We start from the raw sequence: 115,343 nt of genomic DNA on the forward strand, positions 1-115,343 counted from the left end.
TGGGAGCGCGACAGCGAGCTCAAGTACGTGGTGCAGGGCGGGACGTTCAAGGATGTGAGTTTGCGCTTGCGTAATGCAACGTACCGGACCAATTACGAGAAGTTTGCCTGGGATGTGGATGAGACTCGGTTGATTGTGAGTTACAACTTTTCGGTGTTGTGACGGGTAGGTCTTTGTAGGAGCTGCCGCAGGCTGCGATCTTTTGATTTTGGCTGTTAAAAGCAGGATCAAAAGATCGCAGCCTGCGGCAGCTCCTACGAGGGGCGTGTCCAGCTAGCGGCTGCTGATGCGGTAATGCTGCGGCGGTGTAGGCTTCGTGATTAAAGTCAATGCCAGAACCGACTCCAGAACCCTCGATTCAGGTCGTTCTTGCACCCGGCGTACTGCTGCGCATACATATCGGATCGGCCCTGAACCTTACCGGCCGTGGCTACCAGCCAGGCTTTGCTGGCGTAGGTTTTCTGACGATAGCCGCCCCAGCCTTCGTGGTAGTTGAGGTACTGCCCGAAGGCGTCGTATTTGTAGACGCCGTTGATCGATGCGGTTTTGTCCATGTACCAGCCGACAAAGTCGATGGCGTCATCGAAATCCTCGCGGTCGGCCCCACTTCTGCCGGTGCTTTTTCGATAGTCGGACCAGACCTCATCCTTGGCCTGGGCGTAGCCCGATGCCGTCGACACTCGGCCCCAGGGGATTATCCAGAGCAGGTATTTGCGCGGCGTCTTGGCGTCGTGACGGTAGCCGGACTCTTGATACATGATCGCGAAGGGCACCTGGATCGGCACGCCCCAGCGTTTTTGCGTGACTTGGGCGGCGTCGTACCAGTCGCTCTTTTCCCGGAAGATATCGCAGATATCGTTTGGGGAGCGGGGTGGCGAGGTGCTGCAACCGGCCAGCAATGCCATGAGTAACAAAAGTCCAGCCGTCTGCCTTGAGTTCAAAAGCCCATCTTCCTGTCATGCGCGTAAAAAGGGCGACAGTTTACGCACTCACCGCGAATTCGGGGTTGATTATGAGTGACACTTTTTTTCAGTGGTGTGACCTGGAGCTTGGCGGTGTGAGGGAGGCCGCTTTCGCGGGCAAGCCTTGCTCCTACAGGATTGACGTCGGCCTTCCGATCAACATCCATCCTGTAGGAGCAAGGCTTGCCCGCGAAGAGGCCCTGAAACTCAGCGCAAATCCAACTGCTGCCGATATGGCAAATCCGGCCCGGTCTTGCTGCAGGTCAGCGCGGCGGCCTGCACGGCAAACCTGAGCATGGCGTCGATCTGCTCCCGGCTCAGTCGTTGCACACCGTCCACCGAATCCAGTTGCTGCTCGGTCAACCAGGTAATCAGCGCTGCCTGAAAGGTATCGCCAGCCCCAACTGTGTCGGCAATCTTCACCGAGCACGCCGGCACCGACCACGAGCCATGAGCCCGACTGAACACGGTCGCGCCTTCGCCACCACGGGTCAGGAACACCAACTGGCAACGATGCTGGAGCCAGCCTTCGATCACGCGTTGCGGATCCTGCTCGGGATACAACAGGCTCAAGTCTTCATCACTGACTTTGATCAGGTCGGCCAACTCAACCAGCTCGGCAATCCGTTTGCGCCACAGGTCGATGTTTGGCTCCGGGTTCAGCCGCACATTCGGGTCAAGACTGATCAGGCGTTTGCCGCTTTCGCGTTGGACCAACGCCAGCAGCGTATCGGCAATCGGCTGTACCACCAGCGAGAACGAACCAATGTGCAAACCGCGCACTTCAGGCCCTAGTTCCGGCAGGTGCTCCAGGCGCAATTGCCGATCCGCGCAGCCTTCACCACGGAAACTGTAGTGGGGCGAGCCATTGGCGCCGACCGCGACCATCGCCAGTGTTGTCGGTGCGGCAAAATCCACCAGGTAGTCGGGGCGTACGCCTTCATCCTGCAACACTTGTTGCAAGCGGCGGCCGAGGTAGTCGGTGGACAACCCGGCAAACAGCGCCGCGTCCACGCCCAATCGGCGCAAACCCACCGCCACGTTGAACGGCGAGCCGCCGGCAATCGCCTTGAAATTCACTTTTGAAGCCAGACCACTGGCATCGTCTTCGCTGAAGAAATCGAACAGCGCTTCGCCACACACCAGATACATAATTGTTCGCTCTTTAAAGGGTTGCGACATGCTGTTGATAGCGTTCGTAGGCCTGCTGAGCGGCCGCCACATGCTCGGCGATCGGCAGGGTTTCGCTGGCCATGTCGAGTTTCACGCAGCGCTCGCACAAATCCGCCAGCGTGCTTTCGTCGCCGTTAGACCAGGACTTGCACCACGCCGCCTGGATCGCCGCGCCCAGGGCGGCGGCTTCGCTTTGTTCAGTGCAGATGACCGGGGTGTTCATGATGTCGGCGACGATCTGCCGCCACACCGGGCTTTTCGAGCCGCCGCCGATCAAACAAATGCTGCGGCTTTGCAAGCCATTCTGGCGCAACAGGTCCAGCCCATAACGCAAACCAAAGGTCGTGCCTTCGACCACGGCCCGGCACAGGTTGGCCTGGGTCAGGTTGATCATGGTCAGGCCGTGCAGGCTGCCGGTGGCGTGGGGCAGGGCGGGAACGCGTTCGCCGTTGAGGAACGGCAGCATGCTCACACCTTCCGCGCCGATGGGCGCCAGGGCAACCAAGTCGTTGAACTGTTCGATGTCCAGCGCGAACAGGTCACGAATCACCCCGCTGGCGTTGGTCAGGTTCATGGTGCAGATCAACGGCAGCCAGCCGCCGCTGGAGGAGCAGAACGTGGCGACCGAGGCGTCCGGGCTGACTTGTGGCTGCTCGGCATAGGCGTAGACCGTGCCCGAGGAGCCGAGGCTCATGGTGATTGCCCCCGACTGGATGTTGCCGGTGCCGATGGCGCCCATCATGTTGTCGCCGCCGCCGCTGGAGACCAGTGCTTGCGGGTTGATACCCAAGTGCTCGGCGATGCTCGGCAGGATCGTGCCGAGCGCTTGATGAGCGTCGATCAGCTCTGGCAGCGCGGCTTGCAGCCGGCCGCTCGGGTCGATATCACGCAGCAACTGCAAGTCCCATTGGCGGGTGCGCACGTTGAAATAACCGGTGCCCGAGGCGTCGCCATACTCGCTGCAGCTACGGCCGGTGAGCCAGTAATTGAGGTAGTCGTGGGGCAGCAGGAGGCGGGCGATGCGGGCGAAAATCTGCGGATGCTGTTCTTTGGTCCACAGCAGTTTGGACACGGTATAGCCGGGGGCGATGACGATGCCGAGACGTTCGAGCGAGCCTTTTTCACCGCCGAGGTGCGCCAGCAGGCGATCGTTTTCGGGGGTGGATTCGGTGTCGCACCAGAGCTTGGCCGGGCGCAGGACCTGGCCCTGGTCGTCGAGCAGCACCAGCCCGTGTTGCTGGCCGGAGACGCCAATGCCGAGGATGTCCTGGCCGTCGACGTTGGCGGCGAGCAGGGCACGGCGGGTGGCGAGGGTGAAGGCTTCCAGCCATTGGTTGGTGTCTTGCTCGCGACGGCCGTTGGCGCCGCTGATCAAGGTGTGGGCGGCGGCGCCCTGGCCCAGCACCTGACCGCTGACGGCGTCGAGGATGATGGCTTTGGTGCCTTGAGTGCCGCAGTCGATGCCCAGGAATAATTGTTGGTTTGCCATGGTAGATCCTTGGTGTGTCAGGTCGATCTTGGTGAAGCCATTCGCGAGCAAGCCCGCTCCCACAGGGGATTTTTAGTGAACACAAATGTTGTGTACGACGACTGTCCAATGTGGGAGCGGGCTTGCTCGCGAAGACGGCAGTGATTTCACCGCAGCACTTACGCCAACACCCGCTCCAACGTCCGCGTCACCCCAACCTCGCGCAAGCTGTTGCAGCACCACTCAAACGCTGCGACAAACGCCGGCGAACGCGCGATTGCGGTGCCGAAGATCTCCTCCACCTCCAGCAACCGCTGCGTGATCAACGCATCATCGACCACCAATGCCTGACAGAACGCCGCCCGTGGATCCGGAATCGAATAGGTATCGCCATTCTCATCCACACCCTTCAAGTACAACGCCCAAGCCGCCACCACCAACGCCGCACGCTTGGTTTCCTGACCATCCGCGATCAAGCGATTGATCGTCGGCACCGTGAACTTCGGAAACTTCGACGAGCCATCCGAACACACCCGCTCCAGTTGATCGGCAATCGCCTGATTGGAGAAACGCGCCACCAGCGTGTTCTTGTAGTCCGTCAGGTCGATCCCCGGCACCGGCGCCAGTTGCGGGGTGACGTCCAAGTCCATATAAGCCCGCATGTAGCGCACGAACAACGGATCGTTCATGGTCTCGTGGACGAAGCGGTAACCCTTCAAAAACCCCAGGTATGTCAGGGCCAGGTGGCTGCCGTTCAGCAGTTTGATCTTCATTTCCTCATAAGGCGTGACGTCGTTGGTGAACTGCACGCCGACCTTTTCCCAGGCCGGGCGACCGTTGACGAACTTGTCTTCCAGCACCCACTGCACAAACGGTTCGCAGACCACCGGCCAGGCGTCGTCGACCGCATGCTTGTCGGCCAGTTGCAGGCGATGCTCGATGCTGGTCATCGGCGTGATGCGGTCGACCATGGCGTTGGGGAAACTGACGTTGCTGTCGATCCAGTCGCGCAGATCGGTATCGCGCAGCGCAGCAAAGGCCAGCAAGGCTTTGCGGGTGACCGCGCCGTTGTGCGGCAGGTTATCGCAGGACATCAAGGTGAACGCTGGCGTACCAGCGGCGCGACGTTTGGCCAGCGCGGCGCAGAGAAAACCAAACACGGTTTTCGGTGTATTCGGGTTCGCCAGATCATGTTGAATCTGCGGCAGGTGGGCCATGAACTCGCCGTTGCTGTCGTCGATGCAGTAGCCGCCCTCGGTGATGGTCAGCGAGACGATGCGGATCTCGGGGTTGGCGAGTTTGTCGATCAACGCTTCGGCGCCGTCTTCAGCCAGCAACATGTCGCGTATCGAGCCGATCACCCGGACTTCGGCGTCGTTGTTGTCGCCCAGTTCAAACAAGGTGAACAGGTAATCCTGTTCCTTCAAATCGTCCGGGGCCGACGGTCTTCGGCGCGCAGGCCGACACCGCAAATCGCCCAGTCCAGGCCTTCGCCCAAGTTCATCAGTGCATCGGTGTAATACGCCTGGTGCGCCCGATGGAAGCCACCAACGCCGATGTGGGCGATGCCATGGCGGGTGTCGCTCAGGGCGTAGGCAGGCAGGGCCACCTCGGGGGCGAGGCGATTGAGGTTCTGTTTATTCAGTTTCATCGCGTGGTCTCGTCAGGCTGCAGCGCGCAACGGGCGGGTCAGCGCCACGCCGTCGGCATCGAATAAATGGCAGTGTTCAGCGTCCAGGTGCAGGCTCAGCGCCTCGCCATAGCGGCTCGCCAGGTCACCGCGAACGCGCATGGTCAGGGCTTCGCCGGACGAGGTCACAACGTGGCAGAAGGTGTCGCTGCCCAGGCGTTCGCTGACGTCGGCGGTGACTTGCAAGGTGCAGTCGCCGGTTTGCGCCAGGTTCAGGTGTTCCGGGCGAATGCCCAGGGTCACCGGGCTGCCGACGCTCAGGCTGACACTGCTTAACGGCAGGGTGATGCGGGTACCGGCATCCAGCTGCACTTCGCAATTCTGGCTTTCGACTCGGGTCACTCGGCCCTTGAGGAACCCCATTTTCGGCGTGCCAAGGAACCCCGCAACAAACAGGTTGGCCGGCTGGTGATACAAGTCCAGCGGCGAGCCGACCTGTTCGATTTTGCCGCCATTGAGTACCACGACTTTGTCGGCCATGGTCATCGCCTCGACCTGGTCGTGGGTCACGTAGATCATGGTGGCTTTCAGTTCTTTGTGCAGGCGCAACAGCTCCAGGCGCATCTGCACTCGCAGGGCGGCGTCGAGGTTGGACAACGGTTCGTCGAACAGGAAGATTTTCGGGTTGCGCACAATCGCCCGGCCGATCGCCACGCGCTGACGCTGGCCGCCGGACAGCTGTTTTGGTTTGCGTTCAAGCATCGGCCCGAGTTCGAGAATACGCGCCGCTTCGCCGACTTTCTTCTCGACTTCGGCTTTCGGGACACCGGCCAGGTCGAGGGCGAACGACATGTTCTTTTTCACGGTCATGTGCGGGTACAGGGCGTAGGTCTGGAACACCATGGCCAGGTCACGCTTGGCCGGGCTGACTTCGGTGATGTCGCGGCCATCGAGTTCGATGGTGCCGCCGCTGACTTCTTCGAGGCCGGCGATCAGCCGCAGCAGGGTGGACTTGCCACAGCCCGACGGGCCGACGAAGACCACGAATTCCTTGTCGTTCACTTCCAGGTCGATGCCCTTGATGATGGAAAAGCCTTCGAAGCCTTTTTGCAGATTCTTGATTTTCAGGTTGGCCATGGTGATGGGCCTCCGCTTTTAGTTATTCAGTTGAACTGCGCTGCCTGGAGATCAAAAGATCGCAGGCTGCGCCAGCTCCTACAGGGATCGCGTTGGGTCAGCGATATCGCATGGGCCGTGGGGCTCTTTGTAGGAGCTGCCGAAGGCTGCGATCTTTTGATTCATTTCACGGCACCAAACGACAGGCCGCGGACCAGTTGTTTCTGGCTGATCCAGCCGAAGATCAGGATCGGTGCGCAGGCCAGCGTCGACACGGCCGACAACTTGGCCCAGAACAGGCCTTCGGGGCTTGAGTACGAGGCGATCAACGCGGTCAGCGGCGCGGCTTTCGATGAGGTCAGGTTCAAGGACCAGAACGCTTCGTTCCAGCACAGGATCAGCGACAGCAGCACCGTGGAAGCCAGGCCACCCTTGGCAATCGGCAGCAGCACCCGGACCATTTCCTGCCAGAGGGTGGCGCCGTCGAGGCGTGCGGCTTCGAGGATGTCTTTCGGGATGTCCTTGAAGTAGGTGTAAATCATCCAGACCACGATCGGCAGGTTGATCAGCGTGTAGATGGTGATCAAGGCAATGCGCGTATCGAGCAGGCCGAAGCTCTTGGCCAGCAGGTAGATCGGCATCAGCACGCCCACCGGCGGTAGCATTTTGGTGGAGAGCATCCACAGCAGCGTGCCTTTGGTGCGTTTGGTTTCGTAGAACGCCATCGAGTAGGCCGCCGGCACCGCGATCAGCAGGCAAAGGGCCGTGGCGCTGAAGGAAATCACCACCGAGTTCCAGGCGAAGCTGAAGTAGTCGCTGCGCTCGTTGATGTGCAGGTAGTTCTCCAGCGTCGGCGTGAAGATGAATTGCGGTGGCGTGGCGAACGCGTCGATTTCGGTTTTGAAACTGGTCAGCACCATCCAGAAGATCGGGAAGAAGATCAGGATCGCGATGGCCCAGGCCAGAGTGCCGAGCAGCAGGCTTTGCAGACGGCGGGATTGTTGGAGAGTCATGGCGCAGGCCTCAGGCTTTGTCTGTCAGGTTTTTGCCGATCATGCGCACCAGCACGATGGCCGCGACGTTGGCAATGACCACCGCGATCAAACCACCGGCGGACGCCATGCCGACATCGAACTGCACCAGCGCCTGGTTGTAGATCAGGTAGGCGAGGTTGGTCGAGGCGTAACCGGGGCCACCGTTGGTGGTGGTGAAGATTTCGGCAAATACCGAGAGCAGGAAGATGGTTTCGATCATCACCACCACCGCAATCGGCCGCGCCAGGTGCGGCAGGGTCAGGTGCCAGAAGATCGCGATCGGACCGGCACCGTCCAGGCGCGCGGCTTCTTTCTGTTCCTGGTCGAGGGACTGCATGGCGGTCATCAGGATCAGGATCGCGAAGGGCAGCCACTGCCACGACACAATGATGATGATCGACAGCAGTGGGTAGTGCGCCAGCCAGTCCACCGGTTGCGCGCCGAACAGCTTCCAGACGTAGGCGAGAATCCCCGACACCGGGTGGAAAATCAGGTTCTTCCAGATCAGCGCACCGACAGTCGGCATGATGAAGAACGGCGAGATCAGCATGACCCGCACGATGCCGCGACCGAGAAACTCACTGGCCTCAAGCAACGCACTGATCAACACGCCGAACACCACGCTGATCAGCAGCACACTGCCCACCAGCAACAAGGTGTTGGTGGCGCCGGGCAGGAAGCCCGAATCGGTCAGGAAGTAGGTGAAGTTTTCCAGCCCGACAAACTCGTTCTCGCCGGGGTTGAGCAGGTTGTAGCGGATCACTGAAAAGTAGAGGGTCATGCCCAGTGGCACGATCATCCACAGCAGCAACATGGCCACCGAAGGCGTGACGAGAAACCAGCCGGGATTGGCCAACCGGCTTTTACGCACCGGTTGGGGAACTTCCATATGAGCTTTGGCAGTTGAAATATTCATGTCGATAGAACCGATTGGGTGCATGAGCAAGGGCGCGGTGAATCCCTGTAGGAGCAAAGCTTGCTCGCGATGAACGATGACGCGGTTCATCTGACAGACCGCGGCGCGGCAATCGCGGGCAAGCCTTGCTCCTACAGGTAGTGCCGGGTTACTTGGGATAACCGGCGCGCTTCATCTCACGTTCGGTGGTTTGCTGGGCGGCGGCCAGGGCCTGGTCGACCGTGGTCTGGCCGATCAGTGCTGCCGAGAACGACTTGCCGACCTGCGTGCCGATGCCCTGGAACTCAGGGATGGTCACCAACTGGATGCCGATATACGGCACAGGCTTGAGGGTCGGTTTGCTCGGGTCCGCGGCTTTGAGCGACTCGAGAGTCACCTTGGCGAACGGCGCGGCGCTTATGTAAGCCTCGCTGTAGGTCGAGGCCCGCGTGCCTGGCGGCACGTTGGCGATGCCGTCTTTTTCCGCAACCAGCGCACCGTATTCCTTGGAAGTGGCCCAGGCACTGAAGGTCTTCGCTGCATCCTTGGCCTTGGAACTGGTCGGAATCGCCAGCGCCCAGGAATACAACCAGGCCGAGCCCTTGTCGGTGGTCTCGTGCGGCGAAAAGGTGAAGCCGACGTGGTCGCTGACCTTGCTTTGGGTCTTGTCGGTGACGAGCGAGCCGGCGACGCTGGCATCGACCCAGATTGCACACTTGCCGCTGTTGAACAGCGCCAGGTTTTCGTTGAAACCGTTGCTGGAAGCACCCGGCGGGCCCGAATCGGTCATGGTCTTGACGTAGAAATTCAGCGCGTTTTTCCACTCGGGGCCAGTGGTGAATTCCGGTTGCCACTTCTCATCGAACCAGCGCGCACCATAGGCGTTGGCCAGGGTGGTGATCAGCGCCATGTTCTCGCCCCAGCCAGCCTTGCCGCGCAGGCAGATGCCGTACTGTTCTTTATCCTTGTGGGTGAGTTTGCTGGCGAATTCGCCGATCTGGGTCCAGGTCGGGTGCTCGGGCATGGTCAGCCCGGCGTCCTTGAACAGGTCAGTCCGGTAATAAGTGATCGAGCTTTCCGCGTAGAACGGCAGGGCGTACAGCGAACCCTTGACCGACAGGCCTTCGCGCACCGATGGGAACACGTCGTCGAGGGCGTAGCTGGCCGGCAAGTCTTTCATCGGTTCCAGCCAACCCTTGGCGCCCCAGAGTGCCGCTTCGTACATGCCGATGGTCAGCACATCGAACTGCCCGCCCTGGGTCGCAATGTCGGTAGTCAGGCGTTGGCGCAGGACGTTTTCTTCGAGCACCACCCAATTGAGCTTGATGTCCGGGTGCTCGGCCTCGAAGGTTTTCGAGAGCTTTTGCATGCGGATCATGTCGCTGTTGTTGACGGTGGCGATGGTCAGGGTCTGAGCGCCGAGGCTGACGCTACTGAGGGTCATGCAGGTGAGGGCAAGCAGAGCTTTTACAGAAGGTTGCATCGTGCACTCCTTTTCTGCCCCCAGTGAGGGCAGAAGGACGGTTATTGTTTTTGTGTCTTCCTTGTGAGGGAAGAATCTGCACTGATTACAGCCTTCAATTGAGGATGTGACAAATCATCCGTAACACTTGAATCGATACTTTTTTGCACTGGGGTTTAGAGCGGGAAGTACGGGGTAGGGCTTTCTTGCGCTGATTCGCTATGGAATGCGTATAGGTTTTTAAAAACGCAAATCAAAAGATCGCAGCCTTCGGCAGCTCCTACATGGGATCGTATCTCCCTGTAGGAGCTGCCGAAGGCTGCGATCTTTTGATCTTTTAACGGCTAACCCACATTTTGTTCGGTCAACCGCTGCACCGCCAACCGCCGGTAGTGGGACGGCGTCATTCCCTTGAGCTGCTGGAACCGCCGGTTGAAATTGGAAATGTTGTTGAAGCCGGACTCGAAACACACATCGGTCACCGGTTTGTCGCCATCGGCCAGCAGTTCGCAGGACTTGCTGATCCGTAGGCGATTGACGAATTCGATAAAGCAGCGCCCGGTGGCCTGCTTGAACACCCGGCTGAAATACGTTGGCTTCATCCCCAGGTGCTCGGCGACTTCTTCCAGCGGCAGTTCCCGGGCGTAATGGGCAAAAATGTAATCCACTGCCCGGTTGGTGCGATCAACGTTATGTTCATCCGCCAGTTGCGGCGTCGAGGCACCGGACAGCAACTGATAGTCATCAGACGCCGCCAGCACCTCCAACAAAATGAAAAAGTGCCCGAGCCGGGTCACGCCTTTGGTATCGGCGATGCGCTGCATCAGTGTCATGGCCTGGCGGATGGTGCGCTTGCAGCGAAACTCGATACCGTACTGCGCACGCTCCAGCAGTGGCGACAACGTCTTGAGCTCGGCGAACACCAGATGGCCGCTGTCGAACAGTTCATCGGTGAAGTTGACCAGCATGTCGCGCTTGGGCACCACTTCGTCCTCGGCCACCTGGCTGATCCAGTTGTGCGGCAGGTTGGGACCGGTGAGGAATAGCGATTCGGGGTAGAAGTTGCCGATGTAGTCGCCGATGAAGACCTTGCCGGAGCTGGCGACGATCAGGTGCAACTCGTATTCCTTGTGGAAATGCCAGCGCACCAATGGGCAGGGAAACCCGTGCTGGCGATAGATGATGGACAACCCGTTGTGGTCGTCCATCAACTCGTAGGAAGGATCGGTGATTCTGGCTGATCGGCTCATGGCAGGCGCTTTTATTGTTATCGCGCCCTGATGATGCCTCTTTCCGGGACGCTAACGCCAGCAGCCTGTCAGTCGCCCTGCAGAGGCGCCTTGATGCTGTTGACGCCCCGGCAGTACCGACGATCTCTGCCTCGTCGAAAAAGTCGCTGCCGATGATGCGGCAGCCGCTGACCCAAACGTGAAAAAATCAACGCCTGGGCAAAGCGTAGAAGCCGGTAGCGGATTTTTATAAGGCCTGAAACATATGTATAAACATAGCCTTATACCAGTAACTTAATGCCTGATATCACCCGCGAGAATCGGCAACAGACGACTCGCCATGGCGATTTTTTGCCTCGATCCATTGGGCCATGTACTGCGTACTTTTATGCGCGTGATGACGAAGCATCGCGCCGGTGAAGTTGTCTCGACGGCGTTGCGCCAGGTCGCGACGGCAGATTTGCAGGCGCTCGATCAAAGCCGGGCCGTGTTCTGACTGGCTGTATTGGGCGGCGAGTAAGCGGTCGCCATGCCCTTGGGCCTGGGCCCAGAGCGATGGGTCCTGATAAAGCGCAACGGCAGCGGCGGCCAGTGCTGCGGCGGATTCGCCAATATCGCCCGGCCAGGGCAGGCCATCGCTCATGCCTTCGGCACCGATGGGGGTGGTGACGGTCGGCGTGCCGCACAGCATGGCGTCGACGATCTTGCCTTTGATCCCTGCGCCAAAACGCAAAGGTGCGAGACAGATTCGCGCTGCCGACATCACCTGCAGCGCGTCTTCAGCCCAGTTCATGATGTGAAAACCCTGCGCCGCATTATGCAGTGCCGTGGCCTTGGGCGGGGTGTAGGCGCCATAAAGATGCAACTGCGCACCGGGCAATTGTTGACGAATCAACGGCCAGACCGCGGTTTTCATCCAGAGGACCGCGTCCCAGTTCGGCGCATGGCGGAAGTTGCCAATGCTGAGAAAGTGCGCACGATCTTCAAAGGCCTTATGGGACGTCAGGGGCATCTTCGGCATCAAGGGGCACAAATGCAGCAAGTCCCGAGGGAGCTTGAACTGCGCCACCAGCAACTCGATTTCAACCGGCGATATCATCAGGTTCAGGTCGCAGCGATACAGCGCAGCAATTTCGCGTTTTGCCAGGTCAGTGCCGGCCATCAGCTCGAACTCTTCGCGCAAGGCCGGGGCAAACAGGTCGCTGAAATCGTTCTCATCGGCGCTGGTCTTCAAGCGGTCCTTGAGGCGCTGGTGCCGTGCGTGCCGCAGGCTTTGAAGGTCGGAAGTCTCAAGCACTCGCAGGGCGTCGGGGCAGTGCTTCTCCACGCGCCAACCGAATTGCTCCTCCATCATGAACTGATCGAACAGCACGATATCCGGGGCCAGGTCGCTGATGAACGTATCGAAACTGCTGTTATTCAGCTCGATCGGGCATTCGCGAATGCCCAGCGCTGCGAGGTCGGCCTTGTGTTCGCCGACCCCGGCCGGGCTGCTGAAGGTGACGTCCCAGCCTTCGTGCAAAAACGTCTCGAGAATCTGCATGACATGCCCGCTGGCCGCTGAAGAACGGGGTTCGGGCCAGACGTAACCAATGACCAGGACTTTGGTTGCGTGGGACGGGGTCATCGGTATTCCTTGAGGCGGCTGATCGGGCAGGGGCGCAATTAAACCACAGCAAGATTGGCTTTGAACGCAGAGCCGCGGCGTCAGGCAGCGATAATGAATGACCGGCAAGCGTTAATGAAACACGACCACCCTGCAGGGCAAAGCGTTGGGATTGTCGTGTTTTATTTATTGAGCCTGTGTACTGGCAGTGTTTGGCAAAACGCCTCATCGGCAGGTGGTGCCTGAGTCGGATACGTATTCGGGAGTACCCTGACCATGGTCGTTTCGAAACGGCCGTCCGGGAACCCGTGTCAGGCCTGGCAGGTCAGCGCCCGATCAAGCTGAAATGCTCACATTGCGCTGGTTTGTGCCACGTTTACCGCCTCAGGCCAGCATGCCCTTGACCTTGTCCCGCAACTGATCAATGGAGAACGGCTTGCCGATGACCTGCATGCCGGCCGGTACGTCGATACTTTCGGCATAGCCGCTGGCAAACAGGATCGGCAGCTCCGGGCGCAGCATCCGCGCCTGGGTGGCCAGTTCCCGACCGTCCATCACTGGCAAGCCGACGTCCGTCATCATCAGGTCGATGTACTGGTCTTCGTCATTGAGAAACTCCAGGGCCTTCTCGCTGCCATCCGCTTCCAGAACCTTGAATTCGAGTTCCTCCAGCACATCGACGATCAGCATGCGTACGATGGCATCGTCTTCGACGACAAGAATGATGGATGCTTCAGAAGACATAGTGGTAGCTCTCAAGGGTGAATTCCAGGGGCGGCGGGCGATCGAAATTACCGGTCTCTTGCTTGAGTAAATGCCGCCCCCGACAAGTTTCCGACCCGATACAAAAAACAATAGCTGTATAAGTCTGGCAAGGATAACGCGCGGCATTGACCAAGAGCAGTTAATTGAAGGAATTTGCTGGCAAACCTGTCAGAAAATTAGATCCGCGTGGCCGTTTTGGGGCAAACTCCTTGGTTTTCAACAGTTCGACAAGGCCTACCCAATGACCTCTGCGTCTTCGGTTGATGAGCAACGATTTCGTAAACTCTTGAGCCGCAACGTCAGCTTGCCGCTGGGGGTGGGCGTGATCAGCGCGGTTTTCTTTGTGGCGTTGATCACTTATCTGTTATCCGTCATCCAGTGGGTCCAGCACACCGACCGGGTGATCAATAACGCCAATGAAGCGGTGAAGCTGACCGTCGATCTGGAAACCGGCATGCGTGGCTTCCTGCTCAGTGGCGACGAGCACTTTCTGGATCCCTACGAAACGGCCAGGCCGAGAATCGCGGTGGCCCTCAATACCTTGCTCGAACTGACGGCTGATAACCCGGTGCAAACCGATCGTTTGCATAGGCTTCAGGCCTTGCAAACCGAGTGGGCCACCTACGCACAATCGATGATCGATTTGCAACGAGCCAGTGGCGATTACCGCGCCGCGGTCAAGGCCGGGCGCGGCAAGCGCCTGACTGATGAGATCCGTAATCAGTTTCAAGATGTGATCGACATGGAGCAGCAGTTGCGCACCACGCGCAACGAAGACGTGCGCCGCACCACGATCTGGAGCATCACCCTGTACCTGCTGTTCGTGGCCGGTATCAGCGGGTTGCTGGCTTATGTCGGCCGGCGTGACTTGCTCAATCTATCCGAGAGCTACGGTGCCAACCTCGCAGCGCAAAAAGCCAGTGCCGCACGTCTGGAGCAGCAAGCCTGGTTGCGCAATGGCCAGACCGAACTGGCCGAGCAGGTGTTGGGGCAACTGAGCCTTAACTTGTTGGGCCGCAATATTCTGAAGTTCTGCGCGCAGTACCTGGGTACTGCCGTGGCGGCCATTTACGTGCGTGAAGAACATGGCGGCCTCAAGCGCGTGGCTGCTTATGGCATTTCTCGCGAGCAGGAAGAGCAGGGGCAGTCGATCTACGACGGCGAAGGCATTGTTGGTCAAGCGGTGCAACAGGCACGTCTGATTCGCCTGGATGCCGTACCTGACGATTACTTCAAAGTCAGCTCTGGCCTGGGCGAAGGCTTGCCGCGCAGTGTGCTGGTGGTGCCGACCAGCGACGATGAGCGGATCAATGGGGTGATCGAACTCGGCTTCCTGCGCCCGTTGAACGATCGTGACATCGAATTGCTCGAACTGATTGCCGGCAACATCGGTACCTCGATCGAAGCCGCGCGCTATCGCCAGCGTTTGCAGGAAGTACTCGTCGAAACCCAGCAGCTTAACGAAGAGCTCCAGGTTCAGCAGGAAGAACTCAAGACCGCCAATGAGGAGCTGGAAGAGCAATCGAGGATTCTCAAGGAGTCCCAGGCGCACCTGGAAACCCAGCAGGTGGAACTGGAGCAGACCAACGAACAGCTCGCCGAGCAGGCGCAGATCCTGGCCGATCAACGCGACGCCATGGACCAGAAGAACACCGAGCTCAATCAAGCCCAGACTCAACTGCAAGATCGCGCCGAAGAACTGCAGCGCTCCAGCAAGTACAAGTCCGAATTCCTCGCCAACATGTCCCACGAACTGCGCACGCCGCTGAACAGTTCGTTGATCCTGGCCAAGTTGCTGGCGGAAAACCCTCAGGAAAACCTCAGTGCCGAACAGGTCAAGTTCGCCGAGTCGATCTATTCGGCCGGCAATGATTTGCTCAACCTGATCAATGACATCCTCGACATTTCCAAAGTCGAAGCCGGCAAGCTGGAAATGCGCCCGGAAAACACCAGCGTCACCCGTCTGGTGGATGGTTTGCGCGGGATGTTCGAGCCAATGGCCACGAACAAGAAGCTGGATTTCCAGATCGAGTTGCAGGCGGGCGCGCCGATGATGATCTTCACCGACCGCCAGCGTCTGGAGCAGGTGATCAAAAACCTGCTGTCCAACGCGGTCAAGTTCACCGAGAAAGGCAGCGTCAGCCTGACCGTTGTCAGTCAGCCGGGCGAGGGCATTGCCTTTATCGTTCGTGATTCCGGGATCGGCATCGCGGTGGATCACCAGGAAAGCATTTTCGAAGCCTTCCGCCAGGCCGATGGCACCACCAACCGGCGCTACGGCGGCACCGGGTTAGGCCTGTCGATTTCCCGGGACCTGGCGAATCTGCTGGGTGGCTCGATCAGCGTCAGCAGCGAACTGGGGCAGGGCAGTGCGTTCACCCTGGTGTTGCCACTGCAGTACGTCGAGCCGGGTGATGAGCCGGTCGAACCGATGCGGGTCACTCCGGTTGCTTATTCGCCGAGCGCCCCGGTTGCCGCGCGGGTGCCGCTGATTGCCGAAGTCGACATCCCGCGCTTCGACGATGATCGCGCCAAGGCGCCGTTCGCCACACGTTGCATTCTGGTGGTGGAAGATGAAGCGAATTTTGCGCATATCCTCTATGACCTGGCCCACGAACTCGGGTATCAGTGCCTGGTGGCCCACGGCGCTGACGAAGGCTACGACCTGGCCAAAGAGTTTATCCCCGATGCCATTTTGCTGGACATGCGCCTGCCGGATCATTCCGGGCTGACCGTGTTGCAGCGCCTGAAGGAGCACGCTGAAACCCGTCACATTCCGGTTCACGTGATCTCGGTCGAAGACCGGGTCGAAGCCGCGATGCACATGGGCGCCATCGGCTATGCCGTCAAACCGACTACCCGCGAAGAGCTCAAGGACGTGTTCGCCCGCCTGGAAGCCAAGCTGACCCAGAAGGTCAAGCGGGTGCTGCTGGTGGAAGATGATGACTTGCAGCGCGACAGCATTGCCCGCCTGATCGGCGACGAAGACATCGAGATCACCGCCGTCGGCTTCGCCCAGGAAGCGCTGGACCTGCTACGCACGACGATTTTCGATTGCATGATCATCGACCTGAAACTGCCCGACATGCTCGGCAACGATCTGCTCAAGCGTATGTCTATCGAAGACATCTGCTCGTTCCCTCCGGTGATCGTCTATACCGGGCGCAACCTGACCCGGGACGAAGAGGCCGACCTGCGCAAGTATTCGCGTTCGATCATCATCAAGGGCGCGCGCTCGCCAGAGCGGCTTTTGGATGAGGTGACCCTCTTTCTGCACAAAGTCGAATCCCAGTTGTCCCATGAGCGGCAGAAGATGCTCAAGACCGCGCGCAGTCGCGACAAGGTCTTCGAGGGGCGCAAGGTACTGCTGGTGGACGACGATGTGCGCAACATCTTCGCCCTGACCAGTGCGCTGGAGCAAAAGGGTGCAGTCGTAGTGATCGGTCGAAATGGTCGTGAGGCGATTGAAAGATTGAATGAAGTCGAGGACATCGACCTGGTGCTGATGGACGTGATGATGCCGGAAATGGACGGTTTCGAGGCCACGACCTTGATCCGCCAGGACCCGCGCTGGCGCAAGCTGCCGATCATCGCGGTGACGGCCAAGGCCATGAAGGATGATCAGGAGCGCTGCCTGGCGGCAGGTTCCAACGATTACCTGGCCAAGCCTATCGACCTGGATCGCCTGTTCTCGCTGATTCGCGTCTGGTTACCGAAGATGGAACGCATTTAGTGGAAAGCTTTTAGTGGAAAAGAATACCGAAATCGAATTGCGGCTGCTGATCGAGGCGATCTACCTCAAGTACAGCTATGACTTTCGCGACTATTCCGGCGCTTCGATCAAGCGCCGGGTTGCACATGCGCTGAGTCAGTTTGAGTGCACCACCATCTCGGCGCTGCAGGAAAAAGTCCTGCACGATCCGACCGCATTCATGCAGTTGCTGCAATTGCTGACGATCCCGGTCAGTGAGATGTTCCGTGATCCTTCGCACTTCCTGGCGATCCGCAAGGAAGTGGTGCCGCTGCTCAAGACCTATCCGTCGATCAAGATCTGGATTGCCGGCTGCAGCACCGGCGAAGAGGTTTATTCGATGGCGATCCTGCTGCGCGAAGAAGGTTTGCTCGACCGCACGATCATCTATGCCACCGACATCAACCCTCGCTCCCTGGACAAAGCCAAACAGGGAATTTTCTCCATGGAGAACGTCCGCGCCTACACTGCTAATTACCAGCAGGCCGGTGGCCAGCGCTCATTTGCCGATTACTACACGGCGGCTTACGGCTATGCGATTTTCGACAAGAGCCTGTGTGAGAACGTGACCTTTGCCGATCACAGCCTGGCGACGGACAGTGTCTTTTCAGAAACTCAATTAGTTTCATGTCGCAATGTATTGATTTATTTCAATAAAAAGCTTCAGGATCGTGCCTTTGGGTTGTTCCACGAGTCGCTGTGTCATCGTGGTTTCCTGGTGTTGGGCAGCAAGGAAACTCCGGATTTTTCGGCATTCGGCAAGCAGTTCGAGCCCTTGGTCAAACACGAACGGATCTACCGCAAATCATGAACAGTGCAACTGATTTGCCTACCGTGGAGGCTATCGTGATCGGCGCTTCGGCCGGCGGAGTAGAGGCGTTGCTGAACCTCCTCAGCCCTCTGCGCAAAGGTTTTGCGCTGCCGATCATCGTGGTGCTGCATTTGCCTGACGAACGCCGCAGCCAACTGGCCGAAGTATTTGCCCGGCGAGTTTCGATGCCAGTGGTGGAGGCCGCTGACAAGACCTTGGTCGATCCCGGAACGCTCTATTTTGCAGCGCCCGGCTATCACCTCTCGGTGGAGCAGGACCGCAGTTTCTCGTTGAGCCTGGAGGACCGCGTGCACCATTCGCGGCCGGCCATCGATTACTTGTTCGAGTCTGCCGCCGACGCCTATGGACCCGCGTTGGCCGCCGTGTTGTTGACCGGTGCCAACCGCGATGGCGCCAGCGGCCTGGCCCAGGTCAAACACCGCGGGGGCCTGACCGTGGTGCAAGACCCGGACGAAGCCCAAGTCGCAACCATGCCCAAGGCTGCGCTGGATTTGCATCAACCCGACCACATTCTTACCATCCGCGGCATCGGCCGTCTGCTTGTCGAGCTGGAACGAATAGCATGCTGAGTAATATTCAAGCCAAACTGCTGATCGTCGATGATCTGCCGGAGAACCTGTTGGCCCTCGAAGCGCTGATCAGGCGCGAAGATCGCACTGTCTACAAGGCGCTGTCGGCTGACGAAGCGCTGTCGCTGCTGCTGCAGCACGAATTCGCGATTGCCATTCTCGACGTGCAGATGCCGGGCATGAATGGCTTTGAACTGGCCGAGTTGATGCGCGGCACGGAAAAGACCAAGAACATCCCGATCGTGTTCGTCAGTGCCGCCGGCCGTGAGTTGAACTACGCGTTCAAAGGCTACGAAAGCGGCGCTGTGGACTTCCTGCACAAGCCGCTGGATATCCACGCGGTCAAGAGCAAGGTCAATGTGTTCGTTGACTTGTATCGCCAGAGCAAGGCGATGAAGCAACAGGTCGAAGCCCTGGAGCAAAGCCGCCGCGAACAGGAAGCGCTGCTCAAGCAATTACAGAACACCCAGAACGAACTGGAGCAAGCCGTGCGCATGCGCGATGACTTCATGTCCATCGTTGCCCACGAGGTGCGCACGCCGCTCAATGGCCTGATCCTCGAAACCCAGTTGCGCAAGATGCACCTGGCCCGGGACAACGCCGCGGCGTTTACCCTGGACAAGATGCACGCCATGGTTGATCGCGATGAACGGCAGATCAAAAGCCTGATCCGGCTGATTGAAGACATGCTGGACGTGTCACGCATTCGCACCGGCAAACTGTCGATCCGACCGAGCCGCTTCGACCTGAAGAAGCTGGTGGGCGATCTGCTGCAAAACTTCGCGCCGCAATTCGATGCCGCCGAGTCAGCGGTGACGTTTACTGCCGATGAGTCGGTGGACGGTCGCTGGGATGAGTTCCGTATCGAGCAGGTGATCTCCAACTTGCTGACCAACGCCTTGCGTTATGGTGGCAAAGGCCCGATTGACGTGCGGGTGTACAGTCACGAAGGTCAGGCCCGGGTCGAGGTCCAGGATCGCGGTATTGGTATCAGTGAAGAGAACCAGAAGCGTATTTTTCAACAGTTCGAACGGGTTTCAGCCAAGACCGTTGTCGCGGGGCTTGGGCTTGGGCTATTTATTTCCGAGCAAATCGTTGCCGCCCATGGCGGATCCATCGTCGTCGAGAGCAAAATCAACGAAGGCGCCTTATTTCGCGTTTGTCTGCCGCTGTAGGAAAACAGCCAGATCAACGCAACCTCTGAACGACTCCACGGTCGTATCAGCAGCTATTGACCGAACAAAGGCTTCCCATGAGTGAAGATGCGCAAGATGTAGTACTCATCGTCGAGGATGACCCCTCGATCTTGATGGTGTTGTCTGCCTATCTGTCGGGTGAGGGTTATCGCGTGCTGCAGGCTGAAAACGGCGAGCAGGCGTTCGAAATCCTCGCGAGCAAACCGCACCTGGACATGATGATTACCGACTTCCGCCTGCCTGGCGGGATTTCCGGCGTGCAGATCGCCGAGCCTGCGGTGAAGTTGCGTCCGGAGCTCAAAGTGATTTTTATCAGCGGTTATCCGCAGGAAATCCGCGAGACCGACAGCCCGATCACCCGCAAGGCGCCGATTCTGGGCAAGCCTTTCGACCTGGATGTGCTGCAGGAACTCATGCAGGAAATGCTCTCTTAAGTGCACTCTGCCCCTGTAGGAGCTGCCGAAGGCTGCGATCTTTTGATCTTGCTGTTCAAAAACAAGATCAAAAGATCGCAGCCTTCGGCAGCTCCTACGCGAATGCCGTGCTTTAGATCCGGATCATTTCCCGTACCTTTGCTGTTAACAAATCGAAGGTGAACGGCTTGGTGATCATCTGCATGCCCGGGTCGAGGAAGCCACCGCGCACGGCGGCATGCTCGGCGTACCCGGTAATGAACAGCACCTTGAGATCCGGCCGGTACTGACGGCCGATTTCTGCCAGTTGTCGGCCGTTCATCCCTGGCAGGCCGACGTCGCTGATCAACAGATCGATTCGCTGGGCGGAGTCCAGAATCGGCACTGCACTGTTGGCATCCCCGGCCTCGAAAAACGCATAACCCAACTCGCTCAGCACCGTACTGACCAATACCCGAACCGCTGGATCGTCTTCGACAATCAGTACGGTCTCGCCGTCCTGAGCGAAAGGCGCTTGCTCGATGTCGACGAGGGGATCCTGCCCCAGGTCGCCGAGGTAGCGCGGCAGGTAAAGGTTAACGGTGGTGCCGTTGTCGACTTCGCTCTGGATAGTGACGTGGCCACGGGACTGTTTGCTGAAGCCATAAATCATCGACAACCCGAGGCCGGTGCCCTGGCCGATGGGTTTGGTCGTGAAAAACGGGTCAAACGCGCGATTGATGGTGCTTTGCGCCATTCCACAGCCAGTGTCGGTAACGCTCAGCACTACGTAATCCCCGGGCTGAAGGTTGCCGTGGGATTCAGTGAAGCCCGTATCCAGATGTTGATTGAAGGTCTTCACCAGCAGCTGGCCGCCGCCAGGCATCGCATCGCGGGCATTGAGTACCAGGTTGAGCAGGGCGCTTTCCAGCTGGTTGGGATCGGCTTCGGCCACCCACAGCTGTTCGCTCAGTTGCATGTCCAGGTGAATGCTTTCATTGATGCTGCGTTGCAGCAACTCGCCCATTGACGTCACCAGGGTGTTCATTACCACCGGTTTTGAATCCAGGGATTGGCGCCTGGAAAACGCCAGCAAACGGTGAGTCAGGCCGGCCGCGCGATTGGCTGAGGTCACGCCCAGATCGATCAGGCTGTCCAGGTCTTCGGTACGTCCACGGGCCAGGCGCCGGCGCAGCAACTCCAGGCTGCCGATGATGCCGGTCAGCATGTTGTTGAAGTCGTGGGCGATGCCGCCGGTCAACTGGCCAACGGCTTCCATTTTCTGCGACTGGCGCAGGGCTTCTTCGTTGTGCCGCAACTGCGCGGTGCGTTCCGCGACTTGTTGCTCGAGGGTTTCAAGGGTGGTTTGCAGTCGCAGTTCGCTCTGGCTCAAGTCGATCAGCCGGTCTCTGGCTTCGTACTGTCGTCGTCGCCCGCGCAGCGCAGTAGTGACCAGGCTGATCAGGGTCACCGGGTGGAAAGGGCGTTCGAGAAAGGTCACGTTACCCAGTTGCGGTCCAAGCCGTGAAGCGGGGTTCTGCTCGGGGCCGCCGTGGTGGGTTAACAACACGATCGGCAAATCCGACCACGCCGGTTGTTGCTCGATCAGCCCCAGCAGGGGGGCCAGATCACCACCCATTAACGCCTCGCAAGAGATCAGCAGCAGGCCTGCGCCGTATTCCAGCTCGCTGCACAGCTGCGTCAGGTCACGGCTGATGACACCGGCATAACCCGCTTCATTGAGCATCATCAGTGCAATCTGGCTGTCGCGACCCAGTGGCGCGAGGATAATCGCGCGCTCGGATGTCGCCGCCAGAGCCGTCACTGGTTGTCTTCCTCAAGCAGCGGCTTGCTTGCGCCCAAGTAGGTCGGTACACCACGCAACACACCTTGGAACGCGTCCAACGGTTCGCCGATGGTCATGCCGGTGCCGCTGATGCGGTACTCGCGAATGGTCGATTCGTGGCGGCCAGTACGCTTCTTGATGATCGAGATCGCCCGGCGCACCTTGCCCAGGGCTTCGAAGTAGCGCAACAGAATGACCGTGTCGGCCAGATAGGTGATATCGACCGGCGCCTGCATGTCCCCGACCAGACCATGCTGGGCGACGGTCATGAACGTCGCGACGCCTCGGCGATTGAGGTACAGCAACAGCTCGTGCATGTGCAGCACCAGGGCGTTTTCTTCCGGCATCGCGGCTTGGTAGCCATTAATGCTGTCGATCACCACGGTTTTGATCTCGCGCTCATCGACGCAACGACGCACCCGATGGGAAAACTCACCGGGGGACAATTCGGCGGCGTCCACTTGCTCGATCAGCAGATTGCCTGTGGCTTGCAAGGCCTTGAGGTCGATGCCCATGTTTTTCATGCGCTCGAACAGCAGGCCCAGCTCTTCGTCGAAGATAAACAGCGCGGCTTTTTCGCCGCGGGCAACAGCCGCTGCAGCGAAGATCATCGAGATCAGCGATTTGCCGGTACCGGCCGGGCCGAGGATCAACGTGCTGGAGCCTGTTTCGATGCCGCCGCCAAGCAGTGTGTCCATCTCCTTGATGCCGCTGGTCAATTGCCGGCGAATATAGCCACCCCGGTGTTCCGCGGCCACCAGGCGCGGAAACACATGGACTCCGTCGCCCATAATGGTGAAATCGTGAAAGCCGCCACGGTACTTCTGGCCACGGTATTTCACCACGCGAATACGACGGCGTTCGGCACCGTAGTTGGGCGTCAGTTCTTCCAGGCGAATCACCCCGTGGGCGACGCTGTGCACGGTTTTGTCGAGGGAATCGGTGGTCAGGTCATCGAGCAGCAGCACGGTGGCGTCATAACGCACGAAGTAGTGCTTGATGGCCAGGATCTGCCGTCGATAGCGCAGTGAACTCTGGGCCAGCAGGCGAATTTCGGAGAGGCTGTCGAGGACCACACGGGTCGGCTTGACCCGATCAACCACTTCGAAAATCTGTTTGGTGGCTTCGCCCAACTCCAGGTCTGAGGAATACAGCAAGCTCTGCTGGTGCTCGGCATTGAGCAGGCTCTCCGGTGGTGTCAGCTCAAAGATACGGATGTTCTCATCCAGTTCCCAACCGTGGGACAACGCGCCCTGGCGCAGTTCACGTTCGGTTTCTGACAGGGTGATGTACAACGTGCGCTCGCCGGCACGGGCACCGGCAAGGAGAAAATGCAACGCAACGGTGGTTTTGCCCGTTCCGGGTTCACCCTCAAGCAAAAACACGTGGCTGCGGGACAATCCGCCGGCCAGGATGTCATCCAGACCTTCAATGCCGGTGGCGGCTTTTGCACTGAACAACGCATTAGATGTAGACAAAAAATGCCCTCTCATGACCAGGGGAAGTGAGGCAGCAGGCCTGAAGTGCCTGAATTGACTGCCTGTTTCTCTTGACCCTTGGCCTGGGCGACGGTTCAACCTTTTGTATTCGACTGTTGTTTTTGCGTAAAAAATCAAAAGATCGCAGCCTTCGGCAGCTCCTACAGGGGCGGGATTCGACCGCTATAGGTGATACGACGCGATGGGCGTAGGAGCTGGCGAAGCCTGCGATCTTTTAGCGTCTTTGGAATCGCCGAAGGTCAGGATCAAAAGATCGCAGCCTTCGGCAGCTCCTACGGAGGCAGGATTCGACCGCTATAGGTGATAAGACGCGATGGGTGTAGGAGCTGGCGAAGCCTGCGATCTTTTAGCGTCTTTGGAATCGCCGAAGGTCAGGATCAAAAGATCGCAGCCTTCGGCAGCTCCTACAGGGGCAGGATTCGACCGCTATACCGAGATAAGACGCGATGGGTGTAGGAGCTGGCGAAGCCTGCGATCTTTTAGCGTCTTTGGAATCGCCGAAGGTCAGGATCAAAAGATCGCAGCCTTTGGCAGCTCCTACGGAGGCAGGATTCGACCGCTATAGGTGATACGACGCGATGGGCGTAGGAGCTGGCGAAGCCTGCGATCTTTTAGCGTCTTTGGAATCGCCGAAGGTCAGGATCAAAAGATCGCAGCCTTCGGCAGCTCCTACAGGGGCAGGATTCGACCGCTATAGGTGATAAGACGCGATGGGTGTAGGAGCTGGCGAAGCCTGCGATCTTTTAGCGTCTTTGGAATCGCCGAAGGTCAGGATCAAAAGATCGCAGCCTTCGGCAGCTCCTACGGAGGCGGGATTCGACCGCTATACCGAGATAAGACGCGATGGGCGTAGGCGCTGGCGAAGCCTGCGATCTTTTAGCGTCTTTGGAATCGCCGAAGGTCAGGATCAAAAGATCGCAGCCTTCGGCAGCTCCTACAGGGGCAGGATTCGACCGCTATAGGTGATACGACGCGATGGGCGTAGGAGCTGGCGAAGCCTGCGATCTTTTAGCGTCTTTGGAATCGCCGAAGGTCAGAATCAAAAGATCGCAGCCTTCGGCAGCTCCTACAGGGGCGGGATTCGACCGCTATACCGAGATAAGACGCGATGGGTGTAGGAGCTGGCGAAGCCTGCGATCTTTTAGCGTCTTTGGAATCGCCGAAGGTCAGAATCAAAAGATCGCAGCCTTCGGCAGCTCCTACAGGGGCGGGATTCGACCGCTATACCGAGATAAGACGCGATGGGTGTAGGAGCTGGCGAAGCCTGCGATCTTTTAGCGTCTTTGGAATCGCCGAAGGTCAGGATCAAAAGATCGCAGCCTTCGGCAGCTCCTACAGGGGCAGGATTCGACCGCTATACCGAGATAAGACGCGATGGGTGTAGGCGCTGGCGAAGCCTGCGATCTTTTAGCGTCTTTGGAATCGCCGAAGGTCAGGATCAAAAGATCGCAGCCTTCGGCAGCTCCTACGGAGGCAGGATTCGACCGCTATAGGTGATAAGACGCGATGGGTGTAGGAGCTGGCGAAGCCTGCGATCTTTTAGCGTCTTTGGAATCGCCGAAGGTCAGGATCAAAAGATCGCAGCCTTCGGCAGCTCCTACAGGGGCAGGATTCGACGGCTGTATGTGATACGACGCGGTCTTCTAAAGACCTTGCTGGAGCGCCGGGTCATCCGGATTCATTTGCTCAAGCTGTGCAAGAAGGATCTGCACGTTCTGCAACTGCCCGCTTTCCTTCCAGTAATTAATCAATAACACCCGGGCCTTGCGGTCCGCAGGATGGCGCTGGACGATTTCCTGTAACTGTTTCTGCGACGCTTCCAGCTCCTCCTCACCGTGCAGTGTGGTGGCCAGGTCGTAGCGGTAATCCTTGTTGTCCGGCTCCAGTTCAACCGCTTTGGAGAGGCCGAGCAGGGCGAATTCACTTTGTCCGTGATGCAGCAACCAGAGCCCGAGGGCATGTTGCAAGTAAGCGGCATCCGGCTGGGTCTGCAGCTGTTTGGCCAACAACTGCCGGGCGGCATCGCTCTGGCCTTGTTTGTCCAGCACTTCGATTTGCATGACCAGTGCCGGCAGGTTTCCGGGCTCAAGCTGCAAGGTACGCTCCAGCGCCTGTTGCGCCTCTTTTAATTCAGCGTTGTGCAGGTGCAGGCGTGCCAGTTGGTAATGCGTGTCGGCGCTTTCAGGTTCGTTCTTGAGGGCCTGCTCCCAGACATCGATGGCCTGCTGCAACGGCCCGAAATACAGCCCCAGGTCATCCGGCGACAGACCCAGCAGCGCATTGACGGCGGCCAAACGTACGGTTTGATCGCTGTCATCGAGCATTGGCCCCAGCAACAGGCTGCGTTGCCCGCTGGGGACCAGGCCGACAATGCTTTCGATCGCTGCCACGCGGACATCCGCCGAGGTGTTTTGCAAGTCGCTATCGGCCAGTTTCAAGGCTTGGGGGCTGGGGTAGTTCGCCAATTCGGCCAGCAGCCAGAGGCGGCGTTTGACCGACAAGTCAGGGCGGCCCAATTGCTGATAAAGAACCCGCGCCGCCCCCGGTTGCCCGGCGCGTGCCTTGGCCAGCGCTTCGCTATAGCCATGTTTGATCGCCTCCGACACCACCGGCGTGGTACTGCGCAGGAAAAACCAGGCGAGAGCAATGGCAAGCAGGATGCAGAGACTGACAAGCAGGTAGCGGCGGGACTGAGGCATGCAGGAATCCGGGGGCTGGCGAGCTTTTGTAAAGTTGTCAGCTTCGGTCAGGCCAGGCTTTGAGTCAAACCCTGGCTCAATTCAAAACGTACTCGATGGGTTCGAGGACTGGCGGCAAATCGGTTTGCCCCAACGCCGCCAGCACTTCGCGCTCCAGGGTGCGCAAAATCGCATTGCACGGCAAATCGTTCTCGTCAAAGCCGAACGGGTCTTCCAGATCGTCGCCGATTTCGTCGAGACCAAAAAAGGTGTAACTGACGATGGCAGTGAACACCGGCGTCAGCCAACCCAGCGGTTCGGCCATGGCAAATGGCAGCAGGATGCAAAACAGGTAAATGGTGCGGTGCAGCAACAGCGTGTAAGGGAAGGGCAGTGGCGTGCTTTTGATGCGCTCACAACCGGCCTGGACCTGGCTCAGGCTGACCAGCCGAGCCTCCAGTTGGGTGTAGCGCCAGTCGCTGATCCGTCCGAGTTCGGCGAGTTCCGAGAAACGGGCGCCGATGCGTTGCAACAGCGCGTCAGGAATGTTCGGGTGGCCGGGATCGATGGAGTCGTGAATCCAGGGGGCGATGGCGCGCGGTTCACTTTCAAGACGCAGGCGAGCGATCAGGCCATGGGCGAAGCCACAGAGTTCGCGCAATAGCAGCTCGCGTTCGTCCGCGTCCATCAACCCTAGGGTCTGGCGAATCAGCGAACGCACCTCAATGATCATTTGCCCCAGTTGCTTGCGACCTTCCCACCAACGGTCATAGCAGGCGTTGTTGCGAAAGCTCATGAAGATCGACAGCGACAACCCCAGCAGCGTAAACGGCGTGGCGTTGACCTTGGAGAAGGATTCCGGATGCCAGGTCTCGATCAGCACAATCACCGACGCGAGCAGCGTCACCAAAAGGCTGCGCAAGGCAATGCGCTTGGCAATCGAGCCTTTGAGGGAAAACAGGATGCCGATCAGGTTCGGCTTGGGACGCACGATCATGGGTAAGGCTTTATCAAGAGACGCTTTCGCAGCGTTTAAAGCCTAGGGGCCGGGCGCGTTTCTGTCCAATCGCCATGGCTGACAGGCTCATCGAGCGTATCTATCGCAAATGTCTGACTCATCGTTGAAATTGCCTGCAACACCCGGCGACTCTGAAACCTGTCGAGGCGCTGAAGCAGTGACTACGCTTGCTTTAGATGACTCGATGAGCACGCCCATGCAACCGTTGCTTCACTACTTCAAGATGCTGCTCAACCCAGGCTTCGGGGCGTTGCTGCTTGCCCTGAGAACCATCATCGCCGGATTATTGACCTTGTACCTGGCGTTCCTGTTCGACCTCGACCAGCCCAAGTGGTCGATCAGGCGGTGGATGCGGCTTAAAACAGCTTGCGCGCCGGGACCACGGCTACCGTCACCGTCATGGAAACCCGCCAGTCTGAAGATCACCGCTAATCCCTTGTAGGAGCGAAGCTTGCTCGCGAAAGCGGTGTGTCAGCCGACATCAATAGTGCTTGACCCAACGCTTTCGCGAGCAAGCTTCGTTCCTACAGGGGTTGGTGTATTCATCAGGTAACAAACACGGGGGTAGTGTTTTCACCAGGCAAAAAAAGCCCCGCGACCGAATGAGGCGCGGGGCAAAGAAATTGGTCGGTTGCGGCCAACCAAAGGAGCTCTTTAAAAACTTACTTGCTGGCGACCGTCTCCGGCGCCCAGCCACCGCCGAGGGCTTTGTAGATCGCGACGATGCCGCGATACAGATCGACTTCGGCCTGGGCCTGGGTATCTTCGGCCGCCAGACGCTCACGCTGGGCATCAAGCAGGACGAGGAAGTCCACGGTACCTTCGCGGTAGCGAATCTCTGCCAGGTCGGCAGCGGCGCGGCTCGATTCGCTCTGACGAATCAGTGAAATCAGGCGTTGCTGGCGTTTGCCATAATCGCTGAAGGCGTTTTCCGATTCTTCCAGGGCCAGCAGTACCTGTTGCTCGTAGGTCGCCAAAGCGCCTTCGGCATCGGCGTCGGCGCCGCGCAAACGGGCCCGAACACTGCCCAGGTCAAACGCCGCCCAGGTGATGCTTGGGCCCAGTGCCCAGGCATTGGCCGCCGAGGAACCGATCTGCGAGCCGCGCCCGGCGGTAAAGCCGAGGAAGCCGCTGAGGCTGACCCGTGGGAACAAATCGGCCTTGGCCACGCCGATACGGGCGGTGGCGGAAGCCAGTTTGCGTTCGGCACTGAGGATGTCCGGGCGACGTTGCAGCAGCTCACCCGGATCACCGATCGGCAGGGCCTTGGCGATGGCAGGCAAATCCTTGGGACTCAGGTCGACGGTCAGCTTGTCCGGACGTTCACCCAGCAGGGTAGCGATGCGGTTTTTCTGCCGAACCTGTTCCGCCTGCAGTTGCGGCACGCTGGCTTCGACGGAAGCCAGGCGCGCATCAGCGCGGACTACATCGAGCTGATCGCCGACGCCGGCATCACGCAGGCTGACGGTGATCTTGCTCGATTCCTGCTGGTTTTTCAGGTTGGCCAGGGCGATCTTTTCGCGCAATTGCGCACCGCGCAGTTGACCGTAGGCGTCCACCAGTTCGGCGATCATGGTGACTTGCAGTTGGTACAGATCGGCTTCCGCCGCTTGCTGCTCGGCGTTGGCCGATTCCAGGTTGCGCTGGATGCGGCCGAACAGATCGATCTCCCACGCCATGTCCAGGCCCAGATCGTAGCGTTCGCTATTGACCCGTTGGGTGGTCTGGCCAGGGATTTGTCCCTTGGCCAAATCGCTGCTGGCGCGGCTGGTGATGGTCGGCATGGCGTCATTGCTGACATCATCGCGAATCGCCCGGGCGGCTTTCCAGCGAGCGAAAGCGACCCGCAAATCACGGTTGCCGTCCAGCGATTGCGTCACCAACTGGTTGAGGGTCGGGTCTTCAAACTGTTGCCACCAGATGCCTTCGAAACGCGAGCGGTCGAAGTTCTTCTGACCGCTGGCGCCATCCGTGGCGGTCGTGATGTTGGCCGCCTCCGTGGCAGGGGTTTTATAGTCCGGGCCGACAGCACAGGCGCTCAGGGCCAGTACCAGCAAGCTCGGCAGGAAGGCTTTCAGGCTCATTGTTGCGACTCCAGTTGCTTTTGAAGATTCAGCGCCTTGGCCGCTTTGCGCGCTTCACCGCGTTCCACAAAGTTACGAATCAACACGTAGAACACCGGTGTCAGCAACAGACCGAAGAAGGTCACCCCGAGCATCCCGGAGAACACCGCCACGCCCATGGCATGACGCATTTCGGCACCGGCACCGCTGGAGAAAACCAGTGGCACAACACCCATGATGAACGCGAAGGAGGTCATCAGGATCGGCCGCAGACGCAGACGGCAAGCTTCGAGCACCGCCGCCAGAGGGCCCAGGCCTTCCTGCTGTTTATCCTTGGCGAACTCGACGATCAGAATCGCGTTCTTACAGGCAAGCCCCACCAGTACGATCAAACCAATCTGGGTGAAGATGTTGTTGTCGCCGCCCGAAGCAATGACACCGGTGATGGCCGACAGCAGGGTCATCGGTACGATCAGGATCACCGCCAGTGGCAGGCTCCAGCTTTCGTATTGAGCCGCGAGCACCAGGAACGCCAGCAGTACACAGAGCGGGAACACGAACAGCGCGGTGTTGCCGGACAGGATCTGCTGGTAGGTCAGGTCGGTCCATTCGTAGGTCATGCCGTTCGGAAGTTCATCCTTGAGCAGTTTCTCGATGGCCGCTTGAGCCTGGCCGGAACTGTAGCCTGGCGCTGCCGCACCGTTGATTTCTGCGGTGATAAAACCGTTGTAGTGCATCACGCGGTCCGGACCCGAGGTGTCGCTGACCTTGATGAAGGTCGCCAGCGGGATCATCTCGCCTTTGTTGTTGCGCACTTTCAACTGACCGATCTGGTCCGGCTCGAGGCGGAACTGTTGCTCAGCCTGAACGTTGACCTGGTAGGTACGACCGAAGCGGTTGAAGTCGTTGGCATACAGCGAACCCAGGTAGATCTGCAGGGTGTCGAAGATGTCGCTGACGGCCACGCCGTGGGTCTTGGCTTTTTCCCGGTCGATAGCGGCATCGACCTGCGGCACGTTCACGGTGTAGCTGGTGAACAGGGCCGCCAGTTCCGGCACGTTGTGGCTCTTGGTAATGATGTTCATGGTTTCTTTGTACAGCTCGTCGTAGCCCAGGTTGCCCCGGTCTTCGATCTGCAGGCGGAAACCACCGATGGTGCCCAGGCCTTGTACCGGCGGCGGCGGGAAGATTGCCATGTAGGCTTCTTCGATCCCGGCGAACTTGCCGTTCAATGCCCCGGCAATTGCACCGGCGGACATGCTCGGGTCTTTACGCTCGTCGAACGGTTTCAGGGTCACGAATACGATGCCGGCGTTCGGGCTGTTGGTGAAGCCGTTGATCGACAGGCCAGGGAAGGCCACCGCACTTTCCACGCCAGGCTGTTTCAGGGCCAGGTCGGACATGCGTTTGATCACGTCTTCGGTACGGTCCAGGCTCGAGGCATCCGGCAGTTGCGCGAAGGCCACCAGGTATTGCTTGTCCTGGCCGGGTACGAAACCGGTCGGGGTGTGGGCGAAACCGAAGAAGGTCAACACCATCAGGCCGGCGTACAAGAGCAGGGCGATACCGCTGCTGCGGATAACCCGGCCGACAGTGCCGACGTAGCCATGACTGGCCTTCACAAAGAAGCGGTTGAAAGGACGGAACAACCAGCCACCGAAGATCTTGTCGAGCACCTTGGAGAAGCGGTCTTTCGGCGCGTCATGGCTCTTGAGCAGTACCGCAGCCAGTGCTGGCGACAGGGTCAGCGAGTTGAAGGCCGAGATCACCGTCGAAATCGCAATGGTCAGGGCGAACTGTTTATAGAACTGCCCGGTCAACCCGGAGATAAATGCCGCCGGGATAAACACCGCACACAGTACCAGCGCTGTCGCGATGATCGGGCCGGTCACTTCACGCATGGCCCGCTTGGTGGCTTCGACCGGGGTCAGTCCCAGTTCTATGTTTCGCTCGACGTTCTCCACCACCACGATGGCGTCGTCCACCACGATACCGATGGCCAGCACCAATCCGAACAGTGACAAGGCGTTCAGCGAGAAGCCGAACAAGTGCATCACCGCAAACGTACCGATCAGCGAAACCGGCACCGCCACCAACGGAATGATCGAGGCGCGCCAGGTTTGCAGGAACAGGATCACCACCAACACAACGAGGATCAGTGCTTCGAAGAGGGTGTGAACCACCGCCTCGATGGAACCGCGCACGAAGATCGTCGGGTCATAGACGATGCTGAAGTCCATGCCTTCCGGGAAGCTCTTCTTCAGTTCGGCCATCTTGTCGCGAACTTCGTTGGAGATCTGGATCGCGTTGGAGCCTGGACGCTGGAAGATCGGGATCGCCACCGCCGGCTGGTTGTTCAGCAGTGAACGCAGGGCGTATTGGCTGGAACCGAGTTCAACGCGAGCGATGTCTTTGAGGCGAGTGATTTCACCGTTATCGCCTGCGCGAATGATGATGTTCTCGAACTCTTCCTCGGAGACCAGGCGGCCCTGAGTGTTAACCGACAACTGGAAGCTGGTGGCATTCGGTGCAGGAGGCGCTCCGAGAGCACCGGCGGCAACCTGACGGTTCTGCTCGCGAATGGCGTTGACCACATCGGTTGCAGTCAGGTTACGCGAAGCGGTTTTATTTGGATCGAGCCACACCCGAAGGGAGTAATCGCCCATACCAAACAGTTGCACATCACCGACACCGCCTAGACGCGCCAGCTCATCCTTGATGTTGAGCAAGGCGTAGTTGGACAGGTAGAGCATGTCGTAGCGTTTGTCCGGCGAGGTCAAGTGGACCACCATGGTCAGGTCCGGGGAGGCCTTGTCTACGGTGATACCAATGCGCGTCACTTCTTCGGGAAGCTTCGGCTCGGTCCGGGTTACGCGGTTCTGCACCTGCACCTGGGCGTTGTCCAGGTCAGTGCCCAGCGCAAAGGTGATGGTCAGGGTGATCTTGCCGTCAGCGGTGGACTGCGAGGACATGTACAGCATGTTCTCGACGCCGGTGATGGCTTGCTCCAGGGGAGCGGCCACGGTTTCACCGATGACTTTAGGGTTGGCACCCGGGAAGTTGGCGCGGACCACAACGGTCGGCGGAACCACTTCCGGGTATTCGCTGATTGGCAACTGGAACAGCGAGATGGCGCCGGCGATCAGGATCAGCAGCGAAAGTACCGCTGCAAAGATCGGCCGTGAAATGAAGAATTGGGAAAAATTCATCGCAGTTGTTGCTCCCTTAACCGCGTGGAGTCGCAGCAGCCAGTTTCACAACCGTACCCGGCGCGACCTTGGCAGGTGCGACTTGGGGCAGGTTGCTGGCTTCCAGCGCTTGTCGTTGTTGAGCCAGAGCGGCGAGGGTTTCCTTGGTGGCCATCGGGATCACTTCAGGGGTGACTGGCGAACCAGGGCGAACCCGTTGCAGACCCTTGACGATGACGGTGTCGTCCTTGTTCAGGCCGTTGCGCACGATGCGCAAGCCTTCGATTTTCGGACCCAGCTCGACCGCGCGGTACGCCGTTTTGTTGTCGGCATCCATCACCAGTACGAACTTTTTACCCAGGTCGGTACCGACTGCTTCGTCATTGATCAGCACGGCAGAGTAGGTGCCGCTGCCGACCAGTTTCAGACGTGCGTAAAGGCCAGGGGTGTAGGTGCCATCGGTATTGTCGAACACGGCGCGACCGCGAATGGTGCCGGTCTTCGGGTTGACCTGGTTGTCGACGAAGTTCATCACGCCCTGGTGCGGGTTGCCGTCTTCGTTGGACAGGCCGAGGTAAACCGGGGTCGTTGCGCCGCGTTTACCCTGGCGAGCGAGTTGGGTGTATTTGAGGAATACACGCTCGTCGGCGTCAAAGTAGGCGTAGACCTTATCGGTGGACACTACGCTGGTGAGCGCGGTGGTGTCGGCAGTCACCAGGTTGCCGGCGGTGATTTCCGCACGGCTGACGCGACCGCTGATTGGCGACGTTACGCGGGTGAAGCTCAGGTTCAGTTTGGCCAGGTCCAGTTGTGCCTGGAGGGCGCCGACGGCGGCGCGGGCTTCCTGGGAAGCGCTGGTGCGCGAGTCAGCCAGTTCGGCGGAGATCGCGTTGCTGGTGCGCAGGCGTTCACCGCGCTGGGCTTCGTTTTCACTGCGGGTGGCATTAGCGCGGGACTGGGCGACCAGAGCTTCGAGGCGGCGGACCTCAGCCTGGAATGGACGCGGGTCGATCTGGAACAGCAAGTCGCCTTTCTTGACCAATGCGCCTTCAGTGAAGGTCACTTCATCGATCTGGCCGGAGACCCGCGGACGAATTTCTACGGTTTCTGGCGCTTCGAGGCGCCCGGTGAATTCGTCCCACTCGTTGACGGGTTGTTCCAGCACCTTGGCCACGCTGACTTTCGCCGCTGGCATGCTGGCGGCAGTCTGAGGAGCCTTGCCGCAAGCGCTCATTACCACCACGGCCAATAAGGCCAACGGGAAGCGCAAATGTTTGAATGACTGTTCCATGGATGCATCCGCCAATGTATTGAGAATGGGCGGATGATGCTCGGAGGGGCTGTATCGCACGAATCGAATGAGGCAAAGGTAACTATCATTCGGAATGATATAAGACCGAGGCAAGCCCTCTAGCATGCACCTTTCGTTAGGGGGCTATCAATCTTGCTGATGACAATTCTGTGTTGCGGGAAGTGCAAAGGTCAGTAATGAGATCCAGGTGCGGCCTTCGCGGCCCGACTTGCCCGCGAAGAGGCCATCAGGCCCCAATACAAAATCAGGATCAGGCCAAACTGTCCGGGTCACCGAAGAACATCTGAATCCGCGACCTCAACCAGCGCTCACCCGGATCATTATCCTGCGACCCGCGCCACGCCATATGCAGTTCAAAAGTGCGCACTGGCAACGGTGGGTCTTCAGCCCGCACACCGCCGGCCGCGGTCAATGCTTCTGCGGTGTAGTCAGGCACGGTGGCGACAATATCAGTGCCGCTGATGAGTGTGCTCAGCCCGTTGAACTGCGGCACGGCGAGTACCACATGGCGTTTGCGCCCGAGCTTCTCGAGCTCTTCATCTATAAAGCCGCTCAGGTCACCGGCGAATGACACCAGCGCGTGTGGCCGCGCGCAGAAGTCGTCCAGGCTCAGTGGCCCCGGCACGCTGTCGGCGCGCAACAGCTTCGGCATACTGCGACGCAGTACTTTGCGCTTGGCGTTGGCCGGCAGGTCGGCGGTGTAGCTGACGCCGATTGAAATTTCGCCTGAGGCCAGCAGGGCCGGCATCAGGATGTAGTTGGCCCGACGCACCACCAGCACGATGCCCGGTGATTCGGCGCGCAGGCGTTTGAGCAGCATGGGCAGCAAAGCGAATTCGACATCGTCCGATAGGCCGATACGAAACACTGCAGTGCTGGTGGCCGGATCGAATTCCGCCGCACGACTGACCGCTGTGGAAATCGAATCCAGCGCCGGGGAGAGCAGGGCGAAGATTTCCACCGCGCGGGCAGAAGGCTCCATGCTGCGACCGGTGCGCACGAACAGAGGATCATCGAACAGCCCGCGCAGGCGCGAGAGCGCCGCACTGATGGCGGGTTGGCCGAGGAACAGCTTTTCCGCCGCGCGGGTCACGCTGCGTTCATGCATCAATGTTTCGAATACGATCAACAGGTTCAGGTCGACACGACGCAGGTCATTACGATTCATCTGGAGTCCTGGCAGAGTCAGCAAGCTTGACGTGAGCGACCATATGAGAACAATGGCCGGCATGAATCTTACGGGCAAAGGCTGCTACTCTGCACCGTGTAATTCAATTTTTACTTAAATGGCTGCTTCGGTTTTTACGGCATTTGGTGATGTCGCCGTCGCTGCGGAATCAATGACAGGCATGTCGACTATTAATAGCCACTGATGGTCTTGGGTAGAAAGCCCAGATAGAGTTCATGGCATTAGAGGTTACTTTGACGAGGTTTGCGATGTCCCGCACGATCCGTTTTCACAAGTTTGGTCCAGCCGAGGTGCTCAAATGCGAAGAGCATGCGGCCGCTCTCCCTGCACCAGGTGAAGTGCAGGTGCGCGTCGAGGCAATCGGCATCAGTTGGTACGACATTCTCTGGCGCCAGAACCTGGCCTCATCCCACGCTCGCCTGCCTTCAGGCCTTGGCCATGAAATGTCCGGCGTAGTGACGGCGGTTGGCGACGGTGTCGAAGACCTGGCAGTGGGTGACAAGGTCGCCAGCTTCCCGGCCGAGAGCCCTAACGATTATCCGGTCTACGGCGAACAGATCGTTCTGCCACGCTCGGCACTGACCCGTTACCCGGACGTGCTCAGCCCGATCGAAGCCAGCGTGCACTACACGCCGCTGCTGATTGCCTATTTTGCCTATGTCGATCTGGCACGGGTCAAACCAGGGCAGTTCGCCTTGGTGACCGACGCCAGCCATTGTGCAGGGCCATCCTTCGTACAGCTGGGTAAAGCCCTGGGTGTACGAGTGATCGCGGCGACCAAAACTGCAGAAGAACGCGAATACCTGCTATCCCTCGGGGCCGAGAAAGTCATCGTCACCGAAGAGCAGGATCTGCTGATGCAGATCAACAAAATCACCGATAACCGTGGCGTCGACGTTGTGTTCGATGGTCTCGGCGGGCCGCAGATGTCGCTGCTCGGTGATGTGCTGGCGCCTCGCGGCAGCCTGGTGCTCTACGGCTTGCAAGGTGGCAATCAAACGCCATTTCCGGCCTGTGCAGCGTTCCAGAAAAACATTCAGTTCTTCGTGCACTGTATCGGCAACTTCACCGGCAAGCCGGAGTTGGGCATCATTCAGGATCAGGTGGCGTTGCAACGAGCGTTGCGCGACATCAACCAGTTGACCGCCGACCGCGTGTTGCTGCCACTCAAGACTCGGGTCTTCCCGTTTGCCGAGTTTGTCGAAGCTCACCGCTACATGGACGAATGCCCATGCCGCGAACGGGTCGCCCTTCAGGTCGAGCCTGCGTAAACCCTCTCTAATAAGAGTCCGTACACCCACGGACTCTTATGCGTTAATCCACTCTTCAAATTTCTCCCATGCCCTCTGTGTCTGTTGCGCAGACGGCATCGTCGTTCCCGGTCGCCCCGTTTGACCGTTTCAGCAACTGAACCGGTTTTTGCTTTCGATCTGTATCTTCTAATCATCATATAAGCCCTGATAATTGAATGATTACTTTTATCTCAAGGAGCGGGTCATGAGTGCCCATTCGGCTGATAATTTCCGGCACCTATTCGCAATATATCGTGGGTTAGTCAGGTTTTGTCTAGTTGCCAATAACAGGCCTGTGTCTTCTTTCCTTATTTTCTGTAATCAATGTCTGTGGGACGTTGTCGGAAGTTTCCTAGGACATGGATTGAAACTTAAAGATCCTTGCCCTGTGTGGCTTTGCGAGGAGGTGGCTGCCGCCTGAGAATAGGCCGAGTACAAATATTTCAAATAATTACCCAAAACTTGAGTGCTAGCATTTAATGACAGGATCCAGCACTTCACACCGAGAATCGGTCGCGCAGTCTCTATCATCGCTTGCGTGGCATTGAACTTCCGAATACCAGGTAAAACACTGATGACGACAATCCATGATCAGGCAATGAACTATGTTTATCAGCAAGTACTACAAAGGCTGCTGAGTTTTTTCTCTCGGGCCGAGCGCACTGCATTGCAGCTGATGATTCAGCGTCTGGTGGTGGCAGCCGGTGGTATGGAGCGAGTCGGCGACTTCAAAGTGATGTCGATTCAGACCGGAACGCTGGACAGTTGCTACACCCTGGCGCTGCTGCGTGCCGCTCAACTGAGTATCGCCGGCCGTGCACCGGCGACCTTCCAGTTGCGCGTCGCCACCTTGCGCTTGAGCGGGACCGGTTCGACAGCGCTGGACAACATCCATCGAAGCAACACGGCATTGTTCCTCTACGATGATCCTCGGGTCGAACTGTTGATGGTGGATGACCGGGAAGTATTGCCATTCGACCACCTGGCACCGATCTCCGAGGCAGGGCGAGAGTCGAATCGGCTCAATTTATTGATGGTCGGCCATCGCCGGGGCTGGAACGACCCGCTTGATCTGTGGGATGACGGGTATCTGACAACGGCCGAGTTTTATGGGCAGATCGCTCGGTGGAACGGCGGAGTCGATGTGTTGATCAATAGCGAAAGCCCGCGCCAACAGAAGCAGTTTCTCGACGGATTGAGGCGTGCTGCACAAAAGGCGGGTCTCAGTACCTCGAACTACGGCATCACGGGGTTCGAGATGCTGTTTACCGTGCTCGATGACTTGGGCAGCGACTATTACCGTGAGTTCTACGCTGGCCATAAGCACGGCACTTGGCGCCCGGTCGGCCAATTCGAAGCCTGTCGCCGCACGACCAGCCTCGCCATTCACGACATGGTCGTCGGCAAGCTGGATGAGCGATGGCCTTTGCTCACAGAGTTTCTGGGCGTGCAGCCCGACGAAATGACGGTGCACCTGAGCGATAACGAATACGTCAACCCGCTGATTGCGGCGCACCTGCGTGGATTGCAGGCGAGCTTTGTGGCGGGTCACAGCTACGAAGCAGGATTAACCGAATACTTGCAGCGAGCCTTGGTGATGATGCGCCGCAAACTGGTGCCTGAACGTATTTGCGAACTGGCGCTGGAGTCGTTCGGTAACCCGGCAACCAGGGCCGAACAGCGCATGCTGGCGGCGGTCGAGGCACAGAAAACCCTAGGGCTGACTGAAGCCCAGCTGATATGCCTGCTTTTTGCGCCCTTTGTCAATCAAGGTGCCGGGCTGGAGCGCTTTCTGCGCAGTTGCCACCCCGGCATGCTCGTGGCCATGCCGGACTTGCACAAGGCAATGCAGGGGTATCAGGCGCCAGAACAGGTCGTGCAATGGATGATCGACGTCAGCGGGCTGCCGGTTGGCCTGATTGGCACGCTTTACAGCATGAGGCCGGTGGCAGTGGAGGATGGCAGCGTCGCTGACAGGCTGTCGGGCGAGGCAGGCATTTCAGTCGATGATGCGCAGAGCGATGGTGCCGCAATGATTGGCGAACGGTCAGCGGGGCATTGACGGTGCAAGAGCTGCCGTCTTCCACAGCCAGTCGCGTTCTCCACTTGCCTGGCAATGCGCAAGGCCATCACCCATGAAAGGGCCCAGAGAAACAGACTTTGCTTACCAGGCGGTTTACCGGTATCTGACTCACCTTATCAGCGGGCCGGACTGTGCCGCGCAAATTCGCCTGCCATCATTACGGCAGTTGGCGGTGCGCCTGAACGTGTCGATCTCGACCATTCAGTACGCGTATTCATTGCTGGAGAAGGAAGGGCGGGTCTACTCGGTAGCCAAGTCAGGCTATTACTCATTGCCGATGGCTTCGATGGGGCCTATGACCAGCGGCAATGATTTGCTTGAAACCGTCTATGCGTATGCAAGGCGTCCCGAAATGCTGGTGTTGAGCGCGGATGAGCCGGCCCTGTTGCAGCCCTTGGACAGTCCGTTGCTGATGCTGGAGCGAGAACTATTGCGCCAGTATCCACGTCAGCCGCCATTGGCAGGGCAACCCTGTGGTGAACTGGAACTGCGCACGGCACTCGCGGCGCGCTATACCTCGTCGCCGGCGCGTTGCTGGCATGCGGATGAGGTCTACATCGGTGCCGATCTGCGCGGGGTACTGGAAGTTCTAATCGCTGTGCTGTGTCTCAAGGACGCCACGGTGTTGGTCGAGTCGCCATGCGACTGGGTCATTCTGCGTTTGTTCGAGGCGGCGGATGTGCGGGTGATCGAGTTGCCGTTGCAGGCCAGTGGCGCATTGGATCTGGAGCAACTCAAGGACCTGCTGGAGACTGAGCCGGTGCGGCTGGTGATGCTTTCATCGGGACTGAGCATGCCGCGAGGCAGCCAGGTGCCGCACGGTAACCGGCAGTCGATTGCGCAACTGTTGGCGCGGCATGACAGCTGGGTGCTGGAAAACGACTGTTACGGTGACCTTGGTTTCGAGCCCGACGGCCCCAGGTTTCGCGACCTTCTGGATCCTGATCGGCTGATCGTGTTTTCCACCTTCGAGAAAATCATCGGGCCGGAAGCTCCTTACGGCTATCTGCTCTCACGGCAATTGGGTGAGGAACTGCAGCGGCATTTTTTGCTGCGCTCTTTTCGCCTGTCACCGATCCGCCAGAAAGCCATCGCACGCCTGTACAGTAATGGACGTATCGACCAGCATCTTCAAGTACTGCGGCGCTTGCTCAAGGATCGCCAGGTGCAAATGATCCAGTTATTGCGCGAGCGTTTGGGCGACGCCTTGCTGCCCATCGAGCCGCAGGGCGGTGCGACGATCTGGGCGCGTTCATTGCGCCGGGTCGATGTGCGCCGGGTGTTCCAGCGCTTGCTCAAACAGCAGGTTGTGATTGCACCGGGCGAGCTGTTCAGCCTCCAAGGTCTGCACGGGCAACACCTGCGCCTGAGCCATACGTTCAGCGGCGACCATGATCTGGGTGCCGCGATGGGATTGCTGGGGGATGCCTTGCGTCTGGAATCGATCGATTGAGCCGGGTAGAAAAACGTCCACCACCGCGCGGGATAGTTACCGTCGCGCTGCGGTCAAACTGCCAGTAAACTGCGAATCTATTCCTGAACCACTCTATTCCAGAGGTTTTGCATGACACTCAGTCCTTTTGCGGGCAAACCGGCACCGGCAGAATTGTTGGTCGACATCCCGCGACTGGTTACAGCCTATTACACCGGTCAGCCTGATGCCGCCATCTCTACCCAGCGCGTCGCTTTCGGCACGTCCGGTCACCGAGGCAGCTCGTTCGACTTGAGTTTCAACGAATGGCACGTTCTCGCAATTAGCCAGGCCATCTGCCTGTACCGTGAGGCCCAGGGCATTAACGGTCCACTGTTCGTCGGCATCGACACCCATGCGCTGTCGACCCCGGCCGGTGCCAGCGCGCTTGAAGTGCTGGCGGCCAATGGCGTCACCGTGATGATCGCCGAAGGTGACGAGTACACCCCGACCCCGGCCATTTCCCATGCGATTCTTTGCTACAACCGCGGCCGTACCTCGGGCCTGGCAGACGGCATCGTCATTACGCCGTCCCACAACCCGCCACAAAGCGGCGGCTACAAATACAACCCTACCAACGGTGGCCCGGCCGACACCCATATCACCAAGTGGATCGAAGCCAAGGCCAACGAACTGCTCGGCAACAAACTGGCCGGCGTCAAGCGCATCAGCTACGAGCAGGCGCTGAAGGCCGGCACCACCCATCGTCATGACTACCTCAACACCTATGTCGCTGACCTGATCAACGTGATCGATTTCGACGTCATTCGTGACGCCAGGCTGCATCTGGGTGTCGATCCGCTGGGCGGAGCAGGGGTGCGTTACTGGTCGGCGATTGCCGAGCATTACCGCCTCGACCTGGAAGTGGTCAATACCCAGGTCGATCCGACGTTCCGCTTCATGACCGTCGATTGGGACGGGCAGATCCGCATGGACCCGTCGTCTACTCACGCCATGCAAGGCTTGATCGGTCTGAAAGATCGCTTCGACGTGGCATTTGGCTGCGACCCGGATCACGACCGCCACGGCATCGTGACCCCGTCCGGCGGGCTGCTGGCGCCGAATAACTATTTGGCTGTGTCCATCGACTACCTGTTCCAGAACCGTGCGCAATGGCGTGCCGATGCTGGCGTGGGTAAAACCGTGGTCAGCAGCGGTCTGATTGATCGCGTGGCCAAGCGTCTGGGCCGTCGCCTGTACGAAGTGCCAGTCGGCTTCAAATGGTTTGCCGATGGTTTGTTCGATGGTTCACTGGGCTTCGGTGGCGAAGAAAGCGCCGGTGCTTCGTTCCTGCGCAAGGATGGCGGTGTCTGGAGCACCGACAAGGACGGCCTGATCCCGGCCCTGTTGGCGGCAGAAATGACCGCGCGCACCGGTCGCGACCCAAGCCAGGCTTATCGTGCACTGACCGATGAATTGGGCGAACCGTTCTCGGTGCGTGTCGATGCCAAGGCCAACCCTGAGCAGAAAGCGCTGCTGAGCAAGCTGTCACCGGATCAGGTCACCTCGACCCAACTGGCCGGCGAAGCGATCCAGAGCATCCTCAGCCATGCGCCGGGTAACGATCAGGCCATTGGCGGCTTGAAAGTCATGACCGAGAACGGCTGGTTTGCGGCGCGTCCGTCGGGCACTGAAGACATCTACAAGATCTACGCTGAAAGCTTTGTCAGCGACGAGCACCTCAAGCAGTTGGTGGCTGAGGCTCAGACCTTGGTGGATGGCGCTATTGCTGCGAAGTGATTGAGGGCCTCTTCGCGGGCAAGCCTCGCTCCTGCAGGTTGGGTATACGCCGAAAAATGGCGCATGACCTGTAGGAGCGAAGCTTGCCCGCGAAGGCGGCTACCTGAACACAGTAAATCTCGAATCAAACAAAAAAGGGCGACCGGAAGGTCGCCCATTTTTTTGCCCGGTATTTAGCCGATCAAGCCAGATCCACCAACACGATTTCACTGTCTTCAATCGCCGTCACCCGTAACACCTGCTCATCGGCAATCGCGACGCCGTCTCGAGCTTGTGCCTGCAAGCCATTGACTTCAATCACGCCTGTCGCTGGAACCAGGTACGCACGACGTCCGATATCCAGGTGATATTCCGCCGATTCCCCGGCTTTCAGATTCGCCGCCACTAACCGCGCATCAGCACGAATCCGCAGGCTTTGATCGTCGCCAGCCTTACCGCTGGCCAAGGTCACGAAACCTTCACGTTGACCTTTCGGGAACGGCTTGGCGCCCCACGACGGCGCTGAGCCGGCCTCGTTGGGGATGATCCAGATCTGGAAGATCCGGGTTTCGGTGGATTCCAGGTTGTACTCGCTGTGGGCGATCCCGGTGCCGGCGCTCATGACTTGAACGTCACCCGCTTCGGTACGGCCCTTGTTGCCCAGGTTGTCCTGGTGGGTAATCGCACCTTCACGCACATAGGTGATGATTTCCATGTCACGGTGCGGGTGCTGTGGAAAGCCTGTGCCCGCAGCGATCACGTCATCGTTCCAGACCCGCAGGTTGCCCCAGTTCATGCGTTTCGGGTCATGGTACTCGGCGAACGAAAAGTGGTGATGGGCATCCAACCAGCCATGGTGGGCGCCACCCAAGGTGTTGAAAGGTCTGAGTTCAAGCATGATCGTCTCCTGGAAAGGTTCGTCATGGCGCGGTACGCCTGAGCCACGAAACAAGAACCGGTGGTTGATGGCGTGCATCATCTATCAGGCGATAATCGATAAAAAGCGTAAAAAGTGCCTTAAAACAATCTAATAAATTGATGCTTGGCAGCCTCGAAATATTCTTATGCAGCCTTCACTTCATCGTATAAGCCAATGACCTGTAAGCATTTCACTAGAACTCAACGGCAAATGCAGACACCATAGCCCTCAACAGCCTCACACCCTGGAGTCCGTCCGCGTGCCGCAACACACCCCTGATCTTCCTCCCGAACTTCGCCCCTTGGCCGAGATGCCCTTGCTCAAGCGCCTGGCTGCGCGGTTTTTCGGTCACGGCTTGACTCGATTGCGCGCGCAACACCGTGCGTCCTGGCTGCACGGGCAAGCTGACGGTTTCCGCAGCGGTCACAGCGCCGGGGTGGATTACGGGTTCACGGAAGGCAAGCTCGAAGGGCTGGAAGAAGGCCGGCAGGTGTTACTGATCCGCGATTCGCGCTCCACCGAGCACCGGCCGCCGAATGCCGATGACAACTTGTTCGATGACTGGCGCCTGCCGTTGAGTGCCGAGATCAAGAAGGGCATGAGGGGCGACGTCGCGCGACTGCTGCCGGCGCATGCCCAGCCCAGCGTGGCGCAATGGAAGATGATTTTCAGCGATACGCCGTCGACCTCGGTGATTGCCGGGGCGGGCGCGGGCAAGTCGACGACGCTGGTGTTGCGCATTCTGTTGCTGACCCACTATCTGGGGTTTGAGCTCGGCTCGATGACTGTGGTGACCTTCACCCGTGAATCGCGCAAAGACTTCATCAATAAGCTGATCGAGCTGTTTGGGTTATGGGGGCGGGTGCTCAGCCTTAAAGAGGCGCGGGACCTGGTGCGCACCTTCCATTCTCGAATTCTGCCGATGGTCCGCAGCTTGCCGGGGTTCGAACGCCTGCAAGCTTTCGAAAACCTCAGCCATCGCCCGCAAAGCGGTGATGAGGAAGTGGACAGCAATCCGTTCGACCTACGAATTAACGATGCCCAGCGCCAGCAACTCAATGCCTGCTATCACGGCCTGTTTACTTCCAATGAGCGTTTCCGTGAACTGATCCAGCCGTTGTCCCGCCACGCCTTGCAACTCAAGGAACTGGAGCGTGACCACCCGGATGTGCAGAAGCGCATGGCAGTGACCGAACTGGCGTCCAAACGCGATGAAGAACTCTGCGATGCGATTGAAGACCTGTGGTTTCGCGCCGGTGCCTGGCCGATCAAGGGCATTGAGCCCAATCGTCAGACCTTCGATATCAACGGCTCGACGTTCCATTGTCATGGCTATATTCCGACATTGGATGCCTGGGTGGTGCTCGGTTTCGATCCCGGGAAAACCCTCAGGTCAGCCGCCCGAATGCCAGGCTGACTGTTCGGGCCGAGTGGGCAGTCAAGCGAACTCTGTTTCAAGCTTTCTGTCGTAAGCCATTGATATGGATTGATAGTTACGAGTCTTCAAGGCGTGTTCTGGCTTCGATTGCCGGTGACGCGAGCGCCGGTCCTGGCTTCGACTACAAGGTTAAGGGTGAGCTGGCTGGCGGGCCGCTGCTGGACTGTTTTGTCGCCGCTGCCGGGTTTATCGAGAACCTCGGCTTGGACGTTCCGGACGCCGTGGGCCGGATGAGTTTCGGCAAGGACGACCCTGACCGGTTTTTCTTCGAGGCCCTGAGTCTGTTCTGGCGGGCGCTGGAAGACCATTTGCTCGATCAAATGCCGCCGGTGATGACCTACAACCGGATGTTTGCCTTGTTCAGCGAGCAATCGCCGGAAAACCTCAAGTTGTTGAGCGATGAGCTGCTCCGGCCGCTGTCGCACTTGATGATCGACGAATTTCAAGACGTGTCGCCGCAAATTGTTTCATGGATTCGCGCCAGCCTGGCCGAGATCCGCAGCCGCGGCCCAGCCATGCACGTAGGGCGTGGCGCGCAACGTTCGTCGCTGCTTTGTGTGGGAGACGATTGGCAGTCCATCTATGGTTGGCGCGGTAGTTCGCCGACGTATTTCATGGAGTTCAACAAGGAATTCCCGTCACCGAGCACGACTCGGGTGATGCTCAGCGACAACTACCGCAGCCATCAGCACATCATTGATGCCGCCGAACACATCGTGCGCGCCGCACCGGCCATCCCTGGCAAGAAGGCCAAGGCCAGCGGCGAGCCGAAGGCATTGCAGCCGGTCAACGTGCTGGATCGCGACGATCAGGGCATGGCGCAGCGGTTGATGGAGCACTATAAACGCGGTGATTCAATCTTGATGCTTTATCGAAAAAGCATCGATAAGCTATTGATAGAAAAGCATATTCAGTCTGTAGTTAATATGGATTCTAGCTTGCCGTACGAAGCCCGCCGCCTTAAGCAACTGACCTATCACAGCGCCAAGGGGCTTCAGGCGGATGCGGTGTTCTTGCTGGGTGACTGCCAGCACCTGACCAGTTCGCCCTACAAGAACCAGGTATATCGCATGGCCGGGCTTGGCAAGGCTGGCGACAGCGAGCCGTATGACAGCGCCCAGAAAGACGAAATCCTGCGGCTGGCCTACGTCGGCATCACCCGGGCGGTGAGCCATTGCTACTGGTATGTCGATGGCCAGGAAGGCCAGGCGGTCAATATGCCCAGGGCGTCGGACAAGATTGGCAAGGGCAAGGCGTTCTTTGCGGATCACCGGCAAACCACCAAGTCCGCCTAAACCCCGAACCCCTGTGGGAGCGGGCTTGCTCGCGAAGGCGTCCTTTCAGTTGATGTTGATATCGACTGATACGACGCCTTCGCGAGCAAGCCCGCTCCCACATTGGATTTCAGTGTGTCGGGATAATGTACGCACCCACAAAAAAGCCCACATCATGTGGGCTTTTTGTCGGCTGTTAAATGCTCAGGCATAACTCCGAAGCGCCACCGGCGGAACAAAAGCCTCAAGCTCATCCTCCACCGCTTCAATTATTCGTTCTACATCCGCAGCATTCATCACCGTCGCGCAAGGAATGCCGGCAATGGCGATCATGGTTTCGCCACTGGCACGGTCAAAAAGACGGGCAATCATGCTGCCCGGTGCGTCCATGCTCGCCTCGAAACCCATGGGATGAAAATGCCAGCGCATCAGCTGGCAGGCGTTGGGAAAGGTAACTTTGCTGAATGCCCCTTTGTTCATGTGCTGCCCACCTTAGTCATCGAGCGCTTCCTTTAGCTCACGTTAGGGGGAAGAGCCGTCAATGGCTCAACCGGTGAATGCATTTAAAAGTAGCATCCAGATGTGAAAACCATGTGGATTTTTTCAGTCTGTTTGGCGATTGGTAGCGTTTTTTTGATATGGATCACGCGCGGCTCATTCATCGACAAAAGGCCATTATTGATTGGCCATTGAAGCCGGGGCCGAAGTTCGGCAAGCTCGACTTTTTTCGCCGAGCGCTTTATGCACGCCGTTGATGATGGTCCGCTGCAAACCCAGGCCACGGGCGAAACGGTCATGCGCTACCACCTGCGCTGGAAATACCGGGACCTGGAGGGCGTCATGGCCCTGTATCACCCGGATATTCAGTACAGCGACTTTTTCCAGAACCGCGTGATGGGGCTGCATGAGCTGCGCGAGTACGTACGCGATAGCATGCCGCGCAATCCCGATGAAGCGCTCGAACACTCGGATCGCATTCGGCTGGACGGGGATACGGCGTTTATTCAGTACCAGATGACCCTGCGCGGCAGCGATGGGTTGGTGTCGTTTCGTTCCAGCGAAGCCATCACCGTGCGCGATGGCCTGATCTGGCGGGTCAACGAGTACGCCTCCCTGGTGCGCGAACAACCCCCCAGCAAAACCAGCAGCAACCTGCGCCCGGCGGCCAGTCGGCTCGGCTTGTCGCCGCGACAACTGAGTTTCATGGCCGAAGACCTGCAGCAGTACTTCGAGCGCCGGCAACCTTATCTGGACCCCGAGCTCGATTTGCAGCGAGTGGCGAAGGAGTGTGGTTACAGCCGCAATCAGATTTCCTACCTGTTGAACCAGGTGCTGGGGCAAAGCTTCTACCGCTACGTCAATCAGGCGCGGTTGCAGCATCTGCTGGCTGCATTGGATAAGGCCACGCCGCCGCTGCGGGTCGATGAGCTGGCGTTTGCCGCCGGTTTCAACTCGCTGTCGGCGTTTTACAGCTGTTTCCGCCAGCACACCGGCCAGTCGCCCAAGGCCTACGTCAAACAAATTTCTTTGCGTGCACGCGCGCAAGACAGTCGCTGAGGTCACGCTCTAGGATCGACGCCATCGAAGTTTGAGTGGTGGAGTCTTGTTATGCCGGCGTGGCGCACGATCAGTTTATGGATGGATCAACTCGACGAGCCATTGCTGGCACGTCCAGCCCTGGAGCAGGACCTGGATGTCGACGTGGCCATCATTGGCGCTGGCTACACCGGGCTCTGGACCGCTTATTACCTCAAGCGCCTGGCCCCAGGACTTGAGATCGCCATCGTCGAGGCGCAAACCGCCGGGTTTGGTGCGTCGGGCCGCAATGGCGGCTGGCTAATGGGTAACCTGCTGGGCGAGGACCGTTTGCTCGCCGATCTGCCGGCCGAACAGCGCCGCGCCTCGTTTGATTTGTTGCACGGCATTCCCGATGAAGTTGAGATCGTCCTCAAACGCGAAGGCATTGACTGCGATTACCGCAAGGGCGGTGTGCTGTATTGTGCGGCGCGTTATCCCGAGCAGGAAGCCAGCCTGCGCAGTTATCTGGACAAACTCTACCGCCAGGGCCTGAGCGAAAACGATTACCGCTGGCTCAGCCCCGAGCAATTGGCGCAACAGATCAGAGTGGCCAAGCCTTATGGCGGTATCCATGCGCCACACGTAGCGACCATTCAGCCGGCAAAGTTGGTGCGAGGTCTGGCTCGAACGGTGGAGCGCATGGGCGTCAAGATCTATGAGAACAGCCCGGTCACCCAGTGGCAGTCCGGCAGCCTGCGTACGGCGAAAGTCCAGGTTCGCAGTCGCTGGATCGTGCCGGCGGTTGAAGGCTATTCGGTCACCCTGCCGCCCCTGGGCCGTTATCAGTTGCCGGTGCAGAGTCTGTTGGTGGCTACCGAGCCACTGTCCGCCGCCACGTGGGACGAAATCGGCCTGAGCCAGGGCCAGGCATTCAGCGAAAGCAGTCGGCAGGTCACTTACGGTCAGCGCACTGCCGACAATCGGCTGGTGTTCGGCGCGCGGGGTGGTTATCAGTTTGCCGGCAAATTGCGCCATGACTTCGACCTGACCAGCAGCGAAGTGGAGTTGCGGCGTTACCTGTTCGGCGAATTGTTCCCGCAGCTCAGGAACGTGCGCATCACCCACGCCTGGGGCGGCAACCTGGGCATGTCCCGACGCTTCAAGCCGCACATGCTCTGCGATCGGGGCCGCGGCATCGCCTTGTCCGGCGGTTATGGCGGGGAGGGCGTGGGTGCCAGCAACCTGGGCGGGCGAACCCTGGCTGATCTGATTCTGGAGCGCGACACCGAGCTGGTGCGCCAGCCCTGGGTCATCCCGCAGGGCGGCCTCGACGCCTTGAAAGCCTGGGAGCCGGAACCCTGCCGTTGGCTCGGCTACAACGCCATCATCCGCAGCTTCGTCCACGAAGACCAGACCCTGGCCAACCCGGCCACCGCACCTTGGCGACGCAAGCTGGCCAGCGGCGTGGCGGGGTTCATGGAAGGTTTCATGCAGTAGACAGCGCGCTCTTCATCTACAGGCTTCATTGACAGGTACTCCCATGAGCATCACGCAATTCAAGCAAACCGTAACCCTGAAACTGGACGAATCCAGCCCGGTGGCCGTGCCGTTGGGCACGCCCGTAGCCGTGGCCTCAACCACCAGCGTCGAGCGCGATGACGGCGTTGAAACCGGCGTCTGGGAGTGCACGCCCGGCCGCTGGCGGCGGCAGATCGTTGCCCGGGAGTTTTGTCACTTCATCCAGGGCCGCGGCACCTTCACCCCCGATGGCGGGGAAACCCTGCACCTGGAAGCTGGCGATGCACTGATGTTGCCGGCCAACAGTCTCGGTATCTGGGATATCCAGGAAACCGTGCGCAAGACTTACGTTTTGATTTTTTGATTTTGATCTTTTGATTGCCTGCCAGCCCAACAAAAAAGAAAACAACCCCAACAGGAATCGACTCATGATCCGAAAGACACTGACTCTGGTGCCCCTTGCACTCGTCGCGACCCTCAGCCACGCGGCCGAGACCGTGAAAATCTACAACTGGTCGGACTACATCGCCCCGGACACCACCAAGAACTTCCAGAAAGAAACCGGCATCGGCTTCAGCTACGACGTCTACGACAGCAACGAAACCCTCGACGGCAAGTTGATGACCGGCAAATCCGGTTACGACGTGGTGTTCCCGTCCAACCACTTCATGGCCCGGCAGATTCAGGGCGGGGCGCTGAAAAAACTCGACAAGAGTCAGTTGCCTAACTGGAAAAACCTCAACCCAGTGTTGCTCAGCGCAGTGCAGACCAACGATCCAGGCAACGAACATGGTTTCCCATACCTGTGGGGCAGTACCGGCATTGGTTACAACATCGTCAAGGTCAAAGCGGTATTGGGCGACAGCGCGCCGGTGGATTCCTGGGACTTGATCTTCAAGCCCGAAAACATGAAAAAGCTGCAAAAGTGCGGCGTGGCGATTCTCGACAATGGTCCGGAACTGCTGCCCGCCGCGCTGAACTACCTGGGATTGCCGCACCACAGTAAAAATCCGGAAGACTATAAAAAAGCCGAAGCTCTGCTGATGAAAGTCCGGCCGTATGTCAGCTATTTCCACTCATCCAAATACACCAGCGACCTGGCCAACGGCGATATCTGCGTGGCGGTCGGGTTCTCCGGCGACATCCTGCAAGCGGAAAATCGTGCCAAGGAAGCCAACAACGGCGTCGACATCGGTTACTCCATTCCCAAGGAAGGCGCCGCCATCTGGTTCGACATGGTCGCCATGCCCGCCGACGCCCCGGACGACAAGGCCGGCTATGCCTTCATGAACTACCTGCTGCGCCCGGACGTCATGGCCAGCATCAGCAATTACGTGCACTACGCCAATGGCAACGAACAGGCCGACAGCCTGATCGACCCGGCGATCAAGAACGACACCAAGGTCTATCCGAGCCCGGAGATGATGGGGAAATTGTTTGCGCTGGAAGCAATGCCGCTAAACATCGACCGGATTCGGACGCGGGTCTGGAACAAGATTCGGACCGGGAATTGATGAGGCATATTTTGTAGTTATTCGAGATTATCGAGTCTGATTGCGACGCTATAGACTCCAGGGCTCCCTTTTAGTGGATTAGGAGGCAATGGAATGCCTGTCTGTTCGAATGCTGGTCATCTGCGCATTGGTCGCTTCTCCGAGCCTGGACGTATTTACCTGATAACGGCTGTCGTTCACCAACGGCAGCCGTTTTTTGCCGATTGGTGTTTGGGCCGATTGGTCGTAAAGCAGCTGCGCGAGGCTGAAGCTGAAGGGGGTGCGGATTTTTTGACATGGGTTGTGATGCCCGATCATATGCACTGCCTGTTGCAGTTGAGGGGTAAAACATTGGCCGAGGTCATGTGCCGAATCAAATCCCGTAGCAGTTTGGCCGTTAATCAGGCGTTGGGGCGACGAGGGCGGCTGTGGCAGAAGGGCTATCACGATCGAGCGGTTCGAAGGGAGGAAGATGTGAAGGACCTTGCACGATACGTCGTTTGCAACCCCGTACGTGCAGGTCTGGTTACGCGTGTTCACGATTATCCGCTATGGGATGCGTGTTGGCTCTGATGTGTCGCATCGCCTGTTTTACGGCGGCTTCGTCCGAACGCGGCCCGTACCGGACGCAGCCTTCGGCAGCTGCTACAGGGGTTGTGCGCGCCGTGTTTGTGTAGCCGCTGGCGAAGGCTGCGTTCGAGCGCGCAGCGGTCGTAAAACCATTCACCTCGATACCAGCTGACAGAGGCGACTGCTTCGCAGCCGGACGCAGCCTTCGGCAGCTGCTACAGGGGTTGTGTGCGCCGTGCTGTGTAGCCGCTGGCGAAGGCTGCGTTCGAGCGCGCAGCGGTCGTAAAACCATTCACCTCGATACCAGCTGACAGAGGCGACTGCTTCGCAGCCGGACGCAGCCTTCGGCAGCTGCTACAGGGGTTGTGCGCGCCGTGCTTTGGGTCGCCCTGACGAAGTCGCCTAAACAAAGCGAGTACTCACCAAGTGTTTAATTAGTTGATGGCAATGCACTGGCACTCATATTAATAAGTCCAGCAAAGTGAGACGCTTTCGACAAAATGCAACTTACATCTATTTAATATTTAAATACCAAATTGTCTGACAATCATTTCAAAATGCCTCTCGGCAAACAATATTTCGACCCCGCATCCATTGTTTCCGGGCACTTGCCTGAGTGCACAAATTAGGCCTCAAAAAAGTAGTAGACGTTTGATTTCAAATTGTGTCAGGTTTCTTACGCCTTCATTGGGCGAGTGATTGGACGATCTCGCCAGAGATTGTCCCGTCGGACAAAAACTGTTCCATTGATTAACAAGGAAGTGTGTTTATGTCGAAAGTAAAAGCCAAAGCTGTTGATTCCGCCGAACTGGCCTTCCAGCCACTGCAAGCACTGGCCGCGCCGAGTTCTGCGTTCAACCAGATCGATAGCTTCAGCCATCAGTACGATCGTGGCGGCAACCTCACGGTCAATGGCAAACCCTCCTTCTCGGTGGATCAAGCCGCGACGCAACTGCTGCGCGATGGTGCTTCCTGGCACGATCTCAACGGCAGCGGCAAGATCGAACTGACTTACACCTTTCTGACGTCCCAGACCTCGAACTTCAGCGGTCTGGGTGTCACCGGTTTCAGTCAGTTCAGCGCCCTGCAAAAAGCCCAGGCCGTGCTCGCCATGCAATCCTGGGGCGATGTGGCCAATGTTACTTTTGCCGAAGCGTCCAAGGGTGGCGATGGCCACATGACTTTCGGTAACTACAGCGGCGGCCAGGAAGGTGCGGCGGCATTTGCGTTCCTGCCGGGCACGGAGCCGGGTTATGACGGTCAGTCCTGGTACCTGACTGGCAGTGGCTACAACGTCAACAAAACCCTGGGTTTGAGCAACTACGGGCGTCAAACCCTGACGCATGAAATTGGCCACACCCTGGGCCTGGCTCACCCTGGCGACTACAACGCCGGCGAAGGCAACCCGACCTATAACGACGCGTCCTACGGCCAGGACACCCGTGGCTACAGCCTCATGAGCTACTGGAGTGAAAGCAATACCAACCAGAACTTCAGCAAGGGCGGCGTCGAAGCATATTCGTCCGGCCCGCTGATGGACGATATCGCGGCCATTCAGAAGCTCTACGGCGCCAACATGGAAACCCGTACCGGTGACACCACCTACGGTTTCAACTCCAATGCGGGTCGTGACTTCCTGAGCGCCACCTCGTCGTCCGACAAGCTGGTGTTCTCGGTTTGGGATGCGGGTGGCAAGGACACCCTGGACTTCTCCGGTTTTACCCAAAACCAGAAGATCAACCTCAATGATGCCTCGTTCTCCGACGTTGGTGGCATGGTGGGCAACGTGTCCATCGCCAAGGGCGCGATTATCGAGAACGCCATTGGCGGTTCGGGCAATGACTTGCTGATCGGTAACAGCGTGGCCAACGAGCTGAAGGGCGGTGCCGGCAACGACATCCTCTACGGCGCGGGCGGTGCAGACAAGCTGTGGGGTGGTTCGGGTTCGGACACCTTCGTGTTTGCCGCCAGCACCGACTCCAAGCCAGGTGCGGCTGATCAGATCCTCGATTTTGTCAGTGGCCTGGACAAGATCGACCTGACCGGCATCACCAAAGGCGCAGGCCTGCACTTCGTGAATTCGTTCACGGGTGCGGCAGGCGATGCGGTGCTGACCTCCTCCGGTGGCAACAGCCTGTTGTCGGTGGACTTCTCCGGGCACGGCGTGGCTGACTTCCTGGTCAGCACCGTTGGTCAGGCAGCTACCACAGACATCGTGGCTTGATTCAAGGCAAAAGGAGCGCGGCGCCTGAGGCGCCGCGCTCTGTCCTTGCATCGTTGCCAGGTGTGAGTAAGGCTACACGCCGGAGTAAAACGTATTATGACCCATAACGCCTTTACCTACAGAGCAACCGCGTGGCTATTGGCGACGCTGATGATGTTTTTTGGAGATGTAGCCATGGCAAGCAGCCTGAAATTAGCGGACCCCTCGGAACTGGCAGGTCGTTGGCAGGCCACCCTCAACTCCCCGCAAGACGCCGCCGAATCCCAAGCGTTGCAGGACAAGCCGTCGAACGTCTGCGCCATCGAATTTGAACAACAGCAAACCCTGGGTCATGGTGCCGAATGCCTCAGTGCCTGGCTGGACGAACCGGCGATTGGCTGGTTCCCGGAACCGGACGGCATCTCGATTACCGGCAAAGAGGGTTCAAGAATTGTGTTCTTCAGCCTACAGCGTGAGGGGCTTTATAAAAGTGCTGTTCTGAAGTCAGGTCTGGTCATTACGCTCGTGCGCGCAGTGCAAGGAAAAAAATAGCTGACCCGATGCCAGGTGCCGAATATATAGCTCGCCAGTGCAGTTATAAGCAGCCTTTCATTAACCGTAACTCTCGATTGATTAAAAGAGTTGTTATGAATGTGTAAGCAGTAACGTGCGAAGAATGTCTCGACCCGTGTGCGGACAGATTAATAGAAATCTCGCCAACGAATGGCGAGGCATATCATCTCAGGAAAACTCAATGAAGATGGCGAACGCCCCAGGCACCGCACCGTTATTCAAGGCGCTGGGCGATTATAAAAGTATCCTGGTCAGCGTCGGTTGTTTTACCGCGTTGATTAACGTGCTGATGCTGGTTCCGTCTATTTACATGCTCCAGGTTTATGACCGAGTGCTGTCTTCGCAAAACGAAACAACCCTGGCCATGTTGTCATTGATGGTGGTGGGTTTCTTTGCCTTCATCGGCCTGCTGGAGATCGTGCGCAGTTTCATCGTTATCCGCATCGGCAGCCAACTGGAACGCCGCTTTAACCTGCGGGTCTATCAGGCGGCGTTCGAGCGCAACCTGTTTAAAGGCGAGGGCAACGCCGGGCAGTCGCTCGGGGATCTGACCCACATTCGCCAGTTCGTCACCGGCCCGGCATTGTTCGCCTTCTTCGATGCGCCGTGGTTCCCGGTATACCTGTTTGTGATTTTCCTGTTTAACGTCTGGCTGGGCGTGCTGGCCACTGCCGGTGCGGTGCTGCTGATCGGCCTGGCATTCCTTAACGAGGCCATGACCAAAAAGCCGTTGGGCGAAGCCGCGGGTTTTTCCCAACGGTCCAGCCAACTGGCCACCAGCCACTTGCATAACGCCGAAACCATTCAGGCCATGGGCATGCTCGGGGCCTTGCGCAAGCGCTGGTTCCAGGTGCATTCGCGCTTCCTGGGTTTGCAAAATCAGGCCAGCGACACCGGTGCAGTCATCAGCTCCGCGAGCAAGACCTTGCGCCTGTGCCTGCAATCGCTGGTGCTGGGCCTGGGCGCCTTGTTGGTGATCAAGGGCGAAATGACCGCCGGGATGATGATTGCCGGCTCCATTCTCATGGGCCGGGTCCTGAGCCCCATCGATCAACTGATCGCAGTGTGGAAACAATGGAGCGGCGCCAAACTCGCTTACCGCCGCCTCGACGCGTTGCTGCAAGCCTATCCACCCAGTGACGAAGCCATGGAGCTGCCGGCACCCAAAGGTCAGATCAGCTTTGAACAAGTCAGTGCCGGCCCTCCGGGCAAGCGTGCTGCCACGTTGCAGATGGTCAATTTCAGTCTGGGCGCAGGGGAAGTATTGGGTGTGCTCGGCGCCTCCGGGTCCGGTAAGTCGACTTTGGCCCGCGTGCTGGTCGGTGTCTGGCCGACCCTCGGCGGTACGGTGCGGCTTGACGGCGCGGACATCCATCGCTGGAACCGCGACGATCTCGGGCCGTACATCGGCTATCTGCCTCAGGACATCGAGCTGTTCAGCGGCAGCATCGCGGAAAACATCGCGCGGTTCCGTGAAGCAGACCCACAGAAAGTTGTTGAGGCCGCGCAACATGCCGGTGTCCACGAAATGATCCTGCGCATGCCCCAAGGGTACGACACCGTGCTGGGTGAAGACGGCAGCGGTTTGTCCGGCGGCCAGAAGCAGCGCGTGGCCCTGGCTCGTGCTCTGTACGGTGAACCGAGCCTGGTGGTGCTGGATGAACCCAACTCCAACCTCGACACCGTCGGTGAAGCGGCACTGGCCGGCGCCATCGCACACATGAAGGCCCGGGGCACCAGCGTGATTCTGGTGACTCACCGTTCCTCGGCCCTGGCCCAGGCCGACAAGTTGCTGGTACTCAACGAAGGGCGCCTGCAGGCGTTTGGCCCGAGTCACGATGTGCTGAAGGCACTGTCCGGGAACGCGTCTGCCAACCAGGAGCAGCAAAGAGACAAACCAGCGCAGGCACCCGGCGGGCTCAGCATGAGCCGGCAGTATCAGCCCACGACAAGGAATTCGGGTGTATGAGCAGCGCACGCATGAACACTGAAAACGAAGCGACGATGGAGCACGATTACGTCGCCGAGCGCCCTGAGCGCGACGCCAGATTCTTCGCCCACATGGGCTGGATTCTGGCGATCGTCGGTGCTGGCAGTTTCTTCACCTGGGCGAGCCTCGCCCCACTGGATCAAGGCATCCCGGTGCAAGGCACCGTGGTGGTGTCCGGCAAGCGCAAGGCGGTGCAATCGATGAGCCCCGGCGTCGTCAGCCGGATTCTGGTGCGCGAAGGCCAGATGGTGAAACTGGGTCAGCCGCTGTTCCAGCTCGACCAGACCCAAGTCGCGGCCGACGTCGATTCGCTGCAAGCGCAATACCGCATGGCCTGGGCCAGCGTGGCGCGTTGGGAGAGCGAACGGGACAACCTCAAACAGGTGAATTTCCCGGCCGAGTTAAGCAAGGATGCCGACCCACGACTGGCGCTGGTGCTTGAAGGCCAACGCCAATTGTTCAGCAGCCGCCGCGAAGCCTATTTCCGCGAGCAGGGCGGATTGCGCGCCAACATAGAAGGCGCCAGTGCGCAATTGGCCGGCATGCGCCGTGCGCGCACCGACCTGACGGCTCAGGCCAACTCCTTGCAACAGCAGTTGAGCAACCTTCAGCCCTTGGCGGACAACGGCTACATCCCGCGCAACCGGCTGATGGAATACCAGCGTCAACTGTCGCAGGTGCAGCAACAACTGGCCGAGAACACCGGTGAAAGCGGCCGGGTGGAGCAGGGCATCCTCGAAGCGAAGCTCAAGCTGCAACAGCACATCGAGGAGTACCAGAAAGAAGTCCGCACGCAACTGGCCGACGCGCAACTCAAAAGCGTCACCCTGAAGGAGCAACTGACCTCCGCCGGGTTCGACTTGCAACACCGCGAGATCATCGCCACGGCTGACGGCATTGCGGTCAACCTTGGGGTTCACACCGAAGGCGCGGTGGTGCGCCAGGGCGAAACCCTGCTGGAAATCGTGCCACAAGGCACCACGCTGGAAGTGGAAGGGCACTTGCCGGTCAACCTGATCGACAAGGTCGGCACGCACCTGCCGGTGGACATTCTGTTCACCGCATTCAACCAGAGCCGCACGCCCCGCGTGCCGGGTCAGGTGAGCCTGATTTCTGCCGACCAGATGATCGACGAAAAAACCGGCGCGCCGTATTACGTACTGCGCAGCAGTGTCAGTGACCAGGCCATGGAAAAACTCCACGGGCTGGTGATCAAACCTGGCATGCCCGCAGAAATGTTCGTGCGTACGGGTGAGCGTTCACTCCTCAACTATCTGTTCAAACCGCTGCTCGACCGGGCAGGCTCCGCGTTGACCGAGGAATAAGGATGTTCGGTTGTATGAATAAGCTTTCCATGCTCGGGGCGGCCCTGGCGTTGCTGACCTGCAACAGTGCGATGGCCCAGGGGCCGTTTGAAATCTACGAACAAGCGTTGCGCAATGACCCGGTGTTCCTCGGCGCGATCAAGGAGCGGGATGCCGGCCTTGAAAACCGCATCATCGGCCGCGCCGGGCTGTTGCCCAAGATCGGTTACAACTACAACAAGGGGCGTAACTCTTCCAAGGCCACGCAACTGAACGAGCGCGGGCAAAACGGTAGCCAGGACCGCAACTACAGCAGTTACGGCTCGACCCTGACCCTGCAACAACCGTTGCTCGACTACGAGGCGTACGCCTCGTATCGCAAAGGTGTGGCGCAAGCGTTGTTCGCCGACGAAGCCTTTCGCGGCAAGAGCCAGGAGTTGCTGGTGAGGGTGCTGGAGAACTACACCAAGGCGTTGTTCGCTCAGGACCAGATCGACATCGCGCAAGCGAAGAAGAAAGCCTTCGAACAACAGTTCCAGCAGAACGAACAGATGTTCCGCCAGGGCGAGGGCACGCGCACCGATATTCTGGAAGCCGAGTCCCGTTATGAGCTGGCCACGGCCGAGGAAATCGAGGCCCGCGATGAGCAGGACGCCTCGTTGCGCGAGCTTGGGGCGTTGATTGGTGTGCCGACAATCAACATCGGCGATCTGACGCCGCTGGATCAGAACTTCCAGACCTTCACCTTGCAACCGGCCAACTACGATACCTGGCACGAGATGGCGGTGGCCAACAACCCGAACCTGGCCTCCCAGCGCCAGGCTGTGGAAGTGGCGCGCTACGAGGTTGAACGCAACCGTGCCGGGCACCTGCCGAAACTGAGCGCCTATGCCTCGGTGCGCCAGAACGAGTCGGAAAGCGGCAATACCTACAACCAGCGCTACGACACCAACACCATTGGCATCGAAGTCAACGTGCCGCTGTATGCCGGCGGCGGGGTCTCGGCGATGACCCGCCAGGCCAGCAGTAACATGGAACAGGCCGAGTACGAGCTGGATGGCAAGACCCGGGAAACCTTGATCGAATTGCGCCGCCAGTTCAGTGCCTGCCTGTCCGGGGTGAGCAAACTGCGGGCCTATCAAAAAGCCCTGACCTCCGCTGAAGCGTTGGTGGTCTCGACCAAGCAAAGCATTCTGGGCGGCGAGCGCGTCAACCTTGATGCGCTGAACGCGGAACAACAGCTCTATACCACCCGCCGCGACCTGGCCCAGACGCGTTATGACTACCTGATGGCGTGGACCAAATTGCATTACTACGCCGGGACCTTGAACGAGCAGGATTTGGCCAGGGTTGATGAGGCGTTTGGCCAGGGCCCAAGGACCCGGTAACACCCAAGGAAAAATCGCACATCCCGTAGGAGCTGCCGAAGGCTGCGATCTTTTGATCTCGGCATTCTTGCAAATGCCAAAAGATCGCAGCCTGCGGCAGCTCCTGCAAAAACAAGAAAAGCGAGAAGACATGGACGTTAAGATCAAGCCGGTTTCGGTCGGCACGCTATTGCTCCTGATTTCTGCATTGCCCGCCGCCCAGGCCCAATACCTCGAAACCGGCAAACCTGGCGACGCCGCCAGTTGGCGCTCGGCCGAATTCCAGCGCGATTGGGGCCTTGCGCGCATGCAAGCCGATCAAGCCTATGCCGCCGGTATCACCGGCAAAGGCGTGAAAATCGGTGAACTGGATTCCGGCTTCGATTCCACCCATCCCGAGTTCGCCACCGACCGTTACCACGCGGTCACAACCAGCGGCAGCTACGTTGACGGCTCGCCGTTCAATGTCGCCGGCACACTCAATCCCAACAACGATTCCCACGGCACTCACGTCACCGGCACCATGGGCGCTTCCCGTGATGGCAACGGCATGCACGGCGTGGCGTACAACGCACAAATCTATGTGGCCAATACCAACAAGAACGACAGCTTCCTGTTCGGCCCCAACCCCGATCCGCAGTATTTCAAAGCGGCTTACAACGCCCTGGCAGATGCCGGCGTTCGGGCGATCAACAACAGCTGGGGCAGCCAGCCGCCGGATGTCAGCTACCGAACCCTCGACGATCTGCACGCGGCCTATGCTCAACACTTCAACAAAGGCACCTGGCTCGATGCCGCGGCCGATGTGTCCCGACGCGGTGTGATCAATGTGTTCAGCGCCGGCAACAGCGGTTATCCCAACGCCAGCGTGCGTTCGGCGCTGCCGTACTTCCAGCCGGATCTGGAAGGGCACTGGCTGGCCGTCTCGGGGCTGGATCAAGGCAATCAGCAAAAGTACAACCAGTGCGGGATCGCCAAGTACTGGTGCATTACCACCCCCGGCGCGAAGATCGACAGCACCATTCCCGGTGGCGGCTACGCGATCAAGTCCGGCACGTCCATGTCCGCGCCTCACGCCACGGGCGCCCTGGCGCTGGTAATGGAGCGCTATCCGTACCTGAACAACCAGCAAGCGCTGCAAGTGCTGCTGACCACCGCGACCCAACTCGACGGTTCGATCACCGACGCACCGAACACCCAGGTCGGCTGGGGAGTGGCCAACCTCGATCGGGCGATGCGCGGGCCGGGGCAATTGCTCGGCGCGTTCGACGCCAATCTGGGGGCAGGGCAGAGCGACGTCTGGAGCAACGGCATCAGCGACAAGGCGTTGATCCAGCGCCAGACCGAAGACGCCGCCGAACACAGTGCCTGGCAACAAACCCTGAAGGACAAGGGCTGGGTAAATGGCCTGGCGGCTGGCGCCAGTCAACAGGATCAGACCGACTATGCGGTGGGCACGGCGCGGGATGCAGCAGCGGCCAGTCGAGTCTATGAAGGCAGCCTGATCAAGTCCGGCGCCGGGCGGCTGATGCTGACCGGCGACAGCACCTTTCGCGGCCCGACCACGGTTAACGGCGGTCTGCTGGCGGTGAATGGTTCTCTCGCCTCGACAGTCACCGTGAATGACAGCGGCACCTTGGGCGGCTCCGGACGCATCGGCGCACTCACGGCGAATGCCGGCGGCACGGTCGCCCGGGCAACTCCATCGGCACCTTACAGGTCAGCGGCGACGTGACCTTCGCGCCGGGCTCGACCTACGCCGTGGAACTGTCGCCGACCAGCAGCGACCGGATTGTTGCCAGTGGCACGGCCACCGTCAGCGGCGCCACAGTGAGCCTGTCGCTGGAAAACAGCCCGACCTTGCTCAGCACCCGACAAGTGCAAAGCCTGCTCGGTCATCAGTACGACATTCTGCAAGCGGCCGGTGGTATCCAGGGCCAATTCGGTGCGGTGTTGCCCAACTACCTGTTCATCGGCGCCAGTCTTGATTACTCCGCCACCGGGGTTGCCCTGAGCGTTGAGCGCAACGCCACGAGTTTCGCCAGTGTCGGGCAAACCCCGAACCAGCGTGCCGTGGCCAGTGCAGTGGAAGGACTCGGGGCGAGTAATCCAGTCTACGAAAGCCTGCTGCTGTCGCCAACCGCCAGTTCGGCGCAACAAGCGTTCCAGCAGTTGTCGGGGGAAATCTATCCGGCGCTGGGTTCGGTGTTGATCAACGACAGCCGCTATCTGCGCGATGCAATCGGTGAACGACTCAGGGACGCGAAAGGCCCCCAAAGCAACGGCTGGATCAAGGCCCTTGGCGCTTGGGGCAAGACCGATGACCGAAACGACACGGCCGGCTACACCACTTCGATTGGCGGTCTGTTGGCCGGTGTTGATGGTGCGCTGGATGAGCAGACCCGAATCGGCCTGGTTACCGGTTACAGCGACAGTTCGGTGAACATGGGGACTGGCACGCATTCCTCGGCGCAAGTCGACAGCTATCACCTGGGCGCTTATGCCGGCCACGAACTGGGCGCCTGGCGCCTTAGCGCGGGCGGTGCCTACAGCTGGCATCGGGCTGACGTCAAACGTGACCTGCAATACGGCGATGTCAGTGCCAGGCAGAAAGCCAAGGTCGATGCGGCCACCACTCAGGTCTTCGGCGAAGCGGCCTATCGCCTGAACCTGCAACCCGTGGCGCTGGAGCCGTTCGCCAACCTGGCTTACGTGCACCTCGACACCGATGGTTTCACCGAAAAAGGCGATGCCGCTGCGCTGAAAAGCCACGGCGACACCCGCGATGCGGTGCTCGGCACCCTGGGCCTGCGGGCGCTGAAAACCGTGAACCTGTCCGGCCAGCAGCAACTGGACCTGAGCGGCAGCCTCGGCTGGCAGCACAACCTGAGCAGTACCGACTCGGAGCAACACCTGGCGTTTGCCAGCGCCAGCACGCCGTTCTCGGTGCAAAGCTCGCCACTGGTGCGCGACGCCGCGCTGGTCGGCGCGCATGCCAGCCTGGCCCTGAGCCGCGATGTTCGCTTGAACCTCGATTACACCGGCCAGCTGGCCAGCCGCGAGAAGAGCCATGGCGTGGGGCTTAGCCTCAATTGGCAGTTTTAACGCGGTAAACGACGAATGCGGCAATGAGGATCGCCCGGTTTAAGGATTGAAACGATGAACCCCTGTGGGAGCGGGCTTGCTCGCGAAAGCGGACTGTCAGCCAACATTAATCGTGACTGACAGGACGCCTTCGCGAGCAAGCCCGCTCCCACAGGTAACGCCTCATTGCCACAAGTATTTTTGGCAACACAACTAAGGATGGTCGTTGGATGAAGCTTGATAACAACAACAAATTTGCCCTGAAAACCCTCAACTATGCAGTGCTCTGCGCACTGGCCACGCTGGGCACCGCCCATGCCGCGCCTTACGTGGAAAACGGCAAACCCGGTGACCCGAACAGCTGGCGCAGTGCCGAGTTCCAGGCCGATTGGGGCGTGGGCGCGATCAACGCCCAGGACGCCTACGCCGCCGGCTACACCGGCAAAGGCGTGAAACTGGGGATCTTCGACCAGCCGGTCTACGCCGCGCACCCGGAGTTTTCCGGGACCAACAAAGTAATCAACCTGGTCACCAGTGGCATTCGCGAATACACCGATCCCTACATTCCGGTCAAAGCCGGGGATGCGTTCCGTTATGACGGTACGCCCTCGGTCGGTTCCGACGGCAAACTCGGCGCCCACGGTACCCACGTCGGCGGGATCGCTGCCGGCAGCCGCGACGGTGGGCCGATGCATGGCGTGGCCTTCGGCGCGCAGATCATCAGTGCCGACAACGGCGATCCAGGCCCGGAGGACGGGATCATTCGCGGTAACGATGGCGCGGTCTACAAGGCCGGTTGGGATGCCTTGATCGCCAGTGGCGCGCGGATCATCAACAACAGCTGGGGCATCGGCATCACCGACCGTTTTGACCTCGGCGGTCGCAACCCGGCGTTTCCACACTTCACCGTGCAGGACGCCCAGTTGCAGTTCAACGAGATCCAACCCTTGCTCGGGACCAAACCCGGCGGCGCCTATGACGGCGCTATCGCCGCAGCCCGCAGCGGCATCGTGACCATCTTCGCCGCTGGCAACGACTACAACCTCAATAACCCGGACGCCATCGCCGGCCTGGCTTATTTCGTGCCGGACATTGCGCCAAACTGGATCACCGTGGCGGCACTGCAAAAGAACCCGGACCTGACCAGTGCCAACCTCTACAACATCAGCGTGTTCTCCTCGCGCTGCGGCTACACCGCGAGTTACTGCGTGTCGGCACCCGGCAGCAAAATCTACAGTTCGATCATCAGCGGCACCAACGCCGAGAACCTGACCACCGGCTACGCCAACTACAACGGCACCTCGATGGCGGCGCCGCACGTGGCCGGCTCCATGGCGGTGTTGATGGAACGCTTCCCCTACATGACCGGCGCGCAGGTCGCCAGCGTGTTGCGCACTACCGCTACCGACCTCGGCGCCCCCGGCATCGACGCGTTGTACGGCTGGGGCATGATCAACCTGGGCAAGGGCGTGAATGGCCCGGCGATGTTCGTGACTGAAAAAGACATCCCGCAAGAGTTCCGTATCGAAGGTGCCTACGGCTCCAGCCAGTTTGTCGCGGACTTGCCAGGCATCGGCGCGATCGTCGACGCCGGCAAACCCACCGAGCGTGTCTGTAACGACGTGCACTGCGGGCTCGACACCTGGCGCAACGACATTTCCGGGCATGGCGGCCTGACCAAACAGGGGATCGGCACACTGGTGATGACCGGTGCCAACACCTACAGCGGTCCGACGCTGGTCAACCAGGGCCGCTTGGCGATCAATGGCTCACTGATGTCCGCGGTCACCGTCAATGAAAGCGGCATCCTCGGCGGCAACGGCAGCATCGGCGCATTGACCGCGAAGAGCGGCGGCACCGTGGCGCCCGGCAACTCCATCGGCACCTTGCATGTAGCTGGGGATGTGGTTTTCGAGCCGGGTTCGACCTACGCCGTGGAACTGTCACCGACCAGCAGCGACCAGATCGTCGCCAGCGGCAAAGCAGTGATCGATGGCGCTACGGTCAGCCTGTCCCTGGAAAACAGCCCGACATTGCTGACCACCGCCCAGACCCAAACCTTGCTCGGCCATCAGTACAACATCCTGCAAGCGGCCGGCGGTATACAAGGGCAATTCGGTGCGGTACTGCCGAACTACCTGTTTATCGGTGGTGCCCTCGACTACTCGGCCAATGGCATTCAACTGGCAGTGGAGCGTAACGCAACGTCTTTCAGCAGCGTTGGCCTGACTCCAAACCAACGCGCTGCAGGCGCTGCCGCCGAGCAATTGGGCGCGGGCAATGCGCTGTACGAAACCCTGCTGTTGTCGCCGACTGCAGCGGTGGCCCAGCAAGCGTTCCAGCAACTGTCCGGCGAGATTCATCCGGCCATTGGCACGATGCTAATCAACGACAGCCGCTATCTGCGTGATGCCGTCAGCGAGCGTCTGCGTGAACGGGATCTGTTCAACGCCGGCGCGCCGACCGATGACAAAAGCAACCTCTGGGTCAAGGCCCTTGGCGCCTGGGGCAAGAGCGATGGCGGTCATGACAACGCCAGTTCCAACAGTTCCATCGGTGGCTTGCTGGTCGGTGGTGATGGTTTGATTGCTGAAAAAACCCGTCTCGGTTTCGTGACTGGTTATAGCGACAGTTCGTTGAGCATGGGCGATGGCACGCATTCGTCGGCATCAGTCGACAGCTACCACCTGGGTGCCTACCTGGGGCATGAAATCGATGCCCTGCGCTTGAGCGTCGGTGGTGCTTACAGCTGGCATCGGATTGATGTGAAACGTGAACTGCAATTCGGCGATGTCAGCGGCAAGCAGAAAACCAAACGCGATGCGACCACGGCTCAACTGTTCGCCGAGGCGGCTTACAAACTGGACCTGCAACCGCTGGCACTGGAACCGTTCGCCAACCTGGCCTACGTGCACTTGAACAGCGACGGTTTCACCGAGAAGGGTGATGCCGCGGCGCTCAAGGGCGGTGAAGACAACCGTGACGCGGTGCTGTCGACCCTTGGTCTGCGGGCGAGCAAAGCGATTGCGCTGTCTGACCAGAAAAAACTGGAACTGTCCGGCAGCCTCGGCTGGCAGCACAACCTGAGTAGCACCCGGTCCGAAGACCACTTGGCCTTCGCCAACGGTAACACTGCGTTCAGCGTGCAGAGCGTGTCCCTGGATCGCGACGCCGCGGTCGTCGGGCTGCGCGCCGGGTTGGCCTTGAGCCAGGCAACCCGCGTGAACCTGGATTACAACGGACTGATCGGTTCCAACGAGAAGGACCACGGTGTGGGCCTGACCCTGGACTGGCAGTTCTGATTTGACGCCAAGGAAGCAAAAGCATGGGACTGTTTGATTACAAAAATGCCGGCAGTACGGCCGGCAAAGCGTTGTACAGCGATGCCATTGCACTGACGCTGTATGCCTACACGCCCACCGGCCAGCCGTTGCCGGCCACCGCTTGGGCGCCGATTGGCGCAAAGGCGCTGGGTTACCAAGGCAAGGCCGGTGCCCAGGGTACCTTTTATGGTGAAAAGGATGGTTTCACCAGCGCCGAAGCCGAAGTGCTCGGCAAGTACGACACCGCCGGCAAGCTGATCGGCCTCGGCGTGGCCTTTCGCGGCACCGGTGGCCTGGGTTACAGCGATACCTTTGGCGATATGAAAAACAACTTGCTGGCGGCTGTCGGCCCGGTGGATTACGCGAAGAACTACGCCAAAAGCGCCTTCGATACCTTGCTCAAGGACGTTGCGGCGTTCGCCATTGCCCATGGCCTGAGCGCCAAGGACGTGTTGTTCAGCGGCCACAGCCTCGGCGGTCTGGGCGTCAACAGTGTCGCGCAACTGAGTGACAGCAATTGGGGCGGTTTTTTCAAGGACGCCAACTACGTCGCCTTCGCCTCGCCGACCCAAAGTGCCACCGGCAACAACGTGCTGAACATCGGCTACGAGAACGATCCGGTGTTTCGCGCGCTGGACGGCACCACGTTCAGCAGCGGATCCTTCGGCAAGCACGACGGTCATCAGGCGTCGGCGACCAACAACATCGTCAACTTCAATGACCAGTACGCATCTACCTCGCAGAACCTCGTGCCGTTCAGCATCATCAATCCGCTGAATTGGTCGGCCCATGGCTCGCTGGGCTACGCCGACGGCTTGAACCGGGTGATCGACTCGCGGTTCTACGACCTCACCACCAAGGACTCGACGCTGATCGTCTCCAACCTGGCGGAGTCGTCCCGCAGCAACACCTGGGTCGAGGACCTGGGCCGCAGCGGCGAGCCACACACCGGCAGCACGTTCATCATCGGCACCGACAGCAATGACTTGCTCAAGGGCGGCACCGGCAATGACTTCATCGAGGGCCGTGACGGCAACGACCGGTTCCGCGATGACGGTGGCTACAACATCCTGCTGGGTGGCAAGGGCAGCAACACCTTCGAGCTGCAAAAGCCGCTACAGAACTTCAGCTTTGCCAACGACGGTGACGGCTCACTGTACGTGCGCGATGCCTACGGCGGCATCAGCCTGACCCGCGACATCGGCGCGCTGGTCAGCAAGGAGTCGAATGGCTGGTGGGGCATGACCAGCAAGGAGATCACCTATACCGTCAGCGCCAACGGTTTGCTCAACGGCAGCGAATTGACCCACTACAACCACTCGCTCAATGGCGATCCCTACGGCAACACCCTGGCCGCCACCGTCGATGGTGACTGGTTGTTCGGCAACGCCGGCGACGATCTGCTGCGCAGCGACAAAAGCCACGTCACCTTCGTCGGTGGCACGGGCAATGACGTGATCCATGCCTCGGGCGGCAACAACACCTTCCTGTTCAGCGGTGCCTTTGGTTTTGACGCGATCAATGGTTACCAGGGCAGCGACAAACTGGTGTTCATGGGCGTCCAGGGCGCAGGGCAGGGTTATGACTACAAGCAACATTCAACCCAGTCCGGCCATGACACGGTGCTCAAGGTTGGCGATTTTGCCGTGACCCTTGTCGGGGTCGGGCTGGATAACCTGTCGGCTTCAAGCATCACCTTCGCGTAGGAAAAGCTGCATGCACTAAATGCTCCGGGGCACCTCGTCAGTGAGGCGTCCTGGTTGTGAGCTATCTCTGACAATTCCAACAAAGAGAGAGGCAATATCAATGGGTGTGTATGACTACAAGAACTTCGGTACAGCCGATTCCAAGGTGTTGTTCAGCGACGCCATGGCCATCACGCTGTATTCCTACCACAACCTCGATAACGGCTTTGCCGCCGGTTATCAGCACAACGGCTTCGGCCTCGGGCTGCCGGCGACGCTGGTGACCGCGTTGATCGGAGGCACCGACTCCCAGGGCGTTATCCCGGGCGTTCCATGGAACCCTGATTCTGAAAAACTGGCACTGGAGGCGGTGAAGAAGGCCGGCTGGACGCCGATCACCGCCTCGCAACTGGGCTATGACGGCAAGACCGACGCCCGGGGAACCTTCTATGGCGAGAAAGCCGGGTACACCAGTGCTCAGGTCGAGGTCCTCGGCAAGTACGATGCCCAAGGTCACCTCACCGAACTTGGCATTGCCTTTCGCGGTACCAGCGGCCCGCGGGAAATCCAGGTCAGCGACTCCATCGGCGACGTGATCAACGATCTGCTGGCGGCGCTGGGGCCCAAGGATTACGCCAGGAACTACGCGGGCGAAGCCTTCGGCAAGTTGTTCGGCGACGTGGTGGCGTTTGCCAAGGCCAATGGCTTGTCGGGCCAGGACGTGCTGTTCAGCGGCCACAGCCTCGGCGGCCTGGGCGTCAACAGCGTGGCGGACCTGAGCACTGACAAATGGGGCGGCTTCTTCAAGGACTCGAACTACATCGCCTACGCTTCGCCGACCCAAAGCAGCACCGACAAAGTGCTCAACGTCGGTTACGAAAACGACCCGGTGTTCCGCGCACTCGACGGTTCGACGTTCAACCTGGCGTCGGTCGGCGTGCACGACGCTCCCAAGGAATCGGCGACGGACAACATCGTCAGCTTCAACGATCATTACGCTTCGACGGCGTGGAATGTGCTGCCGTTTTCCATCCTCAACATTCCGACCTGGATTTCGCATTTGCCAACGGCTTACGGCGATGGCATGAACCGGGTGATCGAGTCGACGTTCTACGACCTGACCAGTAAAGACTCGACCATCATCGTCGCCAACCTCTCGGACCCGGCGCGGGCCAACACCTGGGTCCAGGATCTGAACCGCAACGCCGAAACCCACAAGGGCAGTACCTTCATCATCGGCAGCGACGGCAATGACCTGATTCAGGGCGGCAAGGGCAACGATTACCTCGAAGGTCGGGATGGCAACGACACCTTCCGCGACGGTGGCGGCTACAACATTCTGCTCGGCGGCAAGGGCAATAACGTACTGGACTTGCAGCAATCGGTGAAGAGCTTCGATTTCGCCAACGACGGTGCCGGCAACCTCTACGTGCGTGACGCCAATGGCGGTATCAGCATCACCCGCGACATCGGCAGCATCATCACCAAGGAACCGGGGTTCCTGTGGGGCGTGTTCAAGGATGACGTGACCCACAGTGTCACGGCGGATGGCCTGAAGGTCGGGAACAACCTGACTCAGTACGCCTCGACGGTGAAGGGGGGCGCCGGAGCCGATACGCTCACGGCCCACGCCAGCGGGGACTGGCTGTTTGGCCTGGACGGCAACGATCATTTGATTGGCGGCAAGGGCAACGACGTGTTCGTTGGCGGCGCGGGCAATGACTTGATGGAGTCGGGCGGCGGGATCAATACCTTCCTGTTCACGGGAGCATTTGGTCAGGACAAGGTGATTGGTTATCAGGCCAGCGACAAACTGGTGTTCATGGGCGTTCAGGGCGTCGCGCCGAACGATGACTTCCGGGCGCATGCCACGGCGCTCGGGCATGACACGGTGCTGACGTTTGGTGGTGATTCGGTGACGCTGGTGGGGGTTGGGCTGGCGAGTTTGTCCGGCTCCGGGATTGTGATCGCCTGATAGGGCCCCTTCGCGAGCAAGCCCGCTCCCACAATGGATCGAGTGTGCAGCAGATTTTGTGCACGACACAGATCCACTGTGGGAGCGGGCTTGCTCGCGAAGAACGATGACACGGTAAACCTGCCTGTCACCGTGACCCGAAGGTCAAAACCGGACTCCAATACCTGCACCAACAGGAACCGGCACTAAAGCATCCGCCCGATTGTGCGTTATCCCTATAACGCAGCAGCGGCATGCTGCCATCGAAAACAGGAGATTCAGCACCGTGAGTAACAGCAAGAGGTATGTCCTGGGGTTGGCTTTGGCCGTGTTATCGGCGAACGCCGCTGCAGAACTGCCTCATAGCTCGATTTTGAGCCGTTATGGCATGACGCCAGATGAATTGCCGAAACCGGCAGTGATCGAAACCAAAGCACCCGTCGAAGAGAAAACCCTCTTTCATGTCCAGCCGGAGCAGCCCTGGGCCACTGTCCGTTTCGGTGACGGGAAAAAGCCTGAAGTGACCGGCAACATCAGCATCGACCATTCGCTGCAACAGGAATATGACCGGTGCCAGAAGCTGCGTGACCAAATGATCAGGCGGGGTGAGCGCTACATCGTCTGTGATACCAGCATTCCCGGAATGCCTTAGTTTTTCGGCGTTTGCGAGGGCCTCTTCGCGGGCAAGCCTCGCTCCTACAGATTGAAACGTGCCCCTGTAGGAGCGAGGCTTGCCCGCGATGAACGATGACACGGTCTCAGTCTGGTTTACGAACCGTCGCTACATCATTGGCATTGACCTTCACTTTCGCCCCGGAAATATCTTCGAATTCATAGAAGCCGTCCTTGGTCTTGGTTTTCGGCATGTCCTTGGTCAAATACTGGGTGCCGTTCTGCAGGGTCACCACGGTTGGCGTCGCGCAACCGGCCAGGGCCAGGAAAGCGGCGATTGCCAGGGGCAGGCCCAGGGTCTTGATGTTCATACATACCTCTCATGGTGCTCAAAAAATCAGTGTGACTGCTGCAGTCATCACTGTGGCTCTATGGCGTTTGGTGCCATGGATCGATAGAAAGTTCGATGCCTAGCCGAAAAATGATCGATTAGCTTCGCCGCCCATCCTTTTCCGTTTGCACCGTAAGGGGCACAGCTGGTATCTGTACGCATAACCAGTATTCGCTCTCCATGGCTCTGATTTCCCGTGACTGCAAACCCGCTCGACGATCCGTTCTATTACTTGAACAATTTCATGCAAGTCCTTGACTGGCTTGAACATCGCTATGCCGATGTGTTGAGTGTCGAGGAGCAACGCTTCATTCGTGAGTTTAACCGTTTGCCCCGTGAGTCTCGGGCATTGCTGGTGCGGATGGTGATGCGCAAAGGCCTGCATTTTCGGGCCGGCAAATTGCGTTACGTCGAGATCGGTGACATCGCCAGCGCTGCCGGTCCGCTGCTGGAACTGGGCTGGATCGATGAGCAGTCGCCGTTATTCATAGAGGACGTGTTTGATGTGCTGCTCAAGGCGGAAATCTTCTTGTGCCTGGGCCATGCCATCGACCAGCCCAAAGGCAAGAAGACCGATTGGCTGCCGCTGCTGAGCGAGCAATTTCCTGAGTCTCGAAGTTTCCAGGACTGGTGCCCGACGCTGGATGATCGGCTGTTCAGCCTGACCATCATGGGCCTGTGTGACCGGTTGCGCTTGATGTTCTTCGGCAATCTTTACCAGGACTGGTCGGAGTTCGTATTGGCGGACCTCGGCATCTTTACCTATGAAAAAGTCGAGTTTTGCGCCGAATCCCGCGGCCTGCGTTGCCGGGAAGACGTGGACGCCTGCGTGTTCCTGCACGACTGTCAGCTTCGGTTCGAGGCCGGTGAAGACGTCGCCGTCGTCGTCGAGCAGATCAACGCCCTGGCGCTGAATAATCCCTGGTTGCAACGTCGCCGGAGCAAGCTGTTGTTCCAGATTGGCCAGCATTGCGAACGCGTGGCCGATTTCGCCAATGCCCTGACCATCTACCGTGAATGCGCCTATCCCGGCGCGCGCCTGCGGCTGATTCGGGTGTTGGAGCGTTGCGCTGAGTATTCGCTGGCCCTGGAACTGGCAACTTTCGCCGGACAAGTACCGCAAAGCGCCGCCGAACAGCAGCAATTGCTGCGGGTGTTGCCAAGGCTGCGGCGCAAGCTGGGCGGGCCACCGATCAAGCGCGCAGCTCCTCGGGCCATGCAGCGCCTGGATCTGCAATTGCCGCGCACCGATCTGGCGTTGTCGGTGGAGTATTACGTGCAGGCGCACCTGGCCGAGGAGTTGGCTCCGGTGCATTACGTGGAGAACAGCTTGATCAACTCGCTGTTCGGCTTGCTGTGCTGGCCGGCGATTTTCGCGCCGTTGCCGGGGGCGTTTTTTCACCCGTTCCAGCGTGGTCCGGTGGATTTGCTCAATGAAGACTTTCACGATCGCCGGGCCGAACTGTTCCAGTCCTGCCTCGCCGAACTGGAGGACGGGCGTTACCTTCAGACGATCCGCGAGCGTTTCGTGGCCAAGCGGGGCGTGCAGTCGCCGTTCGTATTCTGGGGCGCGCTGAGCGGGGAGTTGCTCGATCAGGCGCTGCAGTGCCTGCCGGCCGAACACCTCAAGCACTGGTTCAACCGCTTGCTGCTGGACATCAAGGCCAACCGCGCCGGCATGCCGGACCTGATCCAGTTCTGGCCGCAGGACAAGACCTACCGCATGATCGAAGTCAAAGGCCCCGGCGATCGCCTGCAAGACAATCAACTGCGCTGGATCGAGTTCTGTCACGAACACCAGATGCCGATTGCCGTCTGCTACGTGCAATGGGCGGAGCAGAGCGCTTGAGCTACAGCATTGCGGTGCGGGCGCTGTGTGAGTTCACCGCCAAGGTCGGTGATCTCGACTTGCGTTTCACGCCGTCACCGACCGCGCTGGAAGGCATCGTCGGTCATCGCACGGTCGCCTCCCGCCGCGACGACGCTTACCAGAGCGAAGTGGCGCTGGAAGGCTCGTATCAAACCTTGAAGGTAAAGGGCAGGGCGGACGGCTACGACCTGGGGCAAAACTGCCTGGAAGAAGTCAAAACCTATCGCGGCGACCTGAGCAAACAACCGGCCAATCATCGGCAGTTGCATTGGGCCCAGGCGAAGATCTACGGCTGGCTGATGTGCCAGAAGCTGCAACTGGCACAGATCAACCTGGCGCTGGTGTACTTCGACATCGTCAGTGAAAAGGAAACCTGCCTGGTCGAGCCCTTCAGTGCCGCCGAACTGGAGGCGTTCTTCGAGCATCATTGCCGGTTGTTCCTGTACTGGGCCGAGCAGGAAATGGCCCATCGCGAAGCCCGTAATCTAGCGGCGCAGGGTTTGGCTTTTCCCCATGCCGGGTTTCGTCCGGGGCAACGGCATCTGGCCGAGTCGGTGTTCAAAGCCGTCAGCACCGGCCGTTGCCTGATGGCACAGGCACCTACCGGAATCGGCAAGACCGTCGGCACGTTGTTCCCGATGCTCAAGGCTCTGGCGCCGCAGCAACTGGACAAAGTGTTCTTCCTCACGGCGAAAACCCCGGGGCGCAAACTGGCGCTGGACGCGGCGCAGGTGATCCTCGACAGCGCCGACGCGCCACCGTTGCGCATTCTGGAGATGATTGCCCGGGACAAGGCCTGCGAACACCCGGACAAGGCCTGCCATGGTGAGTCCTGCCCGTTGGCCCGGGGCTTCTACGACCGATTGCCCGCTGCGCGCCAGGCCGCCAGTCAGTTGAGCCTGTTGAACCAGAGTGCCTTGCGTGAAGTCGCACTGGAACACGACGTCTGCCCGTATTACCTGAGCCAGGAAATGGCCCGCTGGGTGGACGTGGTGGTCGCCGACTACAACTACTACTTCGACTTCAGCGCCTTGCTGTTTGGCCTGGCCCAGGCCAACAACTGGCGGGTCGCGGTGCTGGTGGACGAGGCGCACAACCTGGTGGAGCGCGGCCGCCAGATGTACAGCGCCAGCCTCGACCAAGCGACCCTCCACGCGGTGCGCAAAACCGCCCCTGAAGCGTTGAAGAAATCCCTGCAACGGGTCAATCGCCAATGGAACGCCCTGCATGACTTGCAGCTCGGCGCGTATCAGGCCTACGACAAGGTGCCGGAAAAACTGCTCCAGGCCGTGTCTTCGTGCAGCGCGAGCATCGGCGACTACCTGAACGATCATCCCCAGGGCCTGGACAGCGCCTTACAGAATTTCTACTTCGACATGCTGCAATTTGGCCGGGTGGCGGAGCTGTTCGATGAGCAGTTCCTGTTCGACATCAGCAAGCGCGACCTGGAGCGCAAACGCAATCTGTCGCAGCTGTGCCTGCGCAACGTGGTGCCCGCGGGGTTCATTCGCCCGCGCCTGACGGCGGCACGCAGCACCGTGCTGTTTTCCGCGACGCTCAGCCCTCGGCATTACTACGCTGATCTGCTGGGAACACCGCCGAACACAGTCTGGATCGACGTTGAGTCACCGTTCCACGCGGACCAGTTGCAGGTCAGCATCGTCAGCCAGATCTCGACCCGTTTTGTCCACCGCCAGGCGTCGCTCGGGCCGATTGTCGAGCTGATCGCCCGGCAGTTCACCCAGCGTCCCGGCAACTACCTGGCGTTTTTCAGCAGTTTCGATTATTTGCAGCAAGTGGCGCAGTTGCTGGCCGAACGCCACCCGCACATCACCTTGTGGTCACAGTCCCGAGGCATGGCCGAACGTCAGCGCCAGGACTTCCTCGACCAATTCACCACGCACAGCCAGGGTGTCGGTTTCGCAGTGCTGGGCGGGGCGTTTGGCGAAGGCATCGACTTGCCTGGCGCCCGGTTGATCGGCGCTTTCATTGCCACGTTAGGGTTGGCACAACTGAACCCGGTCAATGAGCAGATGAAGCACCGCATGGCGGCGATTTTCGGTGCTGGCTACGACTACACCTACCTGTATCCCGGCGTGCAGAAAGTCGTGCAAGCCGCCGGCCGGGTGATCCGCACCCAGCAGGATCAGGGTGTGGTAATGCTGATCGATGATCGGTTTGGTGATAGCAAGGTCAAGCAATTGCTGCCGCGTTGGTGGTCTGTTCGCTCAGCATCCGCACCCACTCGGCGGCAAAGCGATGACAATCTCCCGGCCAGCGAGCAGTGAGCAAATTGCCGTCGCGGATCACAAAGCCGTGCTGTGGCTTGTCCGTCGAATCACGTTTGGCCAGAAACGGCCCGCGCACGAAATCTGCAGGCTTGTTAAGGGCGGCCGATACTTCGGCTTCGACGGTCTGCCGGTAGGTCCGGTAATAACGCCCCAGCCACAGTGCAGTCATCAGCCAGGCCGGCAGTTCCATGGCGCCGGCCACCAGCGCCGTGACTTTGTGTCCATCCAGCACTGGACGGCCGGTGGCAGGGTCAAGTGTGCGCGCCAGCAACAGCACGCCATGGCAAACCGCAGCCACCGGTTGTTCAGTCTTGAAAAAGTGCAGGGCAATACGCCGGGCCTGCCCGGACTCCAGCAGGCTGCGCATCCCTTGGGCGTGACCGCCGGGAATCAGCAGCCCGGCAAACTGGCTCGGGTCGACATCGGCGTAGGCCAATGGCTGATTGAAGGCCTCGTCTTCAATCATTCGGGCGTAGCTGGCAAGATCGGCTTTACGCGTCATCAGGAGCGGGTTCAACAGGCCGAACCCGATGTCCACCAAACGCGGGTCGGCGTAGGCGGGCAACCCCTCGGGCGTTGCAAAACGCACCTCGACGCCCGCCTGGCGCATGGCCTGCCAGGGCACGCTGCTTTCAGTCGGATCGTAATCACGGTTGGGCAACAAAATCAGAATCATCGAGGGCTTCTTCATTGGCCTGGCGCGGCGGATGGGATCGAGAATAGGTGGTCTGTGGCCATCACTCCACTGTGACTTTCCAAAGCCTGGTTATTGCGGCTGTCCTATCCTGTTGTTTGTCGCATACTCCATAGAATAATAATGCCGGGATGGATCAATGAGCGGTGATCGAACCAAAGCCAATACGATCGAGGACAGCCGTTTGCGACTGTTGATCGATGCGGTGGTGGACTATGCGATCTACATGATCGATCCCGATGGCATCATCACCAGCTGGAATGCCGGAGCCCGGCGTTTCAAAGGGTATGAGGAGGCGGAAATACTCGGCCAGCATTTCTCGCGTTTCTATACCGAACAAGATCGCCTTGCCGGCAAGCCCCAGCGAGCGCTGGATACGGCCATTGCCGAAGGTCGTTTCGAAGGAGAAGGCTGGCGGGTTCGCAAGGATGGCACGCACTTCTGGTCCCACGTAGTGATCGACCCGATTCTCGACCCGTCGGGCACGTTGCTGGGTTTTGCCAAGATCACCCGGGACCTGACCGATCGCAAGATGGCCGAAGAAACCCTCAAGCAAAGCGAGCAGCAATTCCGCTTGCTGGTCCAGAGTGTCACCGACTACGCCATCTATATGCTCGACCCGCACGGGCGCCTGACCAACTGGAACCTCGGTGCCCAACGCATCAAGGGTTACCGGCCAGAAGAAGTCATCGGCCAGCATTTTTCGATGTTCTACACCCCTGAGGACCGTGAAGCCGGTGAGCCGCAACGGGCGCTGGAAACTGCGGCGCGTGAAGGCAAATTCGAAAACAAGGCCTGGCGTGTGCGCAAGGACGGTACGCAGTTCCTGGCTCACGTCGTGGTTGATCCAATCTGGGGTGAGACCGGCACGCTGCTCGGTTTCGCCAAGATCACCCGTGATATCACCGAAGTGACGAAGGCCCAGCAGGCCCTTGAGCAAACCCGCGAAGCGTTGTTCCAGGCGCAGAAGATGCAGGCCATCGGCCAACTCAGCGGCGGGATCGCCCACGACTTTAACAACCTGCTGACGGTAATCCTCGGAAACCTGGAAATCGTCCGTAAACGTATCGGGGACGATCCGAAACTCGTTCGTTTGCTGGACAACGCCACCCAGGGCGCCATGCGCGGTGTTTCGCTGACCCAGCGCATGCTGGCCTTTGCCCGGCGTCAGGAACTCAAGACCGAATCCGTCGAGATCCCGGCACTGGTGCAAGGGATCACCGGGTTGTTGCGCAGCTCCCTGGGGCCCTCGGTGAAAATCGAAACCAACTTTGCGCCAGACCTCGAACCCGCCGCGGCTGACGTGAATCAACTTGAGTTGGCAGTGTTGAACCTGGCGACCAATGCCCGTGACGCCATGCCCAATGGCGGGAAGATGGTCATCGGCGCCAGGATTGAGGAGGTCAGCGATCCTGCCCGTTCTTCCTTGCCGGTTGGCCGCTACGTTTGCCTGAGCATGACCGACACGGGGGAGGGCATGGACCCGGAAACGCTGGCGTTGGCCACCGATCCGTTTTTCACCACAAAAGGGGTTGGCAAGGGCACCGGCCTGGGGTTGTCGATGGTTCACGGCTTTATCGAGCAATTGGGTGGGCGATTCATCCTCAAGAGCCAGAAGGACCAGGGCACCTGTGCTGAACTCTGGTTACCTGTCGCCATGGCCGGCGCGGTGCCCAGGTCGACGACTGCCGTGCAAGCCATGCCTCCAGTACCCGGTCTGAGCGTGCTGGTGGTGGATGACGATAGCCTGGTGCTGACCAGCACCAGCCTGCTGCTTGAAGACCTGGGCCATCGGGTGATCAGCGCGGCATCCGGCGCTCAGGCGCTGGAAGCATTCGACAGCGGCCAGGCGATTGATCTGGTCATCACCGACATGGCCATGCCGCGAATGAACGGCGCGCAACTGGCGCACGCGATTCGTCTGCTCAAGCCAGACCTGCCGATCATCCTCGCCACCGGTTATGCCGAGCGCCTGGAAGGCTTTGTGCTCGAACTTCCGCGCCTGTCCAAACCGTTTACCCAACTCAACCTGGTGGAAATCATCAGCCAGGCGATGAAATAACGGAGGGGCTAACGCTCGGGCAATCGGTCTGAACTTTGCCAACTAAGGTTTCTTCTAAACGTTTTCCGCTGTGTGAGAACGTCGTGCCGAAAATACTGACTGACGCCGTGGCTGAAGAGGCCCAGACCGAACACAACGCCAGGATGTTCGGCTCGCCCAAGGAACGCCTGGATTTCTATCGTCGGGAAATCCAGTACGAAACCAGCATCGTGGCCAACCGCACCGATGCGTATCTGGCCGCGCAATCGTTCCTGGTGATTGCCTTCGCATCAAGCATGTCCAATCTCAACCCCGAGTGGGGCAAGTTGTTCACGCTGGTGGTGCCGCCGTTTCTGGCGCTGTTGGGGCTGCTCAGTTCACTCAATGCCTGGCCGGGCATTCGTGCGGCGTACGATATCATCGATCACTGGCACTTCAAGCAAAGCCAATTGCTGAGCAGCGAACCGCTGATAGGCTTGGCCTACGATGAATCGCCGCTGTTCTGTGAAACGGAATCCAGTCACAAGGGCTATCGCAAGTCGCTATTGTTTTCGGTGCGCACGCCGTGGATTTTTGCGACGTTCTGGGTATTGTTGGGCAGTTATGCGTTTTACATTCAGGTCACCAATCCTGGGGCCTGATCTATCAATAAGATCAAAAGATAGCAGCCTTCGGCAGCTCCTACAGGGTGTACGCATTCCCATGTAGGAACTGCCGAAGGCTGCGATCTTTTTTTAAAATTCAAACCCGTGAATCGAAACCGCCATCCACTGATTTCGAATGCAGCACAGACGCCGTTGAAAACTCTTGCTCAATCAGCCGCAGGTGGTCGATGGCGTCTTCAAACTTCAAATCAGCCTTGCGACGCAGTGCCTGATAATGGGCGAACACTTCGGCATCCAGCCCGGTCTTATCCAGCAGTTCAAAAGCCGCCTGGCTAAGCAGTTGCGCTTCTTCGAACAATTGACAATTACATTCGAGCGCGAAATCGCGGCAAGCCTGGGTGTGTGCCGGAGCCGAGTAGTACTTCATTGCGTTCACCTTACGTTCGGGGGAGCCACGTGGGGCTGGATAAGGTTGTGACTGCTGACGCCTTGAGGAATTTCATTCTTTTGTGGCTGGAAAATGGATAGATGCTTAGGGAACTATCGTAAAAAGAAATCAGGAATCCTGATGGTTTCTCTGTTCATACCGGGCCAGCATCGGCTGAGTACTGATGCCGTGAATCAAAATACTCAACGCCACCACTGACAGCGTCAGGTCGGTGCACAGGGTTGCCACCGATGGGGTGAGGTCGTGGTTCAAGGCATAGAACAGGTAATAGAAACTGCCAATGCCGCGAATCCCGAACCAGCCGATCAATGAGCGTTGTCGGCCGTCGAGCAATCGCCCCCAAGGCATCAGCCACACACTCAATGGGCGAATCGCACAAAACAGTACCGCCGCAATCACCAGGGCGCGCCAGTCCCAGTGCGCCACCAGCACCACCCCAAGCAAGGTCACCAGAAACACTTCCATGGCCCGTTCCACCAGGCTGCCGAAAGACAACATGTCGCCCATCATGATGCCGGCTGCAACCTGAGTGTCTTCCAGGTGTTCCATATCGCCATGCACGGCAGCTTCGGGCTCGACGTTCTGATGACCGACCACTGGCTGCACCAGATGCTCGGCCGGAGTCCGGGTGTCGCCGGTAGACTTGACCTCGGCCTGGCGCAATCCCAAACCTGCGGCGAACACGGATAGAAAACCGTAGCCGTGAATCGACTCGGCCGCCACATAGGCCAGCGCAATCAGCGCCAGGGTCAAGTAATCATTGGGGGAAAAGGTGCTGTCGGCATTGCGGATGCGCATCGACAAGGTCACCCGGCCGATGCCGTGGCCCATCCAGTAACCGGTCAATAAACCGGCCGGAACGGCCCATAACAGGCTCTTTAAAGCCCAGTCACTGAGCCAGGCATTCGAACTGCCGGTCTGTTGCAGGAACAATAAACCGAGAATGACAAACGGGAACGCGACGCCGTCGTTCAGGCCTGCCTCGCCCGAGAGACCGAAGCGTACCGAGTCGTAATCCCTGGCGTCGTTGACCTGAACCAGCGACGCCAGTACCGGGTCGGTGGGGGCCAGAATCGCGCCGATCAGCATCGACGGCCCCCACGCCAGGTCAAAACCGTAATGCAGCAACAGGCAAACACCGGCGATGGTCAGCACCATCACTGGCCCCGCCAGCCCGAACGCGACGCGCCATTTGCGATCCCTGAGCGGCAGACGCAATTTGAGCCCGCAGACAAACAACGAAAAGAGCACCGCGACTTCCGTCAGGTGCTCCATCCAGTTCGCTGCATCCTTGATGTCCAGCTTGAGCAAACCCATGCCCGCCGGCCCGATGCCGACCCCGAGCGCCAGGCACACGGCCGAGGTGGTTACCGGCATCCAGCGCAGATACGACGATGTCAGCGCCAGCGTCAGCAGCACCGCCCCCAACACCGCCACCCATAAAATGAAGCTCATGCCGGATTCTCGCTGGGTGGCTGCATTCGCCGGCTCAACCGACGGTCGCGCGCAGGTATTCAGGCGCTAACACGACCGACCACAGCAATACCATCTCGACCAGAATCGTCACTAACACCAGCAGGCCGACGCCCCAGACACTGGCTGCGTACAACAGGCCCTGTTCCTTGCGCTCGTGCATAAAGGTCGGCAGGCCGACGAACAACAGGAACGTCGCGTAGGCGCAAGCGGCCGCCAGCACGATGACCGCCAACCAAAGGCTGGGGTACAGCCCGGCGAAACCAGCGATAAAAAACGGTGTCGCGGTGTAGGCAACAAAACCGATGCATTGATTGACCGTGGGCCGGGCATCGAAGGTGCGTGACATCCAGCGAATAAACAATCCCATCAGCGCCACGCCGGCCAGGATGGTCAGGTACAACAACCCGCAGAGTTGCAGCGCGCTGGCAGGGCTGAGTTTCACCGTTTCGTTCTGGGCCACGCTCCAGCCGACATAGGTGGTCCCGATATACAGGCACACGGCAGGGATCAGTGCGAGCAGCACTAAATGTGCGAGGTAGTGGCGGGGATGCTCTTCCTCCTCGTGACGAATATCTGTCCAGGCGAAGTTGGGTTGGGTAAACAGCTTGATAATAGGTGCGGACATGACGACCTCCAGGTATCCAAGGCCCACCAATGGCAAGCCTATAAGGAGTTGAGTTCTGGAATCGCCAGCAGGTTCAATTTATGGAATCGGCTTGCCGCCCGTGCCCCCGTAGCGTTGGCCGGTGAAGTAACTGGCCTCGTCTGACGCCAGCAGCACATGTAGATGACGTTTATCGGTTGATCATTGGCTTTTGTAGGAACAGAGCTTGCGCGCGAAGGCGGTAGTCCAGTCGACATTTATGCTGGCTGACACGCCGCCTTCGCGGGCAAGCCTCGCTCCTACAGGAATTTTAGGCTGTTTTCGATGCGCTGGATGCCTTCTTCGAGCAACGCCCGCGGGCAGCCGAAGTTCAGGCGCACAAACTGTTTGCTCTGATCACCGAAATCCAGACCAGCACTCAAACCGACCTTGGCCTGTTCAAGGAAGAACTGCTGCGGATCGGCCAGCCCCAGCGCCGAGCAATCGAGCCATGCCAGGTAAGTGCCTTGTGGCACGTTGATGCTGACGCCCGGCAATCGCGAGCGAACCGCGTCCACCAGGTAATCACGGTTGCCTTGCACATAAGCCAACATTTCGCTCAGCCACGGGCCGGCTTCGCTGTAGGCCACGCGGGTGGCTTCCAGGCCCAGCGGGTTGACGCTGTCGACCATGCCGCAACGGGCGTGGTTGACCCGCGCCAGCAGCACCGGATCCTGGATGATCATGAACGAGGTCTTCAGACCGGCGATGTTGTACGCCTTGCTCGCCGACATCAGGGTGATGGTGCGTTTGGCGATCTCCGGGCTCAGCGATGCGGTCGGAATGTGTACCCGTCCGTCAAAGCACAGCTCGGCGTGGATCTCGTCGGAGATGATCCAGGCGTCCTGCGCCAGGCAGATGTCGGCTACCGCCTGCAGTTCTTCCCGAGGGAAGACCTTGCCCAGCGGGTTGTGCGGGTTGCTCAGCAGCAGCGCGCCGCCGCCGTCCAGGGATTCGCGCAACGCATCGAGCGGCGTGGCGTAGGAACCATCCGCCTGGGCGACGAATTCCAGTTCAACCTTGTTCAGCCCCCAGTTGCCCGGAGCATGGCGCAGCGGCGGGTAGTTGGGTGTTTGCACCACGACGTTCTGTTGCGGCTGGACCAGCGCTTTGAGCGCCATGTTGAAGCCCGACTCCACCCCCGGCAGAAACACCAGCTGCGAAGGTTTTACCCGCCAGGCGAATTTATTCCAGAGGTCGGCGACGATGGCGTCACGCAGGTTGTCCTGAGGCACGCTATAGCCGAGCAACGGGTGTTCCAGGCGTTTTTGCAGGGCCTGGATGATCACCGGCGGCGCCGCAAAATCCATGTCGGCCACCCACATCGGCAACACGTCGGCCGGGTAACGGCTCCATTTGGTACTGCCGGTCGCGTGGCGGTCGAACACCTGGTCGAAATCGAAGGTCATGCTCAGTCTCTTGGAAGGCAGGGTTAATCACGGCGGCCATGATAAGCCTCAATGTTCACCTAGGGTGACACCCGGCAGAAAAAATCAGAACTCAATGGGTACACGAATCCTCTGTGGGAGCGAGCCTGCTCGCGATGGCAATCTCACATTCAACATCATTGTTGACTGACCCAGCGCCATCGCGAGCAGGCTCGCTCCCACATTTGATCGCTGTGTTGCCCGACGGTCGGGTTTCATGCCAAAGCCTGTCACATTGACTACAGTTTGGGGTACCGGCAGCCAAGCTGCCGCGACCGTGTTTGTCCAGAAAAACCCGGCAAAGCACCGGGTCTTCACCTGATCAGGAGTGCACGATGGACCTCAACCGTCGTCAGTTCTTCAAGGTCGCCGGTATCGGCCTTGCAGGCTCAAGCCTCGGCGCGCTGGGTATGCTCCCCGCGACAGCCTTTGCCGAGCAAGTGCGTCATTTCAAACTCGCCCACACTCATGAAACCCGCAACACCTGCCCGTACTGCTCGGTGGGTTGCGGCTTGATCATGTACAGCCAGGGCGACCAGGCCAAGAACGTCGCCCAAAGCATCATCCACATCGAGGGCGACGCCGACCATCCGGTCAACCGCGGTACCTTGTGCCCCAAAGGCGCGGGCCTGCTGGACTTCATTCACAGTCCTGGCCGTTTGCAGTACCCGCAGGTACGCAAACCTGGCAGCAGCGAGTGGACGCGCATCTCCTGGGATGAAGCGCTGGATCGTGTCGCCGACCTGATGAAGGCCGACCGCGACGCCAACTTCATCGAGAAGAACGCCCAGGGTCAAACGGTGAACCGCTGGCTGACCACCGGATTCCTCGCAGCATCCGCGGCGTCCAACGAAGCGGGCTACCTGACCCACAAGGTCATTCGCAGTCTCGGCATGCTGGGGTTCGATAACCAGGCGCGTGTCTGACACGGTCCGACGGTGGCAAGTCTTGCCCCGACGTACGGCCGTGGTGCCATGACCAATACCTGGACCGATATCGCCAACGCGAACCTGATCCTGGTAATGGGCGGCAACGCAGCAGAAGCGCACCCTTGCGGCTTTAAATGGGTGACCGAGGCCAAGGCGCACAACAAGGCGCGGCTGATCGTGGTCGATCCGCGATTCACCCGGACCGCCTCCGTGGCCGACTATTACGCGCCCATCCGCACCGGGACCGACATCGCCTTTATGGGCGGGTTGATCAATTACCTGCTGACCGAGGACAAGATCCAGCACGAGTACGTCAACGCCTATACGGACGTGTCGTTTATCGTCAAAGCCGGGTTCAGCTTCGAGGACGGGATTTTCAGCGGCTACGACGCGGCCAAGCGTCTGTACACCGACAAGTCGGGCTGGGGTTATGAAATCGGCGAGGACGGTTTCGCCAAAGTCGACCCGACGTTGCAAGACCCACGCTGCGTCTATCAACTGATGAAAGTCCATTACAGCCGCTACAACATCGATCTGGCCAGCCAGATCTGCGGCATGCCGGTGGACGCCATCAAGAAGATCTGGGAAGAAATCGCCACCTGCTCGTTGCCGGGCAAGACCATGACGATTCTCTACGCCCTGGGCTGGACGCAACACTCGATTGGTTCGCAAATCATCCGCAGCGCGGCGATGGTCCAACTGCTGTTGGGCAACGTCGGCATGCCGGGCGGCGGCGTCAATGCCTTGCGCGGCCACTCGAACATTCAGGGCCTGACCGACCTTGGCCTGCTCTCCAATTCACTGCCGGGCTACCTGACCCTGGCCAGCGACGGCGAGCAGGATTACGACGGCTACATCACCAAGCGCACGCAAAAACCGTTGCGGCCGGGACAACTGTCGTATTGGCAGAACTACAGCAAGTTTCACGTCAGCCTGATGAAATCCTGGTACGGCAACAACGCCACCGCCGAGAACCATTGGGCCTACGATTACCTGCCCAAACTCGACATCCCCAACTACGACATCCTGAAAATGTTCGACCTGATGGGGCAGGGCAAGGTCAACGGCTACATGTGCCAGGGCTTCAACCCGATTGCCGCATTGCCAGACAAAAACCGCGTAATGGCGGCGCTGGCCAAGCTCAAGTGGCTGGTGGTGATGGACCCACTGTCCACCGAGACCTCGGAGTTCTGGAAAAACGTCGGGCCGTACAACGACGTGACCAGCGCCGACATCCACACTGAAGTCATTCGCCTGCCGACGACCTGTTTTGCCGAAGAGGACGGTTCGCTGGTCAACAGCAGCCGCTGGCTGCAATGGCACTGGAAAGGTGCTGACGGGCCGGGCGAAGCGCAGACCGACGTGCGGATCATGAGCGAGTTGTTCCTGCGCCTGCGCAAGCGTTATCAGGCGAATGGCGGGGCATTCCCCGACCCGATCCTGAAACTGTCGTGGCCTTACAAAATCACCGACGAACCTTCGCCGGAAGAGCTGGCCAAGGAAATCAACGGCGCCGCCACCACCGATTTCACCGATGCCACGGGTGTGGCGATCAAGGGCAACGCGCAACTGACCGGTTTTGCCCAGCTCAAGGACGATGGCAGCACCGCGTCCGGCTGCTGGATCTTCTGCGGCAGCTGGACCGAAATGGGCAACCAGATGGCCCGGCGCGACAACAGCGATCCGTACGGTATGAAGCAACACCTGGGGTGGGCCTGGGCCTGGCCGATGAACCGGCGGATTCTCTACAACCGCGCCTCGGCCGACCCGCAAGGCAAGCCGTGGGACGAGAAAAAACGCCTGGTGTGGTGGAACGGCAAGGCCTGGGGCGGCACCGATGTGCCGGACTTCAAGGTCGATTCGCCACCGGAAGCCGGGATGAACCCGTTCATCATGAACCCCGAAGGCGTGGCGCGATTCTTCGCCGTCGACAAGATGAACGAAGGGCCATTCCCCGAGCACTACGAGCCGTTCGAAACCCCGATCGGCATCAACCCGCTGCACCCGAATAACAAGAACGCCACCAGTAACCCGGCGGCGCGGATCTTCGATTCGGTGTGGGAAACCCTCGGCGTGGCCAAGGATTACCCTTACGCCGCCACGAGTTATCGGCTGACCGAGCATTTCCACTTCTGGAGCAAGCACTGCAAGCTCAATGCGATAGCCCAACCCGAGCAATTCGTCGAGATCGGCGAAGTGCTGGCCAGGGAGAAAGGCATCGTCGCCGGTGACAAGGTCCGGGTCAGCAGCAAGCGTGGTTTTATCGAGGCGGTGGCGGTGGTGACCAAGCGGATTCGTCCATTGCAGGTCAATGGCCAGGTTGTGCACCACATCGGTATCCCGCTGCACTGGGGGTTTACCGGGCTGACGCGTCACGGCTATCTCACCAACACCCTCGTGCCGTTTCTCGGCGATGGCAATTCCCAGACCCCGGAATCCAAGTCATTCCTGGTCAACGTGGAGAAAGTCTAGATGGCCAGCCAAGACATCATCGCCCGTTCGGCCACCACCACCCTACCGCCGTCGGTACGCAATCAGGAGGAAGTGGCCAAGCTGATCGACACCACCAAGTGCATCGGTTGCAAGGCGTGCCAGGTCGCCTGCTCGGAATGGAACGAGCTGCGCGATGACGTCGGCCACAACCTTGGCACCTACGACAACCCGCAGGACCTGAGCGCCGAGACCTGGACGCTGATGCGCTTCACCGAGCATGAAACCGACGCCGGTAATCTGGAATGGCTGATCCGCAAGGACGGCTGCATGCACTGCGCCGAACCCGGCTGCCTGGCGGCGTGCCCCAGTCCTGGAGCGATCATCAAGCACGCCAACGGCATCGTCGACTTCGATCAGGACCATTGCATCGGCTGCGGTTATTGCATCACCGGTTGCCCGTTCAACATTCCGCGCATCTCGCAAAAGGATCACAAGGCCTACAAGTGCACGTTGTGTTCGGACCGGGTCGCCGTAGGCCTGGAACCGGCCTGCGTGAAAACCTGCCCGACCGGCGCCATCGTCTTCGGCACCAAGGAAGACATGAAGGAACACGCCGCCGAACGGATTGTCGATCTCAAGAGCCGCGGTTTTGAAAACGCCGGTCTGTACGACCCGGCGGGCGTTGGTGGTACGCACGTGATGTACGTGCTGCACCACGCCGACACGCCGCAATTGTACGCCGGGCTGGCGAAAGACCCGGCGATCAGTCCGTTGGTAGGTTTGTGGAAAGGCGTGAGCAAACCCTTGGGCTTGCTGGCCATGGGGCTGGCGGTGCTGGCCGGGTTCTTCCACTACGTGCGCATCGGCCCGCAAGTGGTGGAAGAGGACGAATTGCCACCGGTTAAAGACCCGGCGGTGCACGAAGTCGATCCGTCGGTGCACACCTTTGATCCGCGCGGGGAGGACAGACCATGATCCGCAAGCAGATCCTTCGTTATACCGCCAACCAGCGGACCAATCACTGGCTGGTGGCGATCCTGTTTTTCATGGCCGCGCTGTCGGGACTGGCACTGTTTCATCCGGCGCTGTTCTGGCTGAGTAACCTGTTCGGCGGCGGGCCGTGGACGCGGATTTTGCATCCGTTCATGGGCGTTCTGATGTTTGTGCTGTTCCTCGGGTTGGTGATTCGCTTCTGGCGGGCCAACTTCTTTATTCGAAACGATGGGCTGTGGCTCAAGCGGATAGGGCGGGTGATCAAAAACGAGGAAGAGGGCGTGCCGCCGATTGGCAAGTACAACCCTGGGCAGAAGCTGCTGTTCTGGACGTTGCTGTTGTGCATGTTAGGGTTGCTGTTCACCGGGCTGGTGATCTGGCGCGCGTATTTCAGTGTGTACTTCGGCATCACCCTCATTCGTTGGGCGATGTTGTTGCACGCACTGGCGGGGTTTGTGCTGGTGTTGAGCATCATCATTCACATCTACGCCGGCATCTGGATCAAAGGCTCGATCAGTGCGATGTTGCATGGTTGGGTCAGTCGTGCCTGGGCCAGGAAGCACCATGAACTCTGGTACCGGGAAGTGACCCGCGACGAAGACCTCGAGCGGCCGATCAGTAAAAAGGATAAGCACTTGGCAACGATTCTTGAGCCTGGCGAGATTGAAGCGGCGGCGAGTTCACCGCCGTTTCTGTATTTGCCACCGCGTAACCTGTTCACCTTGCGAGCGTTGGGGCTTGAGCGTTTGGCCGAGGGCCATCCGCTCGCCGATTACCTGCGGCTGGTGGCCGGGTTGTGTCATCTCCAACAGGAATTGATGGATGATCTGCCGGTTGATGAGATGCCCGATCCCGAACGCCTGAAAGTCTGCCAACAGCACGGTTTTTCGCCGTTCGCCGTTGACAGCCTGGTGCGCGAGGGCGAATGGCTGCCGTTTCTGTACGCCTTGCTGCTGCGCTATCAGCCACCGCCACAGGCGGCGGTCAAAAGCGCGATCAAGACGCTGCTAGCGGCCAACCCCGGACAGCTCAAGGCCTGGGGCGTTGCTTTGGTCAGCGGTCAATACACGCTGCTGCCCGCCGAAGTGGTGCCGTTTCTCGGCGCGGCGCTGCAAGTGAGCTGGAGCCATTGGCTGCTGGATACGCCGAACCTCAACCTCAAACCGGGCGACAGCCTCAGCCAATGCCCGGCCTGTGGTTCACCGGCCATGGCCGGGGTGATTCGCCATCGTGGCAAGTTCAACGGCTTGCGTTATCTGGTGTGTTCGCTGTGTGCCTGTGAATGGCATGTGGTGCGGGTCAAGTGCGTGTATTGCGAGCAGAGCAAAGGCCTTGAGTACGTCAGCCTCGATGACGATCGATACGCGGCGAATCAGGCGCCGCTGCGGGCGGAAGTCTGTCCCGGCTGCAACAGCTACCTGAAACTGCTCTATCTGGAGAACGATGCCGAGGCCGAAGCGCTCTCGACCGACCTGACCAGCCTGATGCTGGACATGCGGCTGGAGCAGGAAGGTTATCAGCGTCTGGCACCGAATCTGTTGTTGGCCCCCGGAAGCGATTAAGACCAGCGTCTACACTCAGGCGCGACAGTCCATCGCTTTCGGAGTTGCCGATGTCCAACCTGCGTCTGCCATCCATCGACAGTTTGCTGCGCCATCCCGCGTGTCAGCCGCTCGCTGAGCGTTATGGGCGTGATGCTCTGCTGGCCAGCCTGCGGCAGTTGCTCGATGACCTGCGTGAACCGGTGCTTTCGGGGCAACTGACTGCGGTTGAAATCGCGCCCGAGGTGCTGGCGGGCAGGGCGGGTGAACGTCTCATTTCCCAACATCGCAGTCATGTTCGCCGAGTGTTCAATCTCACCGGCACAGTGCTGCACACCAATCTGGGGCGGGCGCTGTTGCCGGAAGAAGCCATTGAAGCGGTGCAAATGGCGGCGCGCTATCCGATCAATCTTGAATTCGATCTGCACAGCGGCAAGCGTGGCGACCGCGATGACCTGATCGAAGGCCTGATTCGCGAGTTGACCGGCGCCGAAGCCGTCACCGTGGTCAACAACAACGCCGCTGCCGTGCTGCTGACCCTCAACAGCCTCGGCGCGCGCAAGGAAGGCATCATCTCCGGGGCGAGCTGATTGAAATCGGTGGCGCGTTCCGCATTCCCGACATCATGGCCCGTGCCGGCGTGAAGCTTCACGAGGTCGGCACCACCAATCGCACTCACGCCAAGGATTATGAAGCGGCCATCGGCCCGCGCAGTGGATTGGTGATGCGCGTACACGCGAGCAATTACGCCATATCAGGGTTCACCACGAGTGTGCCGACCGCCGAACTGGCCGCGTTGGCGCACAAGCACGGGTTGCCGTTGCTGGAAGATCTGGGCAGCGGCAGTTTGCTCGACCTGACTCGCTGGGGTTTACCGGCTGAGCCGACGGTGCGCCAGGCGTTGCTCGATGGTGCGGACATCGTGACCTTCAGCGGCGACAAGTTGCTCGGCGGTCCGCAGGCCGGGTTGATTGTCGGGCGTAAGGAGCTTATTGCGAAGATCAAGAAGAACCCGCTCAAGCGTGCGTTGCGGGTCGACAAAATGACCTTGGCGGCGCTTGAAGCGGTGCTGGGTTTGTACCGCGATCCTGATCGTTTGGCCGAACGCTTGCCGAGTCTGCGCCTGCTGACCCGGCCACAGGCTGACATCCTCGCGCAAGCCTCCCGTTTGCAACCGTCTCTGGCGCAGCATTTGGGTGAAGGCTGGAACGTCAGCGCAATGGCGGCACTGGGGATGATCGGCAGCGGCAGCCAACCGGTGGCGCGGTTGCCGAGTGCCGCGTTGTGCCTGCGGCCGCGGGTGTCGAAGCGTCTGCGCGGCCGGCAACTGTTGAGCCTGGAAACTGCCTTTCGAGGATTACCGATTCCAGTGCTCGGCCGCATCGACGATGACGCGTTGTGGCTGGACCTGCGGCAACTGGACGACGAAGCTGCGTGGCTGGCGCAACTCGATCAGTTACCGGGAGGGGAAGGGTGATCGTCGGTACCGCAGGGCACATCGACCATGGCAAGACCTCATTGCTTCAGGCCCTGACCGGCCAGGCCGGGGATCGTCGCCGTGAAGAACGCGAGCGCGGCATGACCATCGACCTCGGTTACCTCTACGCGACGCTGGAACCCGGCGCCGAACTGACCGGGTTTATCGACGTGCCCGGTCATGAGCGCTTCACCCACAACATGCTCGCTGGCGCGCAAGGCATCGACCTGGTGCTGTTGGTGGTGGCGGCGGATGACGGCGTGATGCCCCAGACCCGCGAGCATCTGGCGATTGTCGAGTTGCTGGGGATTCCCGGGCGTTGGTGGCGATCACCAAGTGCGATCGGGTCGAGCCCGCCAGGGTTGAGCAAGTTCGGGCACAGATTGAAGCACTGCTCGCGCCCGGACCTTATGCCGCTGCGCCGTTGATTGCACTGTCGAGTGTCACTGGCGAGGGGGTTGAAACCCTGCGTGAAGCCTTGATCGATGCGCAAAGGATGTCCTGCAACGCAGCACTCATGGCGGGTTTCGTTTGGCGATTGACCGGGCCTTCAGTGTCGCCGGCGCCGGCATCGTTGTGACCGGCACGGCGTTGTCCGGTCAGGTCGCCGTGGGTGACACGCTGATGCTCGGCCCTCAGGGTAAACCGGTACGCGTGCGTGGCCTGCATGCGCAAAACCAGCCGGCCGAGGTTGCCACCGCAGGACAGCGGGTGGCGCTAAACCTGACTGCCGAACGCCTGAGTCTGGAACAACTTCACCGCGGCCAATGGTTGCTGGCCGAATGGCTGCACGCGCCGACCCAACGGCTGGACATCGAGATGTACTTGTTGCCCGGTGAAACCGCTGCGTTCCCTCATTTTCACCCGGTACACGTACACCTCGGCACCCAGGACGTGACCGGGCGTGTGGCGTTGCTGGAAGGCACAGGTTTGGCACCCGGCACGCGGATGTTTGCGCAAATTCTGCTGAACGCGCCGGTGCAGGCAGTGAAGGGTGATCCGTTGATCCTGCGTGACCAAAGCGCCCAACGCACCCTCGGTGGCGGGCGAGTGCTAGACCCGTTCGCACCGAGCCGACAGCGTCGTAGCCCCGAGCGACTGGCGCAGTTACAAGCCCTCGCGAGCTCCCACAGCCTTGAAGAAGTCATGCCCGCGCTGCTGGCCAACAGCGAAACCGGGCTCGACCCGCAACGTCTCGAACGTCAGTTCAACCGCCCCCGTGACAGCTGGGTTTTGCCCGATGATGTGCGCCTGATCGACACTCGCCAAGGTCCGCTGTTGTTTAACACCGGACGATGGGAAGCTCAAAAACCGCCATTGCTGGAACACCTCGCCCGCTTCCATGAACTTGAACCGGATCAAATGGGCCCGGACCGTGATCGCCTGCGCCGCTTCGCCGGCACTGCGCTGGACCGGCCGACGTTCATCAGCCTGCTCGACGAGTTGCTTGCCAGCGGCGCCATCGTCACCAGCGGACCGTGGCTGCATCTGCCCGATCATCAAGTACGTCTGAGCGCAGACGATGAAACCTTGTGGCAGCAAGTGCAGCCGACGTTTGAAGAAGCCGGTTTCAATCCACCGTGGGTGCGCGACCTCGGGCATGACGAAGCGCAGGTGCGTTTGCTGCTGCGCAAGATGGCGCGACTGGGGTTGTTGCACCAGGTGGTGCGGGACCTGTTTTACACCGACACGGTGCTGCGCCGATTGGCGGCTATGCTGTTGCAACTGGCCGGTGAAAACCCGGTGATCGAGGTGGCGGCGTTTCGTGATGCGGTGGGCTTGGGTCGCAAGCGCAGCGTGCAGATTCTTGAATATTTCGACCGCATCGGCCTGACCCGGCGTCTGGGCGACCGGCGCCAGATCCGCCCGGGCAGTGCATTGGCTCAGCCCTCCGAGCCCTGACTTTTTAATGGAAGGCAATCGCGCCCGGTGGCGCGGCCGGGCTTCAAACCCGGTTGGGGACGGCATCCGTTCCCGGGCAGGTTCGACTCCGGCTGCCTTCCGCCAATTTCAACGCGGCGCCAGTTCCTTGAGCAGAAAATCAATGAACGTGCGAGTCTTCTGCGGCACCCGCCGCGACGATGGGTAGACCGCGTTGATGGTGATCGGCGGCGCCTGCCACTCGCACAACACCGGCACCAGCCGACCCGCTGCCAGCGCCTCGTCGACAATGAAATCCGGAAGCAGGGCGATGCCCATACCGGCTTCGGCGGCCTGGGCGAGCAGGTCGCCATTGTTGGCGTGCAATGGGCCGGTGACGTTCACCCGTTGTGTCTCCTTGCCATTGCTCAGTTGCAGGCTGACGCCGCTTTGCAAATAGCCGTAGTTCAAGCATTGGTGGGCTGTCAGGTCCCTGGGTTCCTGTGGCGTGCCGGCACGTTTCAAATAGGCCGGCGAGGCGACCATGATCCGCGGTGCCGGGGCCAACAGCCGGGCGATCATGGACGAGTCGGGCAGGCTCGCAATCCGCAGCGTCACATCAAAACCGCCGCGCACCGGGTCGACTTGCTGATCACTCAGCACAAGCTGCAACTCGATATTCGGGTGCAGTTCATGGAATGCCGGAATCAACGGCCCCAAACGCCGCAAACCGAAGGACATCGGCGCGTTGATCCGCAGCACGCCGCGTAATTCCCCCACACCGTCACGCGCCCGTTGCTCGGCCTCATCCAGCGAGGCGATCAGTTCCCGGGCCGCGTCGTAATACTCAGCACCGGCCTCGGTCAGGTGCAGGCTGCGCGTGGTGCGTTGCAGCAACTGCACGCCGATGGCCTCTTCCAGTGCCTGAATCTGTTTGCTGACTTTGGAGCGCGGCACATCCATTGCCCGGGCTGCGGCGGCGAAGCCGTTCTCGCCGACGGTGGTGATGAAGGCGCGCATGCATTCGATACGATCCACGACTGTCCCCAATTTGGAATCAATGATTCCCGATTTTAGGGAATTGTTCCTTTTTTATCCAGGGCCTACATTAGCTACCAAGCCGCCAGCCAACAGCCTTCCAACGAAGCACGCAGCGGCTAACTCATTAAACAGAACTCATCGACATCAAAAGGAACTCGCCATGTCCATCCGTGAATTGCTCAACCCAACCAACTCCGCCCTGATCCTGATCGACCACCAGCCGCAAATGTCCTTCGGCGTGCAGTCGATCGATCGCCAGACCCTGAAGAACAACACCGTCGGCCTGGCCAAGGCGGCGAAGATTTTCAACGTGCCGACCATCCTGACCTCGGTAGAAACCGAAAGCTTCAGCGGCTACATCTGGCCGGAGTTGCTCGCCGTGTTCCCGGATCATCAACCCATCGAACGCACCTCGATGAACTCCTGGGAAGACAAGGCACTGGTCGCGGCGGTGAAAGCCACCGGGCGCAAAAAGTTGATCATGGCCGCGCTCTGGACTGAGGTCTGCCTGAACTTCCCGGCACTCGAAGCCCTGGCCGAAGGCTACGAGGTGTACATCGTCACCGACGCTTCCGGCGGCACGACCAAAGAAGCCCACGACATGTCGGTGCAGCGAATGATTCAGGCCGGTGCGGTGCCGGTGACCTGGCAACAAGTGCTGCTCGAATACCAACGCGACTGGGCCCACAAGGAAACCTACGACGCGGTGATGGAATTGGTGCGCGAACACAGCGGCGCTTACGGTATGGGCGTGGATTACGCTTACACCATGGTGCACAAGGCACCGCAGCGTCAGCTCAAGTAAGCCGAATCGGTCGCACGGATACCCGGCAATTTGTTACCAAAACTCACATGAAAGTGTGAAAAAAGAGCTCACCGGTTCTCGGAATCGGTGGGCTTTTTTGTTGCTGCTTTTTAAGCAGGTCCAATGTTTTAAAGGTGTTCAGGCCGTTCGGGGCATGGTTTTATGAAGATGGCCATAACATTGCATAGTCATGTACATACAACTATAGGCATTATTCACAAACCCATGGTTCGACACAGGACCCATGTGGGAGCGAGATTGCTCCGGGCGGCGTTCCGACGATAGCGTACTGACAGTCAATATTTATGCTGGATGTGCCGGCCTAATCGCGAGCAGGCTCGCTCCCACAGGTTGTTTTGTGCAAACCTCCCCGAATTTCGAGAGCAGCCGGTTATGAAAACCAGAATTTTTCCAGGATGGTACGTCGTGTTCGCAGCGCATCTGCTGCTCGCACTGATTTTTGGCGGCACTTACTCCTTCGGCGCGTTTTTCTCGCAGATTCAATCCAACTTCGCTGTCGGGAGCTTCTCGGTCGCGTCGGTGTTTTCACTGACAGCCTTTATTTACTACGTGGTCGGGGTGTTCTCCGGGTCTCTGGCGGATCGTATCTCTACCCGCCGGGTGGTCTGCGCCGGGATTATTTCGCTGGCACTGGGCTTCTTCATCGCCAGCCTGGCCTCGGGCTCGTTGCAATGGTTTCTGCTGTGCTTCTGCTCACTGGTCGGTTTAGGTGTCGGTCTGGTGTATGTGCCGACGGTGGCTGCGGTGCAGCGCTGGTTCATCAAGCACCGCAGCAAAGCGTCGGGCATTGCGTTGGCTGGCACCGGGGTCGGGACGTTTGTCGGACCGACTGCCGCCGGGCTGTTGATGCAGCATTTCTCCTGGGAAACGACGATGCAGATCTTCGCCGCGACCATTCTGGTCGTGGGGCTGCTGGTCGCGTTGCTGGTCAGGGGCAATCCGCAGGCGCTGGGTCTGTTACCGGATGGCCTCGACGCCGCTTCGGCGTGCGCCGAGCATCACGCGAGACCCGCGGGCATGCGCTTGGCCGAAGCGGCCGCCACAGGGCGATTCTGGTGGTACTTCGGGGCGATTTTCTTTGGCTCGGTCGGGCTGTTTCTGGCATTGGTGCACATCAATCCCTACGCTCGCCAGTTTGGAATGTCCGCCACCCAGGCCAACCTGTTGATCGGGCTGATCGGTGTGGGCAACGTGGGCGGCCGGCTGTTCCTGGGCAGCATTGGTGACCGGATCGGCGTTCGGCGCCTGCTGATTGTTCTGACTTTCGCCCTGATGCTGCTCAATCTGCTGTGGCTGGGGGCTCATACCTTCCCCGCGTTGGTGCTGTTCGCCGTGTGTTTCGGCGTCGCCAATGGCGGCTGCATTTCCCTGTATCCGTCGGTGACGGCCAGTTGGTTTGGCACGGCGAACCTGGGGGCGATCCTCGGCGCTCTGTATATTTCGGTCGGGATCGCAGCGTTGATCGGCGGCAGTATTGCAGGGTTGTTGTTCGACCTTTACCAGAATTACACCGCCTCAATCCTGCTCGGTGCGCTATGCGCGCTGCTGTCCGTGGGGTTCATCCTGATTGCCGGGCGTCTGCATCAGCCAATGGCTGAGACTCAACTGTCGCGGTGAGCGCCATTCATCGGCAGGCGACTGCCCAGGCGATAGCGCGAGGAAGGGTGGGTCAGGCGCACGTAGGTGACGATTTTACCTTGGCTCCAGGTGCGACGCACCAGGATCAGGCAGGGTTCATTGGCGTCGATCTGCATGTGCTTGCTCTCGTCGCTGCTCGGGTGCCCGGCCTCGACGATGTGTTCCATTTCATCGGGGCGGATGACCTGCAATAGATAACGCGCCGGTTGCAGTTGCTCACCAAACGCTTGCAGCAAAAAGTCCGGCACCAGCTCGGGATTGACGTAGCGATCCTCGAACTGCACCGGCACGCCTTCTTCGCTGTGCACGCAGATCAGATGAAACACCGACGAACCGGTGGGCAGCGCCAGGGCTGCGGCCACCGGCATCGACGCCGCTTCACGCCCCAGGTGCAGGACGCGGCAGGAATAGCTGTGCCCCCGCGCAATGATTTCGTCGGCGATATTGGTGATGCGCAGCAGGTTCGATTGCGGCTTGCTTTCGGCGACGAACGTCCCGACGCCGGAGATCCGTACCAGATGGCCTTCTTCCGTCAGCTCGCGCAAGGCACGGTTGACGGTCATGCGCGAAATGCCCAGCTCTTGCACCAGGCGATTTTCCGACGGGATCAGGTCTCCGGGCTTCCATTCGCCACTGCGCAGCTTGTCTTGCACAAAGTCCTTCGCGCGCCGATAGAGGGCTTGCGGTGCATTTTTGATCATGGGTCAGTCCGCGTCTTTTTGAGCGGCAAGAACACTTGCCAGGGCTTTGAGAAAAAGGTCGTTATCCTCACAGCTACCGATGGACACACGCAAGTACTGCGTGTAGCCGTCTTCACGCCAGGGTTTGAGGATCACGCCCTTGCGCAGTAAGGCCTGATTGATGGTTTCAGCCGGATACGGCGTGCTGAAGTACAGGAAGTTGGCCATCGACGGGGCCGGACTCAATCCCATGTTTTGCAGGGCGACCACCATGTGTCGCCGCTCGTGGGCCACGTGGGCGAGGGTGGCCTGCAAATGCTCTTCGTCCGCCAGCGCAGCAATGGCCGCAGCCTGGGCCACCCGATTGATGTTGAACGGGGTGCGCAGGCGATCGATCAGGTCGGCCAGCAGCGGATCGCTGACAATGCCGTAGCCGATGCGCAACCCGGCCAGGGAATAAGCCTTGGAGAAGGTGCGCAGCAGGATGAACGGCTTGCCGCTGGCCTGGATCAACCCAAGGCAATCGGGATAGTCCGCCTCGAAATCGGCGTACTCGTAATAGGCCTCGTCAAACACCAGCAAGCATTGCGCCGGCAGTACTGCCAACAGCTGTTGCAACTCGTCGGCGTCCAGAGTGCTGCCGACCGGGTTGGACGGGCAGGAGAACATCAGCAAGCGGGTTTTCGGCGTCAGCGCCGCAATCATCGCCGGCACGTCGAAGCGACCTTCGGCCGTCATCGGCACCCCCGATACCCGGCGCCGGCGGCGATGGGATAAATGAAGTGCAGGCCGAACGACGGCACCACCGTGACCACTTCATCGCCATGGTCCAGAAACACCCGGCTGATAATGCTCAGCAAATCTTCGGAACCGTTGCCAAACACCAACTGATTGCCCGGCACGCCGAGTTTTACCGAAAGCGCCGCGCGTAATTCCAGGCAATTGGCATCCGGGTAGAGGGCGATGCTTGAACAGGCTTTGGCCATGGCGGCGGCCACCGCGGGCGCCGGGCCCAACGGGTTTTCGTTGCTGCCCAGCTTGGCCACGCGGGTCAGGCCGAAGCGCTGGCGTACCGCTTCGGTGCTGAGGCCGGCGTTGTAGCTGGCGAGTTCGCGCACTTGTGGGCGCGCGAGGAGTTGCAGTTCAGCAGCGTTCATACCAGAGAGGCCTCTTTGTTGTCCTGCCAGAAGGCATTGCGATCCAGATAGTTCTGCAGAAACTGCTGCAGGCGCGGGTGTTCGCTGTTATGGAAAATTTGCTGCGGCGTGCCTTGGGCGACCACTTGTCCCTGATCGAGGAACACCACCGAGTCGGCGACCTGCGCGGCGAAGCCCATCTCATGGGTCACCACCACCATGGTCATGCCTTCTTTGGCCAGGGTCTTCATGACTTGCAGGACTTCACCCACCAGTTCCGGGTCGAGCGCCGAGGTCGGCTCATCGAACAGCATGATGTGTGGCTCCATGGCCAGCGCCCGGGCGATCGCCACGCGCTGTTGCTGACCACCCGAAAGCTGGATCGGATAGACGTCGGCCTTGTGCGCCAGGCCGACTTTATCGAGCATCGCCAACGCACGCTTGCGCGCTTCGGCAGAAGACAGCTTGCGCACACGCAGCAAGGCTTCGCTGACATTGCCCAGCGCAGTCATGTGCGGCCACAGGTTGAATTGCTGGAAGACCATGCCGACGTTGCGCCGAACCTGATTGATCTGCGATTGCGCGGCGCGTTTGCGGCCCTTGCCGTTGTCCGGCACGAAGCCAAGCAACTGGCCTTCGATATGAATTTCGCCTTCGTCATACTCTTCGAGGAACGCCATGCTGCGCAGCAAGGTGCTTTTGCCCGAGCCGGACGGGCCGATCAGGCACACCACTTCGGAGTGCCGGACCTGCAGGTCGATACCTTTGAGCACGCGCAGGGTGCCGAAGCTCTTGCCGACATTGTGCAGGCGCAACATGGGTTGCGAGTCGCCGGGGAGTTGTTCGGGAGTCTTCATGGGGTCACCTTGTTTCGGGACGATGGGTTTCAAATGGCGTTGTAGGTCGTTCATTGCGCCTGCCTGCTCATGAAGCGTCCGACCCGCGTCTCCAGGTACATGCCCAGGCGCGAACAGAACTCGACCAGCAACAGGTAGCCGATACACAGCACCAACAGGGTTTCGACGAAGGCGAAGGTTTGCGAGCCGATGCCGGTCATGACCATGGTCAACTCCGGGATGGTGATGATCGACAGGACCGCGGTTTCCTTGCACAAAATGGTCACCAGGTTGACCAGCGCCGGCAGGATCATCACCAGCATCTGCGGCACCTGGATACGCAGGATGCATTGCCAGCGGGTAATGCCCAGGCAGTCGGCCGCTTCCAGTTGACCGCGGGCTACCGACTCGAAACCGGTACGAAAGATCTCCGCAAAATAGACGCTGCCGTAGATGCCCAGTCCGAGCACACCGGCTGGAATCGGCTCCAGGCTGAGGCCGAACGACGGCCCGCCGTAGTAGACCAGGAACAACTGGACCAGAAACGGCGTGCTGCGAATCACTTCGATAAACGCCCGCAGCGGCGCGCGGATCAGGTTGTTGCCAAACAGTTGCGCCACGGCAATCAGCAAGCCGAGGAACAACCCGAGCACGACACCGGCGGACCAGGTGCCGAGGGTGACTGCGAAGCCCTGGGCGATGTCATCGAGGTGCTCGGTGATGATCCGGTAATCGAAGATCATGAACGTTGCTCCTTCATGCGTCGCTCCAGCAGACCGCCGCAGAACGCCAGGGGAATGTTGATCAGGCAATAGAAGCCGGCCAGCATCAGGTAGTCCTGAACAAACAGGTAATCGCTGGCCGCCAGGTTCTGCGCGGTGCGGGTCAGGTCAGCGAGGCCGACCACCGACACCAGCGAAGACGCCTTGATCAGCAGGATCATTTCATTGACCAGCGCCGGCAACGTCAGGCGCACGGCTTGCGGCACGCGGATACGGATCAGCATTTGCCCGGTACTCATGCCGAGCAGTCCTGCAGCCTCCAACTGACCACCGGGAATGGCGAGAAAACCACCGCGCAGGATCTCGGCGATGTAGGCCCCGGCGCACAACGACAGGCTGATGATCGCGGCCGTCAGCGGCGACACGTTCGGCAGGCCAACGCGAGGCAGGAAGTAATAAACGAACAGCAATTGCACCAGCAGCGGAATGCCCCGGAACACGAAAATGTAGCCGCCCCCCAAACGTCGGAACAACGGCACCGGCGACAGGCGCAGGCTGGCGACCAGAATGCCGATGAAAAAACCGATCACCAGGGCGGCGGTGGAGACCTCAAGGGTCACCAGCAGGCTGGTCAGCAGCAACGGCAGGTTCTGTAAAAACAAAGGCCAATCGAACATCGCGGCGACTCCAACTCAGTTGATCGCCGGCCAGCACTGGCCGGCGATCAGGCGCTCCAAGGGGCAGGCGGGTTTACCAGGTTGGGGTGAAGTCGGCTTTTGGCACGTCCATCTCGGCCCCCAGCCATTTTTTCTGCAGTGCGGCGAGGCGACCGTCGTCATGCATCTTCAGCAGCGCAGCATCGAGGGCGGCGATCAGGCTGTTGGCGTCGTCATCCTTGCGGCCCAGGTAGGCGAAGTAGGATTTCTTGCCGAACGGCGGCAGGACCACTTTGAACGCCTTGCTGCGCTCGGCGGCGACGTAGGAGATGTTCGGCAGCGAGTTGGCGACGGCGACGATGCGCTTGGCCGCCAGGTCGGCGTAGGCCTGGTTGTTGTCGACGTATTCGCGGATCGTGACTTTCTCCGGCAGCGTGGCGGCGAAGGTCTTGAGCTCTTCGAGTTGCGCCGAACCTTTGCCAGCACCCACGGCCTTGCCGGCGATGTCTTGCGGTTTGGTGATGGTGGTGTCGCTGGCACCGACCATCAAGGCAACGGTCGCTTCCGCAATCGGCAGCATGAAGTGATAACGCTCTTTACGGGCCTGGGTCACGATGATCGGGCCGGCAACCATGTCGAATTTCTTCGCTTCAAGCCCTGGCAATACGCTCGGCCACGGCAGGTCGATGAACTTCACCTTGACCCCCAACTCCTTGCCCAACTGTTCGAACAACTCGGCGTTGAGGCCTTTCTGCTTGCCGTTATCGGTGAAATCGAAAGGCGCAAATTGCAGCTCGGTGCCCACCACCAGTTCACCGGCTTTCTTTACATCGGCCAGTTGGTCGGCGTGAGCCGCCAGGGACGCGACGGCCAGGGTCAGGGCGAGGCACAGGCCGTTGAATCGTTTACTGAATAGAGAATCGAGTTGCATGGTGTCACTCCTTCAGGGGATGCAGCGAGGTTGGGTGTGAGTCCTGCGGTGATTCAGGAGGGCAACAGCAGTTAACGTGCCACTCCGGTATATACAGGCCTTCAGCCGAGGATTTTTCCCGGGTTGAGAATGCCGTTGGGGTCAAAGCAGTCCTTGAGTTGACGCATCACCGCGAGGGCTTCGGGGCCGACCGAGTGATGAAGAAACTCGCGCTTGAGCAGGCCGATGCCATGCTCGGCAGAGACCGAGCCGCCCAATTCGCCGACGGCGCTGTAAACCAGCTCTTCGATCTCGAGAATCGGCGCCGGTTGTGGCAGGGATACGCAGTCCACGGTCAGGTGCAGATTGCTGTCGCCGATGTGTCCGAAATACACGCTGCGGTTGCCCGGCCAGCGCTCTTCCAGGCGTGCGCGACAGCGCTCGACGAAGTCGCCGATCAGGCCGATCGGCAGGCTGACGTCGAAGTTCAGCGGGATCATGCGGGTCGGGAACTCACCGGTGGCTTCACGGATTTTCCAAAGCCCCCGAGCCTGGTTCTGGGAACTGGCGAGCACCGCATCGAGCACTTCGCCGGCGCCGAACGCCTCTTCCAGCGCCGCTTCGAGTTGATCCTGCGGGCCGGCCGATTCAAGCAGCACGTACAGCGGATGGTCCAGTGACAAGGGGGGCGTCGCGTTTTCCAGCCAACTGACCCCGAGGCGAAAGAAGTCCTGCCACATCAGTTCATAGGCTTGCGGCGTGCCGACGCTGCGCTGGATCCGCCGCAACAGGCTGACGGCACTGGCGTAGTCGGGCAGGGCACAGAGCAGGGTGCTGGTCTGGCCGGGTTGCGGCGCCAGCTTCAACACCGCGCGGGTAATCACGCCCAAGGTGCCTTCACTGCCGATGAAGCACTGTTTCAGGTCATAACCGCAGTTGTTCTTGATCATCTTGTTGCGCAAATCGAGGACCCGGCCATCGGCCAGGACCACTTCCAGCCCGAGCACCAGGTCACGGGCCATGCCGTAGCGAATCACCGCGTTGCCCCCGGCATTGGTGGCGATATTGCCGCCGATCTGGCACGAGCCACGGGCACCCAGATCCAGTGGAAAGACAAACCCGGCGTTGAGTGCGGCTTGCTGGATCTCCTCCAGCGTGGTGCCGGCCCACACACTGAGGGTGGCCGCCGCCGGGTCAATCTCTTCAATGCCGCGCAGGCGTTCCAGGGACAAGGCGATGTCGCTGGCCCGAGGCACCGCGCCGCCGGCCAGCCCGGTCATGCCGCCCTGGGGAACCACCGACTGTTGGGCCGCGTTGCAAATCCGCAGGGCGCTGGCGACGTGCGCGGTGGTCCGTGGCAACAGCAACGCAGCGGGGCAGGCCGGGGCATGAGCGGTCCAGTCGCTGTAGTGGCGTTGACTGATATCGGCGCCAGTGATTACCGCATCGTCCCCCAGTGCCTGACGCAATTGTTCGAGGGTGTGTTGTAGATCGTTCATCGGCTCAACTCACAGTCGGGGAAAGTGGAGGACGTCGTGATCAAGGCACGACTATCGAGTAGTTTCAGGTCCGCAGTGCCCAGCAAAGACAAGGCCAGGCGCAGCTCTTGCGCCAGCAGGTCGAGGGCATGGCCTGCGCCTGCCTGTCCGCCGACGGCGACTCCATAAAGCGTAGATCGCCCCAGCAACACCGCATCGGCGCCGAGTGCGCAGGCTTTGAGAATGTCGCTGCCGCGACGGATGCCACTGTCGAGCAGCAGGGCAAGTTTGCCTTTGGCCACGGCGGCAATCGCGGGCAGGCAGTCGAGGCTGGCGGGAACCCCGTCCAGTTGCCGGCCGCCATGGTTGCTCACCACTAATCCGTCGAGTCCCAGGGCCACGGCTTTCTCGGCATCCGCCGGGTGCAGCACACCCTTGAGCAACAGTCGATGCGGCCAGCGTTCGCGCAGTCGGGCCAGGGCATCCCAGTCGAGCCCGGTGTCCATCTGGCTGCCGATAAACTGTGCGGCGCCTTCAATGGTGCGTTGTTCGGCAGGCAGATAACGCTCGATGTTGCCCAGGGTCGGGAGGCCGTGTGGCCACAGCGCCTGGGCCATCCAGCGCGGATGACACAGCACGTCGAGCTTGTTGCGCAGGCTCAGTTGCCGGGGCCGGGCGAAATTGCGTCGGTCCCATTCCCGATTGCCCAGCAACACCGCGTCGCTGGTCAGCAGCAGGGTCTTGCAACCGACCGCATCGGCACGTTGCAACAGGTCCTCACGTACGGCGCGATCGCGCAGGCAATACAGTTGAAACCAGAGATTCACCTCGGGCACCGCCGCCACGACGTGTTCCAGGGAGCTGGTGGAAACGGTGCTGAGGGTGAAGGGCAGGCCACGCTCCGTTGCGGCCGGGCCAAGTGAATATCGGCGTCGCGATAGAGCATCGCGTTGTAGCCAGTGGGGCCGATGGCCATTGGCAGCGGCAGGTCTCGCCCGAACAGCGAACACCGGGTTTGCGTGGCCGAGCAAGGTACCAGGGTACGAGGCAGCAGCGCGATGTCAGCAAAGGCCTGGCGGTTGCGCTGCAACGTCAGTTCTTCCTCGGCGCCGCCCTCCAGGTATTCCCAGGCGAAATGCGGCAGGCGTCGCCGTGCCATGGCCGCCAGTTCGGCAATGCTCTGTGCCCGATGAATATCCGAGCCTGAATAGTAGCGACGCATGGCAATCCCTATGGCGTGATGGAAGAGGCGCAGCCAGGCTGCGCCGACCCGTTTGCGATCAGGCGTACAGGCGTTCGGCGGGCAACCAGCGCTCGAACGCGGCAAATTCCACCCAGGCGCGGGCGGTGGCGATGTCGGGGGCGAAGTAACGGTCTTCGTCGTAGTGCGCGACTTCGCTGCGAATCATCGCCAGGACCTCGCCGAGCTTTTTCGAGGTCGTGAGCGGGGCATGCAAATCCACGCCCTGAGCCGCACCGAGCAGTTCGATGGCCACCACCGCGCTGCTGTTACCGGCCATGTCCAGTAGACGACGGGCCGCGAAGGTCGCCATCGACACATGGTCTTCCTGGTTGGCCGAGGTCGGCAGGCTGTCGACCGATGCCGGGTGCGCCAGGGTCTTGTTTTCCGACGCCAGCGCAGCGGCGGTCACTTGAGCGATCATGAACCCCGAGTTCAGGCCACCTTCGCGCACCAGAAAGGCCGGCAGGCCGGAGAGTGCCGGGTCAACCAGTTGGGCGATACGGCGTTCGGACAAGGCTCCGATTTCGGAAATTGCCAAGGCCAGTACATCGGCAGCCATCGCCACTGGTTCGGCGTGAAAGTTGCCACCCGACAGCACGTCGCCGTCAGCGCTGAACACCAGCGGGTTATCCGAAACCGCATTGGACTCACGCAAGAACACACCCGCGGCGAAGCGCAAATGGTCCAGGCAGGCGCCCATGACTTGTGGCTGGCAGCGCAGCGAATACGGGTCCTGGACCCGAGTGCAATCGATATGCGATTGACGAATTTCACTGTTCGCCAGCAGTTCGCGGTAGTACAGCGCCACATCGATTTGCCCCGGCTGACCGCGCACGGCCTGGATGCGTGGGTCGAAAGGCACATCGGAGCCTTTCAAGGCTTCCACGCTCAGACTGCCGGCCACCACGGCGGCGGTGAACAGTTTCTCGGCGGCAAACAGCCCGCGCAGCGCCAGAGCCGTGGATACCTGGGTGCCATTGATCAGCGCCAGCCCTTCCTTCGGCCCCAGTACCAGCGGTTCCAGACCGGCAATTGCCAAGCCTTCGACGGCGTCCATCTCACGCCCGTTATGGCGGACGCGACCGACACCAATCAGTACCGCCGACATATGCGCCAACGGGGCCAGGTCACCCGAGGCGCCGACCGAGCCCTGAGACGGAATGCACGGATAGACCTTGGCGACATACAACTGAACCAGTGCTTGAATCACTTCCCAGCGAATACCGGAAAAACCCCGGGCCAGGGAGCCGACCTTCAACGCCATGATCAGGCCGACACTGGCGTCATCGAGTAGTGGACCGGTGCCGGTGCAGTGCGAGAGCAACAGGTTGCGCTGCAACTTGGTCAGCGATTCGGTCGGGATCGACGTTCTGGCAAGCAAGCCGAAGCCGGTATTGATGCCATACACCGTGCGTTCGTTGGCGATGATCTGGTTCACGGTGCGGGTACTGGCCTCCACGGTTTCGCGGGCCTGCGGGTCCAGTTCAATGGCGCATTGCTTCTGATAGATGACGCGCAATTGATCGAGCGTGAGTTGACCGGGTTTGAGCAGCAGAGGTGTGTGCATTGCAATGTCCTGGGGCAGTGGTGGGTGGAATAGGCAGCTATATCATCCTGTATATACAGGTAGAGCAATATGCGGGCCAAAATGACCGTTATCTTCAGGGATGCGCGTTTCAGACACGCGCTGTGCAGCTTTTAAAAGAACCCGGCGGCTTGGCAACCTTTGAATGTGTAACCGAAAGCTGCACCAAATACGCGCTCGCCGCACACTGTTGGGGCGTATGGAAACCAACGATAGCTGGGGATTGGTTCGGCCCAGGGTGGTTGGGCAACGAACAGACGCCTTGGCGTGCGGGGAGTTGGGGGAGTGGGGTAGGGAGCGGCACAGTAAATGCTTTTAGCTGTATATACAGGGTGGCGCCGTTGCCTCCTGTCCCTGAACGATCACCCATCACCACGGCCTCTGGAGTGAGCATGTCTTCTACTATTCATCTGCCTCTGATCGATATGTCCGGTGTCCGCGAAGGTGACAAGGCGAGTATTCGTCGAGCCGCCGACGCCATTCGAACCGCCTGCTGCGACATCGGCTTCTTCTACATCATCAATCACGGGGTGCCGCAGGCGGTGATCGACCGGGCAATGTCGGCCGCCGGAGAATTCTTTGCTTACCCGGCCGAGATCAAGCGGCAGGTAGCGGTCAACAAACGGCATCGTGGCTGGCATGCGTTGGGCGGGGCGACCATGTACGAAGCCACCAAACCCGATCACAAGGAATTTTTCAGTATTGGGCTCGAACTGGCCGAGGATGATCCCAGCGTGCTCGCCGGTGAGGCGCTGCGCGGGCCAAATCAATGGCCGCAATACATGCCGTCGTTGCGCGAGGCCTTGTCTGACTACTATCAGGAGATCGCCAGGGCCGGCGCCGACCTGTTGCGGGTGGTGGCAGTGGGGCTGGGCATTGACGAAGATTTTTTCACCGACAAATACACCAAGCCGTTGCAGCGCACCCAGATGGTCTATTACCCGCCGCAACCGCCCCAGGCCGAAGCCGATCAGTTCGGGGTGGCTCCTCACACTGACTACGGTTGCATCACGTTGCTGTATCAGGACAACAGTGGCGGTTTGCAGGTCCGTGAACTGGGCTCCAACCGCTGGATCGATGCCACGCCGATTCCCGGCAGCCTGGTGGTGAACGTCGGAGACCTGTTGGCGCGCTGGTCCAATGATCGTTTTCGCTCGACCCTGCATCGGGTGATCAACACCTCGGGCCACGAACGCTACTCCATCGCGACGTTCTATGACCTGACCTATGGCGCCACGGTCGATCCCTGCGACTTGGGGATCGACCCGGCGCTGAGCCTTTATCCGCCGGTGGCGGCGGGGGACTACATCCTCAAGCGGATCGACGACTCGATGGCGTATCGCAAAAAACAGGCATAAGCCTGAGGATTGAAATGCACTCCTGTGGGAGCGGGCTTGCTCGCGAAGAGGCCGTGTCAGTCGACATCAATGCTCACTGAACCACCGCTTTCGCGAGCAAGCCCGCTCCCACAGGTTATGCGCCTTAACTGACTGGCGTTTGGCATAGCGCCGATCAAAGGTGACCGAAACTCAGCGGGTACTGAACCACGACATAAACCCGGTCGATGTCATCGCCCGCCTGGGCGCTGTTGGCCCGATGTGACACATGGGACAGCTGCAAGGACAAGCCCTTGGCCGACCCCGATTGCACGACGTAGCGTAAATCGATGTCGCGCTCCCAGTGCCGTCCGCCATCACCTTGTTGCGGCTGGTATTCACCGGTCGCTGCGTCGAACGGGTTGTAGGCACCGCCCTTGGGCGCATGGGTGCCGTCGATGTCGCGGCCCGTCACATAGCGGGTCATGAAGTTCAGCCCGGGAATGCCGAACGCCCCCAGGTCGAGGTCGTAGCGGGCTTGCCAGGAGCGCTCGTGGGCGCCGTTGAAGTCGGCGTACTTGATCGAGTTCGCGAGGTAAATGGAGTCGCCGCCGACGAAATCGAACGGGGTGTCGCCATTGATTTGCTGATAGGCCAGGGTGAATCCATGCGCACCAAGGGTGTACTTGCCCGACAGGCTGTAGGCCGTGTTGTCGATTGCCCCCGCCAGTGCCCGGCCGGTGTCTTGCGTGTGATAGAGATTGGCGTCGAGGAAAATATCCGATTGCTTCAGGTGCAGATTGCCGTAGTACTGGTGCCAGGTGTCGCTCAGTTCGGAGGCGTACAACGCGCCGCCCAGCGGGCTGTTGGTGAACAGGTCGGCGCCGAGAAAGCTAATGCCGCCCGCCTCGGTGTTGGCACCGTACCCGTAGAAGTCACCCTTGCTCGATGAGCTGTCCTGGTTCTTGAACGCCGTGAAGTGCCCGGCCACCAGGTTCATCCCGTCGATTTCCCGGCTGTTCATCAGAAAACCCGTGGCGTACTCCGGTTGCAGGCGTTTGTCCGAGGTGTCGAACACCGGGGTTTCCACGCTCATTTCACCGAACGCCAGGGTGGTGCGGGACGCCTTGAGCTTGATTGCGCCGCCGCCACTGGAGAAGTTGCTTTCGCTACGGCCATCATTATCAACCGGCAGTAATCCGGTGCCTGAATGTCCTTTGCCGCCGTCGAGCTTGAGCCCGAGAAAGGCGTGTGCGTCGAGACCGAACCCAATGCGGCCGTCGGTGAAACCGGATTCAAAAGAGCTGATAAAGCCTTGAGCCCATTCCTGTTTGTAACTCTTGCCCGCAGGCGAGGGTGAGCGGTAGTCGCTGTTGAGGTAGAAGTTTCGACTCAATACACCCAGCGTCGCGCCGTCCAGGAAGCCTTGCGCTATGGGTGCCGGTTCATCGGCCAGGACCGTGCCGGCGAACAGAATCGTCATGGCGGCAAGGGATTTACAGTGTCGTGCAGAAAAGGTCATGGGTGATCACCACGAGGCAGCGACTGCGCAGGACCCGCAGTCGCTGTTTTTTCTTAATGGCCTTCGGAAGCGCCAAACATGGTCTTGGCGTAGATCAAGCCCAAACCATAAGAACCCCCATTGGCGATCGAGGTTTTCACGGTTTCTTCATAGGTCTCGGTACGCGCCCAGTCACGTTGCAGTTCCAGCAGGTATTGCAGCGACGTCATCGGCCGGGCACCGAGCTGGACCATGCGCTGGATCGCCATTTCATGGGCTTCGATCGAAACATCGCCGCAGGCATCGGCAATGAAGTACACCTCGAAGCCCTGGTCGATGGCCGACAAGGCCGGGCCGACGATGCACACCGAGGTCCACAGGCCGGCCAGGACGATTTTCTGCTTGCCGAACGTGTTGACTTCAACGGCGATGCGCTCGTCTTCCCAGGTGTTCATGCTGGTGCGATCGATCACGTGATGTTCCGGGAACACCGACTTGATTTCGTCGAAGATCGGCCCGGAAAAACTCTTCTCGGCGACGGTGGTGAGGATGGTCGAGACCTTGAATCCACGAGCCGCCTTGGCCACCAGCGCCGCATTGTTGCGCAGGGTCACGGCGTCGATGGACTTGGTCGCAAAGGACATCTGCGACTGGTGGTCGATCATGATCAGGGTGTGGTCGGTTGGAGTCAGCAGGGTTTTGCCGGGTACTGCTTTTGCAATGGCCATCACAAGGTCCTTACGGGAGGGAGTGAAGGGCCATGGTTGCGCAGATTCGGGCGGGGATATTGAGTCGGTGTGCTGTGTTTGGTTTTTTGCGGGGATGAGGCGCCAAGCCCTGCGCGATGTTCATTTATCGCGCAGGGCTTCTATCATTGCTTCACGTAGCGCCCCGGTGCCGACTCGATTGCCGGGTAACGGGCATTTCCGATACTCAGCACCGAAGGTTGGCGCTCCCCGGCGTGACTGGCCAGCCAGACGCACCAGTCATTCCACCAGCTCCCCGGATGCTGGTCTGCATTCTTGAACCAGGTGTCCGGGTTTTTGCTGACGCGGTTGTTGGTCCAGTAATGACGCTTGTGGTTGGCCGGCGGGTTGATCACCCCGGCGATATGCCCCGACGCGCCGAGTACAAAGCGCTTGGTCCCGCCCAGCAGATTGGTGCTGGCGTAAGCGCTGCGCCACGGCACGATGTGGTCGTCATGGGTGGCAAGGATATACGCCGGCGCCTCGATGGCCCGCAGGTCCAGCTTGACTCCACAGCAATCCAGTTCGGCGGATTTCAGGTCGTTCTGCAGGTAGGTATGGCGCAAGTACCAGCAATACATCGGGCCGGGCAGATTGGTGCTGTCGTTGTTCCAGAACAACAGGTCCAACGCGATTGGCTTCAGGCCCTTGAGGTACTTGTCGACGTTGTAGTTCCACCACAGGTCATTGGGGCGCAACAGCGAGAAGGTGTTGCCCATGTCCTCGCCCTTGAACAAGCCTATGGGGCCGTCCTTTCCGCCAATGGTGCGTTCGCGGTAGGCCACCAGTTGTTCGTCGACGAAGATGTCGATGGGACCGGTGTCGAGGTAATCGAGGAAGGTGGTCAACAGACTGACGCTGGCGATTTCTTTATCGCCGCGCGCGGCCAGGACCGCCAGCGCCGTGCTTAACAACGTGCCGCCGATGCAGAAACCGACGCAGTTGGGCCGTTGCTCGCCGCTGATTTCGCGGGTCACTTGCAGGCCCTTGATGATGCCGGTTTCGATCAGGTCATCCCAGGTGGTGTTGGCGTGCGCCTGGTCGAAGTTGCGCCAGGACATCAGAAACACCGGGTGCCCTTGCTGCAACAGGTGGCGGATCATCGAGTTGTCGGGGCGCAGGTCGAGGATGTAGTACTTGTTGATCGACGGCGGCACGACGAACACCGGGCGGCGGTACTGGGTTTCGGTTTGCGGGTAGTACTGAATCAGCTGGAACAGTTCGTTCTCGAACACCACCTCGCCAGGAGTGGTGGCCAGATCCACACCGACCTTGAAGGCGTTGCTGTCGCACTGGCGCATCTTGCCTTCTTGCAGGTCGCTGGCCAGGTGCAGCAACCCCGTGAGCAGGCTGGCACCCTGGGTGTCGACCACTCGTTGCAAGGCATCCGGGTTACTCGCCAGGAAGTTGCTCGGCGCACCGGCGGCGATGGCTTGCTCCACCAGATACAGCAGGCGCTGGCGCGGCTTCTTTTCCTTGATCGGCAGCTTGTCCAGCAACTTCAACAGGAACCCGGCGTTGAGCAGGTAAAACGCGGCGAGGGAACCGAACAGCGGTTGGCTCCAGTTGCCGCTGGCAAATCGTCGGTCTTCGAAGGTAAACGGCTGGCCAGTCATCAGGCGCTGGCCGAGGTCGCCCCATTGCAGTTGGTAGTCCGATTGCAGGCTGTCGAGGGTGCCGCGAGGCAGGTCGAACCAGTCGTTGTATTCATGCCCTGTAAACCATGGATTGGTGCTGACCCACAGGCGTAATTGTTGCACTGCAAAGGACGCAATGAACGGAACCTGGCCGGACCAGTAAGTGTTGAAGGTGTGCGCGTTGTTATCCATGGAACTCCTTGCCCACAAAGATAAACCGGGCAGAAAAAAGCGCGGCACCGTGCTGCGGTGCCGCGTCAGTAGCTAAGGCAAGCAGTTCGGTGTGACTAGCGCTCGATGACCAGGCTGACGCCTTGCCCGCCGCCGATGCACAACGTGGCCAGGCCTTTGTGGCCATCGCGGCGGATCAGCTCAAACAGCAGCGAGACCAGAATCCGCGCACCCGATGCGCCAATCGGATGACCGAGGGCAATTGCACCGCCATTGACGTTGACCTTGCTGGTGTCCCAGCCCAGTTCCTTGGCGACCGCCAGTGACTGGGCGGCGAAGGCTTCGTTGGCTTCGATCAGGTCCAGGTCGGTGAGATTCCAGCCGGCCTTCTCCAGTACCAGGCGGGTCGCCGGGACCGGGCCGATGCCCATGATCGATGGGTCTACACCGGCACTGGCGTAAGCCTTGATCCGCGCCAGAATCGGTAACCCCAAGGCCTGAGCCTTGGCGGCGCTGGCCAGTAACAGCACGGCGGCACCATCGTTGAGGGTCGACGAATTGCCGGCGGTGACGCTGCCGTCTTTCTGGAACGCCGGTTTGAGTTTGCCCAGGGACTGGAGGCTGCTGTCTGGCCGTGGCTGTTCATCGGTGTCGAAGGCCAGCGGTTCACCCTTGCGCTGGGGAATCAGGATCGGGGTGATTTCACGCTTGAAGTAACCAGCCTCGATGGCCGCGGCGGCTTTCTGTTGCGAGGTGGCGGCGAAGGTATCTTGTTGCTCGCGCGTGAGGCTGTACTTCTGCGCCAGGTTCTCCGCGGTAATGCCCATGTGGTAGTCGTTGAACGCATCCCACAAACCGTCCTGGATCACGCTGTCTTGCAGTTGCGCATGGCCCAGGCGCAAGCCGGTTCGGGCCTTGGGCAACACGTAGGGTGCCAGGCTCATGTTTTCCTGACCGCCGGCAATCACCAGTTCCGCGTCACCACAGCGGATCGCCTGAACCGCCAGTTGCACAGCCTTGAGGCCTGAACCGCAGACTTTGTTCAACGTCATCGCGGGGGTGGTGAAGGGCAGGCCGGCCTTGATCGCGGTCTGGCGTGCCGGGTTTTGCCCCGAACCGGCGCTGAGCACCTGGCCGAGGATCACTTCATCGATTTGTTCTGCGCTGATGCCCGTCTGTTCCAGCAGGCGGCGAATCAGCGCCGCACCCAGTTCAGTGGCCGGTATCGCGGACAAGGCACCCTGGAAGCTGCCGATGGCGGTACGAGTGGCGGCAACGATTACGACTTCGTTCATGCGTGACCTCATTAAGATTGTGTCGAACGGGAGCAGGGCCTCCATGCCCTGACAGGCCTACTGCATGTTCATGCCGCCGTTGACCGAAAAGTCGGCTCCGGTGCTGTAGGCCGATTCATCGGAAGCCAGCCAGGCGACGATGGAGGCGATTTCTTCCGGTTGACCCAGGCGTCCGACCGGGGTGGCGGCGATCATGCTGTCGAGGATGTCCGGGCGAATGGCCGCGGTCATGCTGGTCTGGATGTAGCCCGGCGAAACCGTATTGACGGTCACGCCCTTGCCCGAGACTTCCCGCGCCAGGGCCATGGTGAAGCCGTGGATGCCGGCCTTGGCCGCGCTGTAGTTGGTCTGGCCGAACTGGCCGCGCTGACCGTTGATGGAAGAGATGTTGATCACTCGCCCCCAGCCTTTGCTCAACATGCCCTCAATCACCTGTTTGGTGGTGTTGAACAAGCCGCTGAGGTTGGTGCCGATCACGGCGTTCCAGTCTTCGGGGGTGAGTTTGCGAAACGAGGCGTCCCGGGTGATGCCGGCGTTGTTGACCAGCACATCGACCGGCCCGACCGTTTCCCTGACCAGCTCGAAAGCCTTGCGGGTCGACTCCCAGTCGGTGATGTCGCCATACACGAATTCGAATTCATAGCCCGCCGCCAACTGGCTCGCGGCCCACTCGTTCTTGCGGCTGGAGTTGGCGCTGCAACCCACCACAACCTTGAAACCTTCCTTGTAAAGACGCTGGCTGATCGCCGTACCAATCCCACCCATACCACCGGTTACCAATGCAATACGACCAAGCGACTTCATATGCTCCTTCCCTTTTATATTTTGCGCTGCAAGATGGCAGGATTGTTCGGCATTCCCGGGGGCTGGGGAAGTGTTGTGAGGTGACGCAATGGTGTCCAACGGTGCCATGCCTGGCTAAAAACGAGGAGTACCTATACTGGGATCAACACTCGCCACTGAGCGGCCCGTTATTATTTGATTCAGCGCAGATCGGTTATGGCTCCGGACAGGATGTTCGGTTCCACAGGTCATTGAGGACGCCATGTACAGAATGAGTTCCGGCTATGCCAGCGTGCTGGTCAATACGCTCTCGGCTCAAGGGCTGGATGTCGCCAGTCTGTGCCTTGAGGCTGGACAGGACATCAATCTCGCGAACCAACCCGGAGCGTTTTGCGAGCGACGTGCGATCTATCGACTATGGGCGCTGGCGGCACAGGCCAGTGGTGATCCCGATATCGGCCTGAAAGCCTATGGCAACTTCCATCCCGGCAGTTTTCAGATTGTCGGCTACACCATGATGTCCAGTCTGAACCTGAAAAAGGCCCTTGAACGGCTGGTGCGTTTCAGCCCGTTGATCGGTACCGGGTTCAGCCTGTTTTTCATGGCCGAGCAGCAGCACTATCGATTGGCCGCGCTGGATCATCAGCAGGCCGGCTCGGTCAAACCACGGCAATATGTCGACGCTGGCCTGGCGTCCTTGATGGGGTTCTGTCGCTGGCTGGCTGGCGGCAACTCGCCGCAACCGCTGCAGGTGGAGTTCAGTTATCCAGAACCTGAAGACACGTCTGAACATCGGCGTTTGTTTGGCTGCAACCTGCAGTTTGACGCGGCCTACGACAGCATTCTGTTCGACGGCCAGGAAGTGCTGCGCCCGTTGAGCATGGCCAACGAGGCGCTGGCGGTGTTGCATGACAGTTTTGCCGAAGCGCAACTGGAGCTGCTGTTTGGTTTCTCGATTGTCGGCAGGATTCGCGCGTTGATTACCGAGCGGTTGAGCCAGGGGCAGGGGCCGTACGATATGGAGTCGATCGCCGCCGCGTTGAATATCAGCAAACGCACACTGCAACGAACGCTGGAAAAGGATGGGACGCAATTCAAGGATGTGCAGAGCGCGGTGCGCCGGCAACTGGCGGATTTTTACTTGCGCCATTCTCATTTCAACATGAAGCATGTGGCGTATTTGCTTGGCTTTCATGATCACAGCAGTTTCAACAAGGCGTGCAGCCGCTGGTTCGGGATGACGCCGGGGCAGTATCGGGCGGATGAATCCCTTGAAGTGGAAGAGGCTGTGCCGGTTTGAGGTAGCCGCTGGCGGTGCCTGCGTCCGGCTTGTTGTAGCAGCTGCCGAGCCCGCGAGGCTGCGTCCGGCTGCGCAGCAGTCGCAAAACCCGGATGCACGGTCTTCCTGAAACACCGCGCGGCCTGAATTGACGACTGCTGCGCAGTCGAACGCAGCCTCGCGGGCTCGGCAGCTGCTACCCAATCGCATTCCAGCATTGCAGGTCATTTGATCGGCGGTTTTTTCGTACCTTTCTTGACCTTGGCCGTTTTGCGCACGGGCTCTTTCACCTCCGCGACGCAGGGGGCCGCAGGGAGTAAAGGCTCGGGCTCTTCTAACACATCCGCTTCGCCGGGCGGTTGGGTCAGGTTGAAACCCGGCAGGGGTACTTCAAGCAGGGTGTGCAGCTCGCACCAGAAGCCGTGTCCGGTCGCGGTATCGCTCAGCAACTCTGGTAACAGGTTGGCGACGGCAGCCAATACCTGCTGACGTTCTTCGGTTTCGGGCAGCAACAGCGGCAGGCTGCGCAGGCTTTCTTGCGGGTGAGCGAGTACCAGCATTTTCTGGGCTTGCAGGGTTTCGCGCAGGTTCAGCGGTTCGGCACTGTGGTCCTGCAGCAAGATCTGCAATTGCTGCAGCAGGTTTTCCAGATTGGCCTTGCCCGGTTCGTCGCTGTCGCGTTCCAGCAGGAGCAGAATGCGGATCAAGGCTTCCATCAGGCCGCCAAGGGGCAGGGCGGTTTCCAGGTGTTCGAGCAACTGTTTGTCGTGCTGCTCGGCGTGGGCCTGAAGATCGCGCTTCGGTGTGTTGCCATCGAGGCTATCGAGTGCGCCATACACGCCGTAGAAACACAGTTCCTGAGTCGCATCGCGCAGATCGCGGTAGCCGTTCAGCGCGTCCTGAATCTGGTTGGAAAACAACGCCTGCCAGGCCAGCAACGGATTGTCCGGGGCGACGGGGCGACGATCCTTGCGCACTTGCGCAGCGCTGCCAGCCAGCCACCACAGCGCCGGGTTCAAACTGCTCCAGAGCACCTGCTGCTGATGGAAGGGATGGGCCTTGCGCATCAGCTCGGCGCCTGGCTCGTTGATAAGCGGGCGCAACCACGGACGAACAAAAGCGTCGTAGAGGCTGTTGTTGATGCGTGAGGCGCGCTCGACCAAGGCGAATTCGCGATCATCATCGCGGGCTGGCTGCACGTTGCCGTGGATGTCGGCGATGTGCCGGGGTTCGAAACGCACCGCGTATTGCGTGTCGGGTAGATCGTCGATCAGCATTTCATAGAGCCCGGCGGGCAGGGCGTTGATGGTTTCGACCGCGCCCAGCAACTCACGGTGCTCACGTCGGGCGACTTCGCCGGAAACGAAGATGCCGAGATGGCCGATGCTGGCGTGACGCAGGTAGACAATGGTGCGCCCGGCGTTTTGCAGGGCGAGGTCGCTGGGGTACACATCGGCGATCCAGTCCAGCGCCTGTTGCGGCGAGGTGATGTTGTCGCCAAAGGAGCAAAACACCACCACGGGCACTTCGATGCGCTTGAGGTCGAGCCCGCTGCTCTTGCGGCCCAAGCCGCCGGACAGCTGATTGCCGATGAACAGGTCGTCGACAATCATCTCGATTTCTTCGCTGTTGAGCAGCGTCGGGCTGCCCCACCAGCGTTCGAAATCGAGGAAGCGTGCCGCTTCGGTGTCGACTTCGCTGAACAGGTGGTAGTACTTGCCCCAGTAGGCGTTGGCCGGATCGAGGTTTTCGAAATTACTGACCAGCCAGGTGCCGTCGAATCGGTCGTTGCCCAGGTCACTGCCCAGGCGCGCCATCCAGCCGCCACCCAGCAAACCGCCGGTGTAGCGCATCGGATTGCGCCCGTTGACCCCGGCCCAGTACGACAACGGCGCACCATTGACGATGATCAACCCCGGCAGTTCTGGCCGCGTTGCCGCCAACCCCATCAGCGCCCAGCCAGCCTGGCAGTTGCCGATCACCACCGGTTTGGCGCTGTCGGGATGCCGCGCACTGACCACTTCGATGAACTGCGCCTGCGCCGCGATAATATCCGCCAGGGTTTGCCCGGGACTTGGCGAGTGACTGAAGCTGATGAAATAGGTGGGATGACCGGCGCGCAGGCTTTCGCCGATGACCGAATCCTGTTTGAAACCGCCGATCCCGGAGCCGTGGCCGCCGCGCGGGTCAATGATGATCACCGGTTGCTGGTTGTCGATCGATTGCTCCGGGCTGCTGAGGATGCGTAACAGTGAGTAGTTGACCGGGCGCGCCAGGTCCGCACCGTTGAGCAGGGTTTCATGGTCGAACTTGAGCAACAGCGGAAAACCAGCGCGCTCATGGGCCAGGGTGTTGTCGCCGCGTTGACGCAAGGTGTCCCAGAACAACAGGCTGCGTTGGCTCAGGTCAGTGAAGTATTCCTGCCAGTCAGCCGCCGTAGGTTGTTTGAACTGGCCTTGGCTTAGCGGCGCGAAGGTTTTTGCCTGGCGCTGCTGCACGGCGTCGAGCACGTTGCGAGTGTTGAGCTGTTGCAGGTGATTCAGGTGCTCGAACAAACCGACCGTCGGGGACAGCGTTTGTTCTTGCGATGCAATAATTTCTTCCTGGCCCATGGTGATCTCCTGACACTGTGCGGGGGAGCCGTCAGCCAGACTAGCAATGGCTAGGCCGAATATCGGATTTTCACGAGTCTATAGCGAATAACTCCGCAGGGAGTACCGTTTATTTTGCAGTGCACAAAATATCCGTTGCCAAATGGTTTTGTGCACTGCAATATCAAGCCAATCGCGATGACTGCCCGGATCGCTGTCGCGTCCTCAGGCCTGAATGGGCCTTCCAGTACCAGGAGATTTCAGCATGTCTTTTTTCAACTCGGAAAAACTGCAAGCCACTCAGAAAGCCAACCTCGACCTGTTGCAGCAAATCAGCGGCAAAGTCTTCGCCAGCGTTGAGCAACTGAGCCAGTTGCAGTTCAAGGCACTGCGCGACTCCACCGAAGAACACTTCGAAGGTGTGCGCAAGTTGTTGGCGGTACGTGATCCACAGGGCTTCGCTGATTTGCAGGCGTCGTTCACTCAACCGAGCGCGCAAACCGAACGTCTGGCCGAGTTCAATCGTCAGGTTCAAGCGCTGATCGTCGGCACCCAGTCGGACATCGCCAAACTGACCGAACGTCAGGTCGAGGCCGGCACTCAGCAGGTGAATGAGTTTGTTGAGTCGATCAGCAAGAATGCCCCGGCTGGCTCCGAGCCAGTGGTCGCAGCCTTCAAGTCGGGCCTGGCGAATGCCAGCACTGTGTTCGAGAGCGCACAGAAGGCCGTAAAACAGGCGTCCGATGTGGCTCAGAGCGGTTTCGACGCAGCGACTGCCGCCGCCGGCAAAGCCGCTCCGGAAGCGGGGGCCAAGGCCTCCCACGGTAACAAGTAAGTCACATCAGGCTGGCGGTACCGATGGCGATGGGATTATTCCCCATCGCCATTTTTTCGGCTCGTTATCGGCGGCAGGCTTGGCGCCGAACATACCGAACATGTTCTGGGTATTGAGGTACAACGCCTTGGACTGGTCGACATACTGGCGCATCAAGTCCTGCATCACCGGCGCCTGCTGGTGCATGAAGGTGCTCCAGGCTTCGGTCGACTGGGCGCCGGTCTGGGACTGGATGTCGATGACGGTCTGGATGCTTTTATCCAGGTAGCTGCCGAGCACGCCTTGATACGGGCCGTAGAACTGGATGATGCCCATCAGCATTTCGCTGCTGAAGATCGGCTCTCCGCCGCTTTCGGCTTCCAGGATGACTTGCAGCAGAATACTGCGGGTCAGGTCCTCGCCACTTTTGGCATCGACCACCTGGAACGGGACTTTATCGACCACCAATTGACGAATATCGGCCAGGGTCAAGTGGCTGCTGGTGTGGGTGTCGTACAGGCGGCGATTGGGGTATTTCTTGATCAGGCGGGGAGTGTTCCGACTGTTATCTGTCATGCGGGGCGTCTCGTGGCGAGCCTGATTTAAAGGCATCTTAACCTTCTTTGGTGCCCTTGAGGCCGCCTTCGCGAGCAGGCTCGCTCCCACACTGGTTCTGCGGCGTTCACAAATCCCTGTGGGAGCGAGCCTGCTCGCGAAGAGGCCCGCCAGAACACCAAATATTCACGCCCGAAAAAAGGGACTCGCCGTTAAGCAAGTCCCCTTCGTGATACTGCATTCACCTACCAGATCGGCAAGCTATAGCTGACGATCAACCGATTCTCATCCAGATCACTGCCAAAGTTGGTCGAGCGCACGGTCGCATTGCGCCATTTCACCCCAACGTTCTTTAACGGGCGACTCTGCACGACATAGCCGATATCGGTATCGCGCTCCCATTCCTTACCCTCGGGGCGATTGATGCCCAGGTCGCACGAACGCCCAAAGAGGAGCGGGGCGCCGCGTGCGGTTCAATCGTTAGAACTGTTCGGCACTCAGGCCATACAAGGAGCCGCTGCC

Annotated in this window: 78 protein-coding genes, 1 tRNA gene and 11 pseudogenes (2 of these 90 only partly in view); 43 read left to right on the forward strand and 47 right to left on the reverse strand. The window is 59.7% G+C overall.

Annotation, left to right across the window (positions count from 1 at the left end):
- A protein-coding gene (locus JFV26_RS32365) for an OprD family porin (RefSeq protein ID WP_201197582.1) crosses the window boundary here: on the forward strand, positions 1-162 show its end. The gene continues 1,140 nt to the left of window position 1, outside the view; 162 of the gene's 1,302 nt are visible here — the last part of the coding sequence; the start codon falls outside the window, past its left edge; it ends in the stop codon at positions 160-162.
- 164 nt (positions 163-326) lie between these two features.
- Here the strand turns inward: JFV26_RS32365 and JFV26_RS32370 are convergent, their stop codons facing one another.
- The 11 genes and pseudogenes from JFV26_RS32370 to JFV26_RS32420 all read right to left on the reverse strand — a co-directional run bounded on the left by JFV26_RS32370 (position 327) and on the right by JFV26_RS32420 (position 13,319).
- The gene (locus tag JFV26_RS32370; RefSeq protein WP_446739961.1) at positions 327-905 is read right to left on the reverse strand and encodes a transglycosylase SLT domain-containing protein; all 579 of its coding nucleotides are present in this window, start codon (positions 903-905) and stop codon (positions 327-329) included.
- 264 nt (positions 906-1,169) lie between these two features.
- Entirely contained in the window at positions 1,170-2,114 is a 945-nt protein-coding gene (locus JFV26_RS32375; RefSeq protein ID WP_201197584.1) for a carbohydrate kinase family protein, read from the reverse strand.
- A gap of 13 nt (positions 2,115-2,127) precedes the next feature.
- Positions 2,128-3,624, reverse strand: coding sequence for a xylulokinase (xylB, locus tag JFV26_RS32380; RefSeq protein WP_201197585.1), 1,497 nt, complete (start codon positions 3,622-3,624; stop codon positions 2,128-2,130).
- A 158-nt stretch (positions 3,625-3,782) separates the two neighbouring features.
- A pseudogene (locus tag JFV26_RS32385) lies at positions 3,783-5,254 on the reverse strand (mannitol dehydrogenase family protein).
- Positions 5,255-5,266: 12 nt separating this feature from the next.
- Entirely contained in the window at positions 5,267-6,370 is a 1,104-nt protein-coding gene (locus tag JFV26_RS32390) for an ABC transporter ATP-binding protein (protein WP_201197586.1), read from the reverse strand.
- A gap of 161 nt (positions 6,371-6,531) precedes the next feature.
- Positions 6,532-7,362, reverse strand: coding sequence for a carbohydrate ABC transporter permease (locus JFV26_RS32395; RefSeq protein ID WP_201197587.1), 831 nt, complete (start codon positions 7,360-7,362; stop codon positions 6,532-6,534).
- A 10-nt stretch (positions 7,363-7,372) separates the two neighbouring features.
- Positions 7,373-8,272 carry a carbohydrate ABC transporter permease gene (locus JFV26_RS32400; RefSeq protein WP_242487991.1) on the reverse strand — a complete coding sequence of 300 codons (900 nt, stop codon included), beginning with the start codon at positions 8,270-8,272 and terminating at the stop codon, positions 7,373-7,375.
- A gap of 175 nt (positions 8,273-8,447) precedes the next feature.
- Positions 8,448-9,761 (reverse strand): ABC transporter substrate-binding protein, encoded by a 1,314-nt coding sequence (locus tag JFV26_RS32405; protein ID WP_201197589.1) that lies wholly within the window; start codon positions 9,759-9,761, stop codon positions 8,448-8,450.
- Positions 9,762-10,084: 323 nt separating this feature from the next.
- Positions 10,085-10,990 (reverse strand): AraC family transcriptional regulator, encoded by a 906-nt coding sequence (locus JFV26_RS32410; protein WP_201197590.1) that lies wholly within the window; start codon positions 10,988-10,990, stop codon positions 10,085-10,087.
- Between the two features lie 286 nt (positions 10,991-11,276).
- Positions 11,277-12,596 (reverse strand): glycosyltransferase, encoded by a 1,320-nt coding sequence (locus tag JFV26_RS32415; protein WP_201197591.1) that lies wholly within the window; start codon positions 12,594-12,596, stop codon positions 11,277-11,279.
- A gap of 363 nt (positions 12,597-12,959) precedes the next feature.
- Complete coding sequence (locus tag JFV26_RS32420; protein WP_201197592.1) at positions 12,960-13,319, reverse strand: response regulator; 360 nt, start codon at positions 13,317-13,319, stop codon at positions 12,960-12,962.
- A gap of 262 nt (positions 13,320-13,581) precedes the next feature.
- Here JFV26_RS32420 and JFV26_RS32425 point away from each other — a divergent pair, with 262 nt between their 5' ends.
- From JFV26_RS32425 to JFV26_RS32445, 5 genes are all read left to right on the forward strand, one after another.
- A complete protein-coding gene (locus JFV26_RS32425; protein ID WP_201197593.1) occupies positions 13,582-17,073 on the forward strand; it encodes a response regulator in 3,492 nt (1,163 codons plus the stop codon).
- Between the two features lie 13 nt (positions 17,074-17,086).
- Complete coding sequence (locus tag JFV26_RS32430; protein ID WP_201197594.1) at positions 17,087-17,902, forward strand: CheR family methyltransferase; 816 nt, start codon at positions 17,087-17,089, stop codon at positions 17,900-17,902.
- Complete coding sequence (locus tag JFV26_RS32435) at positions 17,899-18,492, forward strand: chemotaxis protein CheB (RefSeq protein WP_201197595.1); 594 nt, start codon at positions 17,899-17,901, stop codon at positions 18,490-18,492. Before JFV26_RS32430 ends, JFV26_RS32435 begins: the two co-directional genes overlap by 4 nt.
- Complete coding sequence (locus JFV26_RS32440; protein WP_201197596.1) at positions 18,486-19,667, forward strand: hybrid sensor histidine kinase/response regulator; 1,182 nt, start codon at positions 18,486-18,488, stop codon at positions 19,665-19,667. Before JFV26_RS32435 ends, JFV26_RS32440 begins: the two co-directional genes overlap by 7 nt.
- 77 nt (positions 19,668-19,744) lie before the next feature.
- Entirely contained in the window at positions 19,745-20,122 is a 378-nt protein-coding gene (locus JFV26_RS32445; protein WP_059405185.1) for a response regulator, read from the forward strand.
- A 112-nt stretch (positions 20,123-20,234) separates the two neighbouring features.
- Here JFV26_RS32445 and JFV26_RS32450 read toward each other — a convergent pair whose 3' ends face one another.
- The 4 genes from JFV26_RS32450 to JFV26_RS32465 form a co-directional block, all read right to left on the reverse strand.
- Complete coding sequence (locus JFV26_RS32450) at positions 20,235-21,905, reverse strand: response regulator (protein WP_201197597.1); 1,671 nt, start codon at positions 21,903-21,905, stop codon at positions 20,235-20,237.
- The gene (locus JFV26_RS32455) at positions 21,902-23,404 is read right to left on the reverse strand and encodes an ATPase domain-containing protein (RefSeq protein ID WP_201197598.1); all 1,503 of its coding nucleotides are present in this window, start codon (positions 23,402-23,404) and stop codon (positions 21,902-21,904) included. Before JFV26_RS32455 ends, JFV26_RS32450 begins: the two co-directional genes overlap by 4 nt.
- Positions 23,405-25,068: 1,664 nt before the next feature.
- Entirely contained in the window at positions 25,069-26,124 is a 1,056-nt protein-coding gene (locus tag JFV26_RS32460) for a tetratricopeptide repeat protein (protein ID WP_201197599.1), read from the reverse strand.
- A 76-nt stretch (positions 26,125-26,200) separates the two neighbouring features.
- Positions 26,201-27,100 carry a bestrophin family protein gene (locus tag JFV26_RS32465; protein ID WP_201197600.1) on the reverse strand — a complete coding sequence of 300 codons (900 nt, stop codon included), beginning with the start codon at positions 27,098-27,100 and terminating at the stop codon, positions 26,201-26,203.
- 217 nt (positions 27,101-27,317) lie between these two features.
- Between JFV26_RS32465 and JFV26_RS35135 the strand changes: the two are divergent.
- A pseudogene (locus tag JFV26_RS35135) lies at positions 27,318-27,461 on the forward strand (hypothetical protein); the annotation flags it as partial.
- Positions 27,462-27,783: 322 nt separating this feature from the next.
- On the opposite strand, the gene JFV26_RS32475 reads toward JFV26_RS35135, so the two are convergent.
- The 4 genes from JFV26_RS32475 to JFV26_RS32490 form a co-directional block, all read right to left on the reverse strand.
- Positions 27,784-29,205: an efflux transporter outer membrane subunit gene (locus JFV26_RS32475; protein ID WP_201197601.1), complete on the reverse strand. Its 1,422-nt coding sequence runs from the start codon at positions 29,203-29,205 to the stop codon at positions 27,784-27,786.
- Positions 29,202-32,393 (reverse strand): efflux RND transporter permease subunit, encoded by a 3,192-nt coding sequence (locus JFV26_RS32480; protein ID WP_201197602.1) that lies wholly within the window; start codon positions 32,391-32,393, stop codon positions 29,202-29,204. The genes JFV26_RS32475 and JFV26_RS32480 overlap by 4 nt, the downstream gene beginning before the upstream one ends.
- A gap of 16 nt (positions 32,394-32,409) precedes the next feature.
- Positions 32,410-33,663 carry a multidrug efflux RND transporter periplasmic adaptor subunit MexE gene (mexE, locus tag JFV26_RS32485; protein WP_201197603.1) on the reverse strand — a complete coding sequence of 418 codons (1,254 nt, stop codon included), beginning with the start codon at positions 33,661-33,663 and terminating at the stop codon, positions 32,410-32,412.
- 271 nt (positions 33,664-33,934) lie between these two features.
- Entirely contained in the window at positions 33,935-34,852 is a 918-nt protein-coding gene (locus JFV26_RS32490) for a LysR family transcriptional regulator (protein WP_242487969.1), read from the reverse strand.
- Positions 34,853-35,121: 269 nt separating this feature from the next.
- Here JFV26_RS32490 and JFV26_RS32495 point away from each other — a divergent pair, with 269 nt between their 5' ends.
- From JFV26_RS32495 to pgm, 4 genes are all read left to right on the forward strand, one after another.
- Positions 35,122-36,144, forward strand: coding sequence for a zinc-dependent alcohol dehydrogenase family protein (locus JFV26_RS32495; protein WP_201197604.1), 1,023 nt, complete (start codon positions 35,122-35,124; stop codon positions 36,142-36,144).
- Between the two features lie 595 nt (positions 36,145-36,739).
- A complete protein-coding gene (locus tag JFV26_RS32500; RefSeq protein WP_201197605.1) occupies positions 36,740-38,227 on the forward strand; it encodes a hypothetical protein in 1,488 nt (495 codons plus the stop codon).
- Between the two features lie 73 nt (positions 38,228-38,300).
- Entirely contained in the window at positions 38,301-39,701 is a 1,401-nt protein-coding gene (locus tag JFV26_RS32505) for an aminotransferase-like domain-containing protein (RefSeq protein WP_201197606.1), read from the forward strand.
- 111 nt (positions 39,702-39,812) lie between these two features.
- Complete coding sequence (gene pgm / locus JFV26_RS32510; RefSeq protein WP_201197607.1) at positions 39,813-41,459, forward strand: phosphoglucomutase (alpha-D-glucose-1,6-bisphosphate-dependent); 1,647 nt, start codon at positions 39,813-39,815, stop codon at positions 41,457-41,459.
- A 181-nt stretch (positions 41,460-41,640) separates the two neighbouring features.
- On the opposite strand, the gene JFV26_RS32515 is transcribed toward pgm, so the two are convergent.
- Entirely contained in the window at positions 41,641-42,336 is a 696-nt protein-coding gene (locus tag JFV26_RS32515) for a pirin family protein (RefSeq protein ID WP_201197608.1), read from the reverse strand.
- 280 nt (positions 42,337-42,616) lie between these two features.
- Between JFV26_RS32515 and JFV26_RS32520 the strand changes: the two are divergent.
- Positions 42,617-45,090: pseudogene (locus JFV26_RS32520) on the forward strand (UvrD-helicase domain-containing protein).
- 183 nt (positions 45,091-45,273) lie between these two features.
- Here JFV26_RS32520 and JFV26_RS32525 read toward each other — a convergent pair.
- The gene (locus tag JFV26_RS32525; protein ID WP_201197609.1) at positions 45,274-45,549 is read right to left on the reverse strand and encodes a DUF1652 domain-containing protein; all 276 of its coding nucleotides are present in this window, start codon (positions 45,547-45,549) and stop codon (positions 45,274-45,276) included.
- Positions 45,550-45,810: 261 nt separating this feature from the next.
- Between JFV26_RS32525 and JFV26_RS32530 the strand changes: the two genes are divergently transcribed.
- The 15 genes and pseudogenes from JFV26_RS32530 (at position 45,811) to JFV26_RS32600 (ending at position 68,303) form a co-directional block, all read left to right on the forward strand.
- Positions 45,811-46,626, forward strand: coding sequence for a helix-turn-helix transcriptional regulator (locus JFV26_RS32530; RefSeq protein ID WP_201197610.1), 816 nt, complete (start codon positions 45,811-45,813; stop codon positions 46,624-46,626).
- Positions 46,627-46,677: 51 nt separating this feature from the next.
- Entirely contained in the window at positions 46,678-48,084 is a 1,407-nt protein-coding gene (locus JFV26_RS32535; protein ID WP_201197611.1) for an NAD(P)/FAD-dependent oxidoreductase, read from the forward strand.
- Positions 48,085-48,127: 43 nt separating this feature from the next.
- Complete coding sequence (locus JFV26_RS32540; RefSeq protein WP_201197612.1) at positions 48,128-48,469, forward strand: cupin domain-containing protein; 342 nt, start codon at positions 48,128-48,130, stop codon at positions 48,467-48,469.
- A gap of 64 nt (positions 48,470-48,533) precedes the next feature.
- On the forward strand, positions 48,534-49,619 hold the full coding sequence (locus tag JFV26_RS32545) for a polyamine ABC transporter substrate-binding protein (RefSeq protein WP_201197613.1): 1,086 nt from the start codon (positions 48,534-48,536) through the stop codon (positions 49,617-49,619).
- A gap of 93 nt (positions 49,620-49,712) precedes the next feature.
- A complete protein-coding gene (locus JFV26_RS32550) occupies positions 49,713-50,171 on the forward strand; it encodes an REP-associated tyrosine transposase (RefSeq protein WP_201197614.1) in 459 nt (152 codons plus the stop codon).
- A 766-nt stretch (positions 50,172-50,937) separates the two neighbouring features.
- Positions 50,938-52,392, forward strand: a complete 1,455-nt coding sequence (locus JFV26_RS32555) for a serralysin family metalloprotease (RefSeq protein ID WP_201197615.1) — start codon at positions 50,938-50,940, stop codon at positions 52,390-52,392.
- Positions 52,393-52,488: 96 nt separating this feature from the next.
- Entirely contained in the window at positions 52,489-52,923 is a 435-nt protein-coding gene (locus tag JFV26_RS32560) for an AprI/Inh family metalloprotease inhibitor (RefSeq protein WP_201197616.1), read from the forward strand.
- A 202-nt stretch (positions 52,924-53,125) separates the two neighbouring features.
- Entirely contained in the window at positions 53,126-54,913 is a 1,788-nt protein-coding gene (locus JFV26_RS32565) for a type I secretion system permease/ATPase (protein ID WP_201197617.1), read from the forward strand.
- Positions 54,910-56,259, forward strand: coding sequence for an HlyD family type I secretion periplasmic adaptor subunit (locus tag JFV26_RS32570; RefSeq protein ID WP_201197618.1), 1,350 nt, complete (start codon positions 54,910-54,912; stop codon positions 56,257-56,259). Before JFV26_RS32565 ends, JFV26_RS32570 begins: the two co-directional genes overlap by 4 nt.
- Positions 56,260-56,261: 2 nt before the next feature.
- Positions 56,262-57,626 (forward strand): TolC family outer membrane protein, encoded by a 1,365-nt coding sequence (locus tag JFV26_RS32575; RefSeq protein ID WP_201197619.1) that lies wholly within the window; start codon positions 56,262-56,264, stop codon positions 57,624-57,626.
- A 130-nt stretch (positions 57,627-57,756) separates the two neighbouring features.
- Positions 57,757-60,710, forward strand: a pseudogene (eprS, locus tag JFV26_RS32580) (autotransporter serine peptidase EprS).
- Between the two features lie 209 nt (positions 60,711-60,919).
- A complete protein-coding gene (locus tag JFV26_RS32585) occupies positions 60,920-63,991 on the forward strand; it encodes an autotransporter serine protease (RefSeq protein ID WP_201197620.1) in 3,072 nt (1,023 codons plus the stop codon).
- Positions 63,992-64,014: 23 nt separating this feature from the next.
- Positions 64,015-65,718: a polyurethane esterase gene (locus JFV26_RS32590; RefSeq protein ID WP_201197621.1), complete on the forward strand. Its 1,704-nt coding sequence runs from the start codon at positions 64,015-64,017 to the stop codon at positions 65,716-65,718.
- A gap of 100 nt (positions 65,719-65,818) precedes the next feature.
- Positions 65,819-67,672 carry a polyurethane esterase gene (locus JFV26_RS32595; protein ID WP_201197622.1) on the forward strand — a complete coding sequence of 618 codons (1,854 nt, stop codon included), beginning with the start codon at positions 65,819-65,821 and terminating at the stop codon, positions 67,670-67,672.
- 265 nt (positions 67,673-67,937) lie between these two features.
- Positions 67,938-68,303 (forward strand): hypothetical protein, encoded by a 366-nt coding sequence (locus tag JFV26_RS32600; protein WP_201197623.1) that lies wholly within the window; start codon positions 67,938-67,940, stop codon positions 68,301-68,303.
- A 106-nt stretch (positions 68,304-68,409) separates the two neighbouring features.
- On the opposite strand, the gene JFV26_RS32605 is transcribed toward JFV26_RS32600, so the two are convergent.
- Positions 68,410-68,634, reverse strand: coding sequence for a YgdI/YgdR family lipoprotein (locus tag JFV26_RS32605; RefSeq protein ID WP_201197624.1), 225 nt, complete (start codon positions 68,632-68,634; stop codon positions 68,410-68,412).
- A 216-nt stretch (positions 68,635-68,850) separates the two neighbouring features.
- Here JFV26_RS32605 and JFV26_RS32610 point away from each other — a divergent pair, with 216 nt between their 5' ends.
- Positions 68,851-70,503, forward strand: coding sequence for a VRR-NUC domain-containing protein (locus JFV26_RS32610; RefSeq protein ID WP_342215510.1), 1,653 nt, complete (start codon positions 68,851-68,853; stop codon positions 70,501-70,503).
- Entirely contained in the window at positions 70,500-72,812 is a 2,313-nt protein-coding gene (locus JFV26_RS32615) for an ATP-dependent DNA helicase (RefSeq protein ID WP_201197625.1), read from the forward strand. Before JFV26_RS32610 ends, JFV26_RS32615 begins: the two co-directional genes overlap by 4 nt.
- Here the strand turns inward: JFV26_RS32615 and JFV26_RS32620 are convergent.
- A complete protein-coding gene (locus JFV26_RS32620; RefSeq protein ID WP_201197626.1) occupies positions 72,718-73,491 on the reverse strand; it encodes a type 1 glutamine amidotransferase domain-containing protein in 774 nt (257 codons plus the stop codon). The two genes, JFV26_RS32615 and JFV26_RS32620, sit on opposite strands and share 95 nt — an antisense overlap.
- Positions 73,492-73,648: 157 nt before the next feature.
- Between JFV26_RS32620 and JFV26_RS32625 the strand changes: the two genes are divergently transcribed.
- Together JFV26_RS32625 and JFV26_RS32630 are read left to right on the forward strand one after the other, a co-directional pair.
- Positions 73,649-75,571 carry a hybrid sensor histidine kinase/response regulator gene (locus tag JFV26_RS32625; protein ID WP_201197627.1) on the forward strand — a complete coding sequence of 641 codons (1,923 nt, stop codon included), beginning with the start codon at positions 73,649-73,651 and terminating at the stop codon, positions 75,569-75,571.
- 83 nt (positions 75,572-75,654) lie between these two features.
- Positions 75,655-76,191 (forward strand): hypothetical protein, encoded by a 537-nt coding sequence (locus JFV26_RS32630; RefSeq protein ID WP_201197628.1) that lies wholly within the window; start codon positions 75,655-75,657, stop codon positions 76,189-76,191.
- A gap of 100 nt (positions 76,192-76,291) precedes the next feature.
- Here JFV26_RS32630 and JFV26_RS32635 read toward each other — a convergent pair whose 3' ends face one another.
- The 4 genes from JFV26_RS32635 to JFV26_RS32655 form a co-directional block, all read right to left on the reverse strand.
- Positions 76,292-76,582: a hypothetical protein gene (locus JFV26_RS32635; RefSeq protein ID WP_201197629.1), complete on the reverse strand. Its 291-nt coding sequence runs from the start codon at positions 76,580-76,582 to the stop codon at positions 76,292-76,294.
- A 129-nt stretch (positions 76,583-76,711) separates the two neighbouring features.
- Positions 76,712-78,058 carry a cation:proton antiporter gene (locus JFV26_RS32640; protein WP_201197630.1) on the reverse strand — a complete coding sequence of 449 codons (1,347 nt, stop codon included), beginning with the start codon at positions 78,056-78,058 and terminating at the stop codon, positions 76,712-76,714.
- 34 nt (positions 78,059-78,092) lie between these two features.
- Positions 78,093-78,704 carry a Yip1 family protein gene (locus JFV26_RS32645; RefSeq protein ID WP_201197631.1) on the reverse strand — a complete coding sequence of 204 codons (612 nt, stop codon included), beginning with the start codon at positions 78,702-78,704 and terminating at the stop codon, positions 78,093-78,095.
- 278 nt (positions 78,705-78,982) lie between these two features.
- Positions 78,983-80,131 (reverse strand): MalY/PatB family protein, encoded by a 1,149-nt coding sequence (locus JFV26_RS32655; RefSeq protein WP_201197632.1) that lies wholly within the window; start codon positions 80,129-80,131, stop codon positions 78,983-78,985.
- A gap of 353 nt (positions 80,132-80,484) precedes the next feature.
- Between JFV26_RS32655 and fdnG the strand changes: the two genes are divergently transcribed.
- From fdnG to JFV26_RS32690, 7 genes and pseudogenes are all read left to right on the forward strand, one after another.
- Entirely contained in the window at positions 80,485-83,550 is a 3,066-nt protein-coding gene (gene fdnG / locus JFV26_RS32660) for a formate dehydrogenase-N subunit alpha (protein WP_201197633.1), read from the forward strand.
- The gene (fdxH, locus tag JFV26_RS32665; RefSeq protein WP_201197634.1) at positions 83,551-84,486 is read left to right on the forward strand and encodes a formate dehydrogenase subunit beta; all 936 of its coding nucleotides are present in this window, start codon (positions 83,551-83,553) and stop codon (positions 84,484-84,486) included.
- Positions 84,483-85,130, forward strand: a pseudogene (locus JFV26_RS32670) (formate dehydrogenase subunit gamma); the annotation flags it as partial. The gene fdxH and the pseudogene JFV26_RS32670, both read left to right, overlap by 4 nt.
- Positions 85,131-85,139: 9 nt before the next feature.
- Entirely contained in the window at positions 85,140-86,066 is a 927-nt protein-coding gene (fdhE, locus tag JFV26_RS32675; RefSeq protein ID WP_201197711.1) for a formate dehydrogenase accessory protein FdhE, read from the forward strand.
- 50 nt (positions 86,067-86,116) lie between these two features.
- Positions 86,117-87,522: pseudogene (selA, locus tag JFV26_RS32680) on the forward strand (L-seryl-tRNA(Sec) selenium transferase).
- Positions 87,519-89,424, forward strand: a pseudogene (gene selB / locus JFV26_RS32685) (selenocysteine-specific translation elongation factor). The pseudogenes selA and selB overlap by 4 nt, the downstream one beginning before the upstream one ends.
- A gap of 9 nt (positions 89,425-89,433) precedes the next feature.
- A tRNA-Sec gene (locus JFV26_RS32690) sits at positions 89,434-89,529 on the forward strand.
- Positions 89,530-89,532: 3 nt separating this feature from the next.
- On the opposite strand, the gene JFV26_RS32695 is transcribed toward JFV26_RS32690, so the two are convergent.
- Positions 89,533-90,420: a LysR substrate-binding domain-containing protein gene (locus JFV26_RS32695; RefSeq protein WP_201197635.1), complete on the reverse strand. Its 888-nt coding sequence runs from the start codon at positions 90,418-90,420 to the stop codon at positions 89,533-89,535.
- A gap of 163 nt (positions 90,421-90,583) precedes the next feature.
- Between JFV26_RS32695 and JFV26_RS32700 the strand changes: the two genes are divergently transcribed.
- Entirely contained in the window at positions 90,584-91,228 is a 645-nt protein-coding gene (locus JFV26_RS32700; RefSeq protein ID WP_201197636.1) for a hydrolase, read from the forward strand.
- 426 nt (positions 91,229-91,654) lie between these two features.
- Positions 91,655-92,866, forward strand: a complete 1,212-nt coding sequence (locus JFV26_RS32705; RefSeq protein WP_201197637.1) for an MFS transporter — start codon at positions 91,655-91,657, stop codon at positions 92,864-92,866.
- Here JFV26_RS32705 and hutC read toward each other — a convergent pair.
- The 10 genes and pseudogenes from hutC to hutH all read right to left on the reverse strand — a co-directional run bounded on the left by hutC (position 92,851) and on the right by hutH (position 102,115).
- Entirely contained in the window at positions 92,851-93,588 is a 738-nt protein-coding gene (gene hutC, locus JFV26_RS32710) for a histidine utilization repressor (protein WP_201197638.1), read from the reverse strand. The genes JFV26_RS32705 and hutC overlap by 16 nt on opposite strands.
- Before the next feature lie 3 nt (positions 93,589-93,591).
- Entirely contained in the window at positions 93,592-94,305 is a 714-nt protein-coding gene (locus tag JFV26_RS32715; protein ID WP_201197639.1) for an aminotransferase class I/II-fold pyridoxal phosphate-dependent enzyme, read from the reverse strand.
- Entirely contained in the window at positions 94,302-94,724 is a 423-nt protein-coding gene (locus JFV26_RS32720) for a hypothetical protein (RefSeq protein WP_201197640.1), read from the reverse strand. Before JFV26_RS32720 ends, JFV26_RS32715 begins: the two co-directional genes overlap by 4 nt.
- Positions 94,721-95,521, reverse strand: a complete 801-nt coding sequence (locus JFV26_RS32725) for an amino acid ABC transporter ATP-binding protein (protein WP_201197712.1) — start codon at positions 95,519-95,521, stop codon at positions 94,721-94,723. Before JFV26_RS32725 ends, JFV26_RS32720 begins: the two co-directional genes overlap by 4 nt.
- An 89-nt stretch (positions 95,522-95,610) precedes the next feature.
- On the reverse strand, positions 95,611-96,282 hold the full coding sequence (locus tag JFV26_RS32730; RefSeq protein WP_201197641.1) for an amino acid ABC transporter permease: 672 nt from the start codon (positions 96,280-96,282) through the stop codon (positions 95,611-95,613).
- Positions 96,279-96,938 carry an amino acid ABC transporter permease gene (locus JFV26_RS32735; RefSeq protein WP_201197642.1) on the reverse strand — a complete coding sequence of 220 codons (660 nt, stop codon included), beginning with the start codon at positions 96,936-96,938 and terminating at the stop codon, positions 96,279-96,281. Before JFV26_RS32735 ends, JFV26_RS32730 begins: the two co-directional genes overlap by 4 nt.
- Before the next feature lie 73 nt (positions 96,939-97,011).
- Positions 97,012-97,848, reverse strand: a complete 837-nt coding sequence (locus JFV26_RS32740) for a transporter substrate-binding domain-containing protein (RefSeq protein WP_201197643.1) — start codon at positions 97,846-97,848, stop codon at positions 97,012-97,014.
- Between the two features lie 101 nt (positions 97,849-97,949).
- Entirely contained in the window at positions 97,950-99,326 is a 1,377-nt protein-coding gene (locus tag JFV26_RS32745) for an FAD-binding oxidoreductase (RefSeq protein ID WP_201197644.1), read from the reverse strand.
- Positions 99,323-100,527 (reverse strand): annotated as a pseudogene (locus JFV26_RS32750) (alpha-hydroxy acid oxidase). The gene JFV26_RS32745 and the pseudogene JFV26_RS32750 overlap by 4 nt, the downstream one beginning before the upstream one ends.
- A gap of 58 nt (positions 100,528-100,585) precedes the next feature.
- The gene (hutH, locus tag JFV26_RS32755) at positions 100,586-102,115 is read right to left on the reverse strand and encodes a histidine ammonia-lyase (protein ID WP_201197645.1); all 1,530 of its coding nucleotides are present in this window, start codon (positions 102,113-102,115) and stop codon (positions 100,586-100,588) included.
- A gap of 410 nt (positions 102,116-102,525) precedes the next feature.
- Here hutH and JFV26_RS32760 point away from each other — a divergent pair, with 410 nt between their 5' ends.
- Entirely contained in the window at positions 102,526-103,491 is a 966-nt protein-coding gene (locus JFV26_RS32760; protein WP_201197646.1) for an isopenicillin N synthase family dioxygenase, read from the forward strand.
- 154 nt (positions 103,492-103,645) lie between these two features.
- On the opposite strand, the gene JFV26_RS32765 is transcribed toward JFV26_RS32760, so the two are convergent.
- The 5 genes from JFV26_RS32765 to phbB form a co-directional block, all read right to left on the reverse strand.
- Positions 103,646-104,971 (reverse strand): OprD family porin, encoded by a 1,326-nt coding sequence (locus JFV26_RS32765; RefSeq protein ID WP_201197647.1) that lies wholly within the window; start codon positions 104,969-104,971, stop codon positions 103,646-103,648.
- A gap of 53 nt (positions 104,972-105,024) precedes the next feature.
- On the reverse strand, positions 105,025-105,678 hold the full coding sequence (locus tag JFV26_RS32770) for a hydrolase (protein WP_201197648.1): 654 nt from the start codon (positions 105,676-105,678) through the stop codon (positions 105,025-105,027).
- Between the two features lie 143 nt (positions 105,679-105,821).
- Positions 105,822-107,525, reverse strand: coding sequence for a class I poly(R)-hydroxyalkanoic acid synthase (gene phaC / locus JFV26_RS32775; protein ID WP_201197649.1), 1,704 nt, complete (start codon positions 107,523-107,525; stop codon positions 105,822-105,824).
- A gap of 95 nt (positions 107,526-107,620) precedes the next feature.
- A complete protein-coding gene (locus tag JFV26_RS32780) occupies positions 107,621-108,799 on the reverse strand; it encodes an acetyl-CoA C-acetyltransferase (protein ID WP_201197650.1) in 1,179 nt (392 codons plus the stop codon).
- Between the two features lie 57 nt (positions 108,800-108,856).
- Complete coding sequence (phbB, locus tag JFV26_RS32785; RefSeq protein ID WP_201197651.1) at positions 108,857-109,603, reverse strand: acetoacetyl-CoA reductase; 747 nt, start codon at positions 109,601-109,603, stop codon at positions 108,857-108,859.
- 241 nt (positions 109,604-109,844) lie between these two features.
- Here phbB and JFV26_RS32790 point away from each other — a divergent pair, with 241 nt between their 5' ends.
- Positions 109,845-110,882 carry an AraC family transcriptional regulator gene (locus tag JFV26_RS32790; RefSeq protein WP_201197652.1) on the forward strand — a complete coding sequence of 346 codons (1,038 nt, stop codon included), beginning with the start codon at positions 109,845-109,847 and terminating at the stop codon, positions 110,880-110,882.
- A gap of 203 nt (positions 110,883-111,085) precedes the next feature.
- On the opposite strand, the gene JFV26_RS32795 is transcribed toward JFV26_RS32790, so the two are convergent.
- Entirely contained in the window at positions 111,086-113,473 is a 2,388-nt protein-coding gene (locus tag JFV26_RS32795; protein ID WP_201197653.1) for a DUF3141 domain-containing protein, read from the reverse strand.
- A gap of 244 nt (positions 113,474-113,717) precedes the next feature.
- Between JFV26_RS32795 and phaP the strand changes: the two genes are divergently transcribed.
- Complete coding sequence (gene phaP, locus JFV26_RS32800; protein ID WP_201197654.1) at positions 113,718-114,287, forward strand: TIGR01841 family phasin; 570 nt, start codon at positions 113,718-113,720, stop codon at positions 114,285-114,287.
- A gap of 35 nt (positions 114,288-114,322) precedes the next feature.
- On the opposite strand, the pseudogene phaR reads toward phaP, so the two are convergent.
- From phaR to JFV26_RS32815, 3 pseudogenes are all read right to left on the reverse strand, one after another.
- A pseudogene (gene phaR / locus JFV26_RS32805) lies at positions 114,323-114,842 on the reverse strand (polyhydroxyalkanoate synthesis repressor PhaR).
- A gap of 224 nt (positions 114,843-115,066) precedes the next feature.
- Positions 115,067-115,234 (reverse strand): annotated as a pseudogene (locus JFV26_RS32810) (OprD family outer membrane porin); the annotation flags it as partial.
- Between the two features lie 67 nt (positions 115,235-115,301).
- Positions 115,302-115,343, reverse strand: a pseudogene (locus JFV26_RS32815) (acyl-CoA dehydrogenase C-terminal domain-containing protein); it runs 1,730 nt beyond the window's last position.

The organism is Pseudomonas sp. TH31, from assembly GCF_016650815.1.
Taxonomy (GTDB): domain Bacteria; phylum Pseudomonadota; class Gammaproteobacteria; order Pseudomonadales; family Pseudomonadaceae; genus Aquipseudomonas.

Coding starts and splice junctions, on each gene's coding strand:
- JFV26_RS32790 (WP_201197652.1), top strand. CDS start 109,845: ATGTACAGAATGAGTTCCGGCTATGCCAGCGTGCTGGTCAATACGCTC.
- JFV26_RS32400 (WP_242487991.1), bottom strand. CDS start 8,272: ATGGAAGTTCCCCAACCGGTGCGTAAAAGCCGGTTGGCCAATCCCGGC.
- JFV26_RS32700 (WP_201197636.1), top strand. CDS start 90,584: ATGTCCATCCGTGAATTGCTCAACCCAACCAACTCCGCCCTGATCCTG.
- JFV26_RS32370 (WP_446739961.1), bottom strand. CDS start 905: ATGGCATTGCTGGCCGGTTGCAGCACCTCGCCACCCCGCTCCCCAAAC.
- JFV26_RS32555 (WP_201197615.1), top strand. CDS start 50,938: ATGTCGAAAGTAAAAGCCAAAGCTGTTGATTCCGCCGAACTGGCCTTC.
- phaP (WP_201197654.1), top strand. CDS start 113,718: ATGTCTTTTTTCAACTCGGAAAAACTGCAAGCCACTCAGAAAGCCAAC.
- hutH (WP_201197645.1), bottom strand. CDS start 102,115: ATGCACACACCTCTGCTGCTCAAACCCGGTCAACTCACGCTCGATCAA.
- JFV26_RS32625 (WP_201197627.1), top strand. CDS start 73,649: ATGAGCGGTGATCGAACCAAAGCCAATACGATCGAGGACAGCCGTTTG.
- JFV26_RS32375 (WP_201197584.1), bottom strand. CDS start 2,114: ATGTATCTGGTGTGTGGCGAAGCGCTGTTCGATTTCTTCAGCGAAGAC.
- pgm (WP_201197607.1), top strand. CDS start 39,813: ATGACACTCAGTCCTTTTGCGGGCAAACCGGCACCGGCAGAATTGTTG.
- JFV26_RS32795 (WP_201197653.1), bottom strand. CDS start 113,473: ATGGGCCAGGAAGAAATTATTGCATCGCAAGAACAAACGCTGTCCCCG.
- JFV26_RS32565 (WP_201197617.1), top strand. CDS start 53,126: ATGAAGATGGCGAACGCCCCAGGCACCGCACCGTTATTCAAGGCGCTG.
- JFV26_RS32495 (WP_201197604.1), top strand. CDS start 35,122: ATGTCCCGCACGATCCGTTTTCACAAGTTTGGTCCAGCCGAGGTGCTC.
- JFV26_RS32745 (WP_201197644.1), bottom strand. CDS start 99,326: ATGAACGATCTACAACACACCCTCGAACAATTGCGTCAGGCACTGGGG.
- JFV26_RS32635 (WP_201197629.1), bottom strand. CDS start 76,582: ATGAAGTACTACTCGGCTCCGGCACACACCCAGGCTTGCCGCGATTTC.
- JFV26_RS32560 (WP_201197616.1), top strand. CDS start 52,489: ATGACCCATAACGCCTTTACCTACAGAGCAACCGCGTGGCTATTGGCG.
- JFV26_RS32760 (WP_201197646.1), top strand. CDS start 102,526: ATGTCTTCTACTATTCATCTGCCTCTGATCGATATGTCCGGTGTCCGC.
- JFV26_RS32605 (WP_201197624.1), bottom strand. CDS start 68,634: ATGAACATCAAGACCCTGGGCCTGCCCCTGGCAATCGCCGCTTTCCTG.
- JFV26_RS32595 (WP_201197622.1), top strand. CDS start 65,819: ATGGGTGTGTATGACTACAAGAACTTCGGTACAGCCGATTCCAAGGTG.
- JFV26_RS32640 (WP_201197630.1), bottom strand. CDS start 78,058: ATGAGCTTCATTTTATGGGTGGCGGTGTTGGGGGCGGTGCTGCTGACG.
- JFV26_RS32525 (WP_201197609.1), bottom strand. CDS start 45,549: ATGAACAAAGGGGCATTCAGCAAAGTTACCTTTCCCAACGCCTGCCAG.
- JFV26_RS32395 (WP_201197587.1), bottom strand. CDS start 7,362: ATGACTCTCCAACAATCCCGCCGTCTGCAAAGCCTGCTGCTCGGCACT.
- JFV26_RS32405 (WP_201197589.1), bottom strand. CDS start 9,761: ATGCAACCTTCTGTAAAAGCTCTGCTTGCCCTCACCTGCATGACCCTC.
- JFV26_RS32570 (WP_201197618.1), top strand. CDS start 54,910: ATGAGCAGCGCACGCATGAACACTGAAAACGAAGCGACGATGGAGCAC.
- JFV26_RS32440 (WP_201197596.1), top strand. CDS start 18,486: ATGCTGAGTAATATTCAAGCCAAACTGCTGATCGTCGATGATCTGCCG.
- JFV26_RS32620 (WP_201197626.1), bottom strand. CDS start 73,491: ATGATTCTGATTTTGTTGCCCAACCGTGATTACGATCCGACTGAAAGC.
- JFV26_RS32575 (WP_201197619.1), top strand. CDS start 56,262: ATGTTCGGTTGTATGAATAAGCTTTCCATGCTCGGGGCGGCCCTGGCG.
- JFV26_RS32445 (WP_059405185.1), top strand. CDS start 19,745: ATGAGTGAAGATGCGCAAGATGTAGTACTCATCGTCGAGGATGACCCC.
- fdxH (WP_201197634.1), top strand. CDS start 83,551: ATGGCCAGCCAAGACATCATCGCCCGTTCGGCCACCACCACCCTACCG.
- JFV26_RS32420 (WP_201197592.1), bottom strand. CDS start 13,319: ATGTCTTCTGAAGCATCCATCATTCTTGTCGTCGAAGACGATGCCATC.
- JFV26_RS32530 (WP_201197610.1), top strand. CDS start 45,811: ATGCACGCCGTTGATGATGGTCCGCTGCAAACCCAGGCCACGGGCGAA.
- JFV26_RS32540 (WP_201197612.1), top strand. CDS start 48,128: ATGAGCATCACGCAATTCAAGCAAACCGTAACCCTGAAACTGGACGAA.
- mexE (WP_201197603.1), bottom strand. CDS start 33,663: ATGGAACAGTCATTCAAACATTTGCGCTTCCCGTTGGCCTTATTGGCC.
- JFV26_RS32655 (WP_201197632.1), bottom strand. CDS start 80,131: ATGACCTTCGATTTCGACCAGGTGTTCGACCGCCACGCGACCGGCAGT.
- JFV26_RS32535 (WP_201197611.1), top strand. CDS start 46,678: ATGCCGGCGTGGCGCACGATCAGTTTATGGATGGATCAACTCGACGAG.
- JFV26_RS32780 (WP_201197650.1), bottom strand. CDS start 108,799: ATGAACGAAGTCGTAATCGTTGCCGCCACTCGTACCGCCATCGGCAGC.
- JFV26_RS32585 (WP_201197620.1), top strand. CDS start 60,920: ATGAAGCTTGATAACAACAACAAATTTGCCCTGAAAACCCTCAACTAT.
- phbB (WP_201197651.1), bottom strand. CDS start 109,603: ATGAAGTCGCTTGGTCGTATTGCATTGGTAACCGGTGGTATGGGTGGG.
- JFV26_RS32410 (WP_201197590.1), bottom strand. CDS start 10,990: ATGAGCCGATCAGCCAGAATCACCGATCCTTCCTACGAGTTGATGGAC.
- phaC (WP_201197649.1), bottom strand. CDS start 107,525: ATGGATAACAACGCGCACACCTTCAACACTTACTGGTCCGGCCAGGTT.
- JFV26_RS32505 (WP_201197606.1), top strand. CDS start 38,301: ATGAAAGGGCCCAGAGAAACAGACTTTGCTTACCAGGCGGTTTACCGG.
- hutC (WP_201197638.1), bottom strand. CDS start 93,588: ATGATCAAAAATGCACCGCAAGCCCTCTATCGGCGCGCGAAGGACTTT.
- JFV26_RS32725 (WP_201197712.1), bottom strand. CDS start 95,521: ATGTTGCGCCTGCACAATGTCGGCAAGAGCTTCGGCACCCTGCGCGTG.
- JFV26_RS32480 (WP_201197602.1), bottom strand. CDS start 32,393: ATGAATTTTTCCCAATTCTTCATTTCACGGCCGATCTTTGCAGCGGTA.
- JFV26_RS32390 (WP_201197586.1), bottom strand. CDS start 6,370: ATGGCCAACCTGAAAATCAAGAATCTGCAAAAAGGCTTCGAAGGCTTT.
- JFV26_RS32740 (WP_201197643.1), bottom strand. CDS start 97,848: ATGCAACTCGATTCTCTATTCAGTAAACGATTCAACGGCCTGTGCCTC.
- JFV26_RS32645 (WP_201197631.1), bottom strand. CDS start 78,704: ATGTCCGCACCTATTATCAAGCTGTTTACCCAACCCAACTTCGCCTGG.
- JFV26_RS32770 (WP_201197648.1), bottom strand. CDS start 105,678: ATGGCCATTGCAAAAGCAGTACCCGGCAAAACCCTGCTGACTCCAACC.
- JFV26_RS32460 (WP_201197599.1), bottom strand. CDS start 26,124: ATGCCTCAGTCCCGCCGCTACCTGCTTGTCAGTCTCTGCATCCTGCTT.
- JFV26_RS32475 (WP_201197601.1), bottom strand. CDS start 29,205: ATGAGCCTGAAAGCCTTCCTGCCGAGCTTGCTGGTACTGGCCCTGAGC.
- JFV26_RS32425 (WP_201197593.1), top strand. CDS start 13,582: ATGACCTCTGCGTCTTCGGTTGATGAGCAACGATTTCGTAAACTCTTG.
- xylB (WP_201197585.1), bottom strand. CDS start 3,624: ATGGCAAACCAACAATTATTCCTGGGCATCGACTGCGGCACTCAAGGC.
- JFV26_RS32545 (WP_201197613.1), top strand. CDS start 48,534: ATGATCCGAAAGACACTGACTCTGGTGCCCCTTGCACTCGTCGCGACC.
- JFV26_RS32435 (WP_201197595.1), top strand. CDS start 17,899: ATGAACAGTGCAACTGATTTGCCTACCGTGGAGGCTATCGTGATCGGC.
- JFV26_RS32465 (WP_201197600.1), bottom strand. CDS start 27,100: ATGATCGTGCGTCCCAAGCCGAACCTGATCGGCATCCTGTTTTCCCTC.
- JFV26_RS32735 (WP_201197642.1), bottom strand. CDS start 96,938: ATGTTCGATTGGCCTTTGTTTTTACAGAACCTGCCGTTGCTGCTGACC.
- JFV26_RS32730 (WP_201197641.1), bottom strand. CDS start 96,282: ATGATCTTCGATTACCGGATCATCACCGAGCACCTCGATGACATCGCC.
- JFV26_RS32550 (WP_201197614.1), top strand. CDS start 49,713: ATGCCTGTCTGTTCGAATGCTGGTCATCTGCGCATTGGTCGCTTCTCC.
- JFV26_RS32720 (WP_201197640.1), bottom strand. CDS start 94,724: ATGAACGCTGCTGAACTGCAACTCCTCGCGCGCCCACAAGTGCGCGAA.
- JFV26_RS32515 (WP_201197608.1), bottom strand. CDS start 42,336: ATGCTTGAACTCAGACCTTTCAACACCTTGGGTGGCGCCCACCATGGC.
- JFV26_RS32715 (WP_201197639.1), bottom strand. CDS start 94,305: ATGACGGCCGAAGGTCGCTTCGACGTGCCGGCGATGATTGCGGCGCTG.
- JFV26_RS32765 (WP_201197647.1), bottom strand. CDS start 104,971: ATGACCTTTTCTGCACGACACTGTAAATCCCTTGCCGCCATGACGATT.
- JFV26_RS32415 (WP_201197591.1), bottom strand. CDS start 12,596: ATGACCCCGTCCCACGCAACCAAAGTCCTGGTCATTGGTTACGTCTGG.
- JFV26_RS32490 (WP_242487969.1), bottom strand. CDS start 34,852: ATGAATCGTAATGACCTGCGTCGTGTCGACCTGAACCTGTTGATCGTA.
- JFV26_RS32590 (WP_201197621.1), top strand. CDS start 64,015: ATGGGACTGTTTGATTACAAAAATGCCGGCAGTACGGCCGGCAAAGCG.
- JFV26_RS32500 (WP_201197605.1), top strand. CDS start 36,740: ATGACGACAATCCATGATCAGGCAATGAACTATGTTTATCAGCAAGTA.